Annotated in this window: 115 protein-coding genes and 1 pseudogene (1 of these 116 running past the window's edge); 60 read left to right on the top strand and 56 right to left on the bottom strand. The window is 60.0% G+C overall.

Annotated elements, in window-relative coordinates; translation table 11 throughout:
- On the top strand, window positions 1-714 hold the 3' portion of the coding sequence (locus AB4N64_RS12780; protein ID WP_460126028.1) for a GlxA family transcriptional regulator. 324 nt of this gene lie to the left of the window's left edge; 714 of the gene's 1038 nt are visible here — the last part of the coding sequence; its start codon lies beyond the left edge, outside the window; its stop codon occupies window positions 712-714.
- Between the two features lie 27 nt (window positions 715-741).
- On the opposite strand, the gene AB4N64_RS12775 is transcribed toward AB4N64_RS12780, so the two are convergent.
- Entirely contained in the window at window positions 742-1398 is a 657-nt protein-coding gene (locus tag AB4N64_RS12775; RefSeq protein WP_460126732.1) for a glutathione S-transferase, read from the bottom strand.
- 194 nt (window positions 1399-1592) lie between these two features.
- Between AB4N64_RS12775 and AB4N64_RS12770 the strand changes: the two genes are divergently transcribed.
- The gene (locus AB4N64_RS12770) at window positions 1593-2180 is read left to right on the top strand and encodes a TetR/AcrR family transcriptional regulator (protein WP_460126026.1); all 588 of its coding nucleotides are present in this window, start codon (window positions 1593-1595) and stop codon (window positions 2178-2180) included.
- A gap of 80 nt (window positions 2181-2260) precedes the next feature.
- Here AB4N64_RS12770 and AB4N64_RS12765 read toward each other — a convergent pair whose 3' ends face one another.
- Both AB4N64_RS12765 and AB4N64_RS12760 read right to left on the bottom strand, forming a co-directional pair.
- Complete coding sequence (locus AB4N64_RS12765) at window positions 2261-5350, bottom strand: efflux RND transporter permease subunit (protein ID WP_460126024.1); 3090 nt, start codon at window positions 5348-5350, stop codon at window positions 2261-2263.
- On the bottom strand, window positions 5347-6456 hold the full coding sequence (locus tag AB4N64_RS12760) for an efflux RND transporter periplasmic adaptor subunit (protein WP_460126022.1): 1110 nt from the start codon (window positions 6454-6456) through the stop codon (window positions 5347-5349). The genes AB4N64_RS12765 and AB4N64_RS12760 overlap by 4 nt, the downstream gene beginning before the upstream one ends.
- A 216-nt stretch (window positions 6457-6672) precedes the next feature.
- On the opposite strand from AB4N64_RS12760, the gene AB4N64_RS12755 reads away from it, so the two are divergent.
- Window positions 6673-8139, top strand: a complete 1467-nt coding sequence (locus AB4N64_RS12755; protein WP_460126020.1) for an efflux transporter outer membrane subunit — start codon at window positions 6673-6675, stop codon at window positions 8137-8139.
- Window positions 8140-8172: 33 nt separating this feature from the next.
- Here the strand turns inward: AB4N64_RS12755 and AB4N64_RS12750 are convergent, their stop codons facing one another.
- The 3 genes from AB4N64_RS12750 to AB4N64_RS12740 all read right to left on the bottom strand — a co-directional run bounded on the left by AB4N64_RS12750 (window position 8173) and on the right by AB4N64_RS12740 (window position 10381).
- Window positions 8173-8793, bottom strand: coding sequence for a TetR/AcrR family transcriptional regulator (locus tag AB4N64_RS12750; RefSeq protein ID WP_460126018.1), 621 nt, complete (start codon window positions 8791-8793; stop codon window positions 8173-8175).
- A gap of 174 nt (window positions 8794-8967) precedes the next feature.
- A complete protein-coding gene (locus AB4N64_RS12745; protein WP_460126016.1) occupies window positions 8968-9435 on the bottom strand; it encodes an acyl-CoA thioesterase in 468 nt (155 codons plus the stop codon).
- A 31-nt stretch (window positions 9436-9466) separates the two neighbouring features.
- Window positions 9467-10381: a LysR substrate-binding domain-containing protein gene (locus AB4N64_RS12740; RefSeq protein ID WP_460126014.1), complete on the bottom strand. Its 915-nt coding sequence runs from the start codon at window positions 10379-10381 to the stop codon at window positions 9467-9469.
- A gap of 187 nt (window positions 10382-10568) precedes the next feature.
- On the opposite strand from AB4N64_RS12740, the gene AB4N64_RS12735 reads away from it, so the two are divergent.
- The 11 genes from AB4N64_RS12735 (at window position 10569) to AB4N64_RS12685 (ending at window position 20124) form a co-directional block, all read left to right on the top strand.
- Window positions 10569-11735, top strand: a complete 1167-nt coding sequence (locus AB4N64_RS12735) for an acetyl-CoA acetyltransferase (protein WP_460126012.1) — start codon at window positions 10569-10571, stop codon at window positions 11733-11735.
- Between the two features lie 10 nt (window positions 11736-11745).
- Window positions 11746-12147: a Zn-ribbon domain-containing OB-fold protein gene (locus AB4N64_RS12730; RefSeq protein ID WP_460126010.1), complete on the top strand. Its 402-nt coding sequence runs from the start codon at window positions 11746-11748 to the stop codon at window positions 12145-12147.
- Complete coding sequence (locus tag AB4N64_RS12725) at window positions 12144-12599, top strand: MaoC family dehydratase (RefSeq protein WP_460126008.1); 456 nt, start codon at window positions 12144-12146, stop codon at window positions 12597-12599. Before AB4N64_RS12730 ends, AB4N64_RS12725 begins: the two co-directional genes overlap by 4 nt.
- A complete protein-coding gene (locus tag AB4N64_RS12720; protein ID WP_460126006.1) occupies window positions 12596-13345 on the top strand; it encodes an SDR family oxidoreductase in 750 nt (249 codons plus the stop codon). The genes AB4N64_RS12725 and AB4N64_RS12720 overlap by 4 nt, the downstream gene beginning before the upstream one ends.
- Window positions 13346-13405: 60 nt before the next feature.
- Window positions 13406-14446, top strand: coding sequence for an ABC transporter substrate-binding protein (locus tag AB4N64_RS12715; RefSeq protein WP_460126004.1), 1041 nt, complete (start codon window positions 13406-13408; stop codon window positions 14444-14446).
- Between the two features lie 57 nt (window positions 14447-14503).
- A complete protein-coding gene (locus AB4N64_RS12710) occupies window positions 14504-16276 on the top strand; it encodes an ABC transporter permease (RefSeq protein ID WP_460126002.1) in 1773 nt (590 codons plus the stop codon).
- Window positions 16273-17352, top strand: a complete 1080-nt coding sequence (locus AB4N64_RS12705; RefSeq protein WP_460126000.1) for an ABC transporter ATP-binding protein — start codon at window positions 16273-16275, stop codon at window positions 17350-17352. Before AB4N64_RS12710 ends, AB4N64_RS12705 begins: the two co-directional genes overlap by 4 nt.
- A 58-nt stretch (window positions 17353-17410) precedes the next feature.
- Complete coding sequence (locus AB4N64_RS12700; RefSeq protein WP_460125998.1) at window positions 17411-18208, top strand: enoyl-CoA hydratase; 798 nt, start codon at window positions 17411-17413, stop codon at window positions 18206-18208.
- Window positions 18209-18308: 100 nt separating this feature from the next.
- Window positions 18309-19514 (top strand): CaiB/BaiF CoA transferase family protein, encoded by a 1206-nt coding sequence (locus AB4N64_RS12695; protein WP_460125996.1) that lies wholly within the window; start codon window positions 18309-18311, stop codon window positions 19512-19514.
- 38 nt (window positions 19515-19552) lie between these two features.
- Window positions 19553-19765, top strand: coding sequence for a hypothetical protein (locus AB4N64_RS12690; RefSeq protein ID WP_460125994.1), 213 nt, complete (start codon window positions 19553-19555; stop codon window positions 19763-19765).
- Window positions 19762-20124, top strand: coding sequence for a hypothetical protein (locus AB4N64_RS12685; protein WP_460125992.1), 363 nt, complete (start codon window positions 19762-19764; stop codon window positions 20122-20124). The genes AB4N64_RS12690 and AB4N64_RS12685 overlap by 4 nt, the downstream gene beginning before the upstream one ends.
- A 200-nt stretch (window positions 20125-20324) precedes the next feature.
- On the opposite strand, the gene AB4N64_RS12680 is transcribed toward AB4N64_RS12685, so the two are convergent.
- A complete protein-coding gene (locus AB4N64_RS12680; RefSeq protein ID WP_460125990.1) occupies window positions 20325-22499 on the bottom strand; it encodes a TonB-dependent siderophore receptor in 2175 nt (724 codons plus the stop codon).
- Window positions 22500-22675: 176 nt separating this feature from the next.
- Between AB4N64_RS12680 and AB4N64_RS12675 the strand changes: the two genes are divergently transcribed.
- Together AB4N64_RS12675 and AB4N64_RS12670 are read left to right on the top strand one after the other, a co-directional pair.
- A complete protein-coding gene (locus AB4N64_RS12675) occupies window positions 22676-23551 on the top strand; it encodes a serine hydrolase domain-containing protein (RefSeq protein ID WP_460125988.1) in 876 nt (291 codons plus the stop codon).
- Between the two features lie 82 nt (window positions 23552-23633).
- Complete coding sequence (locus AB4N64_RS12670) at window positions 23634-24350, top strand: class I SAM-dependent methyltransferase (RefSeq protein ID WP_460125986.1); 717 nt, start codon at window positions 23634-23636, stop codon at window positions 24348-24350.
- A gap of 63 nt (window positions 24351-24413) precedes the next feature.
- Here AB4N64_RS12670 and AB4N64_RS12665 read toward each other — a convergent pair whose 3' ends face one another.
- On the bottom strand, window positions 24414-25166 hold the full coding sequence (locus tag AB4N64_RS12665; protein ID WP_460125984.1) for an SDR family NAD(P)-dependent oxidoreductase: 753 nt from the start codon (window positions 25164-25166) through the stop codon (window positions 24414-24416).
- A gap of 104 nt (window positions 25167-25270) precedes the next feature.
- Here AB4N64_RS12665 and AB4N64_RS12660 point away from each other — a divergent pair, with 104 nt between their 5' ends.
- From AB4N64_RS12660 to AB4N64_RS12635, 6 genes are all read left to right on the top strand, one after another.
- Complete coding sequence (locus AB4N64_RS12660; RefSeq protein WP_460125982.1) at window positions 25271-26188, top strand: LysR family transcriptional regulator; 918 nt, start codon at window positions 25271-25273, stop codon at window positions 26186-26188.
- A gap of 110 nt (window positions 26189-26298) precedes the next feature.
- Window positions 26299-26799, top strand: coding sequence for a CinA family protein (locus tag AB4N64_RS12655; protein ID WP_460125980.1), 501 nt, complete (start codon window positions 26299-26301; stop codon window positions 26797-26799).
- 6 nt (window positions 26800-26805) lie between these two features.
- Complete coding sequence (locus tag AB4N64_RS12650) at window positions 26806-27324, top strand: hypothetical protein (RefSeq protein WP_460125978.1); 519 nt, start codon at window positions 26806-26808, stop codon at window positions 27322-27324.
- Window positions 27325-27331: 7 nt separating this feature from the next.
- Complete coding sequence (locus AB4N64_RS12645) at window positions 27332-27778, top strand: DUF421 domain-containing protein (protein WP_460125976.1); 447 nt, start codon at window positions 27332-27334, stop codon at window positions 27776-27778.
- Between the two features lie 69 nt (window positions 27779-27847).
- Entirely contained in the window at window positions 27848-28075 is a 228-nt protein-coding gene (locus AB4N64_RS12640) for a PLD nuclease N-terminal domain-containing protein (protein WP_460125974.1), read from the top strand.
- A gap of 16 nt (window positions 28076-28091) precedes the next feature.
- The gene (locus tag AB4N64_RS12635) at window positions 28092-28628 is read left to right on the top strand and encodes a hypothetical protein (protein WP_460125972.1); all 537 of its coding nucleotides are present in this window, start codon (window positions 28092-28094) and stop codon (window positions 28626-28628) included.
- A 3-nt stretch (window positions 28629-28631) separates the two neighbouring features.
- Here the strand turns inward: AB4N64_RS12635 and AB4N64_RS12630 are convergent, their stop codons facing one another.
- The 3 genes from AB4N64_RS12630 to AB4N64_RS12620 all read right to left on the bottom strand — a co-directional run bounded on the left by AB4N64_RS12630 (window position 28632) and on the right by AB4N64_RS12620 (window position 33011).
- Entirely contained in the window at window positions 28632-30965 is a 2334-nt protein-coding gene (locus AB4N64_RS12630) for an FdhF/YdeP family oxidoreductase (RefSeq protein WP_460125970.1), read from the bottom strand.
- 135 nt (window positions 30966-31100) lie between these two features.
- Window positions 31101-32321 (bottom strand): zinc-dependent alcohol dehydrogenase, encoded by a 1221-nt coding sequence (locus AB4N64_RS12625; protein WP_460125968.1) that lies wholly within the window; start codon window positions 32319-32321, stop codon window positions 31101-31103.
- A 213-nt stretch (window positions 32322-32534) separates the two neighbouring features.
- Window positions 32535-33011: a hemerythrin domain-containing protein gene (locus AB4N64_RS12620; protein ID WP_460125966.1), complete on the bottom strand. Its 477-nt coding sequence runs from the start codon at window positions 33009-33011 to the stop codon at window positions 32535-32537.
- Window positions 33012-33363: 352 nt separating this feature from the next.
- Between AB4N64_RS12620 and AB4N64_RS12615 the strand changes: the two genes are divergently transcribed.
- From AB4N64_RS12615 to AB4N64_RS12590, 6 genes are all read left to right on the top strand, one after another.
- On the top strand, window positions 33364-34740 hold the full coding sequence (locus tag AB4N64_RS12615) for a cytochrome ubiquinol oxidase subunit I (protein ID WP_460125964.1): 1377 nt from the start codon (window positions 33364-33366) through the stop codon (window positions 34738-34740).
- A gap of 12 nt (window positions 34741-34752) precedes the next feature.
- Window positions 34753-35754, top strand: a complete 1002-nt coding sequence (gene cydB, locus AB4N64_RS12610) for a cytochrome d ubiquinol oxidase subunit II (protein ID WP_460125962.1) — start codon at window positions 34753-34755, stop codon at window positions 35752-35754.
- Window positions 35755-35949: 195 nt separating this feature from the next.
- On the top strand, window positions 35950-37737 hold the full coding sequence (locus AB4N64_RS12605; protein WP_460125960.1) for a thiamine pyrophosphate-requiring protein: 1788 nt from the start codon (window positions 35950-35952) through the stop codon (window positions 37735-37737).
- Between the two features lie 20 nt (window positions 37738-37757).
- Entirely contained in the window at window positions 37758-38189 is a 432-nt protein-coding gene (locus tag AB4N64_RS12600) for an HhH-GDP family DNA glycosylase (RefSeq protein WP_460125958.1), read from the top strand.
- Window positions 38186-38908, top strand: a complete 723-nt coding sequence (locus tag AB4N64_RS12595) for a DUF72 domain-containing protein (RefSeq protein ID WP_460125956.1) — start codon at window positions 38186-38188, stop codon at window positions 38906-38908. Before AB4N64_RS12600 ends, AB4N64_RS12595 begins: the two co-directional genes overlap by 4 nt.
- Window positions 38909-39097: 189 nt before the next feature.
- Window positions 39098-39331 carry a hypothetical protein gene (locus AB4N64_RS12590; RefSeq protein WP_460125954.1) on the top strand — a complete coding sequence of 78 codons (234 nt, stop codon included), beginning with the start codon at window positions 39098-39100 and terminating at the stop codon, window positions 39329-39331.
- Between the two features lie 44 nt (window positions 39332-39375).
- On the opposite strand, the gene AB4N64_RS12585 is transcribed toward AB4N64_RS12590, so the two are convergent.
- Window positions 39376-40794 carry an aldehyde dehydrogenase family protein gene (locus AB4N64_RS12585; protein ID WP_460125952.1) on the bottom strand — a complete coding sequence of 473 codons (1419 nt, stop codon included), beginning with the start codon at window positions 40792-40794 and terminating at the stop codon, window positions 39376-39378.
- A gap of 97 nt (window positions 40795-40891) precedes the next feature.
- Between AB4N64_RS12585 and AB4N64_RS12580 the strand changes: the two genes are divergently transcribed.
- Complete coding sequence (locus AB4N64_RS12580; protein ID WP_460125950.1) at window positions 40892-41785, top strand: LysR family transcriptional regulator; 894 nt, start codon at window positions 40892-40894, stop codon at window positions 41783-41785.
- Window positions 41786-41931: 146 nt separating this feature from the next.
- Here AB4N64_RS12580 and AB4N64_RS12575 read toward each other — a convergent pair whose 3' ends face one another.
- A complete protein-coding gene (locus tag AB4N64_RS12575) occupies window positions 41932-43455 on the bottom strand; it encodes a sensor domain-containing diguanylate cyclase (protein WP_460125948.1) in 1524 nt (507 codons plus the stop codon).
- Window positions 43456-43745: 290 nt separating this feature from the next.
- Here AB4N64_RS12575 and AB4N64_RS12570 point away from each other — a divergent pair, with 290 nt between their 5' ends.
- From AB4N64_RS12570 to AB4N64_RS12555, 4 genes are all read left to right on the top strand, one after another.
- A complete protein-coding gene (locus AB4N64_RS12570; protein WP_460125946.1) occupies window positions 43746-44654 on the top strand; it encodes an AraC family transcriptional regulator in 909 nt (302 codons plus the stop codon).
- Between the two features lie 160 nt (window positions 44655-44814).
- Window positions 44815-45282, top strand: coding sequence for a (2Fe-2S)-binding protein (locus AB4N64_RS12565; protein WP_460125944.1), 468 nt, complete (start codon window positions 44815-44817; stop codon window positions 45280-45282).
- Window positions 45282-47522 carry a xanthine dehydrogenase family protein molybdopterin-binding subunit gene (locus AB4N64_RS12560; protein WP_460125942.1) on the top strand — a complete coding sequence of 747 codons (2241 nt, stop codon included), beginning with the start codon at window positions 45282-45284 and terminating at the stop codon, window positions 47520-47522. The genes AB4N64_RS12565 and AB4N64_RS12560 overlap by 1 nt, the downstream gene beginning before the upstream one ends.
- Window positions 47523-47538: 16 nt before the next feature.
- Window positions 47539-48888, top strand: coding sequence for a c-type cytochrome (locus tag AB4N64_RS12555; RefSeq protein WP_460125940.1), 1350 nt, complete (start codon window positions 47539-47541; stop codon window positions 48886-48888).
- A gap of 190 nt (window positions 48889-49078) precedes the next feature.
- On the opposite strand, the gene AB4N64_RS12550 is transcribed toward AB4N64_RS12555, so the two are convergent.
- On the bottom strand, window positions 49079-50659 hold the full coding sequence (locus AB4N64_RS12550) for a GMC family oxidoreductase (protein WP_460125938.1): 1581 nt from the start codon (window positions 50657-50659) through the stop codon (window positions 49079-49081).
- 117 nt (window positions 50660-50776) lie between these two features.
- Complete coding sequence (locus AB4N64_RS12545) at window positions 50777-51691, bottom strand: LysR family transcriptional regulator (RefSeq protein WP_460125936.1); 915 nt, start codon at window positions 51689-51691, stop codon at window positions 50777-50779.
- Window positions 51692-51802: 111 nt separating this feature from the next.
- Here AB4N64_RS12545 and AB4N64_RS12540 point away from each other — a divergent pair, with 111 nt between their 5' ends.
- Complete coding sequence (locus AB4N64_RS12540) at window positions 51803-52576, top strand: SDR family oxidoreductase (RefSeq protein WP_460125934.1); 774 nt, start codon at window positions 51803-51805, stop codon at window positions 52574-52576.
- On the opposite strand, the gene AB4N64_RS12535 is transcribed toward AB4N64_RS12540, so the two are convergent.
- Window positions 52573-53388 (bottom strand): helix-turn-helix domain-containing protein, encoded by an 816-nt coding sequence (locus AB4N64_RS12535; RefSeq protein WP_460125932.1) that lies wholly within the window; start codon window positions 53386-53388, stop codon window positions 52573-52575. The genes AB4N64_RS12540 and AB4N64_RS12535 overlap by 4 nt on opposite strands.
- 108 nt (window positions 53389-53496) lie before the next feature.
- Here AB4N64_RS12535 and AB4N64_RS12530 point away from each other — a divergent pair, with 108 nt between their 5' ends.
- Window positions 53497-53799, top strand: coding sequence for a DUF2834 domain-containing protein (locus AB4N64_RS12530; protein WP_460125930.1), 303 nt, complete (start codon window positions 53497-53499; stop codon window positions 53797-53799).
- 71 nt (window positions 53800-53870) lie between these two features.
- Here AB4N64_RS12530 and AB4N64_RS12525 read toward each other — a convergent pair whose 3' ends face one another.
- Both AB4N64_RS12525 and AB4N64_RS12520 read right to left on the bottom strand, forming a co-directional pair.
- A complete protein-coding gene (locus tag AB4N64_RS12525) occupies window positions 53871-54179 on the bottom strand; it encodes an AzlD family protein (protein ID WP_368558079.1) in 309 nt (102 codons plus the stop codon).
- Window positions 54169-54885, bottom strand: a complete 717-nt coding sequence (locus AB4N64_RS12520; RefSeq protein WP_460125928.1) for an AzlC family ABC transporter permease — start codon at window positions 54883-54885, stop codon at window positions 54169-54171. Before AB4N64_RS12520 ends, AB4N64_RS12525 begins: the two co-directional genes overlap by 11 nt.
- 118 nt (window positions 54886-55003) lie before the next feature.
- Here AB4N64_RS12520 and AB4N64_RS12515 point away from each other — a divergent pair, with 118 nt between their 5' ends.
- Both AB4N64_RS12515 and AB4N64_RS12510 read left to right on the top strand, forming a co-directional pair.
- Window positions 55004-55873 (top strand): LysR family transcriptional regulator, encoded by an 870-nt coding sequence (locus AB4N64_RS12515; RefSeq protein WP_460125926.1) that lies wholly within the window; start codon window positions 55004-55006, stop codon window positions 55871-55873.
- Window positions 55874-55989: 116 nt separating this feature from the next.
- The gene (locus AB4N64_RS12510; protein ID WP_460125924.1) at window positions 55990-57990 is read left to right on the top strand and encodes a peptidase U32 family protein; all 2001 of its coding nucleotides are present in this window, start codon (window positions 55990-55992) and stop codon (window positions 57988-57990) included.
- Window positions 57991-58308: 318 nt separating this feature from the next.
- On the opposite strand, the gene AB4N64_RS12505 is transcribed toward AB4N64_RS12510, so the two are convergent.
- The 3 genes from AB4N64_RS12505 to AB4N64_RS12495 form a co-directional block, all read right to left on the bottom strand.
- Window positions 58309-58608: a hypothetical protein gene (locus AB4N64_RS12505; RefSeq protein ID WP_460125922.1), complete on the bottom strand. Its 300-nt coding sequence runs from the start codon at window positions 58606-58608 to the stop codon at window positions 58309-58311.
- Window positions 58609-58717: 109 nt separating this feature from the next.
- Window positions 58718-59167: an L-alanine exporter AlaE gene (gene alaE / locus AB4N64_RS12500; RefSeq protein ID WP_460125920.1), complete on the bottom strand. Its 450-nt coding sequence runs from the start codon at window positions 59165-59167 to the stop codon at window positions 58718-58720.
- Between the two features lie 94 nt (window positions 59168-59261).
- Window positions 59262-59888 (bottom strand): hydrolase, encoded by a 627-nt coding sequence (locus AB4N64_RS12495; RefSeq protein ID WP_460125918.1) that lies wholly within the window; start codon window positions 59886-59888, stop codon window positions 59262-59264.
- A 137-nt stretch (window positions 59889-60025) separates the two neighbouring features.
- Between AB4N64_RS12495 and AB4N64_RS12490 the strand changes: the two genes are divergently transcribed.
- Entirely contained in the window at window positions 60026-60925 is a 900-nt protein-coding gene (locus AB4N64_RS12490; protein ID WP_460125916.1) for a LysR family transcriptional regulator, read from the top strand.
- 24 nt (window positions 60926-60949) lie between these two features.
- On the opposite strand, the pseudogene AB4N64_RS12485 reads toward AB4N64_RS12490, so the two are convergent.
- The 3 genes and pseudogenes from AB4N64_RS12485 to AB4N64_RS12475 all read right to left on the bottom strand — a co-directional run bounded on the left by AB4N64_RS12485 (window position 60950) and on the right by AB4N64_RS12475 (window position 62712).
- Window positions 60950-61262: pseudogene (locus AB4N64_RS12485) on the bottom strand (antibiotic biosynthesis monooxygenase family protein).
- A 19-nt stretch (window positions 61263-61281) separates the two neighbouring features.
- Window positions 61282-62253 (bottom strand): zinc-dependent alcohol dehydrogenase family protein, encoded by a 972-nt coding sequence (locus AB4N64_RS12480; RefSeq protein WP_460125914.1) that lies wholly within the window; start codon window positions 62251-62253, stop codon window positions 61282-61284.
- A 156-nt stretch (window positions 62254-62409) separates the two neighbouring features.
- Entirely contained in the window at window positions 62410-62712 is a 303-nt protein-coding gene (locus AB4N64_RS12475; protein WP_460125912.1) for an ArsR/SmtB family transcription factor, read from the bottom strand.
- A gap of 280 nt (window positions 62713-62992) precedes the next feature.
- Here AB4N64_RS12475 and AB4N64_RS12470 point away from each other — a divergent pair, with 280 nt between their 5' ends.
- Both AB4N64_RS12470 and AB4N64_RS12465 read left to right on the top strand, forming a co-directional pair.
- On the top strand, window positions 62993-63322 hold the full coding sequence (locus tag AB4N64_RS12470; protein WP_460125910.1) for a DHCW motif cupin fold protein: 330 nt from the start codon (window positions 62993-62995) through the stop codon (window positions 63320-63322).
- A gap of 162 nt (window positions 63323-63484) precedes the next feature.
- On the top strand, window positions 63485-64024 hold the full coding sequence (locus tag AB4N64_RS12465) for a YbhB/YbcL family Raf kinase inhibitor-like protein (protein ID WP_460125908.1): 540 nt from the start codon (window positions 63485-63487) through the stop codon (window positions 64022-64024).
- A gap of 45 nt (window positions 64025-64069) precedes the next feature.
- Here AB4N64_RS12465 and AB4N64_RS12460 read toward each other — a convergent pair whose 3' ends face one another.
- Window positions 64070-65551 (bottom strand): sensor histidine kinase, encoded by a 1482-nt coding sequence (locus AB4N64_RS12460; protein ID WP_460125906.1) that lies wholly within the window; start codon window positions 65549-65551, stop codon window positions 64070-64072.
- 329 nt (window positions 65552-65880) lie between these two features.
- On the opposite strand from AB4N64_RS12460, the gene AB4N64_RS12455 reads away from it, so the two are divergent.
- The gene (locus AB4N64_RS12455; protein ID WP_460125904.1) at window positions 65881-66501 is read left to right on the top strand and encodes a LysE family translocator; all 621 of its coding nucleotides are present in this window, start codon (window positions 65881-65883) and stop codon (window positions 66499-66501) included.
- A 146-nt stretch (window positions 66502-66647) separates the two neighbouring features.
- Here the strand turns inward: AB4N64_RS12455 and AB4N64_RS12450 are convergent, their stop codons facing one another.
- The gene (locus AB4N64_RS12450; protein ID WP_460125902.1) at window positions 66648-67304 is read right to left on the bottom strand and encodes a LysE/ArgO family amino acid transporter; all 657 of its coding nucleotides are present in this window, start codon (window positions 67302-67304) and stop codon (window positions 66648-66650) included.
- Window positions 67305-67417: 113 nt separating this feature from the next.
- Here AB4N64_RS12450 and AB4N64_RS12445 point away from each other — a divergent pair, with 113 nt between their 5' ends.
- Entirely contained in the window at window positions 67418-67858 is a 441-nt protein-coding gene (locus AB4N64_RS12445; protein ID WP_460125900.1) for an Lrp/AsnC family transcriptional regulator, read from the top strand.
- Between the two features lie 669 nt (window positions 67859-68527).
- Here the strand turns inward: AB4N64_RS12445 and AB4N64_RS12440 are convergent.
- The 5 genes from AB4N64_RS12440 to AB4N64_RS12420 all read right to left on the bottom strand — a co-directional run bounded on the left by AB4N64_RS12440 (window position 68528) and on the right by AB4N64_RS12420 (window position 73729).
- Window positions 68528-69964 (bottom strand): IS1182 family transposase, encoded by a 1437-nt coding sequence (locus tag AB4N64_RS12440; RefSeq protein WP_460125898.1) that lies wholly within the window; start codon window positions 69962-69964, stop codon window positions 68528-68530.
- Window positions 69965-70038: 74 nt separating this feature from the next.
- The gene (locus tag AB4N64_RS12435) at window positions 70039-70500 is read right to left on the bottom strand and encodes a hypothetical protein (protein ID WP_460125896.1); all 462 of its coding nucleotides are present in this window, start codon (window positions 70498-70500) and stop codon (window positions 70039-70041) included.
- Between the two features lie 229 nt (window positions 70501-70729).
- Window positions 70730-71077: a DUF6124 family protein gene (locus AB4N64_RS12430; protein ID WP_460125894.1), complete on the bottom strand. Its 348-nt coding sequence runs from the start codon at window positions 71075-71077 to the stop codon at window positions 70730-70732.
- Between the two features lie 857 nt (window positions 71078-71934).
- Window positions 71935-72873, bottom strand: coding sequence for an AraC family transcriptional regulator (locus AB4N64_RS12425; protein WP_460125892.1), 939 nt, complete (start codon window positions 72871-72873; stop codon window positions 71935-71937).
- Between the two features lie 4 nt (window positions 72874-72877).
- Complete coding sequence (locus AB4N64_RS12420; protein WP_460125890.1) at window positions 72878-73729, bottom strand: oxidoreductase; 852 nt, start codon at window positions 73727-73729, stop codon at window positions 72878-72880.
- 29 nt (window positions 73730-73758) lie between these two features.
- Here AB4N64_RS12420 and AB4N64_RS12415 point away from each other — a divergent pair, with 29 nt between their 5' ends.
- From AB4N64_RS12415 to AB4N64_RS12405, 3 genes are all read left to right on the top strand, one after another.
- On the top strand, window positions 73759-73920 hold the full coding sequence (locus tag AB4N64_RS12415; RefSeq protein WP_460125888.1) for a hypothetical protein: 162 nt from the start codon (window positions 73759-73761) through the stop codon (window positions 73918-73920).
- Window positions 73921-74184: 264 nt separating this feature from the next.
- Window positions 74185-74445 carry a DUF6555 family protein gene (locus tag AB4N64_RS12410; RefSeq protein WP_460125886.1) on the top strand — a complete coding sequence of 87 codons (261 nt, stop codon included), beginning with the start codon at window positions 74185-74187 and terminating at the stop codon, window positions 74443-74445.
- On the top strand, window positions 74438-74695 hold the full coding sequence (locus AB4N64_RS12405; protein ID WP_460125884.1) for a hypothetical protein: 258 nt from the start codon (window positions 74438-74440) through the stop codon (window positions 74693-74695). The genes AB4N64_RS12410 and AB4N64_RS12405 overlap by 8 nt, the downstream gene beginning before the upstream one ends.
- A 131-nt stretch (window positions 74696-74826) precedes the next feature.
- Here AB4N64_RS12405 and AB4N64_RS12400 read toward each other — a convergent pair whose 3' ends face one another.
- Together AB4N64_RS12400 and AB4N64_RS12395 are read right to left on the bottom strand one after the other, a co-directional pair.
- Window positions 74827-75027, bottom strand: coding sequence for a hypothetical protein (locus AB4N64_RS12400; RefSeq protein WP_460125882.1), 201 nt, complete (start codon window positions 75025-75027; stop codon window positions 74827-74829).
- Between the two features lie 52 nt (window positions 75028-75079).
- Window positions 75080-75961, bottom strand: a complete 882-nt coding sequence (locus AB4N64_RS12395; RefSeq protein WP_460125880.1) for a manganese catalase family protein — start codon at window positions 75959-75961, stop codon at window positions 75080-75082.
- A gap of 608 nt (window positions 75962-76569) precedes the next feature.
- On the opposite strand from AB4N64_RS12395, the gene AB4N64_RS12390 reads away from it, so the two are divergent.
- The 5 genes from AB4N64_RS12390 (at window position 76570) to AB4N64_RS12370 (ending at window position 79684) form a co-directional block, all read left to right on the top strand.
- Window positions 76570-76722: a hypothetical protein gene (locus AB4N64_RS12390; RefSeq protein WP_460125878.1), complete on the top strand. Its 153-nt coding sequence runs from the start codon at window positions 76570-76572 to the stop codon at window positions 76720-76722.
- Between the two features lie 8 nt (window positions 76723-76730).
- Complete coding sequence (locus tag AB4N64_RS12385) at window positions 76731-77660, top strand: ZIP family metal transporter (protein WP_460125876.1); 930 nt, start codon at window positions 76731-76733, stop codon at window positions 77658-77660.
- A 139-nt stretch (window positions 77661-77799) separates the two neighbouring features.
- Window positions 77800-78435 (top strand): hypothetical protein, encoded by a 636-nt coding sequence (locus tag AB4N64_RS12380; RefSeq protein WP_460125874.1) that lies wholly within the window; start codon window positions 77800-77802, stop codon window positions 78433-78435.
- Entirely contained in the window at window positions 78435-78860 is a 426-nt protein-coding gene (locus AB4N64_RS12375) for a phage holin family protein (RefSeq protein ID WP_460125872.1), read from the top strand. Before AB4N64_RS12380 ends, AB4N64_RS12375 begins: the two co-directional genes overlap by 1 nt.
- Complete coding sequence (locus AB4N64_RS12370) at window positions 78860-79684, top strand: DUF3618 domain-containing protein (protein ID WP_460125870.1); 825 nt, start codon at window positions 78860-78862, stop codon at window positions 79682-79684. The genes AB4N64_RS12375 and AB4N64_RS12370 overlap by 1 nt, the downstream gene beginning before the upstream one ends.
- A gap of 47 nt (window positions 79685-79731) precedes the next feature.
- Here AB4N64_RS12370 and AB4N64_RS12365 read toward each other — a convergent pair whose 3' ends face one another.
- From AB4N64_RS12365 to AB4N64_RS12345, 5 genes are all read right to left on the bottom strand, one after another.
- Complete coding sequence (locus AB4N64_RS12365) at window positions 79732-80532, bottom strand: gamma-glutamyl-gamma-aminobutyrate hydrolase family protein (RefSeq protein WP_460125868.1); 801 nt, start codon at window positions 80530-80532, stop codon at window positions 79732-79734.
- A gap of 95 nt (window positions 80533-80627) precedes the next feature.
- Complete coding sequence (locus tag AB4N64_RS12360) at window positions 80628-81650, bottom strand: SMP-30/gluconolactonase/LRE family protein (RefSeq protein ID WP_460125866.1); 1023 nt, start codon at window positions 81648-81650, stop codon at window positions 80628-80630.
- Between the two features lie 35 nt (window positions 81651-81685).
- Window positions 81686-83074: a tripartite tricarboxylate transporter permease gene (locus AB4N64_RS12355; protein WP_460125864.1), complete on the bottom strand. Its 1389-nt coding sequence runs from the start codon at window positions 83072-83074 to the stop codon at window positions 81686-81688.
- Window positions 83071-83547: a hypothetical protein gene (locus AB4N64_RS12350; RefSeq protein ID WP_460125862.1), complete on the bottom strand. Its 477-nt coding sequence runs from the start codon at window positions 83545-83547 to the stop codon at window positions 83071-83073. Before AB4N64_RS12350 ends, AB4N64_RS12355 begins: the two co-directional genes overlap by 4 nt.
- 148 nt (window positions 83548-83695) lie before the next feature.
- Window positions 83696-84982, bottom strand: coding sequence for a hydroxymethylglutaryl-CoA reductase, degradative (locus AB4N64_RS12345; protein WP_460125860.1), 1287 nt, complete (start codon window positions 84980-84982; stop codon window positions 83696-83698).
- Window positions 84983-85115: 133 nt separating this feature from the next.
- Here AB4N64_RS12345 and AB4N64_RS12340 point away from each other — a divergent pair, with 133 nt between their 5' ends.
- From AB4N64_RS12340 to dapF, 4 genes are all read left to right on the top strand, one after another.
- A complete protein-coding gene (locus AB4N64_RS12340) occupies window positions 85116-86528 on the top strand; it encodes an aminotransferase-like domain-containing protein (RefSeq protein ID WP_460125858.1) in 1413 nt (470 codons plus the stop codon).
- Window positions 86529-86631: 103 nt separating this feature from the next.
- Window positions 86632-87834, top strand: a complete 1203-nt coding sequence (locus tag AB4N64_RS12335; RefSeq protein WP_460125856.1) for a GGDEF domain-containing protein — start codon at window positions 86632-86634, stop codon at window positions 87832-87834.
- Window positions 87835-87873: 39 nt separating this feature from the next.
- The gene (locus AB4N64_RS12330) at window positions 87874-88086 is read left to right on the top strand and encodes a DUF4287 domain-containing protein (protein WP_460125854.1); all 213 of its coding nucleotides are present in this window, start codon (window positions 87874-87876) and stop codon (window positions 88084-88086) included.
- A 59-nt stretch (window positions 88087-88145) separates the two neighbouring features.
- Window positions 88146-88952: a diaminopimelate epimerase gene (gene dapF, locus AB4N64_RS12325; protein ID WP_460125852.1), complete on the top strand. Its 807-nt coding sequence runs from the start codon at window positions 88146-88148 to the stop codon at window positions 88950-88952.
- Between the two features lie 21 nt (window positions 88953-88973).
- Here dapF and AB4N64_RS12320 read toward each other — a convergent pair whose 3' ends face one another.
- Window positions 88974-89405, bottom strand: coding sequence for a PACE efflux transporter (locus AB4N64_RS12320; RefSeq protein WP_460125850.1), 432 nt, complete (start codon window positions 89403-89405; stop codon window positions 88974-88976).
- A gap of 240 nt (window positions 89406-89645) precedes the next feature.
- On the opposite strand from AB4N64_RS12320, the gene AB4N64_RS12315 reads away from it, so the two are divergent.
- Together AB4N64_RS12315 and AB4N64_RS12310 are read left to right on the top strand one after the other, a co-directional pair.
- Complete coding sequence (locus AB4N64_RS12315) at window positions 89646-89978, top strand: type II toxin-antitoxin system HigB family toxin (protein ID WP_460125848.1); 333 nt, start codon at window positions 89646-89648, stop codon at window positions 89976-89978.
- Complete coding sequence (locus AB4N64_RS12310) at window positions 89975-90589, top strand: helix-turn-helix domain-containing protein (RefSeq protein ID WP_460125846.1); 615 nt, start codon at window positions 89975-89977, stop codon at window positions 90587-90589. The genes AB4N64_RS12315 and AB4N64_RS12310 overlap by 4 nt, the downstream gene beginning before the upstream one ends.
- Before the next feature lie 28 nt (window positions 90590-90617).
- On the opposite strand, the gene AB4N64_RS12305 is transcribed toward AB4N64_RS12310, so the two are convergent.
- The 6 genes from AB4N64_RS12305 to AB4N64_RS12280 all read right to left on the bottom strand — a co-directional run bounded on the left by AB4N64_RS12305 (window position 90618) and on the right by AB4N64_RS12280 (window position 96264).
- Entirely contained in the window at window positions 90618-91910 is a 1293-nt protein-coding gene (locus tag AB4N64_RS12305; RefSeq protein WP_460125844.1) for a PQQ-dependent sugar dehydrogenase, read from the bottom strand.
- The gene (locus tag AB4N64_RS12300) at window positions 91907-92335 is read right to left on the bottom strand and encodes a DUF2231 domain-containing protein (RefSeq protein WP_460125842.1); all 429 of its coding nucleotides are present in this window, start codon (window positions 92333-92335) and stop codon (window positions 91907-91909) included. Before AB4N64_RS12300 ends, AB4N64_RS12305 begins: the two co-directional genes overlap by 4 nt.
- Window positions 92336-92521: 186 nt before the next feature.
- Window positions 92522-93802: a TRAP transporter large permease gene (locus AB4N64_RS12295; protein WP_460125840.1), complete on the bottom strand. Its 1281-nt coding sequence runs from the start codon at window positions 93800-93802 to the stop codon at window positions 92522-92524.
- Complete coding sequence (locus AB4N64_RS12290; RefSeq protein WP_460125838.1) at window positions 93803-94414, bottom strand: TRAP transporter small permease subunit; 612 nt, start codon at window positions 94412-94414, stop codon at window positions 93803-93805.
- Between the two features lie 58 nt (window positions 94415-94472).
- Complete coding sequence (locus tag AB4N64_RS12285) at window positions 94473-95528, bottom strand: TRAP transporter substrate-binding protein (protein ID WP_460125836.1); 1056 nt, start codon at window positions 95526-95528, stop codon at window positions 94473-94475.
- Window positions 95529-95592: 64 nt separating this feature from the next.
- On the bottom strand, window positions 95593-96264 hold the full coding sequence (locus AB4N64_RS12280) for an RraA family protein (protein WP_460125834.1): 672 nt from the start codon (window positions 96262-96264) through the stop codon (window positions 95593-95595).
- Between the two features lie 110 nt (window positions 96265-96374).
- On the opposite strand from AB4N64_RS12280, the gene AB4N64_RS12275 reads away from it, so the two are divergent.
- On the top strand, window positions 96375-97274 hold the full coding sequence (locus AB4N64_RS12275; RefSeq protein ID WP_460125832.1) for a LysR family transcriptional regulator: 900 nt from the start codon (window positions 96375-96377) through the stop codon (window positions 97272-97274).
- 88 nt (window positions 97275-97362) lie between these two features.
- Here AB4N64_RS12275 and AB4N64_RS12270 read toward each other — a convergent pair whose 3' ends face one another.
- The 5 genes from AB4N64_RS12270 to AB4N64_RS12250 all read right to left on the bottom strand — a co-directional run bounded on the left by AB4N64_RS12270 (window position 97363) and on the right by AB4N64_RS12250 (window position 101894).
- The gene (locus AB4N64_RS12270) at window positions 97363-98163 is read right to left on the bottom strand and encodes an HpcH/HpaI aldolase family protein (RefSeq protein WP_460125830.1); all 801 of its coding nucleotides are present in this window, start codon (window positions 98161-98163) and stop codon (window positions 97363-97365) included.
- 31 nt (window positions 98164-98194) lie between these two features.
- Complete coding sequence (locus AB4N64_RS12265; RefSeq protein ID WP_460125828.1) at window positions 98195-98998, bottom strand: carbon-nitrogen hydrolase family protein; 804 nt, start codon at window positions 98996-98998, stop codon at window positions 98195-98197.
- A gap of 81 nt (window positions 98999-99079) precedes the next feature.
- Window positions 99080-100078 carry a TRAP transporter substrate-binding protein gene (locus AB4N64_RS12260; protein WP_460125826.1) on the bottom strand — a complete coding sequence of 333 codons (999 nt, stop codon included), beginning with the start codon at window positions 100076-100078 and terminating at the stop codon, window positions 99080-99082.
- Window positions 100079-100104: 26 nt separating this feature from the next.
- Entirely contained in the window at window positions 100105-101388 is a 1284-nt protein-coding gene (locus tag AB4N64_RS12255; protein WP_460125824.1) for a TRAP transporter large permease subunit, read from the bottom strand.
- Complete coding sequence (locus AB4N64_RS12250) at window positions 101388-101894, bottom strand: TRAP transporter small permease (protein WP_460125822.1); 507 nt, start codon at window positions 101892-101894, stop codon at window positions 101388-101390. Before AB4N64_RS12250 ends, AB4N64_RS12255 begins: the two co-directional genes overlap by 1 nt.
- Window positions 101895-102274: 380 nt before the next feature.
- On the opposite strand from AB4N64_RS12250, the gene kdgD reads away from it, so the two are divergent.
- Window positions 102275-103183, top strand: coding sequence for a 5-dehydro-4-deoxyglucarate dehydratase (gene kdgD, locus AB4N64_RS12245; protein WP_460125820.1), 909 nt, complete (start codon window positions 102275-102277; stop codon window positions 103181-103183).
- A gap of 141 nt (window positions 103184-103324) precedes the next feature.
- Here the strand turns inward: kdgD and AB4N64_RS12240 are convergent, their stop codons facing one another.
- Window positions 103325-105574: an ATP-binding protein gene (locus AB4N64_RS12240; protein ID WP_460125818.1), complete on the bottom strand. Its 2250-nt coding sequence runs from the start codon at window positions 105572-105574 to the stop codon at window positions 103325-103327.
- The gene (locus AB4N64_RS12235; RefSeq protein ID WP_460126730.1) at window positions 105571-106179 is read right to left on the bottom strand and encodes a biliverdin-producing heme oxygenase; all 609 of its coding nucleotides are present in this window, start codon (window positions 106177-106179) and stop codon (window positions 105571-105573) included. The genes AB4N64_RS12240 and AB4N64_RS12235 overlap by 4 nt, the downstream gene beginning before the upstream one ends.
- A gap of 156 nt (window positions 106180-106335) precedes the next feature.
- Here AB4N64_RS12235 and AB4N64_RS12230 point away from each other — a divergent pair, with 156 nt between their 5' ends.
- Window positions 106336-106476: a hypothetical protein gene (locus tag AB4N64_RS12230; protein WP_460125816.1), complete on the top strand. Its 141-nt coding sequence runs from the start codon at window positions 106336-106338 to the stop codon at window positions 106474-106476.
- Between the two features lie 16 nt (window positions 106477-106492).
- Window positions 106493-106870 (top strand): hypothetical protein, encoded by a 378-nt coding sequence (locus tag AB4N64_RS12225; RefSeq protein ID WP_460125814.1) that lies wholly within the window; start codon window positions 106493-106495, stop codon window positions 106868-106870.
- Window positions 106871-106895: 25 nt separating this feature from the next.
- On the opposite strand, the gene AB4N64_RS12220 is transcribed toward AB4N64_RS12225, so the two are convergent.
- The 4 genes from AB4N64_RS12220 to AB4N64_RS12205 are packed head-to-tail and all read right to left on the bottom strand — an operon-like array spanning window position 106896 to window position 111088.
- Entirely contained in the window at window positions 106896-107852 is a 957-nt protein-coding gene (locus tag AB4N64_RS12220; protein WP_460125812.1) for an alpha/beta hydrolase, read from the bottom strand.
- A gap of 55 nt (window positions 107853-107907) precedes the next feature.
- Window positions 107908-108927, bottom strand: coding sequence for a transketolase family protein (locus AB4N64_RS12215; RefSeq protein WP_460125810.1), 1020 nt, complete (start codon window positions 108925-108927; stop codon window positions 107908-107910).
- On the bottom strand, window positions 108924-109772 hold the full coding sequence (locus tag AB4N64_RS12210; RefSeq protein WP_460125808.1) for a transketolase: 849 nt from the start codon (window positions 109770-109772) through the stop codon (window positions 108924-108926). Before AB4N64_RS12210 ends, AB4N64_RS12215 begins: the two co-directional genes overlap by 4 nt.
- A gap of 17 nt (window positions 109773-109789) precedes the next feature.
- The gene (locus AB4N64_RS12205) at window positions 109790-111088 is read right to left on the bottom strand and encodes an MFS transporter (protein WP_460125806.1); all 1299 of its coding nucleotides are present in this window, start codon (window positions 111086-111088) and stop codon (window positions 109790-109792) included.
- Window positions 111089-111185 lie beyond the last annotated feature (97 nt).

Here is a 111185-nt window from a genome sequence, read left to right as displayed (position 1 = left end):
CTCAATACCCACATGCCAAGCCATCTGCGCGACTGGTTGCAGCGCGTGGCGAAAAGCAGGACGCGATTGCTGGGCATCTGCACCGGCACCTTCGCGCTGGCGCAGGCCGGCGTCGTGGGCAGTCGTTCGGTGTGTGTGCACTGGAACGTGCTGGATGCGTTTCGTACACGGTTTCCCAAGACCCCCGCAGCCGTCGATCACCTGTTCATCGACGAGGGCGACCTGATCACCTGCGCCGGCTCTACCGCCGCTATCGACTTGGCTTTGCACCTGGTGGCGCGCCATTGCGGGCGGGAGAAAGCCCAACAGGCCGTGCGGCACATGATGTTGCAGGGGATTCGCCAAGGGCGGCAGCCCCAGGCGCATTTTTACGCCAACCTCGAGGACATCAAGGATGAGCGCGTGCGCCAGGCCGCGCACTACATCGAGCAGCGCATGGACAGTCTGCCAGCGCTCGACGCCATCGCCCGATATGTCGGGCTGGGCCGGCGCCAGTTGACGCGTGCCTTCCAACAGTCGCTGGGACTGTCGCCCATGGAATTCCAGCGCTCCCTGCGCATTGAGTATGGCGCGTGGCTGCTGGTGAACAGCCAAAGCAGCATCACCCAGATCGCCATGGATTGTGGCTTCTCAGACGGCGCGCATTTTTCACGAGAGTTTCGGGCGCGGTTCAACATGTGCCCGCGCCAGTATCAGAACGAGGCGCGGGCGTAAGAGCGTCACGAAGGCGCAGCCATTGCGTCAATCTTTCGCTTGGCCCTGTTTAACCATGGTGCGCCAGGTCTGCACACTGGGGCGCTCCTGCATCCTGGCATGCCACTGACGCAAGGCGACACAGTCATCCGGTACCGCCAGTTTGACCAGCGACGCGAAGATCATGCCTCCCAGCACCGCAATGTCGGCCATCGAAAACGTCTGCCCGGCGACAAAGGGCTGAACCTTCAGAAGACTGTCGAAGTAGCGCATGCCCCTGACTGCCTTTTCGCCCATCCTGATGCCCCACTCGACGTTCTGGTACAGCTCCACCTGTGGGCCGAGCCCAGGTGTGGCGTGGTGAAAATAGACACTCACCGCATCGAGAAACTCGATTTCTGCGCGTTTGGTCATCATGTGGATCAGCCCTTGCTCAAGCGCCGTTTCGCCCGTGAGTGTGGGGTTGCCGCTCAGCCGGTCCAGATACTGCGTGATGGCCGTGCATTCGGCGATGAGGGTTCCATCTTCGAGCTCCAGCACAGGCAACGTGCCCGAGTAATTGATCGCCAGAAATTCGGGTTTCTTGTGCTCTCCCGTCCAGAGGTTGACCGACAAGAATTCAACGTTGGGCAACAGGCCTGTTTCCGCCAGCGCGATGCGTACCCGCGCCGGGTAGGGGCCATCGAACCAATCATGAATTTTCATCGAAGGGAGGGAAGGGACGTGGCTGTGCAATTGTGAGTCAGTCATTCGAAGTTACCTGCCTGTCAGTTGGTAGGTAAAGACTGGGCCTGGATTTTCAGGTTGTCAAGCCCCTACCTTCCAGTTGGCAGGTAAACGCAATCAGGATAAAGTCGTGGCATGTCGATAGATCAACTATGCGTACGAGGGTTACCCACGTGAGTGAAAATGCGCGAGAGGCCATTCTGGCGGCGGCCAAATCGGCTGCGCAGTTGCACGGTTACAGCGGCATCAATTTCCGCAGCATCGGGGAGGAGGTGGGTATCCGCAATGCAAGCATCTACTACCACTTTCCGAGCAAGGCGGACCTGGGCGCTGAAGTGGCCCGGCGTTACTGGCAGGACACGCAGGCGGCCCTGGATGCCATTCGGGCGTCCAACAGTGACCCGGCTGGTTGCCTGCAATTGTATTCGTCGATTTTTCGCAAGTCCCTGGAGGACGGCAACCGGCTATGCCTGTCCAGTTTCATGGCGGCCGAATATGAAGATCTTCCGGATCAGGTTTCACGGGAGGTCAAGGCATTTGCAGACGTCAATGTCACGTGGCTTGCGCACGTTCTGGCCGACGCTGGCTGGGATAATGCGCAGGAAATCGAACATCGGGCCCGCGCCATCCACGCCGCCGTTGCGGGCGCGCAACTGATCGCGCGCACGCGCGGGGACATCCGGCATTTCGACGAGCTGGTAATGACTTATCAGCAGGCAGGCTTGATCTCGGTCCAGCGTACGGACACTTCGGCGGCTTGAGCCACCGGTCAGTGCCCCGGGAGCCGGGGCCTGGCCTGTTGCATCACTCGTCAATCGAGGGTGACGTTTTGAACGCTCTTTCACGCCAGCGCTGCGGATTCGTTTTGCCGGTGTGAAACGGGGCGGATTTTGAACCAGATGGAGTACATCGCGGGCAGGAACACCAGCGTCATGATGGTGCCAACGAACGTGCCTCCGATCAGCGTGTACGCCAGCGTCCCCCAGAACACCGAGTGAGTCAGCGGGATGAACGCCAGGATGGCCGCCAGCGCGGTCAGCAACACTGGGCGCGCCCGCTGTACAGTGGCCTCGATCACGGCGTCGAAAGGATCTCGTCCTTCGCGTGTGTTCTGGTGGATTTGCCCGATCAAAATGAGCGTGTTGCGCATCAGAATCCCGGAAAGTGCAATCAGGCCGACCAAGGCGTTGATGCCAAAAGGTTGCTGGAAAAGGAGCAGTGTGGGCACCACGCCAATCAACCCAAGGGGTGCGGTGAGAAACACCATGATCATCGCCGAGATCGAGCGCACCTGCACGATGATGATCAGCAGCGTGAGGGCAATCATGATGGGCAGCAGCGGCAGTATCGCCTGTCCAGCCTTGCCCGATTCCTCGATGGCTCCCGACTGCTCGATCCGATAGCCCTCAGGCAGCTTGTCGATCACCGGCGCCAGTGCCTTGCTGATGACGCTCGAGACGTCCGGCGGCTGCAAGCCTTCGGCAATGTCTCCACGTACGGTGATGGTCGGTGTGCGGTCACGGCGCCTGATGATCGGATCTTCCATGCGCACCTCGACTTCGCCGACCTGGGACAGCGCAATTCGCTGGCCGGCCGCACCCACCAGCGCCAGGCCTTCGATTTTTGCAGGGTCGAGCCTGATATCACCCTTGGCGCGTCCCACCACCTGGACCGAACGAATGTCCTCCCGGACGGCCGTAATGGGCACACCCGTCAGCAGGAACTGCAACTGCTGCGCAACAGCGCTGGAGGTCAGTCCCAGCGCCTGCAACCGGTCCTGGTCCAGATTGAAATGCAGCGTTGGCACGAGCGGCCCCCAGTCAGTGTTGACGGTTCGCATCATCGGGCTCGCCAGCATCACGGCCTGTACCTGGTTGGCGATTTCGCGCAACGTCGAAGGGTCGGGCCCCATGACCCGGTAAGCGACAGGAAACGGCGAGTATGGTCCGAAAACCAGCTGCGTGACCCGGATACGCGCTTGCGGGGCCAGCCCCTGTGCAACGGCTTGGCGAAGACGGAACTTGAGGGCTTCGCGTGCCTCCTGACTGTCAGTCAATACCACGATCTTTGCAAACGACGGGTCCGGCAACTCGGGGGCCATCGCCAGGTAGAAGCGCGGCGCGCCTTGCCCCACATAAGCCGTGACGATTTTTGCGTCATCCTGCTTCTGTAACCAGGCCTCTACAGTCGCCGTGGTCGCACTGGTTTGTTCAATGGAAGTGCCATAGGGCATTTGTATTTCGATCAGCACTTCGGGGCGATCCGAGGTGGGAAAGAACTGTTTCTTGACCAGGCCCATCCCCACGATTGCCACGATAAAGGTCGTGATGACCGTGCCGGCCACCCACCACTTGCGGGCGATGACGCGTGTCAGAATCCTGCGAAAACGATTGTAGTTCGGGGTGTCGTAGATCGCCGCGTGGCCGCCTTCGACCGCCTTGATATCAGGCAGCATTTTCACGCCCAGGTAGGGGGTGAAAACGACCGCCACTACCCAGGAAGCAATCAGGGCAATGCCAACGATCCAGAACATGTTGCTGGTGTATTCGCCTGCCGTCGACTGGGCGAAACCGTTGGGCAGAAAGCCGATTGCCGTCACCAGTGTGCCGCTGAGCATCGGTGCGGCCGTATGGCTCCAGGCATACGCGGATGCCTTGATGCGGTCGTAGCCTTCCTCCATCTTCACCACCATCATTTCGATGGCGATGATGGCGTCATCCACCAGCAGCCCAAGCGCCAGAATCAGTGATCCCAGGGTAATCCGGTCGAAGTTTTTCCCGGTGGCCGCCATCACCGTGAACACCACGGCCAGCGTCAGTGGCACCGCTGCGGCTACCACGATACCGACGTGCCAGCCCATGCTGAGGAAGCACACGAGCATCACGACCAGCAGAGCGACAAAGAACTTGATCATGAATTCGTCGACGGCCGAGCTGATGTTCGCTGACTGATCACTGACTTTTGTCAGCGTCATGCCCAGCGGCATTGCGGCATTGATTTTGTCCGTTTCAAGGTCCAGGGCCTTGCCCAGGTCAAGGCCGTTCCAGCCCTCGCGCATCACCAATCCCAGTAACAGGGCTTCCTCACCGTTGTTACGCACCAGGAAGGTGGCCGGGTCTTCGTACCCGCGCTCGACCGTCGCAATGTCCGAAAGCTTCAATGCACGACCCTTGACCACAATGGCGGTGTCTCGGATCTTTTGCAGTTTATCCAGGGCACCATCCAGACGAAGCACAACCTGCGGCCCGCTGGTTTCAATCGAGCCGGCGGGAGTGAGCGCATTCTGATTGTTCAGCGCGGCGAAAATGTCCTGAGGCGCAACGCCCAACGTGGCCAATCGGTCATGTGAAAAGGAGACGAAAATGCGCTCGGCTTGCTCGCCAATGATGTTCACCTTCTTCACGCCGGGCACATGAAGCAGGCGCTGGCGCAGCGATTCTGCATCCCGCACCAGCAGCCGCTGCGGTTCACCCTTGGCCTTCAAGGCAAACAGGGCAAATGTCACGTCGGAAAACTCGTCGTTGACCATGGGCCCGATCACGCCGGCAGGGAGTTTGATGGCTTCGTCGTCGAGTTTTTTACGCGCCTGGTAGAACTCCTCCTGCACCTGTGAAGGCGGTGTGCGATCGAGTAGCGTCACCATGGTGAAGGCAAGTCCCGGACGGGTGTAGGTTTCCGTGCGGTCGTACCATTTGAGTTCCTGAAGGCGTTTTTCCAATGGCTCGGCAACCTGATCCTGCATCTCTTGTGCCGTAGCGCCGGGCCACGCAGTGATGACAGTCAGTTGCTTGACTGTGAACGGTGGATCTTCGGCGCGGCCCAGTTTGAAGAAGGACAGGGTGCCTGCCACGGCGATCAACAGGATCAGGAACACTGTGATCGAACGCTCGCGAACGGCGATCGCCGATAAATTGAAGCGGCCCTGACTCATGGGCGACCCCCGGCGACAGGGATGTCACCTTCGTCAGCCAATCTCACTTCTTCACCTTCGCGCAGCAGATGCGCCCCTGATGCGACAACCTGCTCACCTGCCTGGATTGCGCCCGTCACCCTCGCGATGTCGTCGCTCAGGCCCACCACCCGCACGGAACGCCAGCTCACTTTCGCCGGTTGCCCGGCGATGACCCACAGGCCACTCCCATTGCCAGGATCAAAAATCGCAGCAATGGGCACTTGCTTGAGTTGTTTATCCGGTGTGCCCTGGGCGATCCGCACGGTGACGGTCGAGCCGAGTGGCGAGTTGGCCAGCGCGCCGTCGAGCACATAACGCGCCTCGAATGTGCGTGTGGCCGGGTCGGAGGCGTCTGACAGCAACCTCAGTTTTGCCGGAACGCTGCCTGTGGTGTTGCCGTACAACGATGCTTGTGCGATGGACCCGGCAGCAGGGCGCAGCGTTTCGGGCAGGTACACGATGGCCTCGCGCTGTCCGGCCCGGGCGAGGCGTACCACGGGCTGTCCCGCAGGAACGACTTGACCGGGTTCGGCCAGCGTTTCCACCACCACGGCATCGGAGTCTGCCTGCAACACCGCATAGCCAGAGGCGTTGCGGGCCACGTCAGCTTGCGCCTCGGCAGCGCTGAGCTGTGCCTTTGCAGTATCAGCGGCGGCCTTGATCTGGTCGTAGGTCGAAGCCGAAACAGCACCCGCGGAAACCAGCTCGCGGTAGCGCGCCTCGTCATCCGCCGTCTGTTTGGCTCGGGCGCGGGCGGCCGTCACCGATTCCTGCTGTGCTCGCGCCTGCAACCCCAGGTCTATGGGGTCGAGGCGCATGAGCGCTTGACCTCGCTTGACCGTCTGTCCTGTGTCTACCAGCCGTTCGAGCACCTTCCCCGATACCCGAAAGCCCAGGTCCGCCTGAACGCGCGCCGCGACGACTCCGGTAAACGAGCGAGAGACCTCGCCGGCGTCCTGAACCGCAAAGGAGCGCACCAGGGGGGCATGCGTGCGTGGGTCGTCAGGGGGAGAGGCGTCACCGCAGGCCGTCAGGACCAAGGGCAACAAACAGGCAGCAAAGGGGGCGGGTCGAAGCCGGCGCATAGGTATGCATACTCAATCGATAGGAAACATACCTTATCTTCAGTTAAGTGACTAAAACAGTCAATCGTCACTTATTCGGATTTCTTCCTCCTCTGGGATGTGTTGGGTATCGACTTGTCACCTATATATAATGAATTTAATGGGTGTCGGCGTGGATTGACAGTTTGTGACCATAACGTAACATGGTCACAAATTCTCATTTCACAAGGTGTCTTGATGCCCCCCTTTCGCGCCGTAGCCCTTCTATTGAGTGTCCACCTGATGACAGGCTGCGCGGTCGGTCCGGACTATCAGCGTCCGCACGCAGTTTTTCCGCAGCGCTACATGGATCAGTCTGCTGTCGAGCAGAGGGGCGCCGCCATGCCTGCCAGTCTCGTGACCTGGTGGGAAGGTTTCGGTGATCCGGTATTGACCGACTTCGTTTCCAGGGCGCTGGAGCAGAACCTTGATCTCGCGCAGGCGTCGGCACGCATCACGCAGGCGCGGGCGGGACTGGGGGCGGCGAATGCAGCCCTGGTGCCCTCGGCGAACATCAGTGGGCAGGCTGCGCGCTCCTACCAATCGGTCGAAACTCCGCTCGGCCAGGTGTTGAACTCGACACCTGGGTATGATCGCTATGGGACTTCCTACGAAGTTGATCTGGGCGCGAGCTGGGAGGTTGATGTCTTTGGCGGGCTGCGACGCGCACGCGAAGCCGCGTTCGCCGAGTATCAGGCCTCCGAGGCGGATGGAGTCGCCACTCGACTCGCCATTGCCGCGCAGACTGCAGACGCGTACATCACGATTCGCGGCTTGCAGGCGCGTCTGGACATTGCCAATCGACAAGTGGAAACCCAGCAGGGGCTGCTGGAAAAAGTCCGCTTGCTCAACGCCAAGGGTCTTGCTGCCGATTATCAGGTTCAGCAGACCGAGGGGGCATTGGCGCAAGTTCAAGCGAGCGTGCCGGTCTTGCAGGTGGGCCTTGACGCTGCGATGAATGCGCTGGACGTGTTACTCGCCACACCGCCTGGCGCCCATCGCGAGCAACTGGCGAAGGCGCAGGGTATTCCCGTTGCGCCGCAAATAACGCAGACGGGGTCTCCGGCGGATCTGCTGCGCCGCCGGCCGGATCTGATCGTTGCCGAGCGGCGACTGGCGGCCTCCAACGCCCGTATCGGGGCGGCGATGGCTGAGTATTACCCCAAATTCTCCCTCGGCGCATTGCTCGGCAGCGCCACGGCGGTCTCCGGTGGCAACCTTTTCACTGGCGGTGCCAGTCAGTCGGCGGGCGTGCTTGGGTTGCGCTGGAGACTCTTCGACTTTGGCCGGATCAACGCTCAGATCGATCTGGCCAAAGGGGCGGAAGCCCAGGCGCTGGCCGACTATCGCCAGTCAGTCTTACGGGCCACCGAAGATGTCGAAAACGCGTTCTCGTCTCTGGTGAATCGAGACATTCAGGCCAGCACGCTGGCGAAGGGCGAGACATCGTTGACACAGGCTCGCCAATCGACGTTCGTTGCCTACCAGAAGGGCACGGCGAGCCTGATAGACGTCCTGCACGCCGATGAAACCCTGCTGCAGACCGCCGACGCCCGGGCACAGGCGCGAACGGAAGCGGCGAGGGCGGCAGTGGCAGCGTTCAGGGCGCTGGGCGGTGGGTGGCAGCCGACTCAGCCGCAAGGCGTCGCGACAGCAGCGCGATAATCGAAGCCCGGAACAGTCGCGAGCGTTCGCCGTTCAGGGCATGAGGCTGCGCAGGATGAGGTTGCAGGTGAGTGACCGCGCGTCCTCGATAAAGTCGAGGTTGTATTGCAGCAGGAGAGGATTGACGAAAGGCCGCAGAGTCAGGTGGATCGCTTCTACCGTTTCGTCCAGAGGCGTCTTGCGTTCAAACTCACCTGCCTCTCGCCCGTCACGCACGATCTGCAGAATGAACTGCTTGATCTGTGCTTCATAAACCAGCGAACTCGGCCAGCGCTCCGAAGCGGAAAACGCGGCGATGTCGTAGAGCTTGCGGTCATTGAAGAACAGGTCCACAGCCGTCGCGATCACTGTTTTGACCAAGCGTCGAAACCGCTCCGTTGCGCTGAGAGTTTCCCCGTTGATGGACAGCTCTACGGCGGCGACGATCTGCGTCAAACAATGTGTGCAGATGGCCTCGCCGATCGCCTGCTTGGAATCGAAAAATTTGTAGATATAGGCTTTCGAGAATCCAATGGCCTTGGCCAGGTCCGAGACCGTGGTTTTAGCGTAACCGTACTGACTGAAGTGCTCATTGGCCGCCGCGACAATCTGGTTGCGAATGTCATGATCGGCGGGGCCGCGGGCGGTGGGCGATACTATCGATGGCTGATTCATCCATGCAGCTTACCCACCCGCCAGCAGGCTGACAACTTGCGAACGACAAGCTGAGCGGTCCCATTTACAGCGGTGAGTCAGCGGCGCCGCGCTCATTCGCCTCATCTCGCTGGCTCGGGGCCTGGCTCGATGTTCGTGACCGCTACCTGCGCCCTCGAAGCTGCTGGGCCGATGTCAGAGGGCTCGTGTCCGGTTCCACCCATTAACCTCAAACTCATCCTTCAACGCTCTGAGCCTCTGGACAGCAGCCTCCGAAAATGGCCTCACCCTGCGCGTCCCGAGATCCACATGCAGCGCCGTCTGCAGCATGCTCGCGCTCAGGTAATTGAGCTCATGATGGTAAAGGTCCACCTGGGTCACCAGGCGTTTGTCGTCAAAACGCACCGGAGTCAGTTCGACCCGCAACGGGTCGCCGGCGCGGACTTCCTTGATGTACTTGACGTTGGCTTCCACGGTGAACAATCCGCAGTTGTGCTCCCGTGTGTAACCTTCGCCCAGGCCAAAGCGGTCGAGGATGCGGTGGCCCAGGTCGTCGAGCAACTGCACGTAATACGCCATGTTCATGTGGCCGTAGAGGTCTATCCATTGGTCTTGGACGACGGCCAGTTCATGGGGTTTTGTTTTTGACGGTGGCGTGTTCAACGTGGGGTCTCCATTGATTGCAACATGAGCTTCAATGCGGTGCCATATCGCCGGGCGAGCGCTCTACTGGTGCGTTTTTGTCGCCTTTTTCCAGCTCCCCCGGAAAGACCGAATGTAGCCAGTTGCGCAACCGGACGATGGCCGGATCGTTCCATTTTCGGGTCGGCGCAATGAAGTAATAGCCGCCCAGACGGATCGTCATGGGCAGCACTTCCACCAGCTCGCCAGCGGCGATTTTTTCGTCCGCCAGCAGCTCGCTGACCAGGGCGATGCCCTGGCCCATGCAGGCGGCTTCGAGGGTCAAGTGTCCATGCCACAGGCGCGGGCCGCGAAGCCTGGGTAGATCGGTGACACCGGCGATGCTGAGCCACTGAGACCAGCGCTGGGTATTGCGTTCGTGAATCAAAGGCAGGCCCAGCATGTCCTCGGCACACAGCACCTCGGGGTAACGATTGCAGAAGGCCGGACTGGCGACCGCGCGTATCAGCGGCCGGGCGAACAGTTCGGCGCACACCTCATCGCCCAGGTTCAGTTCTTCCAGGTAGACGATCTCGGCATCAGCTTCGTTGCGGTTGAAGTCGGGCCGCGTGCTGGTGGGCTCCAGCGTCAGCTCGCGGCCGTTCAGCGCCTCTTCCAGTTCGCCGAGCCGCCCCAGCAGGCGCCGTGACGCCAGCCCTGCCATGCAGCAGACGTGCAGGGCGTCTTCGCCCTGGCGCAGGTCGCTGCTGGCGTCGGCAATGATGTCCAGCGCCCGGCGCAGTTGCGCGGCATAGCGCTGGCCTTCGCGCGTCATCTCCAGCCCGCGTCCGGATTTCCTCACCAATTTGGTGCCCACGGCACTCTCCAGGTTCTGGATGTGGCGGGAGATCACCGTGTGCGACACCGCCAGTTCCTCGGCGCATTGGCGCACACTGCCCCAGCGGCTGAATCCTTCGAAAGCACGCACGGCGAGCAAGGGGGGGAAGGCGGCGATTCATGGTTGTTTCCTGGGTACTCGGACCCTTTGGCTACAGCAAGGCTCATGCCAGCTATCGGTGCGTTTAATGCACCAATAGCGCCTGTTCTAACTGCTTGTTGGAGGGCGTTCGGATAATGGAACTTGATGCCACGGTTCTCGAACTCAGGAGCACAGGTTGAACATTTCAGGACGCGCCGCCATCGTCGGCGCCTATGAATCACCGCGAAGAGACGCCCAGGGCGTGCATCCGTTTGCCATCCAGGTGGAGTGCATTCACGCCGCGCTGACCCAGGCCGGGTTGGCCCTCAATGACGTTGATGGCCTGTGTGTCGCGTCTGGCGACTGGGCTGAAGGTGGTGGCGTCAACAGCGTGACCGAGATGGCCGAATATCTGGGCATCGAACCGCGCTGGTTCGACAGCACCGATGTCGGCGGTTGTTCGTATCTGGTTCATGCCGCCCATGCGGCCACTGCAATCGCGGCAGGACTGGTGGATGTGGTAGTGATCAGTTACGCGGCGTCGCCGCGTTGGTGGCCGTTGAACACGCCATCCTTCGATCCCTTTGTGCTGCCCGCCGGGCCCGGACAATTCGAGCTGCCGTTTGCGCCGACGCTGATTTCCACCTACGCCATGTTTGCCCAGCGCCACATGCACCTGTATGGCACTACCCCGGAACAATTGGCCGAGGTGGCCGTGACCTTCCGCCAGCACGCGGCCGGCAACCCGGATGCCTTTCTTGGTCGCAAGCCGATCACCGTCGACGACGTTTTGAGTTCCTCGATGATCGCATCGCCCCTGCATCGCCTGGACTGCTGCGTGGTCACTGACGGCGGTGGTGCCATTGTCATGACAAGCCGCGAGCGGGCACAGGATTGCCGACAGAAACCGGTGTACCTCGGCGGCTTCGGCATGGCCACCCAGCGCACGCAAATCAGCCAGATGCCCCGTGACCTGATCACGCCAGCGGCGCACACCGGGCCTCGGGCTTTCGAGATGGCGGGGCTGACGCATGCGGACGTGGACGTCGCGCAACTGTACGACGCCTTTACCATCACGCCGATGCTGGCGCTGGAAGACCTGGGCTTTTGCGCGCGTGGCGAGAGTGGTCGATTTGTCGCCGATGGCCACCTGAAAATCGGCGGGTCCTTGCCGTGCAATACCGATGGCGGCGGGCTGGCGTCGAATCACCCCGGCAAGCGTGGGCTGCTCGCCCTGATCGAAGGGGTTCGCCAATTGCGCAACGAAGGCCCGGGCGTGCAAGTCGAGGACGCCGAGGTTGCACTTGTACATGGCCTGGGCGGCACGTTCTGCGCTGCCGCCACCCTGATATTGACCGTTTGAGGATCTGTTCATGGCCACTTTCAGCCCCGTGACTCGCGACAACCTGTCTGCCACCTGGTGGGAGGCCAACCAGGAACAACGCCTGCTGATCCAGCGCAACCCGGTGTCCGGCGCCTGGCAGTGGTACCCCAGGGCTCATTGCGTCGACGACCTGGGCGTTGTGCCCGACTGGGTGCAGGTGTCCGGGCGCGGCACGGTCTTCACCTTTACGGTGATTCATCGCGGTCACACGCGCCTGGATGCCCCTTACGTCTGCGCCGTTATCGAGCTCGAAGAGGGGCCGCTGATGTTGTCGCAACTGCGCGATGTTGCCCTCGAGGACATTTCGATCGGCATGCCGGTGAGGGTTGCGTTCACCGCCCTGGATTCTTCCACCTCATTGCCTGTGTTCCAGGCACGGAGCCACTCATGAGTTCTACCCTGTATTTCGAGGACCTGGCAGCAGACCAGAGCGTCACGTCGTCGCGCATCACTCTGACGGAAACCCACATCGTCCTGTTTGCCGGGCTGACTGGAGATTTCAACCCGTTGCACATGGATGAACAGACCGCGCGGCAAAACCTGTTCGGCCGGCGCATCGCCCACGGCATGTTGGCTCATTCGATGAGCACCGGCCTGCGCTCGAGCATTGATGACTGGGCGATCCTGGCCTTCATGGAGACCCGCCGCCGTTTCGCGGGCCCGGTCTTCGCTGGGGACACCCTGTACTACGTGGCCCAGGTCCAGGAGCTGCGTCGCAGCCAGTCCAATCCGTCCCGGGGCATTGCCAGGGTTTCGATGCGCCTGCTCAACCAGAACGAAGAGCTGGTGCAGGAAGGCGAGGATGTGTTCGCCGTGGCATGCCGGGGAGGGCAGCCGTCATGACCGGGCGTTTGCAGGGCCATGTAGCGCTGGTCACGGGCGGTGCCGGCGGCATCGGCTCCGCCATATGCCAGCGCTTGGCCGATGAAGGCGCCAGGGTCGTGATCGCTGATCTGGGGCCGGGCGCGCAAACGCTGGCCGATGCCCTGGTTGCGCAAGGGCGCCAGGCCTGCGCCGTTACCCTTGACGTATCGAGTCGTGCCAGTTGGCAAGCCGCCGTGGCCGAACTTCCGGAAGGCTTCGAAGCGCTGGACATTGTCGTTAATGTGGCCGGGATCGTTCGCGATCGTTCGCTAGTCAAAATGAGTGACGAAGAGTGGCAGTCGGTGATCGACGTCAACCTGCGCGGCTCGTGGCTGGGTTGCCAGTTTGGTTTGGCGGCCATGATCGGGAGAGGATGGGGACGGGTAATCAATATCGCTTCCACAGCCATTTTCGGTACGTTCGGGCAATCGAACTATTCGAGTGCCAAAGCCGGTGTAGTCGGCTTGACCCATACCGTGGCGCTGGAGGCGGCGCGCCATGGTGTACTGGTCAACGCGATTGCGCCGGGTATTGTTGAAACACCGATTCTGGCCAGTGTGCCGGAGGACATAAGAGAGAAATGGATGTCCAGAATGCCCTTGGGGCGACCGGCACAACCTTCGGAAATTGCTGCAGTCGTGGCTTTCCTGGCGTCCAACGATGCCAGTTACATGACCGGGCAAGTGCTGATTGTCGATGGCGGGGCGACCACGGGCGACTACTGATCCTGCCGATTCCAGATAACCAAAAAATATCGCAGTCACTGAACGCGAAGGAGTCTTGAGATGGTCGAATTTACACGGCGCAAATTTTTGCAGGCCAGCGGCATCGCCGGCGTGGGCTTGATGGCGGGAGGGTTGATCCGGCCTTCATTTGCCGCTGACTCATCGCTGTATGAAGCCGCCCGCAAGGAGGGGGCGCTCAACCTGTATTGGGGTTCATACGAGCAGAAGACCATCGAAGCCATTCGCGACGCCTTCATCAAGCGTTATCCGGGCATCAAGGTCAACTTGCTGCGCCAGGCCTCGCAGACCGTCTACACGCGCTTGCGCCTTGAGCTTCAGAACAATGCTCCCAACTGCGACTCGCTGGGCAGCACCAACATCCTGCATTACCTGGAATTGAAGAAAATCGGCGCGCTGTTGCCCTACAAGCCGGCCGGCACCGAGTTCTTGCCAAGCGAATTCCAAAGCCTGGACAAGGACGATATGTACCAGGTCGGCGCCATCAGCCTGACCTGCCTCAACTACCAGTCGGACAAGGTCAGTTCGGCCCCGGCCACCTGGGAGGCGGCGCTCCACAGTCAGTGGGCCAACAAGCTGACCGTGGGCAGCCCGGCGTTTTCCGGTGACGTGGCCTCCTGGCTCGTCGCCATGCGCAAGAAGTACGGCGACCACTACCTCAAGGAACTGAGCAAGCTCAACCCGAAGGTCGGCCAGTCCAACGTCGATACCGTCACTGACATTCTCTCCGGTGAGCGCTTGGTGGGCCTGGGCGCGCCGTTCAGTTTCTCGCTGACGCAAAGGGCGGCGGGCAACCCTATCAATGTGCAGCCACCGACCGACGGCACCATCCTCAACTTGGGGCTCAACGCCATTCCGCTCAAGGCACCCCATCCGAATGCGGCCAAGCTGTTCTCCGATTTCCTTTACGACCTGGAAGTCTCGCAGATCCTGGCCGCCAACTTCTGGCCGACCCTGCGCACCGATGTGCCCTGGGCCGAGGGTCGCAGCCTGGATCAGATCAAGTGGTACCGCAACCCACCGCAGGACCTGGCGGCGGAAGTGGCCGAGGGGATCGCCAAATGGAAAGAAATCATGGGTTGAACCCTTGCAGGCTTCGGCCTGCAGAGTGACCGTCGTCTGATTCAGGAGTGATCCTTCATGGGCGTTTTTGCAATAGATTCATCACCGGCTGCCTCCAAGGCCGGCATCCGGCGACACCGACCGTGGGTGCGCTGGACCGTGGTCTCAGCCGTGCTGTTGTGCCTGTTTGCACTGGTCGCGCAACCGGTGGGCTGGATTGTCTACAACAGTCTGCACGATGACGCGACACAGCAATGGACACTGAACAACTACGCGCGCCTGATGACTGCCAAGGGCATGTTGGCGCCGCTGGGCAACTCGATCATCCTGGCGTTTTCCACGGCGCTGTTCTCGACTGTGCTCGGTGTGCCGCTGGCCTGGCTGGTGGCCCGCACCAACATGCCGGGGCGCGGGCTGATCCGGATGTTGACCCTCGGCGCGTTCGTCACGCCATCGTTCATCGGTGCGCTGGGCTGGATCCTGCTGGCCGCACCGAATGCCGGTTGGCTCAACTCACTGTATCGCTACCTGTTCGACAGCACGCAGCCGTTGCTCAACATCTACTCGATGGGCGGTGCGATCTTCGTCTGTGCGATCTACACCGTGCCGTACACCTTCACCATCGTCGCCAGTGCGCTGGATGACATGGCGGTGGAGCTCGAGGACGCGGCGACTACCCTCGGCGCCGGGGTGTTGCGCACGATGCTCAGCGTGACCATCCCGATGGTGATGCCTGCGGTAATCGTCGGCTTCATTCTGTCGTTCATCCAGGGCATGACACTGTTCGGTGTGCCGGCCTTCCTGCTGACGCCTTCGGGCACAGCGGTGGTGACCACCAAACTGGCCGAGTTCTATCAGTTGTTCCCGCCTGAGCTGTACATGGCGGCGGCCTATTGCATGCCGTTGTTGCTGTTAACCGGTGGCTTGTTCTGGGTGCGCAGGAAGATTCTGGGACGCAAGCGCTTCGTCATGATTGGCGGCAAGAGCCGTGCCGGCCGGCGCATTGACCTCAAGGGCTGGCGCTGGGGCGGGTTGGCGTTCGCCTTGATCGTGCCGGTGACGGCGGTGTTGCTGCCGTACTTTGCGCTGATCGTGGTGTCGCTCTCCAAGGCCTGGGGCCAGGGGACGTCGCTTGGCAACCTGACGTTCCACTGGTATCGCTGGGCGATCCTGGAAAATGGCGAAACCCAAGCGGCGATCCTCAACTCGCTGTCCTATGCTGCTGGCGCCGCGACCATCTGTGTGTTGCTCGGCGCGGTGATCGCCTACATCGTCGAGCGGCGGCTCGTGGCGGGCACGACCCTGATCGCCGGCCTGACCAACCTGCCGATCATCATTCCGGGGATCGTCCTGTCGGTGGGTTTCTTCGCCGCCTACACGCAGCCTCCGCTGAGCCTGTATGGCACCTCGGCGATCATCGTCGCGGCGTTTGTTGCCACGTTCCTGCCGATTGCCTATTCCCATGGCGGGGCGATTCTCAAAGGCATCAGCCCTGACCTTGAGCGGGTGGCCCGCATCCTGGGCGCCAGCGAAGCGAAAACCTTCACCAGCATTACCGCACCGTTGATGCGCTCCGGGCTGATCTCCGGCTGGCTGCTGGTGTTCATCCCGGTGATGCGCGAGCTGTCGGTGGCGGTGTTCCTGATCACCCCGAGCACCAACGTCATGACCACGCTGATTTATAACTACAAGGACGGGGGCAATTACGAAGCCGTGGCGGCGGCCAGCGTGTTGCTGCTGGTGGTTACCATGCTGGTGGTGGCGCTCGCGCAATTGCTCAACGTCAAGCTGGCCCGACACAAACGCCCAAGTGCCGGGCTCACTCGTACAGAACCAGGAGCCGCCCAATGAGCCAGATCCACATTCGCAACCTGCAAAAGAGCTTCGGTCAGTTCCAGGCGCTCAAGGGCATAGACCTGGTGGTCGAAGACGGGACACTGCTGGCCTTGCTCGGCCCCTCGGGCTGCGGCAAGTCGACCACGTTGCAGTTGCTGGCCGGTTTCGAAACCCCCAGCGGTGGTGAGATCCGTGTCAATGACCGGGTGATCTCCAGTCCCCAGGGTGTGGTGCCACCGGAGCACCGGGACATTTCCCTGGTGTTCCAGAACTACGCGGTGTGGCCGCACAAGACAGTGGCCGAGAACGTTGCGTTCGGTTTGCAAATCCGCAAGGTGCCTCGCGCTGAACTGGAACAGAAACTGAAGAAAGCCCTGAAGACCGTGCACCTCGATCATCTGGCCGACCGTTATCCGTCCGAGTTGTCCGGCGGCCAGCAACAGCGTGTGGCCCTGGCGCGGGCGCTGATCGTCGAGCCTAGCATCCTGTTGCTGGACGAGCCGCTGTCCAACCTCGATGCCCACCTGCGTGAAGAAATGCGCTTCGAGATTCGCCGCGTGCACGACCTGCTCGGCTTGACCACGGTGTACGTGACCCACGACCAGGGCGAGGCGCTGGTCACGGCCAACCAGGTGGCTGTCATGAACGGTGGCAGTGTCCAGCAACTGGGCTCGCCCCGGGAAATCTTCGAACGACCATCGAATGCCTTCGTGGCGGCCTTCATCGGCAGCAACAACGTTATTCCCGCTCGGGTGAAAGCCGCCGGCATCGCGCAGTTCGGCGAGCAGGCACTGAAGGGCGTTGACCGAAGCGGGGGGAAACCCGGCGAGGAAGTCACCCTGTGCATCCGTCCTTCGAAAGTCCGGGTGGTAGGGCCCGAGCAGGGCGCGGACAACGTCTTGCCCGGCACTGTGCTGCGCACGGCGTATCTGGGCGAGTACTGCGACGTGCTGGTGGACATCGGCCTGGGCGCCACAGTACGGGCGTTCACACCGCCGACTATCGATTATCAAGTGGGGCAGGTGGTGTTGTTGCAACTGCCGGAAGGCGATTGCCACCTGCTGCAACCGGGTAGCCGCGTCACCAGTTGATGGCTCTGTGTCGCCGCGCAGCGACATTCAAATTTCGGTTGAAGAACAAGGTGCAGTGATGAAAGTGAGTGAAAGTACAGAGATCGTTCGACAACGCCGGGGCTGCGTCGAATGGGTGATTTTCAATCGTCCTGATGCGCTGAATGCGATGTCGCCGGCCATGGAAGAAACACTGACCGGGATCTTTCTCGAACTGGCCGTTGACGACTCGGTCAAGGCTTTGGTCCTGACCGGCGCCACTGGCAAGCGTCCTTCGTTCATGGCGGGCGCCGATTTCGGCGCGCTGGAAGATGCCAAAACCGAAGCCGAGTTCCTGGAGTTGGAAGGCCACAGTGAAACCCTGATTGCCGCCCTGGAAGCGCTGAAGTTTCCCACGGTGGCGGCGATTGCCGGCCCCTGTGTCGGCGGCGGTGCCTTGATCGCCGCGGCCTGCGACGTGCGCCTGATCAGCCCATCGGCGCGCTTCGGTTTCCCCATTGCGAGAACGGTAGGCAACTGTCTGAGTGCGTTGAATTATCAGCGCCTGATCGACCTGTTCGGCCCGGCAATGACCAAGGAAATGGTGTTCAGCGCGCGGCTGGTGGAGGCGCCTGGCTTGATCGCCAGCGGCGCCTTTCGCGAGATGGTCGAGGAGGACCAGCTGGAGGCCGCCGCCGAGCGCGTCTCCGAGCAGTTGACGCAATTGGCGCCCCTGACGCTGTGGGCGACCAAAACCGTGTTACGCCGCCTTCGCGATGCCCAGGTGGCCAATGTCCGGGACGAAGACGTGTTGTTGCGCTGCTACCAGTCCTGGGATTTTCGTGAGGGCGTTTCGGCCTTCCAGCAAAAACGTTCGCCTGCCTGGCAAGGGTGCTAGGGCGTTCGGTTTGATGGATTCATAACAGCAGAGAACCCGGTTCTCTACCGCAAATACCTAATGTGACCAGGCGATCCTGATAGCCTGGCGGGGTGAACTCATGTCCACGAAAACGCAAAACTCCAATAAAGGTCCACTCAATGGCATACGCGTGATCGATGCCACGCATATGCTGGCCGGTCCGTATGCAACCTGGTTGCTGGCCAGTCTCGGCGCTGAAGTGATCAAGGTCGAACGCCCAAACGGCGGGGACTACACCCGAGGTGTGGCACCGTTCAAGGATGACGGCAGCGTCTATTTCAACAGCGTCAATCGCAACAAGCGCAGCTTGACGCTCAACTTGAAAGATGAAGAGGGCAAGGCGGTGCTGCGCCAACTGTTGTCAACGGCCGATGTGTTCGTGGAAAACAACCGCGCCGGCGCCATGGAACGCCTGGGCTTCGGTTACGAGACGGTACGCGAATACAACCCTGGCCTGGTGTATGCGTCGATCTCCGGGTTTGGCCAGGACGGTCCGTACAAACATCTGCCGTCGTTCGACGTGGTTGCCCAGGCCATGTCCGGCATGATGAGCATCACCGGTGAAGAGTTCGGGCCGCCGGCGCGGGTCGGGATTTCCCTGGGCGACATCGGCTCGGGCCTGTTCACCACGGTGGGCATACTGGCGGCATTGGTCGACAAGGAGCGCAACGGCGGCACTGGCGCGTTCATTGACATCTCGATGCTCGACTGCCAGCTGGCGATGATGGAAAACGCGGTTGCGCGGTATCTGCAGGTCGGTGACGTGCCCAAGCGCCTCGGCAGTCGCCACGCCTTGATCGCACCGTTCCAGGCCTTCCCGACGGCGGACGAGCCGATTGCCATCTGCGTGGACACCGAAGAGCAGTGGCAACGCATGTGCCTGGCGATGGATCGTGCGGCGTGGATCGACGATCCGCTGCTGCGTGACGGTCCGCTGCGTGCACAGAATCATGCCCACCTTGAACCCCTCATGAAGACCCGCCTGACCGAGTATGGTCGGGAGCATTGGCTCAAGACCCTGCAGGCGGCGGACGTGCCCTGCAGCCCGATCAACACCGTGGCCGAAGCCATTGCCGACCCGCAGGTGCAGCACCGTGGAATGATCGTCGAAGTGCCAGCGCAGTCGGGTAATTGCTACGTGAAACATCCGTTGCACATGCCCTACACACAGATGGTCGACGAACAACCTTCGCCAGGTCTGGGCCAGCACAGTGCCAGTGTGCTGAAGGAGTTGGGTTATAGCGACGATCAGATTGTTTCGTACAAGGCGCGCGGGGTGATCTGAGGCGAAAGTTACTGAAATAAACCCCTGTAGGAGCGAGCATGCTCGCGATGGTCGTTAACGATGACGCTGGTTGCCTGAAACTCCACGGTGCCTGGTCCACCATCGCGAGCAAGCTCGCTCCTACAGGGATCGGGCGGGACATTATCGGCATCGATAGTCACCATCAACTCAATGAAGTTCTCATAAAAATTGTGCGGCGTAACATCAGCTCCATACCAAACAACTACACCCCCTGGAGCACACGATCATGAAACGCCAAACTCTTCTCAGCATCGCTTTCTCGGTTTTTGCAGTTAACGCTTTTGCCGCTACCGCCGCTCAACCTGTTGTTGCTGAAGGTGGTTCGGATCGGCTGATCGAGCGCCGCGTAGCCGAAGGTGGTTCGGATCGCTTGATCGAGCGCCGCGTAGCCGAAGGTGGTTCGGATCGTTTGATTGAACGCCGCGTAGCCGAAGGTGGTTCGGATCGTCTGATCGAACGCCGCGTAGCCGAAGGTGGTTCGGATCGCTTGATCGAGCGCCGCGTAGCCGAAGGTGGTTCTGATCGCTTGATCGAACGCCGCGTCGCCGAAGGTGGCTCCGACCGCCTGATCGAACGCCGTGCCGTATGAAGCATGGCTCCCGCGCAACACCCAACAAGAAGCCCGGCCTAATCAGCCGGGCTTTTTCGTGAACGCAGATCCCTGTAGGAGCGAGCATGCTCGCGATGGTCGTCAACGATGACGCTGGCAGCCTGAGGCCCCACGGTGCCCGGGCCACCATCGTCGGAACGCCGCCCGGAGCATGCTCGCTCCTACAGGGGGGCGGTCGATCAGAAGCTGTACTTGGCGGTCAGCATCAGGTTACGGGGAGCGCCGTAGCTGTCGCCGCCGTACTGGGTAGAGGTGCTGATCGACTGGTAGTAGTCACGATCGAAGATGTTGTTGGCGTTGAGTTGCAGGTCCAGATTGCGGTTGACCTCGTAGCCGGCCATCAGATCCGTGGTTGCGTAGCTACCTTGCTTGAGTCGGTATTCGCTCCCATCGTCCAACGCGATGTCGTTGTACATGCGGCTCTGCCAGTAGACGCTGCCACCGACGCGCAGTTTTTCCAGCGGGCCCTGGAAACGGTAGCTGGTGGTCAACTTGAACAGGTGCTCCGGAGTGTCAGTGTCGAAGCGCTGGTTGACGTTCTGCGGGTTGGCATCGTCCTTGAGCGTGTGCACGCGGGCGTAGGTGTAGCCGCCGCCGAGCTGCCAGTTCTCGGTCAGCGCGCCTTGCAGTTCGAAGTCGATGCCCTGGCTGCGAATCTCACCGGAAGGCTGATAGCAGGCGTTCTGAGGGCAGTTCGGCACGAACACTTGTACGGCACGGTTTTCCTGGTCGACGCGAAACACCGCCAAGCTGGCGTTCAGCGCACCGTTGAAGTACTCGCCCTTGACGCCGACCTCGTAGTTTTTGCCGACGATAGGCTTGAGCGGGGTGGCTGAGGTGTCCTTTTCGCTTTGCGGTGTGAAGATATCGCTGTAGCTGGCGTATACCGAATGGTGCTCATCCAGGTCGTAGATCAGACCGGCGTAACGAGTGACGTTGCGAGTGACCTTGTAATCACCCTCCGCATCGCGGTTGTCGTAGTCGTACCAGTCCAGGCGTCCGCCGAGAATAAGCTTCAAGGGATCGGCAAGGCTCAGGCGGGTTGTCGCGTAGACGCTGTCCTGGGTCGTGACTTCGCGCACGCTATCGGTACGCGTGAAGTTCGGTTTGCCGGCGGTGATTGGCCAATCCATGGCGTAAGGGGCGTAGTTCTGGGTGGTCATGTCGTAGATGCGCTTGCCCGCGCCGACGACCAATTCATGGGTGCGCCCGAATGCCTGGAAGGGGCCACTGAGGAAGCTGTCCAACCCGGTCTGATTCTCGTCATAGGAAGCCTGCCAAACGGTGCGCTCCAGCGCGGGACCGTTCCAGCGCGACTGATATGAGCCACTGAACAAGCCGTTCTGCTCGGCATAGTTGGCGTTGACCTGCAGCTTCCAGTCGTTGGCCAGGTTGTGGCGGAACTCGGCGAACACCGTGTTGACGTCCTGGTCCTTGTTCTCCCAGGACGTGCCCGGGTTGTAGGAACGAGGCAGGTTCAGGTGATGGCCGTCGAGCCCAAGCATGGACGCGCCCCAGAAGTAGTTGGTCTTGTCCTTCTGGTGCGAGAAACCGAGAGTCAGGGTGGTGTCTTCGCTGAGGTCGGCTTCGGTGATTGCATAGAACAGGCCGTGGTTTTCGTCTACATCATCGATGAAGCTGTTGGAATCACGCCACGACGTCACGACACGCCCCCGCAAGGTGCCGCTGTCGTTGAGCGGGCTGGAAGCGTCGATTTCGCCACGGTAGTCGTCCCAACTGCCGGCGGCGCCGGTCAGAGTGACCTTCTGCTCGGCGAGCGGGCGTTTGCGCACCAGGTTGATAGCCGCCGACGGGTTGCCAGCGCCAGTCACGAGACCGGTCGCACCACGGACGATCTCGACCCGATCGAACATCGCCAGGTTCGGCTGCACGCCCACCGACCAGCCTTGATAACCGCTGGGGATGCCGTCATACATCAGGTTGTCGATGTCAAAACCGCGCGCCGAGTATTTTTGCCGGCCAGGGCCATCGGACGTGGAGAGGAACAGTCCGGGGGTGTTCTTGACCACGTCGTTGATGCTGGTCATCCCCTGGTCGTCCATGCGCTGGCGGGTGATCACGGTTACGGCCTGGGGCGTTTCGCGCATGGTCAGTGGCAGCTTGGTGGCGGTGGACATGGCGCCGGTGGTGTAGGAAGTGGTGCCTTCGGTGGTGCTGCCCAATTGAGTGCTGGTGATTTCGGTCGCGCCCAGCTCGAGGGTGGCCGGATTCGAATTCTCCAGCGCTGCGCTGTTGTCATCGGCCATCGCCGGGGTCAGAGTTGCCATGCAAACGGCCATGGCCAGCAGATCACGTGATGATTTGAAATGGCGCAGTGAGGTGGAGCGCGACATGGTGGGTTTCCTGAGCAGGTTTTAGATAATCTAAGTACTTATGAGAATCGTTAACATTTATTCTGTCAGGATTTTAACGGACGCAAAAGCTTGGGAGGCGAAAAAACCTATGGCACCCATGCATTTGTCGTATTCAAAACGGGCAAAATACTTCACCCGTCCAAGCAGGATTACCCATGCTCAAGTCCCTGATACTCAATGGAACGCCTTGGCCGACGGAGCATGCACAAGTTGCCGTGCCTTGGTGGAGCTTCACTAAAACAGTGCTGTCTGCTGCGGCGTTGTGTCTCGTGCGTGACGGGGTTGTCAGGCTTGACGAGCCAGTCGCGGAGGGGCCGTTCACACTCCGTCAATTGCTAAAGCACCAGGCAGGGTTGGCAGACTATTCGGAACTCAAGGCGTACCATTCAGCCGTTGCCGAAAACCAGGCACCCTGGCCAGCCCATGAAATGCTGCAACGCCTCGACGCCAATCGGCTGCGTTACAAACCAGGGACGGCATGGCGCTATTCCAACGTCGGCTACATGTGGGTGGCCAGGTTGATCGAGCGGCTGAGCGGGCAACCACTTGAAGAGGCGTTGATCCAGCAAGTCTTTTCGCCCCTCGGTTTAACCCGGGTTCGACTCGTGCGAACGCAAGAGGACTTGAGCGATGTGCATCCGCCAACGATGGCGGCCTATCACCCCCGCTGGGTCTATCACGGCTTGTTGGTGGGCCCGCTTGACGAAGCCGCTCAACTGCTCGATGGCTTGCTGGCCGGTCGGTTGCTGCCCCCCTCATTGCTAGAGGCAATGCAGGACGCAATCGTGCTCGGCGGTCCCATACCCGGAAGGCCGTGGGCCACGCCCGGCTATGGCCTGGGCTTGATGATCGGTGAAACGAACAGCGGGCACAGGCTGGTTGGTCATACGGGTGGTGGGCCGGGCAGCGTCATCGCGGTATATCAGTGTGACCATGGCGATCAGGTCGCCACCTGCGCGGTGTTCAGTGAAGGGCATGACGAGGGGGCGGTGGAATCCGCTGCCCTGATGCAGCTGACTTCGCATTCCTGATAGGAATGCTATTTATAAAATCAATGAATTTCTCTTATTGCGAAACGTGACGTAGGTTGGTTCAAGGTCATGGAGAATCGCCTTGAATACAACCCCCGACACCTCAGCTGAAAAGTTCGATCATTCACGAGCCAGTGAATACGCACGGCAAAGTCGTATTGCCCTGGCCGGTTATGATGCCTGCCAGGACCTGGTGGCCTGCATGCTGGCGGCCAGCATTGGCTGCCTGCAACCGGCAAAAATTCTGGTGGTCGGCGCAGGAGGCACGGCTTCCGAGATCATTGCCATGGCCAAGCTCGAGCCGCACTGGCACTTCACAGCCGTTGACCCTTCGCCGCCGATGCTGGAAATCGCCAGGCAGCATCTGGAGTCCAATGGCCTGCTGGGCAGGACGACCCTGCACCAGGGCTATGTGGAGGACCTGAAAGCGGACAGCTCGTTTGACGCAGCCACACTGGTCGGTGTGCTGCATCACCTCGACGGGGACGAGCCTAAACGCAGGATCCTGCAAACCATCCATTCTCATTTGAAGCCCGGAGCGCCGTTGGTGGTTGCGGGCAATCAGTACGCCTACGCCAGTCAGCCCTTGCTGCTCGCCGCCTGGGGACAGCGCTGGCGGCAGCATGGCGCTTCGGCGGATGAAGTGAAGGCCAAGCTCGGGAAGATCCTTCAAGGCGCCGACCCTCCACACTCCGAGGCCGCCGTACAAAAACTGCTGTACGACGCCGGCTTCGGCGATGCGACGCGGTTCTTCAGCAGCTTGTTCTGGGGGGCGTGGTTGACGCAAAAGCAGGTCTGACACAACCAGAAAAAGGCGGCGTCCGTGAGGACGCCGCCTTTTTTTGGTGATGAACCCGCCGTGTCAGATCTGGGCCTGACCACCGTCGACGAACAGCTCGATGCCGTTGACGAAGCTCGCATCGCTGGAAGCGAGGAACAGCGCCGCGTTGGCGATCTCTTCCGGTTCGCCGACGCGTCCCATCGGGATTTGCGCAGCCAGGTAGTCCAGCAGGCCTTGCTGCTGCGCCGCGTCGGGCCCTGCCAAGTCAACCAGGCCAGGCGTGCGGGTGGCGCCGGGGCTGATGGTATTGATACGCACGTTGCGGTCCTTCAGGTCCAGTATCCAGTTACGGGCAAACGAGCGCACGGCGGCTTTGGAGGCGGAATACACACTGAACGCCGGAGTGCCTGAACTGCCCGCCGTGGAGCCGGTAAGGATCACCGAAGCGTGATTGGCCAAGAGGGGCAGCGCCTTCTGCACGGTGAACAGGACGCCCTTGACGTTGCGGTCAAAGGTGTCGTTGTAATGCTGCTCGGTGATGTCGCCCATTGGCAGCATCGAGCCGCCGCCGGCGTTGGCGAACAACACGTCGATGTGTCCATGACTGGCGCGGATTTTTGCATAGAGATCGTCGAGTTGATCAAGCTGGGTCGAGTCCACTTGCACGCCGGTGGCGTTGCCGACCAGGGCGACGGCTGCATCCAGCTCCGCCTGGCGACGGCCAGTGATGTACACATGCGCGCCTTCCTCGGCGAAGCGTTTGGCGGTGGCCAGGCCGATGCCGCTGGTGCCGCCGGTGACGAGTGCGATTTTGCCGTTGAGTTTGCCGTTCATTTCGCTGTTCTCCAGTGGGGTAGTTCGTTGTGATGGGAGAAGCGTATCGACGATCGGATGGTTTCAAAATAGAATTGTCAGAAACCTATCGTTGCAGAAATGAAATGAGCAAATTACCAGACTTTGAAGGCTTGGCGATGTTCGCCAAGGTGGCGGAGGAGGGCTCGTTCGCGGCTGCCGCGCGGCTGATGGGCGTCTCGGTGCCCACTGTGTCACGGGCGGTGGCAAGGCTGGAGGAGCGACTGGGCGGGCGCTTGTTCAATCGAACGTCACGTCAGCTGTCACTCACGGAGTTTGGCCTGAGCATGGCGGCCAGGGCCGGGGACATCTATCGGCAGGCCGAAGAGGTGGAAAGCGAGGCCCAGGAACTGTCCGTGCAACCCCGTGGCCAGGTGCGCCTGGCGGTGCCGATGTCGTTTGGCCTGCGTTGGGTGGCCCCATTGATGCCCAAACTGATGCGCTTGTACCCGGAGCTCTCCATCGACCTGCATTTGTCCGACGCCTCGGTGGACCTGATCGCCGACGGTTTCGACGCGGCGCTGCGGATCGCGGCTCTGCCAGACTCATCGCTGGTCGCCCGGCGAATCTGCGCGGTCAGCCAGTTGCTTGTGGCATCACCGGGCTACCTCCAAGCGCACGGCCGGCCGGGCCATCCGCGTGACCTGGCCCATCGCCAATGCCTGAGCTACGCCTACCGTGCACGCACCCAGGTGTGGCGGTTCACCCACCACAGCGGCGCCGAGGAGGACGTGGCACCCAACGGGCCACTCCGGGTAACCAACTCGGATGCGATGATCCCAGTGCTGCTGGAAGGGTTGGCCATATCCGAACTGCCGGAGTTCATGGCCAGTGAGTACCTGGCGGACGGGCGCCTGGAACAGGTCCTTCCCGAGTGGAGCATGACGCGCGGTGGCCTGTACTTCGTCACGCCGTCGGCGCGTACCCGTCCGGTGAAGATCAGGGTGCTGTCGGACTTTTTTGCCGAGCATCTGGCCGATCCGGTATGGCGCTGGCCGCGTTGACCCTGACTGCCGGGGGGCAGGGGCGAGGAGGCGATGCGCGTTCATCTCACGCGATGGAATGTTTGCCCACCGCGCAGGTCAACCGAGCAACAAACCTGCGAGTCCTGCACATGCCCATTGCTGACGACACCATCGCGTATCTGCGCAATCACTCTCTCCTGCTGACCACGGCAGAATCCTGTACTGCCGGCGCGATCGTGATGTTGCTGTCGGAAGTCGAGGGCAGCGGCGAGGTGATCGAGTGCGGTTACGTGGTCTATTCGCCTCAGGCCAAGCAGCGCCTGTTGCACGTCAACCCGCACACCATCGAGACCTTCAACCTGACCAGCGTTGAGGTCGCCAGCGAGATGGCAGCGGGCGCGCTTCGCGACAGCACGGCCAATGCGGCAGTCGCTACCACAGGCATTCTCGGCCCCGACGATATGGACGGCATCCCGGCCGGCACCGTGTGTTTTGCATGGGCATTTCAACTGGCGGGCGAGCAATGCCTGTTCAACCGCAGGCATCGTTTCTTTGGCACGCGCTGCGAGGTGCTCGAGCAGGCCACGGAATATGCGTTGCAGTGGCTACCGCATTTCCATGGCCGAGCGCTCAAGGGTGAGCGAGGGTAGTGACTGATGAACGACGAAACTCGACATCCGGACCTGGAAAGCCGCAAATACCCTGTGCGTGAAGACATAGCGTATCAGATCAAGGTCTGGCGCTTCGAACGCTTCGGTTGGTACATGCTGGTTTTGCTGATGATCCTGGGGCTGGCGGGGCTGTTCTCGCGTGGTTTGCTCAGCTCGCGTGACGTGCTCAGCGACGACGGCCGGGTCCGCGTCGAGTATGAGATGTTCCACCGCAATGGCTCCACCAACGCGATGAAGATCAGCTTGAGCGGCGAACCGGAGTCGACGTTGGAGTTGGAGGTGGCCGGTGAATTGCTCGATGGTTTCAGCATCGAAACGCTGCAACCCGAGCCGGTGCGCTCCCGTAGCTCCGCGCAGGGCATGCGCCTATGGATTCAGGCCGATACCAAAGGCCAGGCCAGCGTATTCATGACCTTGCGCGGCGATGGGCTGGGGCTGTTTCGCAGCACCATCATTCTGCCAGGCACCAGCGGCGTGAAACTCACCCAGTTCATTTTCCCTTAGGTGACCTATGGATTCGGTATTGCGTGCCGCGGCCATGTATCTGGCGCTTATGGTGCTGTTCAAGATCGCCGGAAGACGCTCGTTGGCAGAGCTGACCACTTTCGATTTTGTCTTGTTGATGATCATCGGTGAGGCGACCCAGCAGGCGCTGTTGGGCGACGACTTTTCGTTGACCAATTCGATGCTGGTGATTGTCACGCTGATTGCCGTGGATGTCGGTCTTTCCCTGCTCAAGCAGCGTTCGCGCTGGATGTCTCGGCTGATTGACGGGGAGCCGACCATCATCGTCGAGAACGGCAAGCTGCTGCGTGAACGCTTGCGTCATGCCCGCCTGGTGGAGGCCGACGTCATGGAGGCTGCCCGTTCCAGCCAGGGCATCGAGACCCTGGAGGAGATCAAGTTCGCGATCATCGAGCGCAATGGCAAGATCTCGATCATTGCTCGCGACAGTTGACCGGCAATTGCTTTGAACACCTGCGCGTCGGTGGCACCTAATCCTTTACAGTCTCTGGAGGATAGAAAAATGACCGAAGCAACCAGCTACTTCTCGATCGCCCTTGCGGTGATCATTCTGCTCGTCGATCTGTGGGCCATCGTCAGCGTGTTTCGCAGCGACAAGACCGTGGGTGTCAAGGCCGCATGGGCCATCGGCCTGATCGTCTTCCCCGTACTGGGCCTGATCGTATGGGGCGTCGCCGGACCTCGCGGTATCAAGGAAGGGCCCACCTCACCGGAACACAGCAAAGGCTAAGCCTGAGGACGTCCGTTTGCCGAGAATACTCACGTCAGAGGTGAGCGAAACCGAACTCTCTGCACGCGATGCACAAATGTTCGGTTCACCCAAACAGCGTCTGGATTTTTATCGTCGGGAGATCCAGTACGAGACCAGCATTTTGTCCAACCGGACCAATGCCTACCTGACGGCGCAATCCTTCCTGGTGATCGCTTTTGCCTCCTGCATGGCCAACGTCAACCCCGAATGGGGGAAGTTGTTCACGCTGGTGGTGCCGCCGTTTCTGGCGCTGCTCGGCGTGCTCAGCTCGCTCAATGCCTGGCCGGGTATTCGTGCGTCCTATGACATCATCGATCACTGGTACTACAAGCAGAGCGAGCTCTTGCGCGCTGAGCCCGTGATGGGGCTGGCATACGATGACTCACCCTTGTTCAGCGAGCGCGAATCCAGCCACAAGGGTTATCGCAAGGCGTTGCTGTTTTCCGTCCGAACCCCGTGGCTGTTCGCCGGGTTCTGGGTGCTGCTCACGGCTTGGTCGTTGTTCATTCAGGTCACCAATCCGGGCGCGTAGGCGTCAGGCGCCTTTGCCGAATCCAGGCTCGGCGCGAACGGGGCCGGCGCTGAGCCTCACCGGCACGGATTTCGCCGCCGGCACCTTGCTGCGCTCGGCATGGTGCCAGAGCGGCACCAGTGGATTGCATTCAGGGTAGTAAGCGCCCGCGCACCCCTCGGGAATGTCATAGGCGATGATCTCCAGAGGTCCGACCTGGCGAATGACACCCGACTCGACTGCCGTGGTGACCCACACCCGGTCACCGGTTTCGAACCCCAGCCGCACGATGTCGTTGTGATGCATGAAGATCACTTCGCGGGTATCGCTGACGCCGCGAAAGCGATCCTCGTAGCCGTAGATAGTGGTATTGAACTGGTCGTTGCTGCGCAGCGTCATCAACTGCAACACGTCTCGCGGGCTGTCGGAGGGCGTGACGTCATCGTCTTCGTCCAGCGTTCCGGGGGTGATGAACTGCGCCTTGCCACTTTCGGTCAGCCATTCGCGTTGCGCGGCGGCGATGGGCCGGTGGAAACCACCTGGCTCCTGCATCCGTGATTCCATGTCGTGGAAGATGGTTGGATAGATCAGCGCGATGGCTTTTCTGACGGATGCGTAGTCTTCACTCCAGCCTTGCCAGTCGACGGCATTCGAGGCGTCGAGGGTCGCCATCGCCAGGCCGGCGACGATGCTCGCCTCGGCACGCACGTTCGGCCCGACGGGCTGCGCACTGCCATGCCAACCGTGGATGCAGCCCGTGCTGTCTTCGGTGGTGTAGGTCTGCTCGACGCCGTTCTGCCGGTCGATTTCTATTCTGCCCAGGCAGGGCAGCAGCCACAGGTTCTTCACCGGCAACAGATGGGTGCGGTTCAGCTTGGTGGCGACCTGTACGTTCAAATCCAGCGTTTGCCAGGCCGGCTCCATGCGGGTGGTGTCGGGGATGGCCCGAAGAAAGTTACCACCCAACCCGATGAAGCCGCGAACGCTGCCGGCAATTATTCCTTCACAGGCATCCACGGTGCACAGCCCCATCTGCTCGGGCACCTTGAAGCCCAAGTGCTGTTGGATCAGCTGAACCGGCACTTTTTTCGGATCTTCAGTGATGCCCACCGTGCGCTGGCCCTGCACATTCGAATGTCCGCGAACCGGACACACCCCTGCGCCGGGTTTGCCGATGTTGCCGCGCATCAGCAGCAGGTTGACCAGCATCTGTACGTTTTCCACGCCGTGTCGGTGCTGCGTCAGGCCCATGCCGTAAATCATCATCACTCGTTGGCTGTGGGCGTAGGTGGTGGCAGCGGCCTCTATGGCACACCGGCTCAGGCCGGATTTGCGTTCAAGCTGCTGCCAGTGATGCCCGCGTACGGAGGTCGCGAATGCCTCGAAACCGTGGGTGTGCGTGGCGATGAACTCATCATCGACTACAGCAGGTTGGCCATTGCTGCGTGCATGGTCGTCCATTTCCAGCAGTGCCTTGGCGATGCCGATCATTGCAGCGGTGTCGCCGCCAATTGCGACCTGGTGATATTGGGTGCTGATCAGTGTCGATTCAGGCGTGAGCATTTCGGTGGGCGACTGCGGGTTGACGAATCGCTCGAGCCCGCGCTCCCGCAGGGGGTTGAAGGTGATGATCGGCACGTTGCGTTTACGCACGTCCTGGAGCTGGTGGAGCATCCTCGGGGCGTTGCTGCCCACGTTCTGGCCGAAGAAAAACAGGCAGTCAGTGTGGTTGAAATCATCCAGGGTCACCGTGCCGACCGGCACGCCGATGCTTTCTTGCAAACCGACCGAGGTGCTTTCGTGGCACATGTTCGAACTGTCGGGCAGGTTGTTGGTGCCATAGGCCCTGGCAAACAGCTGGTACATGAACGATGTTTCCAACGAGGCACGGCCAGAGGCGTAGAACACCACGCTGTCAGGCTCCATCGTTTTGAGTTGCGCGCCGATCTCGCGATAAGCCTCTTCCCAAGTGGTTTCCCGGTAACGATCGCTCGCCGGGTCGTAGCGCATCGGATGGGTGAGGCGGCCCTGTTGTTCGAGGTCGTAATCGGGCCATTGCCGCAGCTCGGTCAAGGTGTGCCGGGCGAAGAACGCGGGGTCCGCCTTGTTCGAGGTCAGTTCCCATGCCGTGGCTTTGGCGCCGTTCTCGCAAAATTCCAGCACCCGAGGATGGCCCGGCTTGGCCCAGGCGCAGCTGACGCAGGCGAAGCCGTCAGGCTTGTTCTGTTTGGCCAATGCAGTCGCAGCCTTGGCGAAGACCTGCTCGCGCCAGAGGATTCTCATCACTGCGTTCGCCGATCCCCAGCCACCGCTTGCATGGGTGTAGGGCTTGAAGTGAGCCTTGGGATGAATGAGCATCAGGAACTCCAGAAACCGGGGCAGGGCATACGGTTATGACGAATGCGGCCCCTGAAAGGTTCGAAAGGATCCGTGCAGGCAAAAAAAGGACGAGATACCCCGTGCGTGATATCCCGTCCTGTAAAGGGAACGGATCTAGGTGTTCAGGACTAGCGTGCCGTCGCTTTCCGGCAGGGGAATCTGGCCACCGCCTGGCGTCAGGATGACCTTGCGGCATTCCTCCTCCTTCTTGTCGAAGATCCTGTAGCCTTCGGCAGCCTGCTCCAGGGCCATGCGGTGGCTGATGATGACCTCAGGGGCGAGTCGTCCGGTTTCAATGTGTTCGAGCAACTCAGGCAGATAGCGCTGAACATGGGTCTGGCCCATCTTGAATGTCAGGCCTTTATCGAATGCATCGCCAAACAGGAAGCCGTGGATGAAACCTGAATACACACCGGGCACACTGACGACGCCACCTCGCCGGACGGCAGCGATGCATTGGCGCAGTGCCTTGCCGCTGCTGCCTTCGAGCTTGAGTGTGGCGAGTACGGTCTCGGTGGTACTGCCCTTGGCCTCGAAGCCCACCGCATCCACCACACCATCGACACCACGCATGCCTTTGGTCTGCTGGATGATGGTGTCCGCCGGGTCGTCATCCTCATCGAAATTGATGGGGATCACGCCGTAGGTTTTTTGCGCATAGGCAAGGCGGTAAGGGTGGTGGTCGACCATGAAAATCTGCTCGACCCCGAGCATCCTGGCGCAGGCCGCGCTCAACAGCCCGACCGGGCCGGCGCCATAGATCGCGAGGCTTGAGCCCTTGCCGACTGCCGCATTGGTCACCGCCTGAAACGCGGTAGGCAAGATGTCGGAGAGAAACAGCACCTTCTCGTCCGAGAGCGTGCCAGGCACTTTGAAAGGCCCGGTATTGGCCTTGGGAACCCTTACATATTCCGCTTGCCCGCCTGGAATGCCGCCATACAGATGGCTGAAACCGAACAGGGCAGCCCCTGGCGGAATGGACTTCTTGTTGAGGATCGCGCCGCGCCCGGTGTTGGTGGTTTCACAGGCGGCGAACAGATCCATCTGGCAAAAGAAGCAACTGCCGCAGGCGATCACGAAAGGAATCACCACCCGGTCGCCGGGTTGCACGGCGGTCACGCCCGAGCCCGCTTCCTCGACGATGCCCATGAATTCGTGGCCGAAGATATCGCCGTGCTCCGTTTTCGGAATCTTGCCTCGATACAGATGCAGGTCAGAACCACAGATCGCTGTGGCGGTGACCCTAAGGATGATGTCGTCGTCGTTCTCGATGACGGGATCGGGAACGTTATCGACCTTGACGCTGTGGGCGCCGTGGTAGGTGAGTGCTCGCATGGCCTGTCTCTCTCATTGATGGGGGTGGTAAGTGGGAGAGGCGGGTTGGCGCGGTGAAGTTCAGAGGGATGTTGGAGAGATGTGACTGGTGGTCATGAACGCGCCATCGTCCAAGGTTATCGCGAGCAGGCTCGCTCCCACAGGTGAAACAGTTTTGTCTTAATCTGTGGGGGCGAGCTTGCTCGCGATAGAGGTAAACGATAACGCGCAGGGTCAGGCAGCGATATCAGGGCGCGCCAGCGACTTTTTGTACTGTGCTTTCATTTCTTCCATCTGCGCACCCAGCTCATTGAGCTTGGCCTTGCCCAGCAGCTTGTTGGCCTGAGGGAACATCTCTTTCTCTTCTTCCTCGATGTGATGCTCCAGCAGTTCTTTGACCACTTTTACCCGGCCGGCAAATTCCGGAGTGCTCGGATCGGTGGCTTTCAGGTCTGGCAGCACCAGGGCGTCGACGGTGCGATGTTCTTCCTTGGCTTCGTAATACATTTCTGCTTCGTCCTTGCCGCCTGCTTCCTTGAACGCGGGGTACAGGATTTCTTCTTCCAGTTGAGTATGGATTGTGATTTCCATCTCCAGTTTGGCCAGCAAGTCCGTGCGTTTTTTGATGCCGCGATCGGTCGATTCACTCAACTGAGTGAGGATGGTTTTTACACGCTCGTGGTCTGCTTTCAAAAGTTCGATGGCGTTCATGTCAGGCTCCTTCATTCATCACGGTCAAAGGCGCGTCGATCAATACGTCAACGCTGCACAGCCTTGAAAATTGCATCAGGCGTGCCAGATCTCTCGACGTACAAATATGCTTATAAATCAATTAGTTAGCTGGCTAAGTTGCATGATCCTATCGGGCGTTCTGCATGATTGACCGCTCATCAACTTGCAGATTGCAGAAGGAAAACAGACGCACGTGTCAACGGCTCCAGAGAGCCGTTTGAATCATCGCCCCAGGTTGAGGGTCCACCGACCATCACCTTGGAACCGGACGTCTTCATGCCATACCTCCCCCGTAGCAAAGGCTGCCGTGGTGCTCCATCGGGAATGCAACATGGAAGTTGTTGATTCGGCCTTGATGGCCGCTCGCGCGCAGTTTGCGATCACCATCAGTTTTCATATCGTCCTGGCATCGCTGACGATAGGACTCGCCAACTTCCTCATGGTGCTCGAAGCGCTCTGGCTGTGGCGGCGTCAACGCGTTTATATGGACCTATACCGTTACTGGTTGAATATATTTGCCCTCAATGTCGCGGTGGGCACGGCCTCCGGGCTGATTCTGGAGTACCAGTTCGGGCTCAACTGGTCGCGCCTGTCGACCCAGGCCGGGGATATCCTGGGACCGTTGATGTTCTACGAAGTGCTGGTGGCTTTCTTCCTGGAGGCCGGGTTCCTCGGAATCATGGTATTCGGCTTGAAAAAGGTCGGTCCGCGCCTGCATTTTTTCGCGACTTGCGCGGTTGCCGTAGGGTCGCTGATCAGCGCCTTCTGGATACTGTCGGCCAACTCCTGGATGCAGACGCCGGCCGGTTACGCCATCGCTGCCGATGGCCGCTTCATTGCGCAGGACTGGTGGGCAATCATTTTCAACCCGTCATTCCCTTATCGGTTCGTGCACATGACCCTGGCCACGCTGCTGGGGACTGCCACCTTGCTGGCCGGTGTCAGCGCCTGGCAACTCTTGCGTGCCCCTGCCAATCCACGGGCCAGGCTGACTTACTCCATGGCGTTGTGGGTGATTGCGTTGCTCATACCGGTGCAAATTTTGGTGGGGGATCTGCACGGCAAGCACAGTCTGGAATTCCAACCCCAGAAGATAGCGGCCATCGAAGGTTCCTGGACGCGTCCGCCAGAGGGCGCTGGCGAACCTTTGCGCCTGTTCGCCATTCCCGATATGACAGAGCGACGCAATCATTGGGAGGTGGCCATTCCGCGCATCGCCTCCCTGTACTTGCGCCATGACTTGAGCAGCACCATACCGGCGCTCGATGAGTTCCCTGTGCAGGACATCCCGCCTGTGCCAGCGGTGTTCTTCGCCTTTCGCGCCATGGTCGGGCTGGGCCTGCTGATGCTGGCGCAGGGCGTGATCAGTCTGGTGTTGCGCCGGCGGCAGCGGTTGTACACGGCGCGCTGGATGCTGCATGGCAGTGTGTGGATGGCGCCAGCGGGCATGCTGGCGATGCTCAGTGGCTGGGTGGTCACGGAAATGGGGCGGCAACCCTTCACCGTGTATGGATTGCTGCGCACGGCCGACAGTCTGTCCTCGGTGTCGCGCGATCAGGTGCTCAGTGCCACGTGGACCCTCCTTGTGTTCTACCTGCTCACCTTCGGCATCGGCCTGTGGGTGTTGCTGCGCTTGTTGCGCCGTCCGCCAGGCGAGCACGAAGACGGGCCACAACCTGCCCTGGCGAAGGAGACGGGTCAGTCATGAGGGTACAGGCGCATGTTCGACACTGACTGGCTGACGCTGCTGTGCGCTGCGGCGCTGGGGTTTTCCGTACTCAATTATGTGTTGCTGGACGGCACGGACCTGGGTGTAGGCGCGATGATGGGCATGACCCGTTGCGCCAAACAGCGTCGGGCCATGGCGGTGAGTATCTTGCCCATCTGGGATGCAAACGAAACCTGGCTGGTCCTGGGCGGCGGCGGGTTGCTCGCGTTGTTCCCACGGGCCTATGCCATCCTCCTGCCCGCGCTTTACCTGCCGTTCATCCTGATGTTCCTAGCGTTGATTCTGCGCGCCATGGCGCTGGAGTTCCGAGACCATGCGCCCAATGAGCGAATCAAACGCGTGGTGGACGGCTTATTGATGTTGGGGTCGGTCGTTGCGGGAGGATGCCAGGGCATTGTGTTGGGCACTTTGGTACAGGGTGTCCCCCATGAGGGAGGGCAGTACAGCGGCACCGGATGGGAGTGGTCGAACGCGTTCCCGCTCTTCTGCGGCGCCGTGCTGGTGGTCGGCTACACGTGGCTCGGTGTTTGCTGGCTGTATTGGCGCACCGAAGGCGAACTTCAGCAGCGAGCGCGCCGGCTTTCGAGTGGCCTGGCGTTCCTGACAGTGGGGTTGCTCACGGTGCTGGTGATCTGGACGACGACTCTGCACGTGCAATATGCCCGTCGCCTGGAAAATCCGCTGGTCTGGCTGCCAGCCACGGCGATGGTCATTACGCTGCTGGCAGCTTTCCTGATGGCGTTTCGATCCAGACGTGATTTTTTGCCCTTGTTCGCGGCGCTGGGCGTGTTCATTCTCGCCTTCGCATTGATGCTCATCGCCCTGGTGCCGCTGATCATCCCACCGCAGATGACCTTGCAGGCCGCCACTTCCGGCCCCGCCACCCAGATGTTCATGCTGATCGGTTTCGCGGTGTTGATACCCGTGACGCTGGCCTATAACACCTTCGGTTTCCGGGTGTTCAGCGGCAAGATTCATCCGATTGAAGATTGAGGGAGCCGGTATTGAGATATCGCCCCCGAATCGTCCTGGGACGCCGTCCCGTCAGCCGGGGCCGGATCACCGTGCAATCGTATCTCACCCAACATCCATACGAACTTCGCCAATCGCCGGACTGTCCAGACCTATACGTGCACCGGCAAGCATCACAGCCGCAGGCTCAATGTATCAGTGAGAGGCGAAAGCGACATGACAACGACTGTAGGAGATTTTCTGGTTGAAAGGCTCAGCCAGTGGGGCGTGACACGCATCTTTGGTTACCCGGGAGATGGCATCAATGGTGTCTTCGGCGCGCTGGCCAGGGCACAGGGCAAGATCGAGTTCGTCCAGGCGCGCCACGAAGAGATGGCCGCCTTCATGGCCTCGGCGCACGCCAAGTTCACCGGTGAGTTGGGCGTGTGCATCGCCACTTCCGGCCCCGGCGCCTCGCACCTGATTACCGGCCTCTATGATGCCCGGATGGACCACATGCCAGTCCTGGCAATCGTCGGCCAGCAGGCCCGTGCCGCGCTGGGTGGGCACTATCAGCAGGAACTGGATTTGCTGTCGATGTTCAAGGACGTGGCCGGCGCCTTTGTGCAACAGGCATCGGCACCGGCCCAGGTTCGCCACCTGATCGACAGGGCCGTGCGCACGGCCATCGGCGAGCGTCGAGTGACGGCGATCATCCTGCCCAATGACCTGCAGGACATTGAATACGAGCCGCCGGGCAGAGAGCACGGTACGGTGCATTCCGGGGTGGGCTACACCAAGCCGAAGGTTGTGCCTTATGAAGCGGATCTGCAACGCGCCGCCGACGTTCTGAACGCGGGTGAAAAGGTCGCAATCCTGGTGGGGGCGGGCGCGTTGCAGGCGACCGACCAAGTGATTGCCGTGGCGGAAAAACTCGGTGCCGGTGTCGCCAAGGCGTTGCTTGGTAAAGCGGCGCTGCCGGACGAGTTGCCGTGGGTCACCGGCAGCATCGGGCTGCTCGGCACCGAGCCCAGCTACAAGCTGATGACTGAATGCGACACCTTGCTGATGATCGGCTCGGGGTTCCCGTACTCCGAGTTCCTGCCCAAGGAAGGGCAGGCACGCGGGGTGCAGATTGATTTGCAGCCCGACATGCTCAGCCTGCGTTATCCCATGGAGATGAACCTGGTTGGGGATGCCGGCGAAACGCTCTCGGCGTTGTTGCCATTGCTGGAGCACAAGACCTCGCGCCGGTGGCGCAAAAAGGTCGAAGGCTGGCGCAGCAGCTGGGAGAAAACCCTGGAAAAGCGCGCCATGGTCAAGGCGGACCCGATCAACCCGCAGCGGGTGGTGTTCGAGCTGTCGCCGCGTCTGCCGGAGCTTTCGATCATCACCAGCGATTCCGGCTCCTGCGCCAACTGGTTCGCCCGTGACCTCAAGGTGCGGCGCGGCATGAAGTGTTCGTTGTCCGGTGGTCTGGCTTCGATGGGCGCCGCCGTGCCCTACGCGATTGCCGCCAAGTTCGCCTTCCCGCAACGCCCGGTGATTGCTCTGGTGGGGGATGGCGCGATGCAAATGAGCAACATGGCCGAATTGATCACCGTGGCCAAGTATTGGCAGCAATGGGACAACCCCAAGTGGATCTGCGCGGTGTTCAATAACGAGGATCTCAATCAGGTCACCTGGGAACAACGGGTGATGGAAGGGGACCCCAAGTTCGAAGCCTCGCAGTCCATTCCTGACGTGCCTTATCACCTGTTCGCCATTTCCATTGGCTTGAAGGGCATCTTTGTCGAGCGTGAAGAGGACGTGGCTGCTGCGTGGGATGAAGCGTTGGCCTCGGACGTGCCGGTGCTGATCGAATTCAAGACCGACCCGAATGTGCCGCCGCTACCGCCGCACATCAAGCTCGAGCAGGCGAAGAAATTTGCCACCACCTTGCTCAAGGGTGATCCGGACCAGGCCGGCATTGTGGTACAGACCGCCAAGCAGGTGTTGGGTGCGGTGCTGCCACGCAAGAAATAGGCGCAGCCAGGATTAGCCCCATGACCAAAGTCATCAGCGCGCAGGACCTGCAGATTGATCTTGCAGATGCCAACGAACAGGGGCTGTTCAAGTGGTTGATTGCCAGCTTCCTGATGGGCAAACGCATTCAGTCCGAGATCGCCGCCGAGGCTTATCGGGTGATTGTCGACCGGCATCATTGTGATAGCCCGCGAAAGCTCGCGGCCTGTTCGCATCGTGAATTGGTGAGGATGCTCGGCGAGGGCCGTTATGTGCGATACGACGAATCCACGGCGTCTCGGCTATTGAGTCTTGCGCACATACTCAACGAGGAATACGCAGGCAAGGTCCTGAACGTGCGAGAAGCGAGTGACGATATTCGCGAATTTGAGAAGCGCTTGTCTGCCTTCGAGGGAATCGGTCCGAAGACCATCGAGATTTTCATGAGAGAAGCGGGCAGGGTGCTGTTTTGAACAAACCGCGTATTTACGTAGGTTGCGCGGGGTGGAGCATAGGGCGCGATTTTGCCGATGGGTTTTCCGGCGAAGGCACGCATTTGCAGCGCTACGCTGGCAGGCTCACAGGCGTTGAAATCAACAGTTCTTTCTACCGCCCTCATCGCCGGGCGACCTATGAGCGCTGGGCGCAATCGGTGCCTGAGGACTTTCGTTTCAGCGTTAAAATGCCGAAAGTCATCACGCACCAATTACGGTTGGCAGGTTGCGAGACGGAACTCGAAACGTTCCTTGATCAATGCGCTGGGCTCGGAGACCGTCTGGGCTGCCTTTTGGTGCAGCTTCCTCCGTCGCTGGCCTATGACGAAGCCGTAGCACAGCGCTTTTTCATGGCGCTCAGAGAGCGATGTGCCACTCCCGTTGTGCTGGAACCACGGCATGAAACGTGGTGCAGCGCGCAGCCGTTGTTGATTAGCCACCAGGTCAGTCAAGCCGCCGTCGATCCTTCACGTATCAGCACCGATAGGGCGCCCGCCGGCACGCCGAGGTACTGGCGGCTGCACGGCTCTCCGCGCATTTATCACAGCCCTTACGATTTACCTTATCTGGAGAGTCTTGCGGTCCAATTGACAACGCAGCAGGCCGAGAGCACGTGGTGCATTTTCGACAACACCGCCAGCGGCGCAGCCATGGCCAATGCACTGACCCTCTTATCACTGCTTGATACCCATCTGTAGGAGCGAGCATGTCGAGGCGTCGAACCGTCGCGAAGCGATAGGCCAAACGACATCCAGATTGCCTGATACACCGCTATCGCGGGCGAGCCCGCTCCCACAGGTTCAGCGCAGAACTCCGCGCAAGTTTCCCTGTCGATTGACTTGCCGGCAATCGCTTGTCGACCACAACAATAAAAAAAGGTGATCGCGATGAACTGTCTTATTTGTGTAGGTGCGGCCGAGCGCATCCTCTGTTCGGGCCCCTGGGAAGAGCGGGACTGTCCGGAATGCGGACGCTATCGCGTTTCGGACGAGCTCATCCTGGCCTTGATCGACCAAGGCCAGATCTTTGATGTGAGCAAGACCAGGCGCTGGCTCGATGACCAGCGCACGGCAGGTCGCATCCCGTCGATTGAAGTGCACGAAGCCTTGCTGGTGACCTAGAACATTAGGCACCGATGTCTGTTGCAGCAGATGCAATCTTCCAATCAGCCAGTCACAATCGCCCTGGTTTCCAGGAAGGCTTCCAGCCCGTACAGGCCGTTCTCCCGGCCAATACCTGATTGTTTGAACCCGCCGAACGGCGCAAGCGGATCAATAGCGATCCGGTTGATCAGCACACCACCGGCCTCCAGTCGCCGCGCAATGGACTGAGCACGCTTGACGTCCGTCGAGAACACATAGGCCTGCAATCCGTAGACTGAGTCGTTGGCCATCGCCACGGCCTCGACGTCCGTTTCGTAGGTGAGGATCGACAGCACAGGGCCGAAGATTTCTTCCCGGGCGATGTCCATGTCGTTGCGCACCTGGGCGAACACGGTCGGCCTGACGTAGTAACCGCGCTCGATGCCCTCGGGGCGCCCCTCGCCACCAGTAATCAAGGTTGCGCCTTGTTCGAGACCCACGCGGATGTAGCGCTGAATGCGTTCGTATTGGTCGTGGCTGGCCAGCGGGCCGATGGCGGTGGCAGGGTCACGGGGATCGCCCACCTGCAACGTGGCCACGTAAGCGCGCACCCGTAGCAGCACTTCCTCCAGGCGCTGGCGTGGGACCAGCAAGCGGGTGCCGGCGATGCACGCCTGTCCGTTGTTCATGAAGGCGGCGGCCACGGCCTGCGGGATGACCGTGGCGAGGTCGGCATCGTCGAGCACAATGGTTGCCGATTTACCCGTGAGGCCCAGGCTTACACGCTTCATCGTGTCCACTGCTGTGCGGGCGATCCGCTTGCCGGTCTGGGTCGAGCCGGTGAAGGAGATCTTCGCCACGTCGGCGCTGGTGCTCAGTTCATCACCGACGTCTTCGCCACGCCCCAGCAGGATGTTGAAGTAGCCGTCTGGCAAGCCGGCGGCGTGCAGCGCCTGGGCAGTTACTTCGGTTTGCAATGGGCTGAGTTCGCTCGGCTTGATCACCGAGGCGCAACCGGCGCCCAGCGCCGAAGCCAGTTTGTTGCAGATGGTGCCGGCGACGCTGTTCCACGGCACGATCAGGGCCGAGACGCCAACTGGCACCTTGTGCACCACGCCGTCACCCAGGCGCTGGGTAAAGTCGTAGGTAGCGAGGATATCGGCGGTGCGGGCGAAACACTGCGAGGCGTACTGGCTGACCCACTGCGCACGGGAAACCGGGCCGCCATATTCCTCGATGGTCACGTCACGAATGTCATCGGCGCGGGCGAGCAGGGCGGCTTGCAGTGACCTGAGCATGTCGATGCGCTCGGCTTTACCGGTCTGTTCGAGCGATGGTTGTGCACGGTTGGCCGCTGCAATGGCTGCCTTGGCATCGTCGCGGTTGGCCAATGTGGTCGCACCGATGACCTCCTCGGTCGCCGGGTTGATGCTGTGTATCACCGTTTCGCCGTGCACAGGTACGAAACGGCCATTGATGTAGGCCTGGTTGAACTGGCGCATGCCATGCTCCTCAAGAGGGTTGAGCGCCAGTTTAGGGCTGAGCTATTGTCTGGACTACGCAGGCAAAGACGCTTGAGCTATCTGGAAAATCAGGACAATGCACAAGAGCGGACTTATCGAATTGCATGTGGTGCTGGCCGTGGCCCGTCGCCAGAGTTTTCGCGCCGCCGCCGTAGAGCTGGAAATGTCCACTTCGGCGGTGAGTAGCGCCGTGGCGGGGCTGGAAGCGCGCCTGGGCTCCCGGTTGTTTCATCGCACCACCCGCAGCGTGGCGTTGACCGATGCTGGCCGCGAGTTCGTCGAGCAGATCGCCCCGGCGGTCAAGCAGATCGAAGAGGCCATGATCACCGTCAGCGACCAGCGTCTGATACCGTCGGGCAGCCTGCGAATCAACAGTTCTCTTGGGGCGGCGTTGATGAGCTGGCAGCCATTCATGGCCGAGTTTTCCAGGCGCTACCCGCAAGTGACGCTGGACGTCGTCACTGAAGGCGAGTTGGTGGACATCATCGCCGAAGGCTTCGATGCCGGACTGCGACCCAGCCATCTGGTGCCCAAAGACATGATCCGTGTGCCGATCACCGAGGCGGTGCCGATGGTCATCGTGGGTTCGGCAGACTATTTTGCCGAGCATGGCAAGCCCAAGCGTATCAGCGACCTGGCCAACCACGCTTGCATCCGCGCCCGCCTGCCCAATGGCACGCCTTCACCGTGGCAGTTGCCGACCAGGGGCAAGGCGGTGGCGGTGGATGTGCCGGGCATGCTGGTGCTGGATGCGCCGCTGATGATGCGCCAGGCGGCTTTGTCGTCGCTGGGGTTGGCACAACTGGCGCGCTGGTATGTAGCGGATGATCTCGACAGCGGGGCGTTGGTGGCGGTGCTCGAGGATTGCGCAATGCAAACGCCGGGGCTTTGCCTGTATTACTCAGGCCACCGCCACGTGCCGGCGGCGTTGCGGGCGTTCATTGAGTTGATACAGGAAGTGCGCGGGTAAATGATCTGTAAGAACACGTTCCCACAGGGATTGCGGTATGCCGAGATTTTGCGGTGAGCGCGCAACACTGTAGGAGCGAGCTTGCTCGCGATGGTCGTCAACGATAACGCGGGTTGTCTGGATGCCCGCGGTGTCCGGTAGAGCAATCAATGATGGGCCATCGCGGCCCAATGTCCCTCGGCCAACTGATTACGCCCCTGCGCCTTGGCGGCATAGAGCGCCGCATCGGCCACCTCGATCACCCCTTGTAGAGGCTCCAGCTGGGCGCCCGTTGCCGTGACGATCCCAATACTCACGGTTACCCGTCCAAAAGGACTGGCGTCGTGGGCAATGTTCTCGAACTGCAATCGTTGGAGAATGCTGTGTGCCACGACCACGGCACCTTCTGTGCTGGTGTTGGGCATGATGACGGCTATTTCTTCTCCGCCATAGCGTGCCACCAGATCGGAGGGCCGCCTGACACACTCTTCGAGGATACGACCGACTGTTTGCAGGCACGCGTCGCCGGCGACATGCCCGTAGGCGTCGTTGAAACGCTTGAAGTAATCGATATCGAGCATCAGCAAAGCCAACGACGTGCCTTCGCGCTGCGCCCGCCGCGCTTCCCTGGCCAGGCTCTCGTCAAAACAGCGCCGATTGGCGAGGCCGGTCAGCGCGTCCTTCATCGCCAGCAATTCAAGCTGCCCGTTCGACGAAAGCAATTGCTGCTGAGTCGTCAGCAGTTGGGCCTCTACCTGGGTTCGACGACGGATATCCAGGATCAAAAACCACCCGATGAGGCCGGTAAGACCCAGAAGCCCGGTCACGACGACTGCCGACAGCAAAGCCTCCATGCGCCACGCCGCCAGCGACTCTTGTTTCCCAAGGGCGACCGTCGTGACCAGTGGCAATACGTCACTCTTTCGGAAGGCATAAAGCCGCTCTACGCCATCCAGGCTGGAGGTAAACGAGGCGGTGCCGACAGATTGATCGACAAGATACTTCGCATAGATGGGCGACTTGGAAAAGTTGCGGCCCATGTCCTGCTCTCGGAAGGGATAACGCACCAGCATCGTACCGTCGGTATAGGACAGCCCGATGGCCCCATCCTGGCCTACGTCGATCTTTCCAAACAGTCGAAGAAAGTTCTCGATGCCCAGGGTGACTGCGACGACTCCGGCAAACTGGCCTTGACCATCATTGAAGCGTCGACTGACGGTGATGACCCATTCCTGGTTGGAACGGCTTTGGATCGGTGGGCCAATAAAGGTCTCACGGGAGGGATCGTTGCGATGATGAACGAAATAGGCCCGATCACGGCTGTTCGCCCCAGCCGGAATCGGCCTGTTGGAAGACATCAGCCAGTTTCCCTGATTATCGTAGACCGTCACGCCACTGAGCTGTGGCATCAGTGGCTGCTGTCGATTGATCAGCGAAGTGAATCGCTCTATCTGGGCCGGCCCGCTGCCTTCGGTTTCCAGGCGTTCGACGAGGCCAAGCAGCAGGAGCGAGCTCTGGCGGACAATGCCTTCGGAGTAGGTTTCCAGCGCCTGGGTGAGGTTCAACCCCTGGATGTTCGCTGCTTCCAGCACTTTTTCTCGGGACGCTATTACCTTCCAGATAGTCAGCGACGCCAGAGAAAAACCGATCACCAACATCAAAAGCACTACAAGCCGGGTATCACGCTTCACGTCACTACCTTATGGAAAGTCCTTTTCACATCCCAACAACAGTATGGAACAGGTTAATAGCTGCGGCTGTTTGCCCTCATGTTGCCAAGGATACAAGCTGCGATACGTTGCTGCAGCAACAGATTCAGAGCAAGGCAAGTGCGCCTTGACTCATGCCTTGGTCGTTGTAACGAACGCCCCCCACTTGCGCAATCCGATCGAATCCTTGCCTGATCCTATGAACATGCAGGGTAATGGATAGGAATGATGGAACTCAAAGGCTACAGTCTGGCCATCAGGAGTCCTTCATCATGCGCCATGTCAATCCCAGCCAGGAATCGTCACTGGCCTTGAATATCGACCCGCGTGTCACTCACACGGGTGATTTTGCAACGTCGATTCCCGGGCTGGCTTTGTTTCGTCGCGACCAACCGATGGCACCTGCCGTGTGCATGGTCGAGCCAAGCCTGATTCTGGTGGCCCGGGGCGAAAAGCGTTTGTGGGTGGGCGGCGAGAGCTACCGTTACGACCGTAGCGGCTTTCTGATTACCTCTCTGGACTTACCGGCCAATTCCGAAGTGCTGGTTGCCAGCCGCGAGGAGCCCTGTGTCGGGCTGGTCCTGAAACTGGATGTGCCGATGCTGGCCGAAGTCATCGCCAAGGGCGGTATGCCTGCAACCCGCAGTCGTACGATCGACAAGGGCGTCGGCATCGGCACCATGACCACGGCGCTGGACGAGGCGCTCAATCGCCTGGTGGCGCTGCTCGATGAGCCCGAGGCGATTGCGGTGCTCGCGCCGTTGATCCTGCGTGAGGTTCATTACCGTTTGCTCAAGAGCGATCAAGCCGCGCGGTTGCGTCAGATCACGGCGGTGGACGGGCAGGGTTATCGCATTGCCAAGGCCATCGACTGGCTCAAGCTCAACTACACCATTCCTTTGCGGATCGACGAACTGGCGGCCCGGGTACAAATGAGCGCGCCGACCTTTCACCACCATTTCCGTCAACTGACTGCCATGAGCCCGTTGCAATATCAGAAATGGCTGCGCCTGAACGAAGCGCGGCGATTGATGCTCAGTGACCGCCTGGATGTGTCGCGGGCGGCATTTGCGGTAGGTTACGAAAGCCCGTCGCAGTTCAGTCGTGAGTACGGGCGGATGTTTGGCAGTGCACCCAGAAATGACATAGCCAGCCTGCGCGGCCAACCGGAGACCTTGTAGGAGCGAGCTTGCTCGCGATAGGGCCGTCAATTCCTGCAACAACATTGCCTGACACACCGCCATCGCGAGCAATCGAGCGTCGACCGGCTGCTCCTACAGTGGATTGGCGGTGTTTTAAAAACATAACTAGCCACACCAACCGATGATCAGCGGGTGAACCATGGAACTACGAATCAACCAGAAGACTTATCAGGTCGACGCCGACGCCGATACGCCCCTGCTGTGGGTGATTCGCGATGACCTGGGCATGACCGGCACCAAATATGGCTGCGGGCTGGCGCAGTGCGGTGCGTGCTCCGTGCTGGTGGACGGCAACGTCGTGCGCTCCTGCGTGACGCCGGTGGCCGGTGTGGTCGGTCGCGAAGTGACCACGATCGAGGCGATCGAGGCCGATGAAGTCGGCAAACGCGTGGTGGCGACCTGGGTCGAACACCAGGTGGCCCAGTGCGGCTACTGCCAGTCCGGCCAGGTCATGGCCGCCACGGCACTGCTGAAAAACAACCCCAACCCCAACGATGCCCAGATCGAGGCAGCGATGGTCAACCTCTGCCGCTGCGGCACCTATAACGCCATCCAGGCCGCCGTCCATGATCTGGCGGGCCAGCCTGCAACGAAGGGGGATGCCTGATGAACGCGCCTATCGATTCTGCACAAGCGTCCTTGCTGACCGACCCGGTCAACGTCTCCCGGCGCCGCTTCCTTGCCGGCACGGCCGTGGGCGCGCTGGTACTCGGTTTCGGCCTGCCGCTCGGTTCGGCGCGTGTTCAGGCGGCTGCCACTGTCGCCGGAGAACGTGGCACCCAGGTGCCGGCATTCCTGGAAATCCGTCCCGATAACACCGTGCGCCTGCTGTGCCCCTTCATGGAAGGCGGGCAGGGCACCTACACCGCCATGGCGCAGATCGTTGGCGAAGAACTGGATGCCGATCCGGCGACTTTCCTGGTTGAAGCCGCGCCACCGGGCGAGGCTTATGTGGTGATGGAAAACGGCATGCGCATCACTGGCGGCAGCATGTCGGTGCGCATGAGCTACCCGACGATGCGTCGCCTGGGTGCTTTGGCCCGGGCCATGATGCTGCAGGCCGGTGCCGAAAAACTCGGTGTACCGGTGGGCGAATTGACCACCGAGCCTGGCAAGGTGGTACACGCCGCATCGGGTCGGTCAGTGGCCTACGGCGAGCTGGCCGAGCGCGCCATGGACCTGCCGGTGCCGGATCCTGCGAGTGTGAAATTGCGCGACCCGAGCCAGTTCCGTTGGATCGGCAAACCCGTCAAGCGCGTCGACGCCTACGACAAGTCAACCGGCAAGGCGCTCTACAGCATCGACCTGAAAGTCGACGACATGCTGCACGCTGCGGTGCAACACGCGCCGCGCCTGGGCATGACCATTGGCAACCTGCGTAACGAAGAGCAGGTCAAGGCCATGAAAGGCGTGCACTCGGTGCATCGCCTGCCCGGCGCGGTGGCGGTGGTGGCCGAGCGCTGGTGGCATGCCAAACGCGCGGTGGAAGCGGTGCAAGTCGACTGGCTGGAACCGGGCGCCGACTCCAAGGTGCGGCCAATGCCGGCGGATTTTTCCAGCGATGATTACATCAAACGCCTGGCTGCCGAGAAGGGGCCGGCTCGTGACAGCGAAAACGAAGGCGATGTTGCCGGGGCTTTGGCCCGCGCCAAGAGCAAAATCGAGGCGACGTACCACAATCAGTACCTCAACCACGGTCAGTTGGAGCCACCTTCGGCGCTGGCACGCTATAACCCGGATGGCTCCCTGGAAGTCTGGCTTCCCAACCAGGCACCGGACATGTTCCGCGCCGACATCGCTAAGCGCACCGGCCTTGATGCTTCGCGCATCACCTTGCATTCGCCGTTGCTGGGTGGTTTTTTTGGCCGGCATTTCCTTTACGACTCGGCCAATCCTTACCCGCAGGCCATCGAGCTGGCCAAGGCCGTAGGACGCCCGGTCAAGCTGATCTGGACCCGTGAGGAGGAATTTGTGCGGGACGCGTATCGGCCCGTCGCGGCGGTCAATTTTCGCGCGGCTCTGGACGCTGACGGCCTGCCGATCGCCATCGAAGCGATCAGCGCCACCGAAGGCCCCACCGAAGCCCTCGCCGGCAAGCAGGGCGAGAAAAACGACCCGACGGCCCTCGAAGGCCTGGCCGGCAAGTCGTACGCGATCCCCAACAAGCGGATTGCGCAGATTTACGTCAAAGGCCCGATGATGCTCGGCTACTGGCGGTCGGTGGGCAATTCGCTCAATGACTTCTTCTACGAAGCGTTCCTCGATGAAATCGCCGACAAGGGGGGCAAGGACCCGTTCGAACTGCGCCTGCACCTGCTGCGCGACAACCAGCGCCTGACCACGCTGCTTAACGCCGTGGGCGAGTTGTCCGGTGGCTGGAAACGCGGCCCGTTCACCGCCGAAGACGGCAGCAAGCGCGCCCGTGGCGTGGCCATGGCTTCGCCGTTTGGCACGCAGACGGCTGTGATCGCCGAAGTATCGATCGAGAACGGCCAGGTCAGGGTTCACGATATCTGGCAGGCGATCGACCCGGGCAGCATCGTCAATCCGGCCATTGTCGAGGCCCAGGTCAATGGGGCGGTCGCATTGGGGCTGTCGCAGACGCTGGTGGAGGAGGCGGTGTACATCGACGGCAAGCCTCGTGCACGCAACTACGATTTGTATCCGATCCTGCCGCCTTCACGGATGGCCCGGGTGCACGTGCGCATTGTCGAAAGCGGGGAGAAAATGGGGGGCATCGGTGAGCCGCCGTTGCCGGCGGTAGCGCCGGCCGTGGCCAATGCGGTGGCAACGCTCACGGGGCAGCGTATCCGCAGCATGCCGTTAAGCCGATACACCTTCACTTGACCCGCCCGGAGCGCCCATGAATAACCGCCGATTCGCAAGAACCGCTTGCTGGTTGGCCGTGCCGTGCCTGATCGCGGCCGGCCTGCTGGCCTGGTATGTCACCCGCGAGCCTGCCTCGCCTTTGCCAAACGAGCCGGCCGCTGTGGCCGATATCGACCCGGCCCTGGTCACCCGTGGCGAGTACGTCGCCCGGCTCAGCGACTGCGTGGCCTGCCACAGCGTGCCCGGTGGCGCACCGTTTGCCGGCGGCCTGGAAATGGCCACGCCGCTGGGCAACATCCACGCCACCAACGTCACCCCGGACCGCGACACCGGCATTGGCGGCTACAGCCTCGCCGACTTCGACCGCGCCGTGCGCCACGGCGTCGCGCCGGGTGGTCGGCGGTTGTACCCGGCCATGCCATACCCGTCCTACGCCAAGCTCAGCGACGATGATGTACGCGCGTTGTATGCGTTCTTCATGAAAGGCGTGGCGCCGGTCAAGCAAGCGAATATCCCCAGTGACATTCCCTGGCCTTTGAACCTGCGCTGGCCCATCGCTCTGTGGAATGGCGTGTTCACCGACTCCGCGCCCTACGTGGACAAGCATGCCAAGGACGAACTGTGGAACCGCGGCGCCTACATCGTCCAGGGTGCCGGCCATTGCGGCAGTTGCCATACACCTCGTGGCTTGGCGTTCAACGAAAAGGCACTGGATGAAAGCGGCACGCCGTTTCTCGCCGGCGCCTTGCTCGATGGCTGGTACGCGCCGAGCCTGCGCGACGATCACAACACCGGTCTGGGTCGCTGGAGCGAGCCGGACATCGTGCAGTTCCTCAAGACTGGCCGCAATAAACATGCGGTGGTCTATGGCTCGATGACCGAAGCGTTCAACAATTCCACGCAGTTCATGAGCGATGACGATCTGGCGGCGATAGCGCGTTACCTGAAATCGTTGCCCGGCGACCCTCAGCGCGACGGCACGCCCTGGCAATACCAACCGGTGGCCGCCACCGCGCTCGAGACGCCGGGAGGCCATACCTATGCGACCCGCTGCGCGTCCTGTCACGGTGCCGATGGCAAGGGGCAGCCGGAGTGGATGCCGCCGCTGGCCGGTGCCACGTCCGCCTTGGCCAAGGAAAGCGCGTCGGCGATCAACATCACCCTCAACGGCTCGCAGCGCGTGGTCGCCGCCGGTGTGCCGGACGCCTACCGCATGCCGGCGTTTCGCGAGCAGTTGTCGGACCAGCAGATTGCCGAAGTCCTGACGTTCATGCGCAGCAACTGGGGCAACCAGGCGGGGGCGGTGGATGCACAGGCGGTCGGCAAGCTGCGCGAGCACACCGACCCGGCCAGCAGCACCCCGATCATCCTGCAGATGCGCTAAGGAGAGCGAGCTTGCTCGCGATGAACGATCAGGCACCGCGGGCGTTCAGGCATCCCGCGTCATCGTTGATGTCCAACGCGACGGTGCGACGATTCGACAAGCCCGCTCCCACAGTTGACCGCATTCCCCTGTAGGAGCGGGCTTGCCCGCGATGAACGCCCAGGCACCGCGTTGATTCAGGCATGCCGCGTCAAGGTTGGCGACCCTCGTGGCGGTGCGACGACTCGACAGGCTCCTCCCCGCAGGTCTGCGCCAATATGAGGTCGGCGGCGCGCTCGCCGATCACGACGCATGGCGCCATGGTGTTGCCGGCCGTGATGCGCGGCATGATGGATGAGTCCGCGATCCGCAAGCCTTCGATGCCATACACTTTGAGTCGATGATCAACCACGGACAACGCATCTCGACCCATCTTCGCGGTGCAGGACTGGTGCCAGTAGGTCACCGCTGATTGGCGGATGAACCGCTCCATCGCGCGTCGATCACGCTGGCCGGGGACCACCTCTCGCTGCACGAGGCCAGCGAGGGCCTGGCTGTTGCCAAGCTCGCGGCACAATTGGATGGACGCGAGCGCAGCGGTCATGTCCTCGGGAGCGCTGAGCGAGTTCGCCTCGATCAGCATGTCGTCCAGCGGGCCCGCACCGGACAGACGCAAGCGCCCCCGGCTCGCCGGGCGCGCAAGGCCGGCGAACATCGTCCAGCCATGCGCCGGCGCCTCGACACCCACCTCACGCGGCGAGGGAACCGCAAATTCCAATTGGCACTGCAGCAAATCCGGTGCATCCAGACGGGCATCGCTTTTCCAGTACAACGTTGTCTCGCAACCACTACCACCGATGGCCTGAGGCTGTCGATAAGCCCAGGTGCAGCCGAAGGCCACATGGTCCTGGTGATTCTGTCCGACCCCAGGCAGGTGATTGATCACTTCGATACCATGGGCGCGAAGCTCATCATCCGGCCCTATGCCCGATTGCATGAGCACCTTCGGAGTGTTCACCGCGCCCATCGACAGCACAACTTCCTGTTCAGCGTAGAAGCAGCGACGCTGGTTTGCGCTCACGACCTCCACGCCGATCGCACGGGTCCCCCTGAACAGCACACGCGACACCAGTGCCCCGGTGAGGACGGTCAGGTTTGGCTGGTGCAGCCGAGGCTTGATGTACGAGTCATACACCGACTCGCGCTGGCCCTGGTTGATGCGCAGATCCGCAATCGCGATCCCGCCGTGGCCCTCCATCATCTCGCCGTTGGCACTGTCGAACCGAGGAATACCGAGTCCGCTCGCCGCCTCCAGGGTCGCCCAGGCCAGTGGCTGCGGGGCGGTTGGCTGAGACACATGAACCGGGCCTGTCGTACCCCGGCGCTGCGCATCGGGCCGGCCTTGCCAGTTTTCGATGCGAGCGTAATAGCGCAGTACCGAGTCATAGCCCCAGCCCAGGTCCCCCGACTCGGCAGCGAAGTGATCCCAGTCCGAGCGATGCCCCCGCGCCCAGACCATCACGTTGATGCTCGAACCGCCACCCAGTCCCTTGCCCATATTCAATGGCAGGCGTCGGCCATCCAGATGGGCATTGGGTTGTGCTTCGAACCCCCAATCGCGTTCCGTACCCAGGTTCAATGGCCATTGTCCAGGCTCTGTGACCTCGGGACCGAAGTATCCCTGTCCGGCTTCGATCAACAGGACCCGAAGGTCGGGTCGGTCGGCCAGTCGGGCGGCGACGACGCAACCGGACGTACCGGCTCCGCAGACGATGAAATCGTAATGGCTCATGCGTCACCTCCGCTGAAGGTGATGCTGATGCGTGTTGATCTGATTGTTTGCATGGTTGAGCTCCCTTTGAGGAAGCCCGGATTCTGCTGCCCCGTCTGGTCGCCCGGTATCGGTTGTTTATCCGACCCCTGGAGAGACCGGGTTGGCGCGTGCCAGGGCGGTGAATGCCTTGAGCGCGGCGCTGGGATTGCGTCGGTTGGGGTAGTACAGGCAGAGGTCGTCCCGGGGTGGCGTCCAGTCTTCCAGCACCCGCTCGAAGGTGCCGTTCTCGATTTCTTCCAACACATCCTGCTCCATGAAAAAACCCAGCCCCACACCAGCCTTCACGGCGGCCTTGGCCACGCCAGGCTCATCGAGCGTGAGGGGGCCGTTGACTTCAAGCCGGGTCACTTCACCTTCGTACTCGAAATGCCAAGGATAGATCGCACCGTTGGGTAAACGGATTCGCAAGCACGGATGGCTGACGAGATCGGCGGGTGTGCGAGGTCGGCCGTGTTCGGCGAAGTACGCGGCGGAGCCGACCACCGCGTAGCGTTGCCGTTGCCCCAGCGAAATCACGATCATGTCGCTGGGCACCAGGTTCGCGGACCGTACGCCGAAATCGAAACCCTCAGCGACGATATCGACCAGTCGGCCCTCGGTCACGATGTCGATGTGTACCTGGGGGTACTGCCGCAAGTACTCCAGCACCAGCGGCAGCAGTGCGGCGCGGGCGGCACTGGCAAAGGCGTTGATGCGCAGTACCCCCGAAGGTCCGGAACTGTGGGATTGCACCGCGTCGAGCGCGGCGCGCACATCCTGCAAGGCCGGGCCAACCTGCTCCAGAAACAGCCTGCCGGCTTCGGTCAGCGACACGCTGCGTGTGGTGCGATTGAACAGGCGCGTGGCGAGATGGGCTTCCAGACGAGCGATGGTGTTGCTCAACGCAGTCGTTGAAACGCCCAGGTCGATCGACGCCTGCCGAAACGATGCCCTGCGTGCCACGGCGATGACGGCGTCCAGGTCGTTGAGGCAGAGGCGCGGGTCTGACATTGGATAGTCCTGTCTGGCGGGATAGGTCATTCATATTTGTCCCAGTTGAGCAAACTATCCCGCGAGCGGCAAGATCCGGGGTATTCAATCAGTGAGACAGGAGAGCAAGTCATGAACCTCGAATTGAACGGCAAACGAGTCCTTGTCACCGGCGGAACACAAGGGGTCGGCCAGGCTGTCGTCAAGCTTCTCGTGGCCGAAGGTGCCAAGGTCGTGACGTCGGCGCGGCATCCGACCGATGAGGTCCCGAATGTTTTGTTCGTCCCGGCCGACCTCTCGACCCGCGAAGGTTGCGCCGCGCTGGTCACCGCCATCCAGCAACACCTGGGTGGTGTGGACATCATCGTCCACGTGCTGGGTGGCTCCTCATCACCCGGTGGCGGCTTTGTGGCGCTGGGCGAAGAACAATGGCAGCGTGAGTTCGACCTCAACCTGCTGCCGGCCGTACGCCTGGATCGAGCCTTGCTGCCGGACATGATCGAGCGCAAAACGGGCGTGATCATCCACGTGACGTCGATCCAGAGTCGCCTGCCGCTGCCCGAAGCCACCACCGCTTATGCCGCCGCCAAGGCGGCGCTGTCGACCTACAGCAAAAGCCTGTCGAAGGAAGTTTCGCCAAAAGGTGTGCGGGTGGTGCGGGTGTCGCCGGGATGGATCGAAACCGAGGCCTCTGTGGCCCTGGCGGAGCGACTGGCCCTGGAGGCCGGCACGGATTACGAGGGCGGCAAGCAAATCATCATGGACTCACTGGGCGGCATCCCGCTGGGCCGACCCTCGACGCCGTCGGAAGTGGCTGACCTCGTCGTTTTCCTGGCTTCGTCCCGTGCGGCGTCCATTACCGGGAGTGAGTTCGTGATTGATGGGGGGACGGTGCCGACGGTTTAACGGGAGACCTGCCACTGACTGAACGCCGTGTTCATCGCTTGCCACGTCTCACCATCAGCCGGGATCAAATGTTCGATACGCAACGACTCGACCGTAATGTCCAGCGGCATGCCGAACGTGGTGAACGTGGACAGGAAATTCAGCTCGCCGTAGCTCGAGCGCACGCGGGTCAGTACCACGGGCGCAGGCGTGGTGTTCAACGCCACGGCCGGCGCGCCCGGCATGTCCCGCAGCCGCCGCGCCAGCTCGGGGTTGCTCAGCGCTTCTCTGGCGGCGCGCTGCCAGGCGATGGCGCGTATCTCGTCGGCGTTGACCAGATGATCCCCCAGGCCACCGGGGCGTAACAGCGTGTCCAGCAAGTTCAGACCGGAGAGGCCGTTGGCGTCGATACCCACCATGGTCAGCAGCAGGCCGGTGCTGGCATTGGCGGCGGTGACATTCCAGTGGCTGTCGATGACGATGGCGGGCGCCGGGTTGTTCGCCTGCAAAATGTGCTCGACCGCATCAGACACCATCTTCAGCGTCGGCGCGTTGGCCCCGGATACGACGTAGCGCGGGGCAAAACCTGCCGCGAGGAAAATCTCGTTGCAGTGCTCCAGCGGCACATCCATCGCCGAAAGCAGGGCGTGCAGCGTGCTGGGGCTCGCCTTGGCACGGGCGGTTTCCACGCAGCTCAAGTGGCGCTGGGAAACCCCGGCGAGCAGGGCAAGCTGCATTTGGCTCAGCCCTGCCTGACGACGCAGCCGGCGCAGTTGCTCACCCGCGCAGGTGCCTGTCGCCGGGCTGGTTGGGTGGAAAGGTAGGTGGCTCATGCTTGAACTCTGGCTGTCCTTGTGAAGAGTGTCCATGACCTGTCAGGTCATTGAGGCAGGGCCGACTCTAACACTACCTTGGCGCAACCACTCACCAGGGAGAACAGGATGAGAATCAACTACCTCGCGCTGACCGTATTGATCGTGTTCACGCTCTACACCGGCTGGACGATGACGATCGCACAGCAATCGCTCGTGGCGTTCGGCCTGCAACTGCTGGCGCGCCCCGATACCGCACAGGTGGTCATCGACCTGTACTTGATGGCAGCACTGGCCTGTATCTGGATGGTTAACGACAGCCGATCGCGAGGCGGTAGCTGGCTCGGCGTAGTGCCGTATCTATTGATCACGGCAGTGTTCGTCTCGGCGGGCCCCTTGTTGTACATCGCGTTGAGGAAGCGCAGGCCATGAGCATCGTCCTGTCGGTCATCACAGTGCAAGTGTGTGAGGGACCTCTTCGGGCCGCTGTCGTTTGAGGCGGCTCAGAAATGCCTGAACACCGCCGCCGCCAACACCCCAGCAGCAATGGCCGGCAAAGGTTTCTTCAACACCAACATGGTTGCCGCCGTAGTCAGCAGTGCCAGGCGTGCGGCGTTGTCGCCTTCCAGTGCCATGGGCGCGAGGAGGGCGACCAGCACCGAGCCGGACATCGCACCGATGAACTGCTTGACCCGATAGCCGATGGGCACGAAGGACATCACATAGACGCCGCCCCAGCGGGTGGCCAAAGTCACCACGGCCATGATCAGCACGACGATGAAGGCGCCAGAGCCTGCGGTTTCAATGTTCATGCTTGTGCTCCGTCCACAGGGTCCCGGTAATGCCGCCGGCAACCGCGCCGACCACCACATGGCTGTTTTCCGGCAGGTACCGGTAGGCCAGCAACGACGCGCAGGCGGCGACGAACCAGATCACCAGCAGGCGCAGGTTCTTGTCGCCGCCCACCACCATCGCCAGCAGGAAGCAGCCCATTACCATGTCCAGGCCCAGCGCCTTGGGGTCGTGCAGGGTCCCGGCGAAAACCACGCCCAGCCATGTGCCGATCACCCACGACAGCCACAATGCCAGCCCGCCGCCGAGTAACAGGCCCAGCCCAGGTTGACGGTTGCCGAAGGCTTGCATCGACAGCGCCCAGTTGGCATCGGAAGCCACCAGCATCACCGCGTAACGCTTCCTGGGTGGCACATGTTGCAGCCACTCGTAGAGTGTGGCGCCCATGAGCAGGTGTCGGGCGTTGATGGCGAAAACGGTGATGGCCAGGGTGATCAGCGACACATCCGGCCCCCACAATTCCAGCGCGGCGAATTGCGAGGCGCCGGCAAACACCAGGGTGCTCATGGCCACGATGATCGACTCGCTGAGGCCCGCCTGGCTGGCCGCCAGGCCGAAAGCAGCGCCGAACACCACCACGAACAGGGAGATGGGCGCCAGTTTGGTGAATCCGACCCACACCATCTGGCGGTTGAATTCGTGCAGGTTGTCGTCGGCGTGTGTCATGCCGTGGGTATGTCCTTGCTGGGAGATTGTTCAGGGTCACTATGCCTGTTTCCCGGCATTAAGAAAAACGTATAAATCACTGATAAGCTATTCGCTAATCGAATAGTTGGGTGAGGCGATGAATTTCCAGGACTTGCAGATTGACTGGCTCAAATGCTTCGTGGCCGTGGTTGATGCGGGCTCCCTGTCGGGGGCAGCGCCTGAAGTGCATCGCAGCCAGTCGGCAGTCAGCATGCAGATCAAGAAGCTGGAAGCAGCCCTCACGTGTCAGTTGCTGGTGCGCGGCCCGCGCCAGCACCAGCTCACGCCCCAGGGGCAATTGCTGCTCGGTTACGCCCGGCGCATGCTCGACCTGCATGCAGAAACCCAGGCGGCCTTTCATGGCGAAGAGCTGAGCGGGCGGATTCGCCTTGGCGTGCCCGATGATTACGCGGCACGTTACCTGACGCCGGTGCTCAAGCGCTTCGCACCGAATTTCGGTGCGGTGGAGATCGAGCTGAACTGCGAGCAGTCGACGTCCTTGATTCCCCGGGTCAAGAGTGGCGACCTCGATCTGGCCCTGGTGTCCCGCGACAGCCCGCGCCATGGCACACTGCTGTTCCATGAACCGATGGTGTGGGTCGGGGATCCGCAGTTCCAGGTCTGGCGCCGTGACCCGCTGCCCATCGCCGTGTACGAGGACGCCAGCCTGGCCAAACGCACGGCCTTGCATTCCCTGGCGCTCCAGGGGCGGCGCTTCAAGGTGGTCTACAACAGCTCCAGCCTCGCCGGGCAGATTGCCGCCGTCGAAAGCGGCCTGGCCGTGGCCGTGCTGACCCATTGCAGCGCGCCGGCGCACTTGCAGATACTGGGCAGTGAACAGGGCCTGGGCCCGCTGGAACCCATGGAAGTCTCGGTGTTTCGCAGCCGCGCCTCGCGGGGCTCGAAGGCCGTGGACAGCCTGCATGACCTGCTGATCAGGACGCTGCGGCTGTCCGCGCCTGCCTGACCCAAATCGCAGCCAATCCACACTGCGCTCATGCATTCGGTCGCACCCCCGTGCCGTCCGGCCATTTGGCCGGTACAATGCGCAGTTCAACCGTGCCGAACCAGATAAAAAAACCTATGTCCTTGCCCAAGCATCACTTGGAACTGCTCAGCCCCGCCCGTGACGTGAGCATTGCCCGCGAAGCCATCCTGCATGGCGCTGACGCGATCTATATCGGCGGTCCGAGTTTCGGCGCCCGCCACAATGCCAGCAACGAGGTGAGTGACATCGCCGGGCTGGTGGAATTCGCCCATCGCTATCATGCCCGGGTGTTTACTACCATCAACACCATCCTGCACGACAACGAGCTGGAGCCGGCGCGCAAGTTGATCCACCAACTGTACGATGCCGGGGTCGATGCGTTGATCGTCCAGGACCTGGGCGTGATGGAGCTGGATATTCCGCCCATCGAGCTGCACGCCAGCACCCAGACCGACATCCGCACCCTCGAGCGGGCCAAGTTCCTCGATCAGGCCGGTTTCTCGCAGTTGGTGCTGGCCCGTGAGCTGAACCTCAAGGAAATTCGCGCCATTGCCGACGAAACCGAGGCGGCCATCGAGTTTTTCATCCATGGTGCGTTGTGCGTGGCGTTCTCCGGCCAATGCAACATTTCCCACGCGCAGACTGGCCGTAGCGCCAACCGTGGCGATTGCTCCCAGGCTTGCCGCCTGCCGTATACCCTCAAAGACGAAAAGGGTGGCGTGATCGCCTACGAAAAACACCTGTTGTCGATGAAGGACAACAACCAGAGCGCCAACATCCGCGCCCTGGTCGAAGCGGGTGTGCGTTCGTTCAAAATTGAAGGTCGCTATAAGGACATGGGCTATGTGAAGAACATCACCGCCTATTACCGTCAGCGCCTCGACGCCGTGCTCGAAGACCGCCCGGACCTGGCACGAGCCTCCAGTGGCCGCACCGCACACTTCTTCGTGCCCGATCCGGAAAAGACTTTCCATCGTGGCAGCACCGATTATTTCGTCAGCGATCGCAAGATCGATATCGGCGCCTTTGATTCGCCGACGTTCACCGGTTTGCCGGTAGGCGTGGTGGAAAAGGTCGGCAAGCGCGACATGCAGGTCGTGACCACCGAGCCTTTGTCCAACGGCGACGGTCTCAACGTGCTGGTCAAGCGCGAAGTGGTAGGTTTCCGCGCCAACATCGCAGAGGCCAGGGGTGAGTTCGAGGAGGAGGGCGAGAAGCGCTATCGCTACCGCGTCGAGCCCAACGAGATGCCGGAGGGCATGTACAAGCTGCGGCCTAACCATCCGTTGAGCCGCAACCTGGACCACAACTGGCAGCAGGCTTTGCTCAAGACCTCCGCTGAGCGACGCATCGGTTTGAGCTGGGTTGCCCAACTGGATGAGCAACGCCTGCACCTGACCGCGACCAGCGAAGAAGGCATCAGCGCCAGTGTGTCGCTGGACGGCCCATTCGGCCTGGCCAACAAGCCGGAACAGGCGCTGGAGCAATTGCGTGACCTGCTGGGCCAACTCGGCACCACCGAGTACCACGCCACTGATGTGAAGCTCGATGCGCCGCAGGCGTTCTTCATTCCCAACTCGCAGCTCAAGGCCCTGCGCCGTGAAGTGATCGAAGCCCTGACAGCCGCGCGTCTGGCGGCCCATCCACGGGGTGGTCGCAAGGCGGAAACCAACCCACCGCCCGTGTATCCGGAGTCGCACCTGTCTTTCCTGGCCAACGTCTACAACCAGAAGGCCCGCGATTTCTATCATCGTCACGGCGTGAAGTTGATCGACGCAGCGTATGAGGCGCATGAAGAAACGGGCGAAGTGCCGGTGATGATCACCAAGCACTGCCTGCGTTTCTCCTTCAATCTGTGCCCCAAACAGGCCAAGGGCGTCACGGGTGTGCGCACCAAGGTCGCGCCGATGCAGCTGGTGCACGGCAACGAGGTGCTGACCCTGAAGTTCGACTGCAAGCCGTGCGAAATGCATGTGATCGGCAAGATGAAAGGGCACATTCTTGGCCTGCCGTTACCGGGGAGCGTTGCGGAACCGGTGGTGGGTTACATCAGCCCCGAAGACCTGCTCAAGACCATTCCCCGCGCTCCGCACTGATGAAAACAAACCGGCCGAAATGGCCGGTTTTTTTGTGCCCTGTGGTAGGGGTTGCCTGGATGCCTGCGGTGTCTGGACTTGCATCGCGAGCAGAGCCGCCGCCGGACCTGTAGGAGCGGGCTTGTCGAGGCGTCGAACCGCCGCGATGGTCGTTAACGATGACGAGGGGTGCCTGGATGTAAGCGGTGCCTGGACTTGCATCGCGAGCAAGCTCGCTCCTACAGGTCCTGCGGTGGCTCGGCTTCACAACGAAGAAGGGGCAGATTGTCTTTCAACAAGTCTGCCCCTTTTTTCGTGTACTGCGGTGAAGCGATGCATTCACGCGACACGGCGTTCGATCAGGCGATCCGAGCCACCTTCGGCCACGGCATCACTGAACAGTTTGTCAGTTTCGGTTGCTGCAACGGCGTCGCTGAACAACTTGTCAGTTTCGGTCGCGGCAACAGCATCACTGAACAGTTTGTCAGTCTCAGTCGCCGCTACGGCGTCGCTGAACAGACGGTCGGATTCAACGGCGGCAACGGCATCGCTGAACAGCGGATCAGTGTTGGTAGAAGCAGCGAAGGCGTTCAGTGCGAAGATCGAGAAAGCGATGCCGATGATGGTTTGGCGTTTCATGGTGTGTGCTCCTAGCGGTGGTCAGTGGGTATGGAGCTGATGTTACGCCGACGCGCCGATAAGAGAACTTCATTGAATTAATGGCTGTTATTAATTCGATCAATGATTGTCAGGTATTCAATGACATGGGTTTCTCACCTCCGGACGGGAGCCCGAAGCGATGCCGGACGAAATTCAGGAACGCGCCATAAGGTCGCCCCAGCGCCAGCATGATCACCGTCACACCGAGCGCCCCACGCAGCAATTCGTCGACGTTGGCACCAGAAATGGCCAGGATGGCGGCATAGATTGGCACTTGGAAACTGACCAGCGCGAGGGAGTCCCATGCGATCTGCGAGAACCGAGTCGTACCGGCATAGTGCATGATCCAGTCACGCCACAACCCATAGGGGCGGCCCGAAATCACCATCAACGCAGCGCCCAGCAGGCGCGCATGCAGCACCTGCTCCCAGCTCATGCCGGCCACGAAACGTTCGTTGAGGATGCCGGTCACGGTGAAGAAGAGGATCAATGCCAGTGTATCTGCAGCGAAGGATCGCCATGTGGTGTTTCCAGACAAACCGATTGTTCCTCCCGGCAGAAATGAGGGTGACGCCGCCTCAGCGAGCATCACCTTTACCACATTCAGCGAATTGAGGGTCGCCGATCACTCGTCAGGCATTCTTTTCTGCGTTGAAACCGTCGAAGTTCTCGAACACGCCCATGAATCCAGGAACGGTCGCCTCTCGTGCCCAGTCGCGTTGCAGTTCGCAATACATCTGCACTCGGCTGATAAGTTTTGCGCCGGCCTGTTCCATGCGACGCAACGCCGCCTCGTGCGCGGCGAGCGAAGTGCCACCGACCGCATCCACCGGCACATAAACCTCATAACCTTCCTGGATGGCGTCGAGTACCGGGAACGTCAGGCAAGCTTCGGTCCAAAGTGCGGTCATGATCAGCTTTTTGCGGCCGACCGCCTTCACCGCCTGCTTGAACTCGGTGTCTTCCCAACTGTTGATCGAGGTGCGGTCATAGGTGGGCAGGTGGCCGAGCACATCTTGCAATGGCTGAATCGGAGGCTTGTTGCGACCGGTAGCGACGTTCACGGTGGAGTGGATGATCGGAAGGTTGTAGTTCACCGCTGCCTTGGCGACGCTGGTGATGTTGAACACCAACTCATCGCGGGACATCGAGCGGATCGAGGAGACCTGGATTGGCTGGTAGTCGATGACGATGAGCATCGAGTTTTGCGGCGACAGCAACTGGTCTGTGTGCGGGTTGCGAAGAGTCTCGCTGGCCATGTGTACGTCCTTTTTTTTGGTTTTTTTACGTCTTTTCCCAGGCGCCATCGCCCAGGGACTGGCATTGTGTCGTTGCCAAACTCGACACGGTAGTGCCATTCTCGGACTAACTGTGTTGCACAATGAGGAACCCTGATTTGGATATCGAAGAACTGCAGACCTTCGTGGAGGTGGCTGATAGCGGCGGTGTTTCATCCGCTGCGTTGCGGCTCGGGGTGTCCAAGTCGATCGTCAGTCGCAGACTTGCCAGACTTGAGCAGGAACTGGGCGTGCAACTGCTGGCGCGATCCACCCGGGGGGCTGCACTGACGGAAGCCGGCGCCACCTTTCGCGAGCATGCGGCCAAGGTTTGCACCGAGATAGACCTGGCCAGGGAAGCGATCCTCCCCACTGGCCCGCTTCGCGGTCGCCTGCGTATTGCCGCGCCTCTGTCTTTCGGCCCGACGCACTTCGCCCCGTTGATCGCGGAGATGGCGCGGCGTCATCCTGGGCTGCAAGTCCAGGCGTGTTACAGCGACCGCTTTGTCGATCTGATCGGGGAGGGGTATGACTGTGCGATTCGTGTCGGCTACCTTCAGGATTCCAACCTGATCGCTCGATGCATAGGCCCGATCAATGGCAAACTCGTGGCCAGTCCGACCTACATCCAGACGCACGGTTCACCGCAAGTGCCGGACGACATCATCGCCCATCAGGCGCTGATGCAATCCACAGAGGCCTGGCAGTTCATGGACGGTGACAAGATCATCTCGGTTCGCCCCCAGGGGCGATTCAAGGCCGACAATGGCACTGCGCTGGTGGCGGCTGCCGTCGCCGGACTCGGCGTCGCTTACCTGCCGGATTGCCTCACGCACGCGCATCTGGAATCGGGTGCGCTCGTGCCGATCATGACCCGCTACCCACCACCGCCGGCGGGCGCCTATGTGGTACGCCCTCCCGGACAGCATCCGGCGCGCAAGATACGCTTATTGACTGAACTGCTGATTGAGTATTTCGGCGAGACCCCACACTTTGCCGGCGACGTACTCCCCCTATAGGAGGGAGCACGGTCGCGCTTGTGTCTACAGGTCATCCGGCAGGCTGAAATCGTTTCCTTCCAGGTGATGAACCGTCGGTTCCCCGCAAAAGTACTCCTCCAATGCCAGCATGAACACCCGATGGTCTTCACTCGCCTCAGAAGCCTGGTGTGTGATCCTCAAGCGTTTGCCAGCGCACGATCAGGTTGAAGTGTTCAGGCGTTTCGATGCCTTGTGCAAGCACGTGGCCAAGGTAACCCTTCGCACGGCGAAGCAGTGGAACCACCTCGGCAAATGCTTCCCTGAAGCGTTCAACCTGGTGCTTGTAAACGGGGAGTACGGCGATCTCGTAAATCATGATGTTCCCTCGCGTGGGTTCAGACAGCCGACGGCTCGACGGCAATTGCAATTTTTCCTTGAAGGCCATTGTTTGGGCTCTCCAGGTGGGCATGGGCGGCGCCAATGTCGGCCAGTGAATAAACCGCACCCACATGCGGCCGCAACTGACCACGCTCTACCAGGGCACTCAACTCATCGAGCTTGCCGCGGTTTTGCCGGGTGAATACGAAGTGATAACTGGCGTTCTTGCCCCAGGCGTTGATCACGTTTTGCGGCTGGGCAATGTCAACAATCGACACCACGCGGCCCAGTTGTGCGAGCACGTCGGGGCTACGCGACAGTGTGTTGCCGCCGATAGTGTCGAACACCACATCGACGCCGTGGCCATCGGTTTCACGCAGGATAACGTCGACGTAATCTTCCTTTTCGTAGTCGATCATCACATCGGCACCCAGGCCTTTCACGAAGTCGAAGTTCGCTTCGCGCACGGTCGTGAACACCTTGGCGCCCATGGCTTTGGCCACCTGGATCGCGACATGCCCGACGCCACCTGCGCCACCGTGCACCAGAATGCTTTCGCCCACCCTGAGCACGGCTCTCACGGTCAGGGCCTCCCACACGGTTCCGCCCACCAGTGTCAGGCTTGCCGCCTCAAGATGGCTCAGGGAAGCAGGTTTTTTTGCAACGATGTTTTCGGCCGCAACGTGATATTCGGCGTAGCTGCCGGAACCTTCGAATATCTGCGGGGTGTACCAGACTTCGTCTCCTGCAGCGAAGGCGGTCACACCGGGGCCCACCGCCTCGACGACGCCGGATATGTCGTGTCCGGTGATCGCTGGCAAGGGGACCAGGTCAGCGTAGTCACCGCGTCGCACTTGATAGTCCAACGGGTTGATCGAGGTGGCGTGCACTCGCACCAGCACCTGTCCCGCGTGTGGCACGGGCTTGGGAACTTCGCGCAGTTCGAACGACTCGGGGCCGCCAAATGAGTTAAGGATCATTGCTTTCATGGGGAATTCTCGCTTCGGCAAAAAGGAATATCGGGAAAACTCGATGTATAAACTGAAAATTTTTACGACGTTTAGGCTAGGTCTTGATGGTCATGGCGGATCCTTGTTTCTGGAAAAAGGGATATCGGGAATAATCGATATGATGTGGTAAAAAAGTTACAGCTCTTTACCGATAATATCGGCCAGGGCGCTGATGGTTGCTTCATTGCGTTTGTAGTATGTCCATTGGCCAATGCGCCTGACTTCGACCAGGCCCGCGCGTTGCAGGGTGGCCAGGTAATCAGACACCGTCGACTGAGACAGTCCGACGCCTTCTTGAATGCTGCTGACGCAGACACCCACGGTATGCACGTCCCCTTCGTCCTGCGCCGGGAAGCTGTTCACGGGGTCTTTCAGGCCTTTGAGGATGTCAAGGCGAGTCCGGTTCGAAAGGGCTTTGAAGATGTCGAGTAATTCCATGGAGGTGAAGATATCGGAATTTACCGATATGTCAATCCGTCAATGCATGAATGACCGACCAACGGTCAATCAGGGACTGTGAACTTGATCTCCTTCTGCCGAGGCCGACCGGTGGTGCCAATGGGCGAACGACCCGACCGAGTGCGCCCATCGCGAGCAGGCTCGCGCCTACAGGAGAATATTCGGATTCGCTGTATGACGTATTTAAGTGACGTCTGTGTCTATCGGCAGGAATATCACGACGTTAGCGTGTGGGCACCATCGATTGAATGAGGCCGCCATGGAGCTGACAGCTATCCCGTTTGGCACGACCGACTGGTCGAGCATTGAAGTCACCGCGCACCCGGGAGAGACCGGCACGGCCTACTGGCGCACATGCCAGTTCGGGACGATTCGTGTTCGGCAGGTGGAATACAGCCCCGGCTACCTTGCCGATCATTGGTGCCACAAGGGGCATATCCTGCTTTGCCTGGAAGGCCGGCTGGAGACCGAACTGGAAGATGGGCGGGTGTTCACGCTGACCGCAGGCATGAGTTATCAGGTCGGCGACAACGCCGAAGCGCACCGCTCATCCACGCTCGTCGGTGCCAAACTGTTCATTGTGGATTGACCGGCCTGCTCAGTTCCCACCTATCCCGAGTGGCTGTTCTCGAGATAACAGCCAGTCGCCCAGCCATACCAAAGCATAAAAAGACAGCGTTGAAGTATGAGTGTCGGCCACTTGTTGAAGATTTAGAGTTTGCGGACAACAGTCCCCCAACTTGAGGTTGTCATGAACATCAAACAGATCTTGTGCGTGCTTTCCCTTGGAGTCTCCTTCATCGCCCAGGCGCAGTCGTTTTCCCTGACCAGCGACGACATCGCTCAAGGTAAATCGCTGACCCAGCGTGAGGTATTCAATGGCTTTGGCTGCGACGGCGCTAACCTCTCGCCGCAGCTTTCCTGGCGCAACCCGCCCGCAGGCACGAAAAGCTACGCCATCACTGTTTTCGATCCTGACGCACCCACCGGCAGTGGTTGGTGGCATTGGACCGTGGCCAATTTGCCGGTGACGGTCACCAGCCTGCCGCGGGGCGCGGGTTCAAACCTGCCTGTCGGAGCGGTCCAGGGGCGCACCGATTATGGCCAGGCTGGATTCGGCGGTGTTTGCCCGCCTGCGGGTGACCCACCTCATCATTACCAATTCACTGTCTGGGCATTGAAGGTCGATTCCTTGCCGGTGGATGCGCAGGCGAGCGGGGCGCTGGTGGGCTATTTACTCAATGCCAACGTCCTGGCCAAAGCGACGATTACCTCAACGTATCAGCGCTGACCTTGAGTGACGCACGACGAACCACTTCGTGCGATGCCGCCTGTCTCATGATGCACTGCGCGCTTGGCCGGGCAGGGAGAAACACATGTTCGTCCCGTGCCCCGGCGCGCTTTCAGTCCAGATGCGCCCTCCATGGGCTTCGATGATCGACCGACATATCGACAGGCCCATTCCCATCCCTTCCGGCTTGGTGGTGAAAAAAGGACTGAACAGTTTGGGCAGATTCTGCGCAGGGATGCCTGGACCATTGTCCTGAATGCGCAACAGCACGTCATTACCCGATGCCGTCTCCAGCAGGATGGAAATCCGTCGTCCTTTAGGTGGCATGCATGACAATGCCTGTAACGCATTCAACAGCAGATTGATGATGACCTGCTGCAACTGAATGCGATCACCCTGGACCCATAAACCGTCGTACCGTGGCTGAAACTCGATGTTGACCTTGTGCCGCCTTGTCTCCCTGCGTGTGAGCAGCAACGCCTCTTGCAGCACTTCCTGCAGGTTGATCGACAAGTACTGCGGTTCGGATTTTCGTGACAGTGCTCGAATGCCGCGAATGACTTCACTCGCGCGATGGGCTTCGCTCATGATGCGCTGGATGGCGCCGCAGGCTTCGGCAAAATTGGGGTCTTCGCGATTGAGCCAGCGCAAGCCTGCTTCTGCGTTGGTCGTCACCGCGGCGAGTGGCTGATTGACTTCGTGGGCAATGGACGCCGTCATTTCACCCAGGATCGTGATGCGGGTCACGTGGGCCAACTGTGACTGAGACTGATGAAGCGCCTCTTCGGCACATTTTGCAGCGGTGACATCCATCAAGGCGCAGAGGTACTCGCAGCATCCGAACGAGTCGGCCCTGCGCTGAGCGAGCATGCGAACATGTTTGCAACGGCCATCGGGCATCAGCAACCTGAACTCCGCTTCCGGACATTCGTGCTGGGCATAGGCCCCCTCAATCAGTTTTTTCAGGTCGCCCGTATCCTCGGGATGAGTGCGAGAGATCATCTGTTGCAGGGTGGGCTGCTCAGGCCCCTCGAACTCGAATATCCGCCGCGCCTCTTCAGACCAGCTCAGTTGCCCATCCGGCATTTTCAAGCCAACGCTGCCGGTGCGGCTCAGCCGCTGCGCCCCGGCCAGGCACGCTTCGCTGCGGTGCAAGAGCTGCACTTGTCGCTGCAAAGCTCCCCTGGCTGCTTTGTTCTTCAGTGCAAGGATTGCGCTGATGGTGATGGCAGCAAGGCTCACCAGGCAACGTTCGAAGGGCGGTACCTGCCATGTGTCGGCGTGAGAGACGTGGGAAAGCAGATACGCCGCCAGCGTCAGCAAGCAGCAAAGCAATGAGACCGTGCGCATGCCCCGGTAAGAGAACAGATCACTGGAGATCAGGATCACCGCAACGTAGAGCACCGCGATGGCCACATCCAGCGAGGTCAACCAGTCGACCAGGAAAATCACCAGCGTCAGCGCGACCGCTCCAAGCCTGAGCATCCATACATGGGGTGTATTGATCAATGCACGGTACTTGGACATGACTGAAGGGACCCTTTTCATTCCGACGGATTTTTCTTGTGTGGGCACATTGGAATGTCAGTGAAAGCCTGCCGTTGCCAGGTCGCCATCCGCGAAGCATCCGTCAGCGGTCAGTGCTTTGTCAGGTGGATTCGCGGGACCGAGCTTGACTGACCACAGGCCACTGCAAGCGGTTTCACCTACGCGTAGCGTTTTGCACAGGCCTCGGAATTTAACAGCGAGCCTACGGCGTACGATACTCATACCTTCGGTTAGTCAAGGTGTGTGCCGCCATGGCGCGCCTTGGAAGGGCGCTGTAGCATCAGCGCAGAATGGTTATGGAACTGCCCATGAATCTCACGACCCTGGCGATATTCCTGCCTGCATGCTTCGCGCTGAACATGGCGCCGGGGCCTAATAATCTGCTGTCGATCAGCAACGCCACACGCTATGGATTGCGCACGGCTTGTGTGGCTGGAATGGGGCGCCTGCTGGCCTTTGCGATCATGATCGCGCTGGCGTCGGCAGGCCTTGCGGTGGTACTGCAAACCTCGGAGCTGGTGTTTTACGGGATCAAAATCATCGGTGCGGTCTACCTGTTCTACCTGGCGTATCAGCTATGGAGGGCCGACCCGCAGGCCGAGGTCGAATCACAGGAGGAGAGGGCCGGCCTGTGGCAGCTTGCGCGGCAGGAGTTCTTCGTTGCCGCCGGTAACCCCAAGGCCATCCTGATTTTTACCGCGTTCCTTCCGCAGTTTGTCGACCCTGCTGCGCAAATCAGTGCCCAGTTCGCCGTGCTCGGCTTGCTGTTTCTGGTACTGGAATGGATCGCCATCGGCATCTACGCCTACATCGGCCTGCACATGCGCCGCTGGTTCGCGCAGCCTCGGGGCAAGAGAATCTTCAATCGCTGCTGCGCCGGCCTGTTGTCTGCGGCGGCTTCGATGCTGTTGATGGCGCGGCGGGCCTGATCGAGGGAGGTCGCGCCACCCACCACTTCCTGCAAGCGAGTGGCCGAAGAGGAGGGGGCGAGGATTTTAACCGGGGTTCTGGAGAGGTCCATGTCAACGGTCTGGGAGACGTTCAAAGCGACTGGGACACTACTGCCACTCTCAAACTACATCGACGCCCGCCCAAAGACTTCGTACAACCCAGTGAACGCTTGGGCAAAACCAAAGGTAGCGATGGCGGCTGCGGAAATCGAAGAGATGACCCGCATGAATGAAACGGGCATTTTCTTGCGCAGCGCCGCCGTGAGCCCGCTCAGGCACAGCCACCACGCAGCGGACCCCACAAATACCCCGGTGAGTATGGAGCAGGTGGCGAACCACATGGCGCCATCGCCCTGCTGTTGCTCGCCGGACAGTGGCTCAAGTGCTGCAAAGATCGCGATGAAAGCCAATATTGTCATTGGGTTGGAGAGGGTTAAGCCGAACGCTGTCAGAAAATCACGAGTGACCGCCACCGAGGCTTCCACCTGCGCGGCCTGCTTGGGCTTCAGCGCGTCACGGGCAATGCTCCACGCCAGCCACACCAGAAAGGCACCGCCCACCACTTTAAGCAACACCGCGAGCGAAGGTGCAGACAAGGCGATCCCGGTAAAACCAATCGCCCCGAGGAATCCATAGACCGTGTCGGCGCTTGCAGCCCCTAGCCCAGTGGCGAGCCCCGAACGGAAACCTCGCTTCAGACTTCGCTGCACGCAGAGCAGTCCAATCGGGCCCACGGGTGCGGCGATTGAAAAACCAATAACCAGTGATTTAACGAACAGCATGTTCCTCTCCCGGCGATACCCATTGATCACGGGGAGAATGGTAGGCGGCCCTTCAATTGTGCAGAATGGGTTTTCCAAGGAAAATTCACCTTCTACCTAAGGAATTAAGCCATATGGATGATATTGACTGGAAAGTCCTTGAGCGATTCCAAGCCAATGGCCGTATGACCTATACAGAGCTTGCCCGGCATGTGCACCTCTCGGTGCCGGCCGTCACCGAGCGCGTCAAGCGACTGGAGGAAGGGGGAGTCATCGAGGGGTATGCGGCTCGGGTCAACCCGATAGCGGCGGGTTACCTGGTCGGCGCCATGTTGGCGATGACGGTGCCCCAAACGGCCAAGGCCAAATTTCTCAAGCTGCTGGAGACGATTCCGGAAGTTCTGGAGTGTCATCACATTACAGGAGCAGATTCCTACATCTTCCGAGTAGTCGCCGCCAGCATGAGCGATCTGGAGCGGCTGATCGAAAAGATCAACATCTACGGAGAGACGCGAACGTCAATTGTGATGTCGACTCCGATTCCTGCGCGGGCGATTGAGCGGCCTGCTCGATGATGATCCAAGTTGGGGCAGGGTAGGCCGCGTTTTGCCGATTTCTGCCGTTTGTGATGGGCAGAAATCGGCCAATAGTGGTCAGTCAGAAGTCGTGCTAATGCAGTTCAAAATCTGAAAACTCAGCTCGATAATAATTGTGCGTCAGGTCACTCCCTAAAACAGTGCATGCATTGACGCGCACGCCAAGTCCTTAGCTGCCCGTCGCAGAATGAGCAGCGGGCAATTTTTTGCTTGCACAGAGGCTTCATCCGGTGGCGGAAATATTCCCAGACAACATTCGGATCGATATTTTCTCGGCGGGCAATCTCATCTACTACTGCCTGATCACCCTTTTCGTGGAAACCCCCGATGATCGCTAGCGTTTCAATTGATGGGCAGTAAACAGTAATTGATTCGCCGCATCGATTACAAACACGTTGACCATGGTCAGTAGACATAAATTCGTTTCAGTGCCTGGAACAGGAGATGACCTTTTTACTAGACGCTGGGTGCAGTGACAACGTCCGCTTCGGGTCCAGGTTGTGTGAAAACGCGCTAAGTACGTCGAAAACTGAGAGTCGTGAGGATTGTCTGTGGAATCAGCGGACGGAAGCGCGAATTAGCTTAGTCAGTGAAATAGAAGCTCGTAATGCCGTTTGGGCCGCGTAACTGGCAAGCCAAGCGGCTGGATCAAGCCCTGATCGCCTCAAGCAGTCCTGCGATGCCGAAGATGCTCATCATTCGTTTGAGGTTGTAGGCGAGCACGTGAAGGCTCATTTCGGTACTTACCCGCGCAAGTGTTTTGGTCAGGAAGTGGGTGGCTCCCATCCAATATTTGAGCGTTCCAAAAGGATGCTCAACGGTCTGTCGACGAACCCTCATCATCGCTGGATCATGCTCCAGCCGAACCTGCATCGCATCGACTACAGCCTCATGTTCCCAGCGTTTCACACGGCGCTCCTTACCCGTCGTACATTGCTGTTGCATTGAGCAGGACTGGCAGCCCGAGAAGTAGTAACAATGCAATAACATGCCGTCTTCCGTCGACGAATGTCGCCTGGTTAGTAACTGCCCCGCAGGGCATCGATACTCGTCCGACGCAGCAAGATAAATGAAGTCCTGCTTGCCAAATCTGCCTTCCGCTTTGCTGCCAGATGTGAGGGGTTTCGGTACGAAGGTAGTGATGCCGGCTTGCTCGCAAGCAAGGATTTCCAGACCTTTGTAATAGCCTCGATCAGCCACCACCGTTAGCGTTTCAGCTCCGATTTCTTCACGCGCCTGGTTCGCCATATTGCTCAACTGCCCGCGATCATTGCCAACGTTGGTCACCTCATGGGCAACGATCAGATGGTGTTTGTCGTCGACAGCGGTTTGCACGTTGTAGCCAACCGTTCCAGTGCCTCGGCCGCTCGTGGCCATTGAGCGTGCATCTGGATCGGTGAGGGAGATCTGCTGGTCTGGACTTTCGTGGAGCTGCGCCTCGATGTCCTTGAGTTTTTGCATCTGTTTTTTCAGTGTTTCTATTTTTTCTTTAAGCCGCTCTGCTTTGGCCTCGGCCACTTCGGGCGTTGCCCGATCCGCCGAATCCATCGCCGCCAGATATCGATCAATGCTCTGCTCGATTTGCTGCATGCGAGCCTTCACTTTGCCCTGAGTGAAGTTGCGGTCTCGATTGTTGACGGCTTTGAATTTGCTGCCGTCGATGGTGATGATCGACTGGGAGAAGAGATTGAGGTTGCGGCAAAGAACTACGAACTGGCGGCATACGCTACGAATGGCTTTGCCGTTGTCTTTGCGAAAGTCGGCAATGGTTTTGAAGTCCGGAGCCAAACGCCCCGTTAGCCACATCAACTCGACGTTGCGCTCGGCCTCACGCTCAAGCCGGCGGCTGGACTGAATTCGATTGAGGTAACCGTAGATGTAGATCTTCAGCAATACCGCTGGGTGATAGGCCGGACGACCCGTTGCGGCAGGATCGACGCCCTCAAAACCAAGTGCGCCCAGGTCGAGTTCATCGACGAAAACATCGACCACTCGGACTGGATTTTCTTCGGTTACGTAGTCATCCAGGCACTCCGGCAGCAAGGTGACTTGCGTCCGAGCCTCACCTTCAATAAATCGCTTCATGATCGCCCCCGCTACGATCTCAACGATCAGAAGCTTAGATCATCCTCGCTGTATTACGGCTTTTGGCCATAAAGCTAAGCTTGCTTTTCATCAGGATTGAGGACATTGCCGGTGGGGCTTGGACAGTAGTTGGCGAGCTGGGGAACAATGGATTTACCCATGCAATTGACTGCCGCAAAGTATTTACGGCCGCTTGAATGGGACAACCTTGCGTGACATTCGCAACAATACTCGTCGTGGTATTGGCCATCAGGTTTGAAAAATAGTTTGGCCTCGTTGAGGTCGGTTATTAAAAATCCTTCAGATTTCAAAATTTGTTCAAAACGATCACGTAATGAAGAGATGGCGGTGGGAAGGTGGGGATGACTGCGAAGCTCCTTCGGGTATGGGGTCGCACTCAGTAGATCCAACGTCGCGATAGGCTCCCCGGTTACTTTGAGCGCTTGCAACAGATGTGGGTGTACGTACGACAGACCACTGGCGGCGTGATGCGCAATACTTTGACAGACACTACTGAGGCGGCGACGGGAAGGCATTAATTCTTCCTGATTTGGTTTGCGAGCTGCGTCGAGCTGCTGGATTCCTAGAGACCATATGGTGCCTCATAACCTGGACAAATGCCCCCATGGCCGAATCGTTATAAAAATTTGTTTTCACACAGCCTGGGTCGGTTGCTGCCCTTCAGACGTGACAACTACGGCACTCCGTAGCAAGTTAGCGTCAACGTGATCGTTCCCTCGCCTGGGAACGATCAGCCACTACCACTTACTCAATCGGGTCCAACTGATCCAACGCTCGATTAACCGCCAACTCCGCCAGCATGAGGACCTGAGTAATACCCAGCAGGGTGTTACGGTTGGTTCCTTCCGTATGATCCGCCACATCCATGGTCATGACGCTGGCAGATGCCAGTGATTCGCACGCGCTGCCGAGCAAGGTCTGTATGTCGACGTCGGGGTTGACGAAAAACATCGAGCATATTTTGCGGGGGGTGGCTTTGACGTCGGCGAAGAACCCGGGTTCGTAGTAGTCGGTGTCGGGTTGTTGTGAGTAGGACTTTTCGTTGGTGGATGCAGGATCGGCATCCGGTGCATCGGATTTTGACTTGGACATGAATGAAGCTCCTTACTTACAAAAAAGAGAGCCATCACACTCGCTACCAAACAAGGGTGGCGGCCATGCACAGGTTGGTAGACCGGACGTAAGGAAACCGGCGTGCCCGTAGACACCCTGTGCATGGTCACCATGAGGCAGGGTCGAATGAACACTGCGAATCATGCCGCTATGCACCTTACGAGAAGCCGGGCTACCAAACCCCATCACTGTTTTTTCAGCGACAGGAAAACGATAAAACCCGCACCCAAGGTGCACAAGCCGGCGGATTCTGGCGTGGTGGTAGGCATCGGCGCAAGGTTGTGTAGCTTTCAGGAAGTAAATTGGCAGGCGATTAAACAAGCGGCCAGCGTCGAAAGCCAGGAGACGGACAAACGAGCCACGATAGGCGTCGTGACCACCCAATAAACTGCTCGGCAAGGGTTCCGGGGCATTTTGGGCTGAGCATGCTCGCGATGGTGGCCCAGGCACCGCGGGGCATCAGATGGCCCTTGTTATCGTTGACGACCATCGCGAGTGAACTCGCTCCTACAGGTCTGGTGTGAACCGCATGATTTGGGCATGCCACGACCCCTGTAGGAGCGAGCTTGCTCGCGATGGTGGCCCAGGCACCGCAGGGCATCAGATGCCCCGCGTCATCGTTAACAACCATCGCGAGTGAACTCGCTCCTACAGGTCTGGTGTGAACCGCATGATTTGGGCATGCCACGGTCCCTGTAGGAGCGAGCTTGCTCGCGATGGTGGCCCAGGCACCGCGGGGCATCAGGCGCCCCGCGTCATCGTTAACGACCATCGCGAGTAAACTCGCTCCTACAGGGTGGATTGACACGAAAAACACCACGGGGCATCAGGCCTCCCTAATGCGATGACACATAAACCGAACCCGACGCCGGCGCCGGCAGCGCGTAGGTCGCTTTCATCCATTCAATCTCCGCCTGCGGCGTACGGCCAAAGAACCGTTTGAACTCGCGGCTGAATTGCGAGGCGCTTTCATAGCCGACATTGAACGCCGCCGCCGAGGCGGTCATGGCCTGGCGCAGCATCAGCAGGCGAGCTTGGTGCAAGCGCGTTGATTTCAAATATTGCATGGGCGAGGAGTCCGTCACGCTGCGAAAATGCAGGTGGAAATTGGGCACGCTCATGCTCGCTTCCTGGGCCAGTTGCTCGACATCAAGGCGTTCCTGGTAGCTGCTGTGGATCTTGCGAATGGCGCGGCTGACCTTCCCGAAATGGCCGTGGCGATTGAGCGCGGCCCGCATTGAGCCACCTTGCTCGCCGATGAGAATGCGGTAGTAGATTTCGCGCACCAGCGACGGCCCCAGGATGGCCGCCTCGCCCGACACGCTCATGGCTTCGAGAAACCGCAGCGTCGAGCGGCGCAGGGAGTCGTCCATCGGCGAGGCGTACATGCCTTTGGGTGGGGCGTCGCTGGGACCGTGTATTTCATCGACTTGCAGCATCAGCTCGCTGGCCATCTGCAAATCCAGGCGCATGTAGATTGCCAGCATCGGCTCGGCCGCGCTGGCATCGGTCTCCATGGTGAAGGGCAGGGGCACCGACACCACCAGGTAGTGCTGGGCGTCGTAGACGTAGACCTCGTCGCCCAGATAGCCGCGCTTGCGTCCCTGGCAGAGGATGACGATACCCGGGTCATAGAGCACCGGCGTACGGCTCAGCGGCTGGTTCGAGCGCAGGAAGCGTACATCGTCCAGCGCGCTGAGGTTGTAACCTTCCACCGGCGCGAGTTGGGTGAGCAACTGCACCATGCGTGCGGTGTTCGGGTCGGCCCCTTTCATCCACTCATCCTTTGCCGGGTGCTTGATAGTCGGTAGAGCGGGTCAGCGCTTCCCATTGTTCAATCTCGGCGAGCGCGCCTTGCAGTTTGTCACGCACCAGGCTCAGTGCGTCACTGCCCAGTAACAGGTGCCTGGGCGGGTTAGGACTGTCGATGATCTGCAGTATCGCCTGCGCGGCTTTGTGCGGGTCGCCCAATTGCTTGCCGCTTTTCTCTTCACGCCCCTTGCGCACCGGATCGAAACTGGCGTCGTAGTCGGCAATGCTGCGAGGCGTGCGCTGCATCGAGCGGCCAGCCCAATCGGTGCGGAACGAGCCCGGAGCGACGGCGGTGACGAAGATGTTGAAGGGTTGCAGCTCTTTGCTCAGCGTATCGGAGATTCCTTCCAGGGCAAACTTGCTTGCGCAGTAATAGGCGATCCCCGGCATGGTGATGGTGCCGCCCATGGAGGTGATATTGAGGATATGTCCCGCCCGGCGCTGCCGGAAGTAGGGGAGCAACGCCTTGGTCACCGCCACCGGGCCGAACACGTTGACGTCGAACTGGTGGCGCATGTCTTCCAGTGGTGACTCTTCGAAGATACCTTCGTGACCGTAGCCAGCATTGTTGATCAGCACATCAATCGGGCCGTGCGTCGATTCGATCTCGGCGACCACTCGGTCGATGCGCTCGAAGTCGGTGACATCCAACATTACACCGTGTGCGTTTTGCGGGGAGAGTGCTTGAAAGGCCAACAGGTCGGCTTCGCGGCGGACAGTGCCGATGACGCGGTGACCGCGCGCAAGCGCCTCTTGTGCCAACGCGTTGCCGAACCCGCTGCTCACACCAGTAACGAATAGGGTTTTGGTGCTGGTCATGGCGTACTCCCATCAATAGGTGAGGTGCCATGGTAGCCATCGCCCGATCACTGACCTATGCCGGTTTGTCTTCGAGCATTGCCTATTTCTATCAACACTTGGAATCAGGACACGAGCGGTGGGTGATCGAGTCATCAAGGTCTCGCCAGGGCGTGCTGGCGATCCCGGACTGTGTGCAGGAAGGCGAGTGAGGAAAACTTAATGCGCCCTCGCTTTCGGCTTGTGTCACTTCGCAAAACCGGCACACCACCACACCGCCTTTGAGCTGCCAATGTGCGTTCCAGGAAACGAGTTTTTCAGTCGGAGTCATGAGAAAACGGTTCGATTAACTGTACATTGAGATTAAAATTGTACAACTATTTTGAGGCCGCATCATTTAGTTCGACCGAGCGGCAATCCGTTTGAATTTTCAAAGACTTGAAGCATCACTTGCTTATGAGCAAAAGGAGACCCTCATGAGTCAAGTTGATCTTTTCGTTATTGAGTACAAGCTTCATGGGGAGCAAAAAAAGTTTGTCATTCGTACCGCCGAAATGAACAACGCGCATGCGTGGCAGTGGGCCAGTTGTGATGCTGGCGTTGCCCCCATTCCCAAGCCTGGCCGCAAACCGCTGAAACCCATGACCAAACCGATGGCAGAGCGCTACGGCATTACCGATGTCCGGTGGCGCGCTACGCACTCGCTTGCATGGGATGAGGAGCATCAACATGGATAATCCGCAGCCGTCGTTGCATTGCGAGGATAGTTGGGAAGAAGCGCTGGCGAGTAATCGCCGGCTTTTTCGTGAGGCGGACAGATTGGAAGATGATGCCTATCGCATCATCGAGTCAGGGATGAATGACCCGGGGGTGCTGGCGCGTTTTTCCGAGGCAAAGGCATTGGCAGATGCGCAGCGAAGAGCTGCGTTTCTGGATTGGCTGCGGATCAAGCGCGAGAGGGCCGCTTCAAAGCAAGACGGCAATTAAGTCGCCCACCATCATCGCGGCACCTGACACAAATATCAGGGTCCCCAGCAGGGGCAGCGGATGAGTCACCAGATTCGTAAACGTTGTCATGAAGTCTGCCTCGTAAAAAGCCCTTGAATGGTCGACGCGGATTATCCGCGCCTTGCGTAGTGCTCGTCTGACAAGGGCAACGCATTGGGGAGAAGCGTGCCAACACCGAATACATTGACGGCCATACACACCTTGAGCGCTCTGCATGCCTGCTGACAGTCGAACTCAAAGCCTGCATGTGCTTTTTCCATTTTTTGGGCGAAATAAGTCCTGACATTCAATTTTCGCGTGGGTTTATTCACGGCTGTAGCTCCGAAATAACAGCGACCCCGTAAAGGGGTCGCTTCAGGTTGATCAAGCATTCTTGCCTTGCACGAAACCAGAGCCCAGATCGGCTCCCGTGACGGGTTCGCTGGTGGGGTCGGAAGCAGTTCGAAGTTTCATCGCTTCAAGTACGGCTTCATCCGCTTCAGGGAGATCGACTGCTGCCAGGCCGTCGCCACCGTCGACTGCCGGTTCGGGATTTTCGACGTATTCCCACTCGACACCTTCGTTCCATGGACCGCGAACATTGGGTTCGCCCGACATGTTGAAGTATGTGTTGGCGAACTCCGGCATCCCCGGGAGTTTGCCTTGCGGGAAGTTAGGCTGAATCGCATGAAGCGCTTTTTCGAACGATTTCTGGTGGGCAATTTCGCGGGTCATCAGGAACCCCAGCGCGTCCTTGATGCCTGGGTCATCGGTGACATTCATCAATCGCTCGTACACGATTTTTGCCCGTGCTTCCGCTGCGATGTTGGAGCGGAAGTCAGCAGTGGGCTCGGTGATGGAGTCCACGTAAGCGGCGGTCCAGGGGACGCCAGCGGAGTTCACCAAGGGCGCACCTGCTCCATAAAGCAGGCTGGTAATGTGGGAGTCATTACCGGCACCATTCATCGCGCGGTAAAGTTCTCCCTCTTCCTGCACGGCTTCGGCCAGTTGTCCCTTCGCACCCCGGTTGAGCATGACAATGATCGAGCCGACGATTTCGAGGTGACTCAGTTCCTCGGTCGCAATATCCATTAATAGATCCTTGCGGCCTGGATCTTCCTCGGCCAGTGCCTGGGTGAAATAGCGCGCTGCTGCTGCCAACTCGCCATTTGCGCCACCGAACTGTTCAAGTAGCAGGTTAGCCAAACCGGGGTTCGGTTCTGCTACGCGAACGGTGTATTGAAGTCGCTTGTTATGTAAAAACATTTTGATTTCCTCAGACCAGGTTTTATTCGCGTTCACCACTGTGGGTGTTGGCGTATGCCCTATTAGTGAGAGGAGGGAGGGGTCGAAATTTCCTTTTATTCGTGCGCGCCGTGACGAGCGGTATCGTTTCTAAAGTTCAAGTTTTTTTGCCAAAGACGCCCGCAAATGACGACGAAAAAAAGGGAGTCATTCACTCACACAGTTGTCTATAGCGTTAGCGGCTCGAGGCAATCACGCCACGGTTCGTATGAATTTAACGCGCACTCAATAACGAGGTAGTACTTATGAACAGCATTATTTATATCGTCGGCCTGGTCGTGGTGATCGCAGTTGTCCTGTCCTTTCTGGGCCTTGCTTGATCGTCCAACCACGAATAAAGCGGACGTCTGATTCAGCAATGTGGTTGAACGGACGTCCTTTTAAAACAGAGGTTCTCGTTCGGTTTGCTCACCCAGTTTGACAACTCGCCAACTTCCGAGGCCGTCTGTCGAACGTTCTGTAAGTTTTTGAAGTTATCCAGAACTCCGGCGCTTCAGATGTGGGGTGGCGATCTTCGTGCATCTGCCGGGGATCGCACTCACCCATTCTCTGAACAACAGGAGTTTCAAATGGCTCGCTCGAAACGCGCCGGGTTTGATCCAATACGTTCCAGCGTATTTGCCGCCACCATCGTTTCCTTTGAGCGTGAAGCTGCGCGTATCTCAAGTGGCTTGCTCTTCCATCAACCAGGCTCGGCGACCCGACGCCAGGGCCTGAATTAGGAGAAGCCATGTCGCAATCTTCATCTTCATTTCGTTTGGGGTCTCGCTCCTGGGTCAGGCATCTCAACCGATCCGGTTGGCTGGGTTGGTGTTTCTGGTTGATGGTCGTCGCAGTGGCGGTCTTGCTGTTGTTCAGCGGCTATGGCGCCTTCGTGGGTGCCAGCAGAGATTTTCTGCATCTCGCCGTTCTGGGAGGACTCTCGGGCTTTGGAGCAACTGCGCTGGGCGCTTGCGTTGCATTGATCCTCAGGGAAATCTCGTCTCGCACTCAGGACACAATGTTGGGGTTCGCTGCTGGCATGATGCTGGCTGCCAGTTCCTTTTCGCTGATCCTGCCTGGCATCGCGGCGGCCAGGGATTTGCTCGACAACCAGTTGCTGGCGGCGAGCATCGTGGTACTGGGGCTCGGCCTGGGGGTCGCGCTGATGATCGGCCTGGACCGATTTGTGCCCCACGAACATGTTGAAAGTGGCAAGCGCGGACCTGAAGCGAAGCGCATCAATCGGATCTGGCTGTTCGTGCTGGCGATTACCCTGCATAACTTGCCCGAAGGCATGGCCATCGGCGTGAGCTTTGCCTCTGGCGACATGAAGGTCGGGTTGCCGCTGACCACCGCCATCGCCATTCAGGACATTCCCGAGGGGTTGGCTATCGCGCTCGCATTGCGGGCCATTGGACTGCCGGCGAGCCGAGCGGCAATCATCGCCATTGGCTCAGGGCTCATGGAACCACTGGGGGCGATTATCGGCTTGGGTGTTTCCAGCAGTTTCGCCTTGGGATACCCGGTGGCGCTGGGCTTGGCGGCAGGCGCAATGATCTTTGTCGTGTCCCATGAAGTCATTCCCGAGACCCATCGCAATGGTCATGAAACGCCAGCCACGCTGGGACTGATGCTGGGCTTTGGGGTCATGATGTTTCTCGATACGGCACTAGGCTGACCTCTTGAATAGGGGCGTTCGTCCCGCGCGCAACAACCTCTTTGAACTCCTGTCGAGTCTGCTCCGTCCCTTCTTATGAGGGGCTCAGGGCAGTTGCACTGTGAAGTCCCGACACGACTTTTGCGAAGTGAGGGACGGCATGAATACTCAAGACAGCAGGGCGGCGACTTCGACGGGCAACCCGGGCGAGCATCAACCCGAGCAGGATTTTCAACATCTCAAGGAAGACCTGACCGAGTCGCTCGGCAGCGCGAGGGAGAAGGCTGATGCGCAGTTCGGTGAATACCGCGACACCGCCGCCGACCAGATTGAAGCGTTGGCGGAGGGCGCGAAATCGTTCGTCAATGAACTGCAGGATCACGACGGTCTCGGCATGTCGGATTACCTGACCGACATGGCAGAGTCCATGAGCGGCCTCGCGGGCAACCTGCGTGGCAAAAGTGCGGAGCAACTGTTACATGACGGTGCGCAGTTGGCGCGCAGCAATCCGGCGTTGTTCATTGCCGGCAGCATCGCCATCGGGTTTGGATTGTTGCGGTTTCTGAAGGCGGGCACTGGCGCGACAGTGGGCACCAGCGATCCGGCCGCCGGCCACTCGACGCCGCCCACCGATAGCTATGGCGTGCACCGTCCCTATGAAACCTCGGTCACGCCTGCGTCTGAACAACATCCCGGCCTGGCCACCGGCATTACGCCGGCCTCGCCCGATGCGCAGGACCATCCTGCCGATTTTGCCAGGCCTTCGACCACTCCAGATACTAAGGGAGCACTGTGATGAACAGAGACGATCCGGATCTTCGCGTGCAGCAACCTTACGCTCCCGCCGATGATGCCTCGGTGGTCGGGCTTTTGCGTCAACTCACCCGAGAAGTGCCCGCGCTTTTTATCAAGGAGCTGGCGCTGGCCAGGGCCGAACTTCAGGCCAGCCTGAATACCCTCAAGGCCGGCATCGCCGCTGTCGCAGGCGGCGCTATCGTGCTGCTGGCGGGCTTCATCATCTTGCTGATGTCTGCCGTCTACGGCTTGAGCATGTTCATGGCGCCTTGGCTGGCAGCGCTGATCGTTGGCGTGGTGGTGATGGTGATCGGCTTTGTGATGTTGCAATCCGGAAAAAAGCAATTTGAGCCTTCCCACTTCAAGCCTGATCGTACGCTGGATGCCTTGAATAAAGACCAGGAAGCGCTACGGAGGAAAGTCTGATGAAAAGCGAATTGGAAATGGAATCGCACAAAAGCCCGGAGCAGATCGAGCGTGAGATCGACGCGCAACGTGCCAACATTGGCGATATCGTCGACAAGCTGGAAAGCAAATTCACGCCGGGTCAGATGTTCGATCAGGCGTGGGGCATGATGCAGAACAACGGCACGGCTTTCCTCGGCAACCTGGGCACCAGCGTGCGCAACAATCCGGTGCCAGCGGTGCTGACATCCGTGGGTTTGTTGTGGCTGATGATGAGTCAGAACAAGCCGCCGCTACGGCAACCTGGCTATCGCACCGGCCCTGATCAGGATCGAATGGGGGAGTGGGCCGACGGATTGGCGGATGGCCTGGAGTCCGCGCGCGATCGTATGCACCACACCGCTGACTCAATCAAGGACGGGGTGCATTCGTTGAAGGACAAAGCGGCCCACGTGGGTGATCGCTTTGGCACGGCCACCGAGAACATGAGCCACGCCATGCACAACGCCAGTGATCGAATGGCGCGCAACTCACAGGTGGTTGGGCAGCAGTTCAATCAAATGCTCAAGGAGCAGCCCCTGATGGTCGCCGCTGCTGGCATTGCGCTGGGGGCGTTGATCGGTGCCGCGTTACCCACCACCAGCGCTGAGCAGCGCTACATGGGGCGCACCAGTGCGGGCTTGGTGGGCAAGGTGAAAAAGCAGGCGCAGGACGGATATGAGACGGTGCGCGATACGGTGACCAGGACAACCGACCACACGCAGCACGATGCATCCGTAAAGCCTGCGCAACGGCCTGAAGATTCCTCGCCAACGGATCTTTCCGGCGGGTTGGGGATGTCCTGAAACCTGAGATAACTCGGGGGGCTTCAAGCCCCCCGATGTTTACCCGGTTAAACGCTCTTTGCTGGATTACGCAGGACGCTGGTGCTGTACCCGGTGGCGATGACGCGCTCTGCCGCACGCTGTCGACAGGCGTCGCCAAATGCGCGGAAGATGGCCAGGTAGTCCGGATGGCCCATTACCTGCCATTCCGGATGCCATTGGATTCCGAGGGCGAAGGCCTTACTGCCTTCCACAGAGAGTCCCTCTATCAACCCGTCTTCGGCTACCGCCTCGATTCGCAGACCATGACCGACCGTTGCAATGCCTTGGCCATGGACCGAATTGACCTCGATGTTCTCCGCCAATCCCAGGCCCGACAGCACACCGCCTGACCGCACTTTAATCGCATGCGCGGGTGCGTACTGATCTTCGATGGGTTCGTTGCCCGGTGGTTCGTGCTCGGCGCCAGTGTCACCGAGCTGTTGATGCAGCGTGCCGCCGAAGGCGACGTTCATTTCCTGAAAACCGCGGCAGATCCCTAACACCGGCACGCCTGCCTCCACCGCCGCGTGCCAGAGTGGAAGCGACACTTTATCCCTGGCAGGGTCGTGCATCGTCCCCGGCGGGCTCGGATGGCCGTGGTAGTGATGCGGTTCGATATTGGACGGGCCGCCGGTGAATAGCAGCCCATCGAGACCATCGAGGATTTCCGCCGGGTCCAGCAACTCCGGTAACAACGGTAATATCAATGGCAGCCCCTGGGCACCGGTCGCGACCGCACGCGAGTATTTGTCGTCATTGATCTGGACGGGATGTTTGTTGATTTTCCATGAACAGGCAGTGACACCAATGATTGGCAGACGAGACATGTGAACCCCCCGATTCACGGCGTTATGCCGTTTACCCGTTGGATTGCCCAACGGGCGTGGACGTTCAGTCGAATGCGCAGCGAAAGGTGTTGCCGTTACTGATGGGAGTAGAGCTTCAACGCCTTGGCGAACCCCTGCGCACGAAAGATCGCGCTGCCCTGGCCGAGATCCCCATCGCTGGCCACCAGATACACCTCGTTCGTGCCCGGCTTGAGCGCCATGCTGGTAGAACGCAGGAAATGCCCGTCTTCACGTCCTGGAATCAGAATCTGCCCGATAGGCTGACCGTTTGGGTTGAGCACCAGCACCCGTCCCTGACTGTACATGGCCACATACAGATTGCCGTCTTCATCGACGCGCATCGAGTCGGGTGAAGGACCGTTGAAGCGATAGACGACGGCTTCGCCAAAGGGGGCGATGGTCTGCGCATCCTTGAGCTCGATGCGGTGCAGCAGGCCCGTGGCGAACTCGGTGACCCACAACGTCTTGCCGTCGGGCGAAAGCGCAATCCCGTTGGCGATCGCCAGCTTGGGCAGGATCGCAACGATCGTATCGCCGCCGGGTGCCACGTAGTAGACACCGCCACTGGGTTCGGTCGAGGTGCCTTTGAAATCGGTGAAGTAGAAACCACCCGCGTTGTCGAAAACGAGATCATCGACCAGGTAGTTTTTATCGCCGGCAATGATCGCTTGCTTGCCGGAACCGTCGGCGTTGTAGGCAGTGAGGTTGCCGGTGTCCTTGAAGTTGCCCAGGCCCGCGACGAACAGACGGCCGTCCTTATGAATGGCCAGACCTGCCGAGCCCAACTCGTTTTTGGGCACGACAACGCTGAGCTTTTTCTGCGAGCCGAGCTTGAGCACCTGGCCACCGAACACCTCTACGAAGAACAGGTTGCCGTCGCGGTCGAACGACGGTCCTTCAAGTTGCAGTCCCTTGTCCGACACCTTGAACCACGGCTGCGCGGTGACAGTGGGCAGGTTTTTTTCAGGCGCTGGGATGGCCTGCAACTGCCGCCCCTCCTTGGCGTAGGCCAAGGTGGGAATCGGCGTTTGTGCCTGGACGAGGGTGGCACTCGAGGTCAACACGAACAGCATGGAAATGAGCGTTTTCTTCTGCACAGTAATCACCTGCTTTTTATTATGTTTGCAAAACCTCAAGCGCCCAACAGTGCAGCCAGCGCCGGCACCGTGAGCACGGCGGTGTAATAGCCCATGAATTGCACACCGATGTTGAAACCCAAAAAGCGTGACAGGAACCCGCCCAGCAAGCCGACGGTGACAATGACCGAGAGGCCCAGCAAGCCACCTTCCCAGATGCCGATCACCAGGATCAGGCCGACAAAGGTCGCGATCACCGCTTCATGGCTGATCTTGCGCGAGACAAAAGCCGCCGCCCGGTGCGCGTAGTTCATGGTGAAGGGGTAGGCGACCAGGATTGCCACGATCACCGCCAACATGCCGTAGCCGAAGAATTCCCAGGTGCTGAGCAGCGAATGCAGGTTGTTCACTTGCCCCGTGGCTGAGTCCACAGTGAAGCGCGGGGGCGCGTTGAACAGCGGCGCGGCGGGGCCCGCAGCCACCGGGCTCAAGGGCAGGCCAAAGGCAATCAGCGGGATCAGGGCTTCGGCAATGTAGGTGGATTCGGTAACGCCGTTGCGCGCGGTGATCACGGTGGTCAAGCGGTGGTAGACATGCTTGACGCGAGCACCCACCACTTCACCCATGATCACGGTCATGGCCACCGGGCTGAAGACGAAGGTCGCACTGGACACCGCTGCGGTAGCGGCAGTCCACAGGCTCTGTTTGCGATCCAGGACTTTGAGCGGGTTGGGAAAGAAGCCGCCCCAGCTCTTCACGTCAGGCGCCAGGGAAAAGCTGCGCACCGACTCACGACGCATGTTCGCTCGTTCGGCCGGCGCCATCATGGAAAAGAGCGCCGCGATCAAGGGGCCGATGGCGATACCGAGGAAATAACTGACGCTGAGCTTGACCCCATACTGTGCGGTGATGCTCTGCAAACCCACGATGATCATTACGAACGGGATCAACGCCAACACGGCTGCCAGGCGGCCCTTGGAGAACCAGGCAATGGCAATGGCTGCGGCCAGAAATACCCAGGGCGCCGCGTATTTGATCATGTCGCCGAACGGCGCAAGCATCACCGCGAACAACACGGCCATGGGCACCGCGATCAATGCGGCAATCACTGCACCGGAAATCATCTTGCGCAAGGCAATGTGTGGCACACCGAGGTTGCGCAGGAAGTTGGCTTCACGCATCAAGGGCGTCGCCATGGTGTCGCCCGGTATGCCCAGCAACGCCGTCGGCACCGCATGGGTCATGTGCTTGGCCACGGCCCCCGCCAGGAAGAATGTCAGCACGCCCGGCGCGGGCACGCCCAGTAATACCACCAGCAAGGTCAAAGGGGCGAGGGTGGTGGTTTCGTCGCTGCCGGAAATCAGGCCGATGCCGGCGAAGATCACGGCACCGAGAAGGCCCATGCCCAGAGCGATGAGGACTTGATCCAACAGGGCCGGCATCATGGCTGGCCTCCATTGATCGCTACGGCCGCACGTTCGGTGGCCGCAGGCTTGTCGCTGGCTCGGTCAGGCGCCGCCAACGTTCTTTCGTGCTCGGCGAACAGCTCGTAAAGGTCCATTTCGCGAAGCTCGGCGACCGTTTCCGGTGGCAGATCGGAAAGGCGCCCCAGATCGCCGAACTCGCTCTGCAATTCCTTCAGTACTTCAGCGCGCCAGGCGGGATCGGCTTGCTCCTCCACCACATGGCGCTTGGGCTTGAACAGCGCCGCACTGATGGCACCACCGGCCAGGCAGCCGACGATGCCCACCAGCATCGCGTAGGCGCGGGCCATCTGCGCCGAGGCGACCCAATGGGCCAGCACTTGTTGGGCGACGAAAAATGCGCCAAGGCTGACCATCGCGCCAATCGCGATGGAGTAGATCAGGTGACGACTGTCTACGGTGTCGCCCCAGACTTCGTACAATTGAGGTTTCAACAGAGTTCTCCCACCGCCCTAAGGGCTTTTATTGTTATGCACGCGTAGAGATGTGACGCGCGTCCGGCTTCCTGTCAATCGCCAACCCCGTGCAAGCCGCCCCGAGCGCCGACTTCGGCCAATCGCACGTTCTCTTCAGGCCCGGTCATCAGAGGGCGCGCTTTTGCTTGAGCAGTTGCTCGGCGTGATCGGCACGCACGTCCCGCGCCTCGACCATCTGCTTGACCAGCCAAGTGACTTCCTCGCCGCGAGCGCCCGCGGACAAGGCGATGTTTCGAGCGTGCAGCGCCATGTGGCCGCGCTGGATACCTTCGGTAGACAAGGCCCGCAGCGCACCAAGGTTTTGCGCCAGGCCGACGGCCACGGCAATTTCCGCGAGTTCCTGGGCCGTCTTGACGCCCAGGATGCGCAGTGACAGTTGCGCGAGCGGATGGGTTTTCGTCGCACCGCCCACCAGTCCCACAGGCATGGGCATTTCGAGGGTGCCGACCAGATGGCCGTTGCTGTCTTTTTCCCAGGTCGTCAGCGAACCGTAGTGACCGTCGCGACAGGCGTAGGCGTGTGCGCCGGCTTCCACCGCGCGCCAGTCATTGCCGGTGGCCACAATCAGCGGGTCGATGCCGTTCATGATGCCCTTGTTGTGAGTGGCAGCACGGTAGGGGTCGATGGCGGCAAAGTTGTAGGCATCGAGAATACCTTCGATCACGTCTTCGCCCGCATATTCGCGGGTGGTCAACAACTCGGGGGCGATGCGCACCTGGGCACGGGCCAGGCGCAGGTCGGCCAGGTTCGAAAGAATCCGCAGGCGCACCTTGCCGCCAGTGATTTCTTCCATCAGCGGTGCCACGGCCTCGGCCATGGTGTTGACCGTGTTGGCGCCCATGGCATCGCGCACGTCGACAATCAGGTGCGCGACCAGCATCGGGCCCCTGGGGCTGTGGGCGAAAGTATGGACCTCGACATCCCGGCAACCGCCGCCCAGCTTGTTGAGCAACTGGTCCTTGCGGTTGGCCAGTTCGATGATTTCTTCCTTGCGACGCATCAGGCTCAGGCGGGCGTTGTACGGATCGGCAACGTCGACGATCTGCACCTGGGCACGCATCAGCGGCAGGCTGCTGGAAGTCATGAAGCCACCGGCATCGCGCGCCAGTTTGGCCATGAAGGACGCCGCTGCGACCACCGAAGGTTCCTCGACCACCAGCGGCACGATGACATCGCGGCCATTGATTTGGAAGTTACTGGCAACCGCGTAGGGCAGTTCAAATGTGCCAAGCACGTTCTCGATCATGCCATCGGCAATGTCCAGCCCCAAAGCGCCGGCGTCACGCAGCAAGGCCACGTCGTCGGTGGGTAACGCGAGCACTTGTTGCAAGTGTTCAAGGCGCTGCGCAGGCGAGAGGCTGCGAAAATTCGGAAGGCGCGAATCGATACTCATGGGTAATCCTGTAGCGTTATTGTTTTCGAGTGAAACCACCCTAATGCGCTCTGTGCCTGCAAAGAAGGTACAGTTTGGACAGACAGTACCTAAGCTGTACCCTTGCGCATACATTCACTCGGGACGATGAATCATGGTGCGACTGACACTGGCCCAGCAGTTGACCGCCACACTGGTCGAGCAGATCGAGAACGGCACCTACCACGAAGGCGACCGCCTGCCTTCGCTGCGCGAGTGCATGCGCTTGCTGGGCCATTCCAAGAACACCGTGATCAATGCCTACGAGGCGCTGGCGTCGCAAGGCCTGGTTGAGGCGCGCCACGGCCAGGGTTTTTTCGTCAGGCAAGGTGCGTCCATTCATCCCGAGCCGGAAGAACCGCCACCCTATGCCCGGGCCATGGACACCATCTGGTTGATGCGTCAGCAATTCGTTCGCGAACCGGGGCATTCGCCTTTGGGGGAGGGCTTTCCACCGGTCGACTGGTTGATGGACATGCGGCTGGATAAGTTCACCCGGCAGATCATGCGCACGGGTGTGTCCACGCTTTTTCGCTACGGCAATCGGTTGGGCAATGCCGGTCTTCGCCAACATCTGGTGCAAAAGCTGGCGAGCTACTCGATCACCGCCAATCCAAGACAAATCGTCACCACGCACGGCGCCAACCATGCGCTGGATCTGATCATCCGTCGTTTCATCGGTTTTGGTGACAGCGTTTTGGTCGAAGACCCCGGTTATTACCCACTGTTTGGCAAATTGCAGTTGCAAGGCGCGCGCATGCTTGCCGTGCCAAGGCTTGCGGACGGCCCGGATATCGACGTGCTGGAGCGTTTGCTGCAAGAGCACAGGCCCAAGTTGTTCTTCATCCAGTCCGTGGGGCATAACCCGACCGGCTCCGACATTTCACCGAGTAAGGCGCATCGCCTGGTACAACTGGCGGAGCAATACAACTTCATTCTGGTGGACGATGATGCGCTCGGGGATTTCAAATCGGCGTCGGCGATCAAAGTGTCCGCACTGGATCAACTCAAGCGCTCACTGTACGTCGGCAGTTTCTCCAAATCGGTGTCGGCGGCGCTGCGGGTTGGGTTCATTGCCGGCAGCAAGGACGTAATCGATGAGTTGGGCGACGTAAAAATGCTGCTCCACACCAGCACCTCGGAATTCTGCGAGCGCACGGTGGATGTGATCCTGGGCGAAGGGCACTTCTTGCGGCACCTGATGAGGTTGCAGGAACGGCTGCGGACAGCGACGGCCGCCGGCTTGCGGATGCTCGACGAGATCGGCGCCGAAGTGTTCTCGCGACCGGAGCAAAGCCTTTATCTCTGGGCCAGATTCGCCCACGTGGATGATGCTCGTGAGCTGACCCGCGAACTGCTGCCAAAGGGCTTCATGATTGCTCCTGGGCATATCTTTTCCCCCGAGCAATCGCGCATCAGCCCCTGGACGCGTTTGAACGTGGCGTATCTGAATGATCCGTTGCTCAAGGCGGTATTGAAGCGCCCCAACCGTGGGCGCGAGCCTGCTCGCGATGAGTTTCAAAGGTGATGAGGGCCGCCTGGACGCCCCCGACACGTAAACCACTCCCCGACTTTTCCCGACTCAACTAGACTTGCGGCCAAAGTACATATGCCGCGGCCAGTGAGACACCATGATTGCCCATACACCTACACTTTTTGCCTGCGTTGCCCTGGTCGCGACGATCATGGCGTTCTGTTTGATCCTGGTCGGCCAGTTCAACCGGCGTGACGGCTTGCTCACCATCGGCTCGGGCCTGTTGGCGCATGCCCTGGCCTATGTCGGTTACACCCTCTACGGGCATGCGCCGTTGTGGTTTACCTACGGCGCCGCCAACACCTTGCTGTCGGTAGCACTGGCGTTTTATGGGGCCAGCCTGTTCCGCATTGTCGAGTTGCCGGTGCCCTGGTGGCGGGTGTTCGCGCCGATGCTGTTGATGCTGGGGTCGATGATCAGTCTGATCGACACCCTGGAACCGCGCATGCTCGCGGCTACCATCGTGCTAATGGCGCAATGCACATTGATCATCTATTGGACGCTGCGCTACATACCCAAACAGGGAAGGGCGCGCATGCTGTTGATCATCGGCTCCAGCATCAGCCTGATCGGCCTGGGCATGCGGGTGGTGGCCATTCTCGGCGGCGGCGCTGCCGAGATGCGCTACGACGTCAGCAACCTGAAGCAGACCATCTCGGTCAGTATCGGCACTTTTACCGCGATGATGATTTCCCTGGGCCTGGTGCTGCTGGCCAAGGAGCGCAGCGAATCGTTACTGCAACGCCTGGCCTTGCGCGATGTGCTGACCGGCATTCTCAATCGCCGCGCCATTCTGGAACAGTTTGCGAAGGAGCTCGAACGGGCGCGCCGAGACAACTCGTACCTGGCGGTGGCCATGGTCGACATCGATCACTTCAAGCAGATCAATGACGTGCACGGCCATCTGGCGGGCGATGAAGTGATTTGTCATTGCGTCAACCATCTCACCCGACGGCTGCGTCAATCGGACAGCATCGGTCGATATGGCGGCGAGGAATTCCTGCTGTTGTTGCCCGGCACCAGCCCCGATGGCGCCGTGGCGGTGCTCGATGATGTGCGTGCTTCGCTGGTCGGGGCACCAGCAAAATTCGGCGACACCAGCATCGACCTGCGCATCAGCATCGGCGTGTGCTGTGTCGTGCCGGATGAACGCGACACCAGCGCCAGTCTGCTGGCCCAGGCGGATGCGGCATTGTACGAGGCCAAGGGCATGGGCCGTAATACATTGCGACTGTCTCCACCGAGACCCCGGCCGAGTGATGCGGTGACCGGCGATGTTTCAGAATCAATGGGCGGGTGAATGCCTCGCTCTGCTCGACACCAACAGGGAGTTCGCAACATGACCGAAGATCAAAAAGTAAAAGGCCCAGCCTCCTACTTTCCATCGATTGAACAGAAATACGGGCAGCCCGTCAGCCACTGGTTGAGCCTGCTCGCCACGATCAACGACAAGAAACACATGGAAATGGTCACCTGGCTCAAGAACGAACATGCGATGGGCCACGGTCATGCCAATGCCTTGGTTGCGTACTATCTGGCGAGTGCTAAATAATCAGCGCAGGATGCCCTGACACCCAGGGTAGGTCATACCCATGGCACAAGGATCGTTCGATGCCGCTGCGCTTTCATAAAATGCACGCCAATGGCGATGACTTCGTGGTGGTGGATGCACGAAACGCCAGCAATCCAGTGACCAGTGAACTGGCCCGTCAGTTGGGGGACCGTAATCGCGGCATCGGCTTCAATCAATTGGCGGTGGTGCTCGATTGCGACGATGCCGATGCACGCGTGATCTTCTGGAACGCCGATGGTTCGGCCCTGGACGTATGCGGCAGTGCCACACGCGGTGTTGCAGATCGCTTGATGCTTGAGGCCAATGGTACCTCGGTGACGCTGCGAACCAATCGTGGCTTGCTCACCTGCAGGCGAAGGACGGCCGAGACGATTTCGGTGGCGATGGGGCAGCCACTGTTTGACTGGTCTGAGATCCCGTTGGCCCGGGAGCTGGATTCGTCTGTGCTGCCACTGCCTGGTGAACCCGCCGCATGCAGCATGGGCAATCCGCACTGTACCTATTTCGTCGAGGACCTGAGCGCGGTGGACCTCGCCACAACGGGACCGCTCATCGAGACGCACCCGCTGTTTCCTCTCAAGACCAACGTGCACTTTGTCCAGGTCATCGATCGCACGCACATCAGGTTGCGCATCTGGGAGCGCGGGGGTGGTATCCCGCTCGGGTCCGGTTCCTGCTGTTGTGGCGCGGTGGTCAACGGTATTCGGCGGGGTTTGCTGGATCCTGGCGTTGAGGTCGAATGCGATGGCGGGACCGTGACCGTCAATTGGGACGGCAATGGCCCGGTGTTTCTCAGTGGGCCGGTAGAAGCGACGTACTCGGGAACGCTGGCGGACAAACGCTGATCAGATGGCCCACTTCAGGTATCAAGAGGCCTCAGCGGGTTGCGCCGACAGCGGTAGACCGAACAGCTTGTCGAACACCAGGTTGAACGTGAAGGTGTACACCAGGAAAAACAACATCAAACCCACGTTCAACGCCAATGCCTCCAGCAGCGCAACGTGCAGGAAGTAGGCGAACAGCGGAACCAGCACGCCGAGCAGGCCAATCTCGAATCCTGTCGCATGCAGCACTCGGCGCCATAGCGTGCGGGTGCGGTCGACACGTCGAGCTTCCCAATATTCAAACACTGTGTTCCAGCAGTAATTCCACAGCATGGCAACGGTCGAGCTGGCGATTGCCAGTCCTGTGGAAAGCTGAGTGTCATGGCCTAGTGCGGTGAGGATCAAGGTATTGAATGCGACGGCGATCAATTCGAAAGATGTCACGAAAACCAACTTGCGTTTGACGCCTTGCATGTCCAATGCCTCGTACTGCGAATGTGTGTGACCGCCTACTATGGCGAAAAACTGACCCTTCGGCCAGTTTTGTCGGATACATGTTGGTACAGATGACGCGAGAAAGTCAGCGAGCCCCGGTTAGACTGGAGAGGGTTCGGTATTTCAACCTGATCTCACCGCCAGTTTTCCTGATGCCGACAAACAGTAGTTGTCAAAAAACACAACTGGTGTAGCATCGTAACCATGACAAGGATGCCCATGGACATACTCACACCATCACGTTTCGACGACGCCGGGGTTGCGCGCCCTAACGACAAGGCAGGCCTGGACCGCTGCCTACGTCTTTTGAAGGTGGCCCGACCAGAACAGTTCGCGGACCTGCAAAGGGTTTTCGGTACGCACAACGTTGACCTGTTCAAGCCCAGAGCTGCACACAATTGGGTGGTGATTGATGTAGGTGGCAATAACCTTCGGCTGATCGGCGGAGTCAATTACATCCGGCAAAAGTTTTACGTCAAACACGTCTACACCCATGCCGAGTACGACGTTGCCAACGCCTGGTATGCAAGAAACAAAGGGACAAAACGATGAACACCAGCCCAAACGATTTTCAAACCATGATTGCAACGCTTGGCGAGTTGTATGCGGTCATGGAGCGCCTGCGCAGCGAGTTCGTGCACGGCATCAAGACCCCGGCCGATTATGAGCGCGCGACCTGGTTGCTCGATGAGCTCACCGATGGCCGCGAACTGAACAAGGTCGAAGAGAAGATTCTCATTGAGCTGGAGGATGAAATGCTGGCCTACCAGCGCGATTCCGAACAGTTTCGTGAATCCAGCGCTGCACTCGGGACCACTTGCACGCCTGTGCAATTGATCAAGGATCTGATGCAGACTCTTGGTCTCACCGGTTCGGACCTCCCGGAAATCGGCGATAAAACCGCGGTGTCCAAGGTGCTCAGCGGGGACCGGCCAATCAGTCACAAGATGGCCTATGCGCTGGCAGAGCGATTTGCAATGGAGCCAGGCGCATTCGTGTCACCGGTCGCGGGGAAGACACGGAAAAAAGCCAACCTGGCTGATGCCGATAAGACACCGGTTTCTTATCGCTCGCGGGACAAGGTGGCGTTGGTGGAGTGCGCATTGGAAGCGACTGGAGAATACAAATCCGTGGGTTCCAAGGCAGACCCAGCGAAGGGCTAGCGCAATGGCGGGCCCTTCGCTGATGCAATCACTGATTGCGAGTCACCCGCCAGACCGTGTTGGAGAGATCATCGGCGATGATCAATGCACCTCGCGGATCGACCGTCACACCCACAGGCCGGCCACGGGTTTTGCCGTCATCACCGCGCAAGCCTGTGACAAAGTCGATGGGTTCGCCCGTGGCTTTACCGTTATTGAAAGGCACGAAAATCACTTTGTAGCCCACCGGGTTATCCCGGTTCCAGCTGCCGTGCTCACCGACAAACACACCGTCGGCGAATCGCTCACCCATTGCGGCCGTCGAGAAGTCGACTCCCAGCGCCGCCACGTGCGAACCCAGGCTGTAATCCGGTTTGATCGCCGAGGCAACCTTTTTGGGATCCTGTGGCCGCGCCCGCGTATCCACATTCTGGCCCCAGTAGCTGTAAGGCCAACCGTAGAATGCCCCTTCCTTGACGGAGGTGAGGTAGTCCGGCACCAGGTCGGGCCCCAGTTCATCCCGCTCGTTGACCACTGCCCAGAGCGTTCCGGTTCCGGGCTGGATCTTCAGCGCCGTAGGGTTGCGCAGGCCGGTTGCATACGGCTTGTGCGCGCCGGTTTGGGCGTCGATTTGCCAGACCATCGCCCGATCCACTTCGACCTCCATGCCGCGCTCAGTGATGTTGCTGTTGGAGCCGATGCCCACGTAAAGCGAGCGCCCGTCCTCGCTGATGGCCAGCGATTTGGTCCAGTGGTGATTGATCGCCGAAGGCAGCTCGGTGATTCTCGTAGGCATACCGCTGGCCTTGGTCTGCCCCTCGGTATAGTCGAAGCGCACCAGTGCATCCTGATTGGCGACGTAGATTTTGCCATCCGCGTACGCCAGCCCATAAGGCGCATTGAGGTGCTCGGCGAACACCGTTTGCAGCTCGTACTTGCCATCCCCATCCGCGTCGCGAAGCAAGGTCAGGCGGTTACCTCCCTTGACCTTAGTGTTGCCCTGGGCCTTGATGTAGCTGGCGATGACGTCCTTGGGCTTGAGCTTGGCCGCGTTACCGCCCCGTCCTTCGGCCACCAGGATATCGCCGTTGGGCAGCACCAGCGTCTGGCGCGGAATTTTCAAGTCTTGGGCAATGGCAGTGACACTGAAACCTTCGGGAACCGTGGGCTTCTGGTTATCCCAGGCCGCGGGTTCGGCGATTTTCATACTGGGCAACAGGCTGCGCTGCGGTTCCGGCATCTGAGGTTCAGGGCCACGAGCCTGAGGGCTGTCGGCTTCTCCACCGCAAGCGCTCAGGAGCATCGCCAGGGTCAGGGTGGCTACGGGGAAAACAGGCTTCATCGTGCACCTCCTGACCGCAAGTTGGTAAGGCCGATCAACGCCGAGGCGCCGCTCAGCACGGCAACGATGACCGACAGGATCAGGCCCGAAGGCATGACGGCCCACGCATCCTTGGCGTGCTCGAAGGCGTTGACCAGCCCCAGTACCCAAGTGATCAGCAGGAGCAGGAAATACAGTGCAGGCCGGCCGGCTTTCGGTTGGGCCCGCAGTAGATTGGTCAGGGCAAACAGCAACGCGAGCCCACAGAACACCAAGCCCCCGGCAATCAGCCACGAGGCGAAATTGCTCCATTGGATCTGGTAGGTCCTGGCGTAGGCGATATCACTCAACAGCGCCCCGAGAAACAGAGCAACGGTGCCGCCCAGCAGTATCGAATGCAGCGGCCCCGGCGTGATTCGCGCAAGGGGATAGGTGGTGTCGGTCACGGCAAATCCTCATCGTTTATCGACCCTTTACGGATGCCCAGCGCCAGGCACTGATCCATCAGGTTCGCGCTGACTGCGCGCAGTAAAGGTGATCACGATGAAGGGGGCGAAGTTCAAAGAAATACCTGGCAGACCTGATCTCGCGGACCCAGGCAAGGTGACCTGGGCCTGCGAGCGATACGGACGTCAGGCGTAGTGCGGCAGCCAGAGGGCAATCTGTGGAAACATGATCAACAATGCGATCAACAGCAACAATACGAAACAGAACGGCAGGGCGCCGTACACTACATCGAGGAAGTTGCCCTTGTTGCGGATGCTCTGCACGACGAACAGGTTCATGCCGAACGGCGGGGTAATCTGGCCCATCTCGCACAGGATGATCAGGATCACGCCGAACCACAGTGGATCGAAACCCAGGGCGATAATGACGGGTACCACCAGTGGCGCGGTGGTAATCAGCATGGCGAGGGTGTCCATGAAGCACCCCAGGACAATGTAGAACACGATGATTGCCAGCAGCGTGCCCATCGGCGACATGTTGAGGTCGGTGACGAAACTCACCAGCGTTGAAGTGAGCCCGATGGACGCCAGCACGAAGTTGAGGAAAAACGCCGACAGGGTGATGAACAGGATCATCCCCGTCGTGCGCAGCGTCGACTCGAAAGCCTGGCCCAGGTTCTGCCAGGTGAAGGCACGTCTCCAAAGCCCCAGGGCGAACGCAGCGATCACCCCTAATGCGGCCGACTCGCTGGCGGTGGCAAAGCCGCTGTAGATGGCGCCCACCACCAGCACGAATATCGCCAGTGGTGGCAGCAGGTCCCTGATGCTTTCCCGGCGTTCGGCCCAGGTGGCGTGTTCCTTGGTGCCTCCCAGTTCCGGGCGCAAGAGGCAGGCAATCACGATCATCGCCACGAACATCAAACTCAGCAAAATGCCCGGAATGGTGGCGGCCAGGTACAGCTTGGGCACCGAGAGATTGGCGATCAGCGCGAACAGAATCATGTTGATCGACGGCGGAATCAGGATACCCAGAGTGCCGCCAGCGGCGACCGAACCGAGAAAAAGCGGCGCCGGGTAGCCTTTGCGTTCCTGCTCAGGCAGGGCCAGCGTCGAAATGGTCGCGGCGGTTGCAACGCTGGAGCCACTGGTGGCAGAGAACAGGGCCGAGGCGCCGATGTTGGCGTTCATTAAACCCCCTGGCAGCCACGACAGCCATTTTGACACCGCGCCGTACATGCGCCCGGCAACGCCTGAGCACACGAGCAGTTCGCCCATCAGGATGTAGAGCGGAATCGCCACCAGCAGGAATTCGGCGCTGGTGCTCCAGGCGATTTCCCCCATGGCGTTGCTCAAGGGCAGAGTGGAAAACAGCTCGGACAGCGACATGCCCAGCAGGCCGACACTGACCGCTGCGGCCACGCTCAGACCCAGCAGCGCCAGGAGGGTGAAGAGGGTAAAGGCGAGCATTCAGTGTTCTCCAGTGGTTGGCGAAGGCGTGAACCCCGGCGCACGGCGGTGGGTTTCCTCCTCGATTTCTTCCTCGACGGAATTGATGCCGATCAGCCCGCTGATCGAAGTCCGCCGGCGCAGGCGGCTCAGGCTGGTGCAAGCCAGCACCACAATGGTCAGGGCGAAAAAGACATAACCTGCGAGCCAGATCGATTGCGGCAGCCACAACGGAATCTGCAGTGGCGTGGTGGAGGTCGAATGGAACTTGAGCGTGGTCCACAGCACCCCGGATGCATGAAACAGCAAGGTCCCGACAAACAATGCCATGCACCCCAGCGCCAGCAGGTCGAGCGCGGCCCTACTTTTGATGGACAGGCGTGAATAGACGATGTCGACCCGGATGTGCGAACGCTTGAGCAGGGCGACGGGGAACGCCCAGGTGCTGACAATGGCCAGCACATAACCGGCGATTTCGTCGGCACCGCCCATCGATACGCCAATGGTTTTGCGCAGGATCAGGTCGACGCCGATCATCAAGGCGGTGCCCATCAGCGCGATACCACCGACCCAGGCACTGAGCCACGCGACGCTGTTCACAAGCCTGATGGCAGAAGATTCAGAGGGTTTCATCAGCGGTGTTCTCCGCAAACGGGGTGGATTCAAAACGCGAGGCCATTGGCCGGCGCTGTCAGGGTGTTTGCAGTTGCACGCCCAGGGTCGCTCCGGCTGTGGCATTCCAACGTTCCACGCACGGTGCACCGCAACGTTTGCCCCAGTCATTGGCGATGGCCAGCACGGCTTCTTGCATCGCCTGCCGTTCGGCGAGCGTCGGCGTGCTGACCTGCATATGTGCGGGGTGATGAATCTGGCAATCGGCTGCGCCGATGTTGCAGGCCAGGGCCGAGCGGTTCTCCCTGGTGGTTTCCTCCCACAACCGGTCTTCCAGTACCCGGGATTGCTGCTCGAGCAGGTGCTGTACCGTTTCTGGCAATGACTGCCAGCGCTTCAGGCCAATGGCATAGAAGCCGATCGACCAGTCCGTTGGCAGGTTATAGAGATGGTTGGCCACGTCGTACCAGCGGGCGGCATTGCCAGAACCGATGCCCGACACCGCGCAGTCGATGACCCCGGTTTGCATGGCGGTCACCACTTCAGCGAATGGCAGCGTCATGGGGGCACCGCCGAGTGCCTTGACCATGTCGGACATGTTGCGTCCACGCACGCGAACTTTCCGGCCCTTGAGGTCTTGTACCGAGGCGACGGGCTCGCGGCAGAAGAACACCTGCGCCGTATAGGGGACGGTGGCCAACAGCTTGACGCCGTGACGCTCGGCCATGCGCGCGGCGAGCACGGGTTTGAATGCGCTCGATACGCGGTGGGCGGTCTCGATGTCGGCAGCCATGCCGGGCAGGTCGATACCTTCGAAAAACGGGTCGTCGCCGGCGACGAACGCGAAAACGCCCATGCCGATTTCAACGGCCCCGGAACGGATCAAACGCACCATTTCCGGCCCCTTGAGACCGCTTTCGGACAAGCCTCGCAGGCTCGCCGTGAGCTTGCCGCCGGAGTTGTCAGGTAACGTGGTGTTCCAGAACGGCGCTTCAACCGCTCGGTAGGTGTAATTGTGGCTGCCACCGCCAATCACGTTGAAGTGAGTCGCTGGCACCGTATCCGCCAGGGCGGTCGGTCCAATCAGGCCACCGAGCATGGCCAGGATCCAGGGCGTTACAGGATGTAGTTTCATGGTAGTCCTGTTATTTTTTTGAAGGGGCTACATGGCAGAAACGAAAGATCGGTGATGCTGTTGTTCAGGACACGCGGTGGATGGCGGCGTCGATGATGGCTCTGGACCCGACCACATCGGGAAATTTCTCGCCGTTTGCAAGCCGGGCGAGTGTGGTTTTTTCCCGCTCCTGAAAGTCGATGGCCTGACGCGCCAGCGTTAATACCTGCCACGGCCTGAGCACCACGATGCCGTTCTCATCAGCGACCACTGCATCACCTGGGTGGATCACGACGCCACCACATTGGACCGTCGTACAAAACTCGCCTTCTTCACCCTTGAGTCGCGTGGTAATCGCACTCGCGCCCCACGACCAGATGGGCACACCATAAGTGCGCAGTTCACCCAGGTCGGTGACGTGTCCATCGATGACGATCCCGGCGATGCCGGCCTGTTTCGCGGCGTAGGCCATGGCGCCGCCCATGGCGGCAGTCACCCGTTCGCCACAGCGATCGACGATCAGGAAATCGCCGGGGCGGGCGCAGCCCATGGCGTGATGCAGGATGCCGCCATCGGCACCGGGCATTTTCACCGTGACCGCCGTGCCCACGGCCCTGACATCCTGGAAGTGCGCCTTTATGTCCGTACTCAAAATGCCTTGGGTAATGAAGTGACCAATGGTTGCCGGTTCCGCTGCGAAAAGTACTTCAAGTTCTTCTCGTGGGATTTGTTGTGGTAGTTCTCGAATAATATACATGCCGGTTTTACTTGTTTTGAGGGATGTCTGTTACATTGAGTCCATCCTAACAAGCGCATTTTTAATGCGGTAATAAAAAAAAGCGACTCAGCGGCGGGACAATTTTTATCATGAGAATTACCCTGATGCAGATCGAGGCCTTTTATTGGACGGCCCGATTAGGCGGCGTGCACGCGGCCTCTCGACATCTTCATTTGACCCAACCGGCCATTTCCTCGCGTATCCGGGAGATGGAGTCCTTGCTGAGTGTGAAACTGTTCGATCGCAGCAAGCAGCGCATGACCATCACCGCCGATGGCCTGATTGCCCTGCAGCACGCCGAACTGGCGTTGAACAACAGTGTCAAGCTGGAGCAGTTTGCGGCCAAGCAGAAACAGAATCGCCGACTGCGCGTGGGCGCCGACGAGTGCTCGGCCATGGTCGGGCTGACGGCGGTAATCGCCGAAATCAAGGCACACTTTCCGGAAATCACCCTGGAAATTACCATTGACGTGGGCGCCGTGCTCAATCGCAAGTTGAATGACCACGAGCTGGATCTGGCGCTGCTGACCAATCCGATGACCCGTGATGATGTCACCGATATCTTCCTGGGGTGGATGACCTTTCAGTGGGTGGCGGCCGCGCACCTGGACATCGAAGGGGATACCTTTCTACCGGAACAGGCGTGCGCTCATCCCATCGTCACGCACTCGGCGCCGTCGACCCTGTATTCGGTGGTGGAGCGCTGGCTGAAGGAAGGTGGCGGAGTGTCCGAAGCCTTTCACTCCAGTAACTCCCTGGCGTTTATCGCCAAGATGATATCGGCCGGTCATGCCATCGGGATTCTCCCCGTTCCATTGATCCGCGATATGTTGGCCGTTGATTTGCTCAAGGTCCTGCCGTGCAATCCCCCGATAGAACCCGCCAGGTTTTGTTTATCTTATTTGACCGAAAGGCCCGATGTTCAACTTGAAGAACTGGTGTCGCTGACACGGGCTACTTTGATGAGACAGAACTTTTTGGTGAGTTGAAGTGCTCGGGTAACAGTAAAGGCCAAATCAGATTAGTTGATTTGGCCTTTAATCTTTAGGGTGATCCAATAACTTTTAGAAGGGGTGGTTATTTACTTTGAACACTTTTTTGAATGGACGAAATGTGTTGTCCCGCCTGATTCAGCCATGACAGGTCACTGCCCATCAGCAACATGTCTGCGCCCATTTGCAATAGGCGACTGGCCGTTTCGGTGTCCGCCGGGAAGCAGGGCACCATGACCTGAATGGAGCGCGCATGGCATTGCTCTATCAGCAGCGCCAGGCGATCCCGGACTTCGGGGTTGCCCAGGCGATAATCCACCGGCAACTGGCGCGACAACGAGTAATCGGCTGGGCCGAAATGCACCGCATCGATACCGTCGACGTCGAGAATCTCGTCGATGTTGTCGAAGAACTCAAAACTCTCGGCCATTGGCACGATAACGCTGCGGGCGTTTTCTGCCTCGGTGTAGCGAGCCCAGTCAAAGCCGGGCCCAGCGTAGTTCGCAGAGCGCACCGAACTGTCGCCACCTCGGCGCCCGAACGGCGGGAATTTGCTGTAGCGCACGATATCGCGCATCTGTGCAGCGTTGTGCACCTGCGGCACGATGACCCCCGAGGCGCCCATTTCCAATGCCTTGCGAATGTCCCATTCAAGGGTGCCGCGCACGCGAACCAGGCCATGGATACCGGCGTAGTGCGCCGACAGCAGCAGCTTTTCCATGTCCTTGTCGACGCCCAGGGCCGTGTGTTCGGCGTCGATGAAGACAAAGTCCAGCCCCCAATTGCCGGCCACTTCGATGGCCATGCCGGAGGTGCTGTAGATGTTCATCCCGAACGTCGGACCATTGGCCATGTGCTCTTTAAGGGTCGTGATCTTGTTATGCATTGCGATTTCCTGAGCAGCGTGATGGGTCGTCTCAGACGCGATAAGTCTCTGGCAGGCGGTCGCGGAAGGGGTGGATTTCGAACACGCCGGGGTCGCGAATCAATGATTTGTTGCGTGCCTTCGCAAGGTCGATCTCCACGCTGAACACGCCGTCCTCCTGTCCTGCGCGGGTCAGGGTCTTGCCCGAGGGCTCGATGATGTGGCTCATGCCGATGAACTGCATGCCGCCGTCCATGTCGTTTCGGTTAGGTGCGACGAAATAGACGATGTTCTCGGCTGCCCGCACGGTGCTGAAAATGTCCGGCAGCATACGTGCCTGCTCGGGCCAGGCGGCAGGGAGTACCACGATGTCGGCGCCTTCCAGGGCCAGCGTGCGGATGACTTCGGGGAAGCGAATTTCGTAGCAGATCGCCAGGCCGATGCGACCGATGTCAGTGTCGAATACCGGGGCAGTCCATTCTTCAGGGCGGTCGGTGAAGCGGTCGCCGATCATGAACGGCAAATGGCGCTTGCGATGCAGGCCGACGATACCGTCAGGGCCGATCAGTGCGGCGGTGTTGAAAACTGACTCGGCGTTCTGCTCGTAAAAACCGACCACCAGATAGATCCCGGTTTCAGCCGTAACCTTGAGCAGGGGCGCGAGTGCGTCGAGGTGGATGGCACTTTTTTCCAGTTCTTCGCGGCTGTCGAACGCGCCACCGGTCAACAGGCACTCGGCAAATGCGATCAGGCGTGAGCCCTGGCTGGCAGCCTGGCGGGTGAGTTCGGCGACTTTGTCGATGGTTTGCGCCGAGTTACCGGCGACCGGGTGGATCTGTGCGACGGAGATTTTCATGAAGCGAGGTCCTTTGATTGTCAGGCAAGCGTGCGTTTGATGGGGCAGCCAGCGCAGTGCCGGCTGCCGGGATGGCCAGGGCTATTGCGGCTTGTAGTCCACCGCTTCGTAGACTTTCTTCACCAGTTCGGGGTTGATCTGCGCCGCGTATTTGTCGATCACCGGGCGGATCTTCTGCTGGATGCGTGCAATTTCCTCGGTGGGCAGTTCGTTGACTTTCATGCCCGAACTGCCCAGCTCGGCAATCGCCTTGCTGTCAGCCTCGCGGGAAATCCGGCGCTGCTCGAGGCGCACTTCCAGTGCAACCTCCTTGAGCAACGCCTTCTCGTCATCATTGAGCTTGTCCCAAAAGGGTTTGCTGATCAGGACGATTTGCGGGTTGTAGTTGTGGTGCGTCAGGCTCAGGTATTTCTGCACTTCGTTGAATTTCGAGGCGAGGATCAGGGCGGCCGGGTTTTCCTGGCCATCCACGGTGCCGGTCTCCAGGGCCGTATGCACTTCAGTGAAGGGCAGGGGCGTTGGGTTGGCGCCCAGCGCCGACCAGACATCGAGGAACAACGGCGACTGTTGCGCGCGGATCTTCAACCCGACGATGTCTTCCATCTTTTCGACCGGGCGCACGTTATTGGTCAGGTTGCGCACACCCAGTTCCCAAAACGCCAGGCCCACCAGCTTCTTCTCCGGCAACTGGTCCGTCAGCATCTTGCCAACCTCGCCATCGAGCATGGCATCGACCTTCGCGGTGTCGGTGTAGATGAAGGGGAAGTCGAGAATGCCGAAGTCGGTCACATGATTGATCATCAGTCCGGCGTTCCAGGTCATCATCTCCACCACACCACCCTGCAGGGACGACAGTACCTGTACGTCGCCGCCGAGCACGCCGTTGGGAAAGGTCCGAACCTTGATCTTGCCGCCGCTGCGCTCGTCGATCTTCTTGGCAAACAGTTCCATGCCAATGGCGGGGGGAGTGCCCTTGGGGCTGGTGGCTGCGAACTTGATGGTGTGGCTGTTGTACTCGGCGGCGAAGCTCATGCTGCTGGCCAGCAGCAGGGCGGCCAGTGCGCTCAAATGTGTTTTCATGGTCATTCCTGTTTCTTGTTGGATTTTTAGTGGGCGAACCATTGCGCTGGAACGGTGACCAGATCGGGGAACATCACCAGCAGGAACAGCACAATGATTTCCGCAATCAGGAACGGGAAAGTCCCCTTGAGCAGCGCTTCGTAGCGCATGTTGCCGATGCCGCACACGACGTTGAGCACCGTGCCTACGGGCGGTGTGATCAGGCCGATGGAGCAATTGATCATGAACAGCACACCGAAGTAGATCGGGTCGATGTTGGCGGCGGTGACCACGGGCACGAGGATCGGCGCCAGCAGCAGGATGGTCGGCGTCAGATCCATGACCATGGAGATCGCCAGGATCAGTAGCATCAAAACAACGATCAGCAGTTTCGGGTTGTCCATGACCGGCTGGATGAGGTCGATGATCTGTCCCGGGATATCGGCGATGGTGATCATCCAGGCAGGAATCGAGGCCGCCGCGACCAGGAACATCACGGCCGCGGTGGTCTTGCCGGCGCGCAGCAACAGCTCACCCAGGGACTTGAGGCTCAGTTCACGGTAGATCAGCGACGACACCAGCAACGCATACACACTCGCCACAGCGCCGGCTTCGGTCGGAGTCACCACGCCAAAGCGCAGGCCAGCGACGATAATCACCGGCAGCATCAGCGCCCAGGTGCTGTCGACGAAGGCTTTCATGCGCTCCTTGCCGGATGCCTTGGGGCTCAGTTGCACATCGTTGTCGCGACGTGACACCAGCCACCAGGCGACTACCAGCGCCAAGGCAATCATCAGTCCTGGAGCAATGCCAGCCAGGAACAGCTTGGTGATCGACAGGCCCGAGGCGACGCCCAGGACCACAAAGCCGATGCTCGGCGGAATGATCGAACCCAGCACCGAGACCGACGCGATCAGGCCACCGGAACGGTTGCGGTTGTAGCCGGCGATCACCATCATCGGCAGCAGCAGCGCGGTCAGTGACGCGGCATCGGCCAGCGCCGAACCCGACAGGCTGGAAAGCAGCACGCCGGCAACGATGGTGACGTAGCCCAGGCCGCCGCGCAGGTGACCGACCAAGGAAATCGCCAGGTTGATGATGCGCTTGGACAGACCGCCGCTGTTCATGACCTCGCCAGCGATGATGAACAGTGGAATGGCCAGCAACGGAAAGCTGCCTGCCGAGTTGACGATGTTCTGCGCGATGATCTGGCCATCGAACAAACCGAGCAGTCCCATCAGGGCCACGCCGCAGAGGATCAATGCATAGGCGATCGGTACGCCGATGAGAATGGCGGCCATGAGCACGCCGACGAATAGGCCCAGTGCCATTATTTGAATACCCCGTGTGCGTTTTCAGGCGCTGGCTCAGCGGCCGGCGTGATCAGGTGCTTGCCCAGTTGGGCGCACAGCAAAACGGTACTCAATATCGCGAACACCAGACCGGCACCGTAGAACAGCGCCATGGAGACGCCGGTGGACGGTGCACCCACATGCAGGTTGATCAGGGTTTGTTTCCAGCTGCCTTCGAGGAACAGCCAAGTGGCGTAGAGCATCGCCAGGTAGGCCAGGGTCATCAGGTGTTTGGCCACCTTGGCCGAGACCCGGCTGGTCAGGATATCGACACCGATGTGGCCGTTCTCGTGCAGCATGAGTTGCGAACCGGCAAAGACCAGCCAGACGAACGCCAGCCTGGAAATCTCCTCGCTGAAGAACAGCCCGGAATTGAAACCATAACGCAAAACGACGTTGGCGAAGATCAGCACGGTAATGCAAACCAGACACGCCACAATCAGTGTTTTAAGTCCGAGGAAATACAGTCTGAGGAGTTCTTTCATGGCACTTGCACCCCATTGAAGTTGGGGAGGGCGAGCAAGTAAGTCGTTGGCGGGACAGGGTCGTGGACCCTAAGTAAACGCGTGCCGATAAAGTGAGGACGATGCATGAGAAAGACCACCTTTTATTATTAGTTATACGTCGTCGTATGACCTGAGTTGAGTTTTTCTTTTTGCCCTGATGATGTCAACGCAATAGGGCTGGATGGCTGAGTCAATGTTTTTATTAAGGGGATAACGGAATTTAATCAACGTGGTTAAACGGTTGCCAGAGGAGGGTCGAGGAGGCTTCTTCAGTTATTAGGGGATTGTTTTAAGTGCAGTTGTATGATGTCGTATAAATTCAATTGCTTCTCCCATGACAATAACAAGGTGATAACAAGATGACCCCTTCCGAGCTTCAATCTGTCCTGTCCTCCGGGCTGCTGTCTTTCCCGCTGACCGACTTCGATCAGCAGGGCGACTTCAATGCGGCGGGTTATGCGCGGCGTCTGGAATGGCTGGCGCCCTACGGCACCAGCGCGCTGTTTGCGGCGGGCGGAACCGGTGAGTTTTTCTCTCTTGCCACCAGCGAATACCGTTCGGTGATCAAGACGGCTGTCGATACCTGCGCCGGCAGCATGCCGATCCTCGCCGGCGTCGGCGGCTCGACCCGTCAGGCAATCGAATATGCGCAAGAAGCGGAGCGCCTGGGCGCCAAAGGCTTGCTGTTGTTGCCTCACTACTTGACCGAGGCGAGCCAGGAGGGTGTGGCGGCCCACGTCGAGGCCGTGTGCAAATCGGTCAAGATTGGTGTGGTGGTCTACAACCGCAACGTCTGCCGGCTGACCGCGCCATTGCTCGAACAATTGGCCGAGCGCTGCGAGAACCTGATCGGGTACAAGGACGGTTTGGGGGATGTCGAGTTGATGGTGTCGATCCGCCGTCGACTGGGTGATCGGTTCTCGTACCTGGGCGGCCTGCCGACCGCAGAAGTGTACGCCGCCGCGTACAAGGCGCTAGGCGTACCGGTTTACTCGTCAGCGGTGTTCAACTTCGTGCCGCAACTGGCGACCAATTTCTATCAGGCGATTGCCCGGGAAGACCACACAGCGGTCGGCAAAATGATTGACGATTTTTTCCTGCCTTATCTGGACATCCGCAACCGCAAGGCGGGCTACGCTGTCAGCATCGTCAAGGCCGGGGCAAAGATCGTTGGGCATGACGCCGGACCGGTTCGTACGCCGTTGACCGACCTGACGGGTGAAGAGTACGAAATGTTGGCTGCGCTGATTGAAAAGCATGGCAAATAACGGCCGCCCATGACTGGCAAGCGTCATGGATAGGCTGTGCCACGCCCCGCCAAAGCGATGCTCTGGCGGGGCGTTTTTCGTTACGATGCTGCGCTCATGGAGCGGGGTGATGTCAAGCGCCTGGCAATCTCCCCAAGCGATTCACTTCACACCATCAACCGCTGCCGGCAGCGTGAATTTGAACAAGGCTCCCTGGCCAAGCACACTCTCGGCCACGATGCGCCCACCGTGGGCCTCGACAATCCCCTGCGAGATATACAGACCCAATCCAGTGCCCGTTGGATTGCCTTCCTTCATCGTCCAGTAGCGGTCGAATACATGAGGCAGATGCTCCGCAGGTATGCCTTCACCGCTGTCGCGCACGGTGAAGACGATTTCGCCGCCGCACGATTCGGCGTGCACGCCTACCGTGCCCAGGCGCGGGGTGAACTTGATCGCGTTGCTGACCAGGTTCGACAGCACCTGGAACAAGCGCTCAGGGTCCGCCTGGATGCGCAGCTCGGGATCAGCCTCGAAGGAAATGCTGATGTCCTTGTCCAGTGCCAGAGGGGCGAGCAGCGCTTGAGCTTCCTCGAACATCTGGGCGACATCGAGCTTTTGCGGCGTGATCGTGTAGCGGCCCGCGTCGATCTTGGAGGTGTCGAGCAGGTCTTCGAGCAGCGTATTCATGCGCCCGGCGGCTTGTTGCATGGTGTCGATTGCGGTGGAAATGCGCCGCGAGGTGTGCGGGCCATCGGAGCTGAAGGTCTTTTGCATCATGCCGCATAGCATGGAAATGACCGTCATCGGATTGCGCAAGTCGTGGGACACCACGGCCACCAGTTCGTCGCGGGCGCGCACGGCTTCCTGCTCTCGACGCACCTGGCGAGCCAGGTCATTTTCCAGCGCCGAGCGGCGCAGGTCGTTGGCCGCGTAGAGGTCGCCGTGGCTCCACTTGGTGGAAATCCCGGACATTTCGACTTTCCAGATTTCGAACGAGGTGCGCGGTCGCAGTCGCAGACCCGTGTCGGAGTTCTCAAGATCCAGCGGCTTTCGCGGGTCGCCGCTCCATTGGATGTTCTCTTTGACTTCCGGACGGAACCACATCACGCCATTGTCGACAGGTTTGGGCAGGCTCATGGCAAGCACACCGCTGGCCACTTGCTGATACTGCGCGGCGGGTGGGTAGACACTGGCCAGGTGATGACTGGCGAACACCGGTTTGCCACTTTCCTGCAACCATTTGTGCAACGCGCGGATTTCGTCGGGCTCCGGGCAACTGCCGTACCGGTGCAGTTGCTTGTCCTCGATGATGGCGATGCCACACGCCCGGGCCAGCGCCATCAGTACTTGGGGTTGTTGGGCCAGGCCGTCGAAGACATTCTGTGGTGAGTCGATCATTGCCTGATTGAGCAGCGCCAGCGACTCGAGCTTCTCATCACGCTGGCGGCTCAGTTCCAGCGCCTCCATCGCGTTGATCTGCAGCGACAGCACCTGGCCGATGGTCTGGCAGGCCGTGCGCAACTCATGCGGGACATGCAACGGCTGGCGGTTGCCACAGCTGATCAGGCCCCACAGTTGGTCTCCGCGCATCAGGGAAATGCTCATCGATGAAAGCACCCCCATGTTCTTCATGTACTGGCAGTGAATGGGCGAGACGCTGCGCAGGGTCGCGAAACTGAGGTCCAGCGGGGTCTGGGTGTCGGGTCGCAGCTTCGGCACCAGCGGCACCGGCTGGTAATCGGCGTTGGGGATGATCCGCAACCAGTTGGTGCGATACAGCTCACGGGCCTGTTCGGGGATGTCCGACGCCGGGAAGAACAGGCCGTTGAACACTTCCATAGACGGGTCGGAAGCCTCGGCGATGACCTGGCCGTGGCCTTCCTCTTCGAATCGGTAGATCAGTACCCGGTCGTAACCGGTCATGGCCTGTATTTCCTTGACGCTCACGTCGTACAACTGTTGCAGCGTGGTCGCCGCTTGCAGGCGCTGGAGCATCCGCCCCAGATTCGTCTGGTTGCCGGCGACATTGCGCGGCTGGAAATTCTCGACATGAATCTCCAGTTCCAGGATCAGCACCCCTTCATGGCGATGCAGCAAGCCTTCGAACGCCGTGCCGTTGATTTTGAAGCGCAGGGGTGGGACGTCGAAGAGCGTAGGTTGCTGCAACGCTTCGCGTACGGCTTTGGCGTGTGCGTCACCGATGAGGCTTTGCAGCGGGCGCCCGATCAGCGTCTGCGGCTCTCGCGCCAATAATGTGTCGACGTTGGCACTGACCTGGATGATCTCCAGTTCAGGCTCGGTCAGGGTCAGCAGCAAGCCGTGGGGCTGGATGGCCCCGGGAAAACGGATAGGTTCGTCGGCGCAGTTGGCCAGGAGTTCTTCAAACGCGTCTTTGTCTTGTGGTGTCATACCAGAACCTCCTGGCTTTGCAGCCAACGTTCGAAACAACTGAAAGTCGTGTGTGCTGCGGCGACGACTGCCTTGCGCTCGTCGGCGTCCATTGGGCGGCTGCCCAGGTAATCGATGAAATCGCGCCAGCGGCGGCCGGTCGAGGCGCCATAGACATCCAGGAATGCGGCACCGTTTTCTGCGCCCAGGTCCAACCGTGAGGCGATTTCCCGACGCAGGATCTGCCCGCCGAGCGTTGCGCCTTCCAACACGTAGAGGACACCCAGACACGCTGCGGCGCTATCGATCACCGGCAAGTCTCGGCAGGCGGGCAGATCTTCCAGTGCTTGCTCGGACAGGCCCATGGCTTGCAGGTCGCGGCCCAAGGTCATGGCTTTGAGTCGCATGCGCAAGTCAAAATCTTCCGGCATGTACGCGCTCAACTGCAATGCGGTTTCCAGCGGTCGATAAAAACCGTAATAGGCCTGCATCAGGCGTTGGAAAGCCTGGACATCAAGGGTGTCGGAGAAAAACGGCAGACGTTTCTCCAGGGCGATATGCAGCACGGCGGTGCCGGTGCGCAGATCCTGAAGCACGGGTGGGACCTCACGGGTCTTGGGTTGCATGGTCATAAACTCTAATCCGACCTCGTTATGGCCATGACTGAAAAAATTCCGGTGTGCATACTACAGTTCTTGGGCAGAACTGGTTTGAGGGTTTTTTGTAATTGCGATGGCTGGTCCATGGTTAACTGACCGCCATTTTCTGGGAGGGTTCGCGCGATGGATACTGCATTCAAACACCCACTGTTTCTTGTAGGGCTGCCTCTGCTTGCCATCGGCATCAGTACGGAGAACACCGGTTTCTGGTTGCCCGGACTGGTGTTCATGGTCATCGGCTGGTCGCAGCGGTCGAAGAAATAACGCAGGAAAGCGTTCGATGGAAGCGCAAAGCAAAATTCTGGTGTTCTTGAGGCGCCACCGATACGTGGTTCTGACATTGATGATCGTCGCGACTCTGGTCAACGCGTTCGCCCGTTTCACCGGGGATTGGGAGCGCTTCTGGACCGTCCTGATGCTGCAGGCACTGTTCGGGCAGGCAGTGTTCAACTACCTGCGTGGGGGCACGGTGCAGTTCGCGACGGGTGGTGGGCTGTCAAAGGACGCCAACCCAATGGGCCGTGCCGCCCTGGCAACCTTCGCGCTGGCGGTTTATCTGGTGGCGTTCGCCTACGAGGGACAGCCGCGCGAGCCGTCCATTCATGATAAACGGCCAGGTGACTGGACGATGCCGACGCGGGAAGAGAACCGACCGTGAAGTACGCCAGCGAAGGGCAACCGCCTCAAATGCCGGAGGATGCGCCTTCGCTGATCATTGTTTTCAAGGCCCGCGCGATATCAAGGCGCGATTGATCGGTAATCCGCCCGGGATGCTGATCGAACATGTGCGGTGCCCCTGGATAGACATGCAATTCAATGGGCACGCCGGAGCGGGACAATCGGGTGGCGAAGGCCACGCCTTCTTCCAGGAACAAGTCCAGCGCGCCCACCGACAGGAATGTACGGGGCAGGTTGGCCAGGTTCGTCTGAAGCGCCGGTGAATACAAGCCCGCACTCGCTTGGCTCAGGGGGTGATCTGGGCGCAGGCAACTCCAGCAGAATTGGTTGGGGTGCGCGGACCAGCCAATGACGCCGGTGGTGCAATTGGTGTGCGGTGAACTTTCGGTGCCCGTGCGATGGTCAAGCATGGGATAAATCAGAACCTGACCGGCGAGTACATACTGCTCCCTGTCTCGAACCAGCATCGCCAGGGCGGCCGCCAGTCCTCCGCCCGCGCTGTGACCCATGATCACCAGGCGCTTTGCATCCACACCGAGCGATTGTTGGTTGGAATGCAGCCACGCCAGCGCCGAGTAACAATCATCCAAGGGAGCAGGGAAGGGGAATTCAGGTGCCAGCCGGTAGTCCACCGCGACGATAATTGCCTGTACCTGCTCAGCCAGATCCGCCAGATAATCATCGGCCATCTCCGGTCGGCCCAGGACGAACCCTCCGCCGTGCAGGTAGACGATTGCAGGAAGCTTGCTTTCAGGCGAGCTGCTTGGTCGGTACAGGCAGAGGCGCAATTTCTGACCATCGCAGCCCGGTATCCATCGCTGCTCGCAACGAAGCTCGTTCGCAGGCTTGAAGCCGGCATGCACACGATTACGGATGTCTGCCAGGGTATCCAGGGACCAGGTTTGTGTACCGGGCATCAGGAAACCTTGAAAGTCAGGGTCCAGCAGCTCTTCGGGTTTCATATCCGGCCTTTTTGCAGCGTCGGGCGCCTTTGTGAAGGCGCCGCTCGGGGTAGGTTTACAGCCAGGCCTTGATCTGTGCGCAGACGGCCGTTGTGGAAATGCCATAACGGTCATGCAACGTCGGCAGGGCCCCGGCATCCAGAAATGCATCGGGCAAGGCGATTTGCCGGAAGGTCGGGGTCACGCCGTTGCGCAACAACACACCGGCGACGGCCTCTCCCAATCCGCCAATCACCGAGCTGTTTTCCGCCGTCACCACGAGGCGACCCGATTTTCGAGCCTCGGCCAGAATGGCCTGCTCGTCCAGTGGCTTGATGGTCGGTACATGCAGGACCGCCACATCAATGCCATCGGCTTGCAAGTGTTTAGCGGCTTCGAGCGAGCGCATCGTCATTAAACCCGTGGAGATAATCAGCACATCATTGCCGGTGCGCAGAGTCTTGGCCTTGCCGATCTCGAACGTGTAACCGTACTCGTCTAGCACCAGGGGAACGTTACCGCGCAGCAGGCGCATGTACACCGGGCCTTGGTGAGCCGCGATAGCCGGCACAGCCTGTTCGATTTCCAGCGCATCACAGGGGTCGACGATCATCAGGTTAGGCATGGCGCGGAATATCGCCAGGTCATCCGTGGCCTGGTGGCTTGGGCCATATCCTGTGGTGAGGCCCGGCAGACCGCACACGATCTTGACGTTCAGGTTTTCCTCGGCAATTGCCATGCAGATAAAGTCATAGGCACGCCGGGAGGCGAACACGGCGTAGGTAGTGGCGAAAGGAACAAACCCTTCGCGGGCCATGCCTGCGGCCGCGCTCATCAGCAATTGCTCGGCCATGCCCATCTGGTAGAACCTGTCTGGGTGCGCTTTGGCGAAAATATGCAGGTCGGTGTACTTGGACAGGTCGGCGGACAGTCCGACAATGTCCGGGCGCTGCTCTGCCAGCGAAGCCAGGGCGTGGCCGAAGGGGGCTGAGCGGGTGGCCTGGCCCTCGGATGCGATGGAGGCGATCATTGCCGAAGTTGTCAGACGCTTTTTGCTCGGCACAGCGGCTGAAGTCGCAGGGGTGGCGTTGCTCATTGTTCTTTTCCTTCTTCAAGATTGTTCAGTGCCAGCTCCCATTCATGTTCTTCCACACGGATAAAATGGTTTTTCTCTCGTGCTTCCAGAAACGGCACACCTTTACCCATCTTGGTATCGCAGATGATGACGCGCGGCTGTGCGCCCGAATGGTTGCGGGCGGCATCGAAGGCGGCAACCAACGCTTCGAGGTCGTTGCCATCAACGCGCTGGGTGAACCAGCCAAAGGCTTGCCAGCGATCGACGATGGGCTCGAATGACAGGATTTCGCTGGAATAGCCATCGGCCTGCTGATTGTTGACGTCGACGATGGCGATCAGATTGTCCAGTTTCCAATGCGATGCCGACATCACCGCTTCCCAGGTGGAACCCTCATTCAGTTCTCCGTCCGAGAGCAGGTTGTAAACGAAGGAAGATGAGGCCTTGCGTTTGAGGCCCAAGCAAGCACCCACCGCAATGCCCAGTCCCTGGCCGAGGGAGCCACCGGTGATTTCCATCCCAGGGGTGTAAGCGGCCATGCCCGACATCGGCAGCCGGCTGTCATCCGAACCGTAGGTTTCAAGTTCATCGAGTGGAATGATCCGGGCTTCGATCAAGGCGGCGTACAAAGCAATGGCGTAGTGGCCGATCGAGAGGTAGAAGCGATCTCGTTCCTCCCACTGTGGATCTTGCGGCCGGTGGTTCATGGCGTGGAAATACGACACTGCCAACAGGTCGGCAGCGCCGAGCGCCTGTCCGACGTAGCCCTGGCCTTGAACTTGCCCCATGCGTAGCGCATGGTGGCGAATGTTGTGGGCGCGTTCGGCCAGTGTCACGGGTGATTGCGGTGCAGAGGTAGGGTTCATGGTAAAGCTCCGAGAAATCAACGATTGACCAGGGTTGCTGGGATGCGCAGGACCAGCGTGGCACCGCCCAGCAGCACGCCGGTAATCAGGTACATGCCGATGGCGCTGGAGCCGGTCTGTGTGGTGACCCAGCCGATCAGATAGGGCGAGCAGAACCCGGCGAGGTTGGCGAAGCTGTTGACGGCCGCGATGCCGGCGGCGGCCGATACGCCACCGAGCAAGGTGGTGGGCAGCATCCAGAACAGAGAGGTGGCGGACAGGATCCCCGAGGCCGCCAGGCACAGGCTGAGGATGGAAAGCGTCACATTGCCACCCACCAGGGCTGCCAGGCTCAGGCCGATGGCTCCCGCAATCATGGGCACGATGAGATGCCAGCGGCGTTCGCGATGTTTGTCACCGCTGCGCCCGACCAGCAGCATCGCCGCGATCGCGCAAAGGTAAGGCAGGCTGGTCAGGAATCCGATGTGCAGCGGATCGGAGACACCGGCATTACGCACCAGCGTCGGGAGCCAGAAAGTGATTGCGTACTGACCCATCACGACGCAGAAGTAGATGGCGGCGAGCAGCCACAGGCGCCTGTCCCGGATGAATTCGCCGACCGAGGCGTGCGTGACTTTCTGCTGGTTGTCTTCAGCGAGCTCGCGGGTGACCAGCGCTTTCTCTTCGTCGTTGAGCCAGTCTGCCTGATGCACCCCATCTTTGAGGTAGCTCAGCACCAGCAGCCCGACGATGACCGTTGGCACGGCCTCGATGACGAACATCCATTGCCACCCGGCCCATCCATGGACGCCGGCGAAATGGTTCATGATCCAGCCCGATAGCGGGCCACCGACCATGCCGGACAGCGGAATGGCGATGAACCACAGCACGGTCATGCGCGCCCGGCGATAGGACGGGAACCAGTAGGTGAGATAAAGCAGCAGACCTGGGGCAAGCCCCGCTTCGGCGATACCCAGCAAAAAGCGCAGGGCATAGAACTGCCACGCGGTTTCCACGAAGGCGAACAGGGCGGAAATGATGCCCCAAGTGATCATGATGCGGGCAATCCACACCCGTGCGCCGACTTTGTGAAGGATGATGTTGCTGGGCACTTCGCAAAGGAAATAACCGATGAAGAACATGCCCGCGCCCAGTCCATAGACGGCTTCGCTGAGCGCCAGGTCGTTCATCATTTGCAACTTGGCAAAACCGACGTTGACGCGATCCAGATAGGCGCACAGGTAGCACAACATCAGGAAGGGCATGAGGCGCCAGGCCGTTTTACGGTAGGCGTTGGAACGCACGGTCGAAACCGCTTCGAGCGACAGGGTTGTCATGATGGTCCGATCTCTTGTTTTTATTGACCGCCAGGCCATTGGCCCGGCTGCATCATCGATCCAGAACCGCACGGGCCATGCAGGCCCGCCCAGAGTG

It is taken from the genome of Pseudomonas sp. S2_C03, from assembly GCF_054668405.1.
This window is presented reverse-complemented; position numbering and strand designations above follow the sequence as displayed.

Excerpts from the sequence above, each read along its gene's own strand:
- AB4N64_RS12775 (WP_460126732.1), bottom strand. The coding sequence starts at position 1,398 with ATGAAAATTCATGATTGGTTCGATGGCCCCTACCCGGCGCGGGTACGC.
- AB4N64_RS12765 (WP_460126024.1), bottom strand. The coding sequence starts at position 5,350 with ATGAGTCAGGGCCGCTTCAATTTATCGGCGATCGCCGTTCGCGAGCGT.
- AB4N64_RS12760 (WP_460126022.1), bottom strand. The coding sequence starts at position 6,456 with ATGCGCCGGCTTCGACCCGCCCCCTTTGCTGCCTGTTTGTTGCCCTTG.
- AB4N64_RS12755 (WP_460126020.1), top strand. The coding sequence starts at position 6,673 with ATGCCCCCCTTTCGCGCCGTAGCCCTTCTATTGAGTGTCCACCTGATG.
- AB4N64_RS12750 (WP_460126018.1), bottom strand. The coding sequence starts at position 8,793 with ATGAATCAGCCATCGATAGTATCGCCCACCGCCCGCGGCCCCGCCGAT.
- AB4N64_RS12730 (WP_460126010.1), top strand. The coding sequence starts at position 11,746 with ATGGCCACTTTCAGCCCCGTGACTCGCGACAACCTGTCTGCCACCTGG.
- AB4N64_RS12725 (WP_460126008.1), top strand. The coding sequence starts at position 12,144 with ATGAGTTCTACCCTGTATTTCGAGGACCTGGCAGCAGACCAGAGCGTC.
- AB4N64_RS12720 (WP_460126006.1), top strand. The coding sequence starts at position 12,596 with ATGACCGGGCGTTTGCAGGGCCATGTAGCGCTGGTCACGGGCGGTGCC.
- AB4N64_RS12715 (WP_460126004.1), top strand. The coding sequence starts at position 13,406 with ATGGTCGAATTTACACGGCGCAAATTTTTGCAGGCCAGCGGCATCGCC.
- AB4N64_RS12710 (WP_460126002.1), top strand. The coding sequence starts at position 14,504 with ATGGGCGTTTTTGCAATAGATTCATCACCGGCTGCCTCCAAGGCCGGC.
- AB4N64_RS12705 (WP_460126000.1), top strand. The coding sequence starts at position 16,273 with ATGAGCCAGATCCACATTCGCAACCTGCAAAAGAGCTTCGGTCAGTTC.
- AB4N64_RS12700 (WP_460125998.1), top strand. The coding sequence starts at position 17,411 with ATGAAAGTGAGTGAAAGTACAGAGATCGTTCGACAACGCCGGGGCTGC.
- AB4N64_RS12695 (WP_460125996.1), top strand. The coding sequence starts at position 18,309 with ATGTCCACGAAAACGCAAAACTCCAATAAAGGTCCACTCAATGGCATA.
- AB4N64_RS12690 (WP_460125994.1), top strand. The coding sequence starts at position 19,553 with ATGCTCGCGATGGTCGTTAACGATGACGCTGGTTGCCTGAAACTCCAC.
- AB4N64_RS12685 (WP_460125992.1), top strand. The coding sequence starts at position 19,762 with ATGAAACGCCAAACTCTTCTCAGCATCGCTTTCTCGGTTTTTGCAGTT.
- AB4N64_RS12680 (WP_460125990.1), bottom strand. The coding sequence starts at position 22,499 with ATGTCGCGCTCCACCTCACTGCGCCATTTCAAATCATCACGTGATCTG.
- AB4N64_RS12675 (WP_460125988.1), top strand. The coding sequence starts at position 22,676 with ATGCTCAAGTCCCTGATACTCAATGGAACGCCTTGGCCGACGGAGCAT.
- AB4N64_RS12665 (WP_460125984.1), bottom strand. The coding sequence starts at position 25,166 with ATGAACGGCAAACTCAACGGCAAAATCGCACTCGTCACCGGCGGCACC.
- AB4N64_RS12660 (WP_460125982.1), top strand. The coding sequence starts at position 25,271 with ATGAGCAAATTACCAGACTTTGAAGGCTTGGCGATGTTCGCCAAGGTG.
- AB4N64_RS12655 (WP_460125980.1), top strand. The coding sequence starts at position 26,299 with ATGCCCATTGCTGACGACACCATCGCGTATCTGCGCAATCACTCTCTC.
- AB4N64_RS12650 (WP_460125978.1), top strand. The coding sequence starts at position 26,806 with ATGAACGACGAAACTCGACATCCGGACCTGGAAAGCCGCAAATACCCT.
- AB4N64_RS12645 (WP_460125976.1), top strand. The coding sequence starts at position 27,332 with ATGGATTCGGTATTGCGTGCCGCGGCCATGTATCTGGCGCTTATGGTG.
- AB4N64_RS12640 (WP_460125974.1), top strand. The coding sequence starts at position 27,848 with ATGACCGAAGCAACCAGCTACTTCTCGATCGCCCTTGCGGTGATCATT.
- AB4N64_RS12630 (WP_460125970.1), bottom strand. The coding sequence starts at position 30,965 with ATGCTCATTCATCCCAAGGCTCACTTCAAGCCCTACACCCATGCAAGC.
- AB4N64_RS12625 (WP_460125968.1), bottom strand. The coding sequence starts at position 32,321 with ATGCGAGCACTCACCTACCACGGCGCCCACAGCGTCAAGGTCGATAAC.
- AB4N64_RS12620 (WP_460125966.1), bottom strand. The coding sequence starts at position 33,011 with ATGAACGCCATCGAACTTTTGAAAGCAGACCACGAGCGTGTAAAAACC.
- AB4N64_RS12615 (WP_460125964.1), top strand. The coding sequence starts at position 33,364 with ATGGAAGTTGTTGATTCGGCCTTGATGGCCGCTCGCGCGCAGTTTGCG.
- cydB (WP_460125962.1), top strand. The coding sequence starts at position 34,753 with ATGTTCGACACTGACTGGCTGACGCTGCTGTGCGCTGCGGCGCTGGGG.
- AB4N64_RS12605 (WP_460125960.1), top strand. The coding sequence starts at position 35,950 with ATGACAACGACTGTAGGAGATTTTCTGGTTGAAAGGCTCAGCCAGTGG.
- AB4N64_RS12600 (WP_460125958.1), top strand. The coding sequence starts at position 37,758 with ATGACCAAAGTCATCAGCGCGCAGGACCTGCAGATTGATCTTGCAGAT.
- AB4N64_RS12590 (WP_460125954.1), top strand. The coding sequence starts at position 39,098 with ATGAACTGTCTTATTTGTGTAGGTGCGGCCGAGCGCATCCTCTGTTCG.
- AB4N64_RS12585 (WP_460125952.1), bottom strand. The coding sequence starts at position 40,794 with ATGCGCCAGTTCAACCAGGCCTACATCAATGGCCGTTTCGTACCTGTG.
- AB4N64_RS12580 (WP_460125950.1), top strand. The coding sequence starts at position 40,892 with ATGCACAAGAGCGGACTTATCGAATTGCATGTGGTGCTGGCCGTGGCC.
- AB4N64_RS12570 (WP_460125946.1), top strand. The coding sequence starts at position 43,746 with ATGCGCCATGTCAATCCCAGCCAGGAATCGTCACTGGCCTTGAATATC.
- AB4N64_RS12565 (WP_460125944.1), top strand. The coding sequence starts at position 44,815 with ATGGAACTACGAATCAACCAGAAGACTTATCAGGTCGACGCCGACGCC.
- AB4N64_RS12560 (WP_460125942.1), top strand. The coding sequence starts at position 45,282 with ATGAACGCGCCTATCGATTCTGCACAAGCGTCCTTGCTGACCGACCCG.
- AB4N64_RS12555 (WP_460125940.1), top strand. The coding sequence starts at position 47,539 with ATGAATAACCGCCGATTCGCAAGAACCGCTTGCTGGTTGGCCGTGCCG.
- AB4N64_RS12550 (WP_460125938.1), bottom strand. The coding sequence starts at position 50,659 with ATGAGCCATTACGATTTCATCGTCTGCGGAGCCGGTACGTCCGGTTGC.
- AB4N64_RS12545 (WP_460125936.1), bottom strand. The coding sequence starts at position 51,691 with ATGTCAGACCCGCGCCTCTGCCTCAACGACCTGGACGCCGTCATCGCC.
- AB4N64_RS12540 (WP_460125934.1), top strand. The coding sequence starts at position 51,803 with ATGAACCTCGAATTGAACGGCAAACGAGTCCTTGTCACCGGCGGAACA.
- AB4N64_RS12535 (WP_460125932.1), bottom strand. The coding sequence starts at position 53,388 with ATGAGCCACCTACCTTTCCACCCAACCAGCCCGGCGACAGGCACCTGC.
- AB4N64_RS12530 (WP_460125930.1), top strand. The coding sequence starts at position 53,497 with ATGAGAATCAACTACCTCGCGCTGACCGTATTGATCGTGTTCACGCTC.
- AB4N64_RS12525 (WP_368558079.1), bottom strand. The coding sequence starts at position 54,179 with ATGAACATTGAAACCGCAGGCTCTGGCGCCTTCATCGTCGTGCTGATC.
- AB4N64_RS12520 (WP_460125928.1), bottom strand. The coding sequence starts at position 54,885 with ATGACACACGCCGACGACAACCTGCACGAATTCAACCGCCAGATGGTG.
- AB4N64_RS12515 (WP_460125926.1), top strand. The coding sequence starts at position 55,004 with ATGAATTTCCAGGACTTGCAGATTGACTGGCTCAAATGCTTCGTGGCC.
- AB4N64_RS12510 (WP_460125924.1), top strand. The coding sequence starts at position 55,990 with ATGTCCTTGCCCAAGCATCACTTGGAACTGCTCAGCCCCGCCCGTGAC.
- AB4N64_RS12505 (WP_460125922.1), bottom strand. The coding sequence starts at position 58,608 with ATGAAACGCCAAACCATCATCGGCATCGCTTTCTCGATCTTCGCACTG.
- AB4N64_RS12495 (WP_460125918.1), bottom strand. The coding sequence starts at position 59,888 with ATGGCCAGCGAGACTCTTCGCAACCCGCACACAGACCAGTTGCTGTCG.
- AB4N64_RS12480 (WP_460125914.1), bottom strand. The coding sequence starts at position 62,253 with ATGAAAGCAATGATCCTTAACTCATTTGGCGGCCCCGAGTCGTTCGAA.
- AB4N64_RS12475 (WP_460125912.1), bottom strand. The coding sequence starts at position 62,712 with ATGGAATTACTCGACATCTTCAAAGCCCTTTCGAACCGGACTCGCCTT.
- AB4N64_RS12470 (WP_460125910.1), top strand. The coding sequence starts at position 62,993 with ATGGAGCTGACAGCTATCCCGTTTGGCACGACCGACTGGTCGAGCATT.
- AB4N64_RS12465 (WP_460125908.1), top strand. The coding sequence starts at position 63,485 with ATGAACATCAAACAGATCTTGTGCGTGCTTTCCCTTGGAGTCTCCTTC.
- AB4N64_RS12460 (WP_460125906.1), bottom strand. The coding sequence starts at position 65,551 with ATGTCCAAGTACCGTGCATTGATCAATACACCCCATGTATGGATGCTC.
- AB4N64_RS12455 (WP_460125904.1), top strand. The coding sequence starts at position 65,881 with ATGAATCTCACGACCCTGGCGATATTCCTGCCTGCATGCTTCGCGCTG.
- AB4N64_RS12450 (WP_460125902.1), bottom strand. The coding sequence starts at position 67,304 with ATGCTGTTCGTTAAATCACTGGTTATTGGTTTTTCAATCGCCGCACCC.
- AB4N64_RS12445 (WP_460125900.1), top strand. The coding sequence starts at position 67,418 with ATGGATGATATTGACTGGAAAGTCCTTGAGCGATTCCAAGCCAATGGC.
- AB4N64_RS12440 (WP_460125898.1), bottom strand. The coding sequence starts at position 69,964 with ATGAAGCGATTTATTGAAGGTGAGGCTCGGACGCAAGTCACCTTGCTG.
- AB4N64_RS12435 (WP_460125896.1), bottom strand. The coding sequence starts at position 70,500 with ATGCCTTCCCGTCGCCGCCTCAGTAGTGTCTGTCAAAGTATTGCGCAT.
- AB4N64_RS12430 (WP_460125894.1), bottom strand. The coding sequence starts at position 71,077 with ATGTCCAAGTCAAAATCCGATGCACCGGATGCCGATCCTGCATCCACC.
- AB4N64_RS12425 (WP_460125892.1), bottom strand. The coding sequence starts at position 72,873 with ATGAAAGGGGCCGACCCGAACACCGCACGCATGGTGCAGTTGCTCACC.
- AB4N64_RS12420 (WP_460125890.1), bottom strand. The coding sequence starts at position 73,729 with ATGACCAGCACCAAAACCCTATTCGTTACTGGTGTGAGCAGCGGGTTC.
- AB4N64_RS12415 (WP_460125888.1), top strand. The coding sequence starts at position 73,759 with ATGGTAGCCATCGCCCGATCACTGACCTATGCCGGTTTGTCTTCGAGC.
- AB4N64_RS12410 (WP_460125886.1), top strand. The coding sequence starts at position 74,185 with ATGAGTCAAGTTGATCTTTTCGTTATTGAGTACAAGCTTCATGGGGAG.
- AB4N64_RS12405 (WP_460125884.1), top strand. The coding sequence starts at position 74,438 with ATGGATAATCCGCAGCCGTCGTTGCATTGCGAGGATAGTTGGGAAGAA.
- AB4N64_RS12395 (WP_460125880.1), bottom strand. The coding sequence starts at position 75,961 with ATGTTTTTACATAACAAGCGACTTCAATACACCGTTCGCGTAGCAGAA.
- AB4N64_RS12390 (WP_460125878.1), top strand. The coding sequence starts at position 76,570 with ATGGCTCGCTCGAAACGCGCCGGGTTTGATCCAATACGTTCCAGCGTA.
- AB4N64_RS12385 (WP_460125876.1), top strand. The coding sequence starts at position 76,731 with ATGTCGCAATCTTCATCTTCATTTCGTTTGGGGTCTCGCTCCTGGGTC.
- AB4N64_RS12380 (WP_460125874.1), top strand. The coding sequence starts at position 77,800 with ATGAATACTCAAGACAGCAGGGCGGCGACTTCGACGGGCAACCCGGGC.
- AB4N64_RS12375 (WP_460125872.1), top strand. The coding sequence starts at position 78,435 with ATGAACAGAGACGATCCGGATCTTCGCGTGCAGCAACCTTACGCTCCC.
- AB4N64_RS12370 (WP_460125870.1), top strand. The coding sequence starts at position 78,860 with ATGAAAAGCGAATTGGAAATGGAATCGCACAAAAGCCCGGAGCAGATC.
- AB4N64_RS12365 (WP_460125868.1), bottom strand. The coding sequence starts at position 80,532 with ATGTCTCGTCTGCCAATCATTGGTGTCACTGCCTGTTCATGGAAAATC.
- AB4N64_RS12355 (WP_460125864.1), bottom strand. The coding sequence starts at position 83,074 with ATGATGCCGGCCCTGTTGGATCAAGTCCTCATCGCTCTGGGCATGGGC.
- AB4N64_RS12345 (WP_460125860.1), bottom strand. The coding sequence starts at position 84,982 with ATGAGTATCGATTCGCGCCTTCCGAATTTTCGCAGCCTCTCGCCTGCG.
- AB4N64_RS12340 (WP_460125858.1), top strand. The coding sequence starts at position 85,116 with ATGGTGCGACTGACACTGGCCCAGCAGTTGACCGCCACACTGGTCGAG.
- AB4N64_RS12335 (WP_460125856.1), top strand. The coding sequence starts at position 86,632 with ATGATTGCCCATACACCTACACTTTTTGCCTGCGTTGCCCTGGTCGCG.
- AB4N64_RS12330 (WP_460125854.1), top strand. The coding sequence starts at position 87,874 with ATGACCGAAGATCAAAAAGTAAAAGGCCCAGCCTCCTACTTTCCATCG.
- dapF (WP_460125852.1), top strand. The coding sequence starts at position 88,146 with ATGCCGCTGCGCTTTCATAAAATGCACGCCAATGGCGATGACTTCGTG.
- AB4N64_RS12320 (WP_460125850.1), bottom strand. The coding sequence starts at position 89,405 with ATGCAAGGCGTCAAACGCAAGTTGGTTTTCGTGACATCTTTCGAATTG.
- AB4N64_RS12315 (WP_460125848.1), top strand. The coding sequence starts at position 89,646 with ATGGACATACTCACACCATCACGTTTCGACGACGCCGGGGTTGCGCGC.
- AB4N64_RS12310 (WP_460125846.1), top strand. The coding sequence starts at position 89,975 with ATGAACACCAGCCCAAACGATTTTCAAACCATGATTGCAACGCTTGGC.
- AB4N64_RS12305 (WP_460125844.1), bottom strand. The coding sequence starts at position 91,910 with ATGAAGCCTGTTTTCCCCGTAGCCACCCTGACCCTGGCGATGCTCCTG.
- AB4N64_RS12295 (WP_460125840.1), bottom strand. The coding sequence starts at position 93,802 with ATGCTCGCCTTTACCCTCTTCACCCTCCTGGCGCTGCTGGGTCTGAGC.
- AB4N64_RS12290 (WP_460125838.1), bottom strand. The coding sequence starts at position 94,414 with ATGAAACCCTCTGAATCTTCTGCCATCAGGCTTGTGAACAGCGTCGCG.
- AB4N64_RS12285 (WP_460125836.1), bottom strand. The coding sequence starts at position 95,528 with ATGAAACTACATCCTGTAACGCCCTGGATCCTGGCCATGCTCGGTGGC.
- AB4N64_RS12280 (WP_460125834.1), bottom strand. The coding sequence starts at position 96,264 with ATGTATATTATTCGAGAACTACCACAACAAATCCCACGAGAAGAACTT.
- AB4N64_RS12275 (WP_460125832.1), top strand. The coding sequence starts at position 96,375 with ATGAGAATTACCCTGATGCAGATCGAGGCCTTTTATTGGACGGCCCGA.
- AB4N64_RS12270 (WP_460125830.1), bottom strand. The coding sequence starts at position 98,163 with ATGCATAACAAGATCACGACCCTTAAAGAGCACATGGCCAATGGTCCG.
- AB4N64_RS12265 (WP_460125828.1), bottom strand. The coding sequence starts at position 98,998 with ATGAAAATCTCCGTCGCACAGATCCACCCGGTCGCCGGTAACTCGGCG.
- AB4N64_RS12260 (WP_460125826.1), bottom strand. The coding sequence starts at position 100,078 with ATGAAAACACATTTGAGCGCACTGGCCGCCCTGCTGCTGGCCAGCAGC.
- AB4N64_RS12255 (WP_460125824.1), bottom strand. The coding sequence starts at position 101,388 with ATGGCACTGGGCCTATTCGTCGGCGTGCTCATGGCCGCCATTCTCATC.
- AB4N64_RS12250 (WP_460125822.1), bottom strand. The coding sequence starts at position 101,894 with ATGAAAGAACTCCTCAGACTGTATTTCCTCGGACTTAAAACACTGATT.
- kdgD (WP_460125820.1), top strand. The coding sequence starts at position 102,275 with ATGACCCCTTCCGAGCTTCAATCTGTCCTGTCCTCCGGGCTGCTGTCT.
- AB4N64_RS12240 (WP_460125818.1), bottom strand. The coding sequence starts at position 105,574 with ATGACACCACAAGACAAAGACGCGTTTGAAGAACTCCTGGCCAACTGC.
- AB4N64_RS12235 (WP_460126730.1), bottom strand. The coding sequence starts at position 106,179 with ATGCAACCCAAGACCCGTGAGGTCCCACCCGTGCTTCAGGATCTGCGC.
- AB4N64_RS12230 (WP_460125816.1), top strand. The coding sequence starts at position 106,336 with ATGGATACTGCATTCAAACACCCACTGTTTCTTGTAGGGCTGCCTCTG.
- AB4N64_RS12225 (WP_460125814.1), top strand. The coding sequence starts at position 106,493 with ATGGAAGCGCAAAGCAAAATTCTGGTGTTCTTGAGGCGCCACCGATAC.
- AB4N64_RS12220 (WP_460125812.1), bottom strand. The coding sequence starts at position 107,852 with ATGAAACCCGAAGAGCTGCTGGACCCTGACTTTCAAGGTTTCCTGATG.
- AB4N64_RS12215 (WP_460125810.1), bottom strand. The coding sequence starts at position 108,927 with ATGAGCAACGCCACCCCTGCGACTTCAGCCGCTGTGCCGAGCAAAAAG.
- AB4N64_RS12210 (WP_460125808.1), bottom strand. The coding sequence starts at position 109,772 with ATGAACCCTACCTCTGCACCGCAATCACCCGTGACACTGGCCGAACGC.
- AB4N64_RS12205 (WP_460125806.1), bottom strand. The coding sequence starts at position 111,088 with ATGACAACCCTGTCGCTCGAAGCGGTTTCGACCGTGCGTTCCAACGCC.